111 protein-coding genes (1 of these 111 running past the window's edge) are annotated in these 110915 nt (G+C 61.9%); 63 read left to right on the top strand and 48 right to left on the bottom strand.

What is annotated here, in order from left to right:
- On the top strand, positions 1 to 538 hold a 538-nt coding region (locus AC1Q80_RS22715; protein ID WP_492361946.1), incomplete at its 5' end, for a porin.
- Positions 539 to 650: 112 nt separating this feature from the next.
- On the opposite strand, the gene AC1Q80_RS22720 is transcribed toward AC1Q80_RS22715, so the two are convergent.
- Together AC1Q80_RS22720 and AC1Q80_RS22725 are read right to left on the bottom strand one after the other, a co-directional pair.
- Positions 651 to 1547: an alpha/beta fold hydrolase gene (locus AC1Q80_RS22720; RefSeq protein WP_492361947.1), complete on the bottom strand. Its 897-nt coding sequence runs from the start codon at positions 1545 to 1547 to the stop codon at positions 651 to 653.
- 437 nt (positions 1548 to 1984) lie between these two features.
- On the bottom strand, positions 1985 to 4057 hold the full coding sequence (locus AC1Q80_RS22725; protein WP_492361948.1) for a lytic transglycosylase domain-containing protein: 2073 nt from the start codon (positions 4055 to 4057) through the stop codon (positions 1985 to 1987).
- A gap of 296 nt (positions 4058 to 4353) precedes the next feature.
- Here AC1Q80_RS22725 and dapA point away from each other — a divergent pair, with 296 nt between their 5' ends.
- The gene (dapA, locus tag AC1Q80_RS22730) at positions 4354 to 5238 is read left to right on the top strand and encodes a 4-hydroxy-tetrahydrodipicolinate synthase (protein WP_492361949.1); all 885 of its coding nucleotides are present in this window, start codon (positions 4354 to 4356) and stop codon (positions 5236 to 5238) included.
- The gene (smpB, locus tag AC1Q80_RS22735) at positions 5238 to 5717 is read left to right on the top strand and encodes an SsrA-binding protein SmpB (RefSeq protein WP_173419503.1); all 480 of its coding nucleotides are present in this window, start codon (positions 5238 to 5240) and stop codon (positions 5715 to 5717) included. The genes dapA and smpB overlap by 1 nt, the downstream gene beginning before the upstream one ends.
- Before the next feature lie 71 nt (positions 5718 to 5788).
- Here the strand turns inward: smpB and AC1Q80_RS22740 are convergent, their stop codons facing one another.
- Positions 5789 to 6370 carry a LabA-like NYN domain-containing protein gene (locus tag AC1Q80_RS22740; RefSeq protein WP_077503977.1) on the bottom strand — a complete coding sequence of 194 codons (582 nt, stop codon included), beginning with the start codon at positions 6368 to 6370 and terminating at the stop codon, positions 5789 to 5791.
- Positions 6371 to 6840: 470 nt separating this feature from the next.
- Here AC1Q80_RS22740 and rpoZ point away from each other — a divergent pair, with 470 nt between their 5' ends.
- The 12 genes from rpoZ to AC1Q80_RS22800 all read left to right on the top strand — a co-directional run bounded on the left by rpoZ (position 6841) and on the right by AC1Q80_RS22800 (position 19647).
- The gene (gene rpoZ, locus AC1Q80_RS22745; RefSeq protein ID WP_077503976.1) at positions 6841 to 7248 is read left to right on the top strand and encodes a DNA-directed RNA polymerase subunit omega; all 408 of its coding nucleotides are present in this window, start codon (positions 6841 to 6843) and stop codon (positions 7246 to 7248) included.
- A gap of 103 nt (positions 7249 to 7351) precedes the next feature.
- Positions 7352 to 9577, top strand: coding sequence for a RelA/SpoT family protein (locus tag AC1Q80_RS22750; RefSeq protein WP_173419504.1), 2226 nt, complete (start codon positions 7352 to 7354; stop codon positions 9575 to 9577).
- Between the two features lie 203 nt (positions 9578 to 9780).
- Complete coding sequence (locus tag AC1Q80_RS22755) at positions 9781 to 9933, top strand: DUF3563 family protein (RefSeq protein WP_065787305.1); 153 nt, start codon at positions 9781 to 9783, stop codon at positions 9931 to 9933.
- A gap of 284 nt (positions 9934 to 10217) precedes the next feature.
- Positions 10218 to 10682: a DUF2062 domain-containing protein gene (locus AC1Q80_RS22760; RefSeq protein ID WP_492361950.1), complete on the top strand. Its 465-nt coding sequence runs from the start codon at positions 10218 to 10220 to the stop codon at positions 10680 to 10682.
- Positions 10679 to 11098 carry a holo-ACP synthase gene (gene acpS, locus AC1Q80_RS22765; RefSeq protein ID WP_173419506.1) on the top strand — a complete coding sequence of 140 codons (420 nt, stop codon included), beginning with the start codon at positions 10679 to 10681 and terminating at the stop codon, positions 11096 to 11098. Before AC1Q80_RS22760 ends, acpS begins: the two co-directional genes overlap by 4 nt.
- A 160-nt stretch (positions 11099 to 11258) precedes the next feature.
- Positions 11259 to 12002: a signal peptidase I gene (gene lepB, locus AC1Q80_RS22770; protein WP_173419507.1), complete on the top strand. Its 744-nt coding sequence runs from the start codon at positions 11259 to 11261 to the stop codon at positions 12000 to 12002.
- Positions 12002 to 12718 carry a ribonuclease III gene (rnc, locus tag AC1Q80_RS22775; protein WP_173420992.1) on the top strand — a complete coding sequence of 239 codons (717 nt, stop codon included), beginning with the start codon at positions 12002 to 12004 and terminating at the stop codon, positions 12716 to 12718. The genes lepB and rnc overlap by 1 nt, the downstream gene beginning before the upstream one ends.
- Positions 12715 to 13656 (top strand): GTPase Era, encoded by a 942-nt coding sequence (gene era / locus AC1Q80_RS22780; RefSeq protein WP_171986893.1) that lies wholly within the window; start codon positions 12715 to 12717, stop codon positions 13654 to 13656. Before rnc ends, era begins: the two co-directional genes overlap by 4 nt.
- Positions 13657 to 14004: 348 nt before the next feature.
- Positions 14005 to 15051, top strand: coding sequence for a glutathione S-transferase family protein (locus AC1Q80_RS22785; protein ID WP_492361951.1), 1047 nt, complete (start codon positions 14005 to 14007; stop codon positions 15049 to 15051).
- Positions 15052 to 15346: 295 nt separating this feature from the next.
- Entirely contained in the window at positions 15347 to 16603 is a 1257-nt protein-coding gene (locus AC1Q80_RS22790) for a cyclopropane fatty acid synthase (protein WP_492361952.1), read from the top strand.
- 210 nt (positions 16604 to 16813) lie between these two features.
- The gene (locus AC1Q80_RS22795; RefSeq protein WP_173419511.1) at positions 16814 to 19120 is read left to right on the top strand and encodes a Tex family protein; all 2307 of its coding nucleotides are present in this window, start codon (positions 16814 to 16816) and stop codon (positions 19118 to 19120) included.
- Between the two features lie 209 nt (positions 19121 to 19329).
- Entirely contained in the window at positions 19330 to 19647 is a 318-nt protein-coding gene (locus AC1Q80_RS22800; protein ID WP_492361953.1) for a hypothetical protein, read from the top strand.
- Positions 19648 to 19716: 69 nt separating this feature from the next.
- Here the strand turns inward: AC1Q80_RS22800 and rkpK are convergent, their stop codons facing one another.
- The 3 genes from rkpK to AC1Q80_RS22815 form a co-directional block, all read right to left on the bottom strand.
- Positions 19717 to 21030 (bottom strand): UDP-glucose 6-dehydrogenase, encoded by a 1314-nt coding sequence (rkpK, locus tag AC1Q80_RS22805; protein WP_492361954.1) that lies wholly within the window; start codon positions 21028 to 21030, stop codon positions 19717 to 19719.
- Between the two features lie 70 nt (positions 21031 to 21100).
- Positions 21101 to 22144 (bottom strand): NAD-dependent epimerase, encoded by a 1044-nt coding sequence (locus AC1Q80_RS22810; RefSeq protein ID WP_173419514.1) that lies wholly within the window; start codon positions 22142 to 22144, stop codon positions 21101 to 21103.
- 69 nt (positions 22145 to 22213) lie between these two features.
- A complete protein-coding gene (locus tag AC1Q80_RS22815; protein WP_492361955.1) occupies positions 22214 to 22546 on the bottom strand; it encodes an ArsR/SmtB family transcription factor in 333 nt (110 codons plus the stop codon).
- A 49-nt stretch (positions 22547 to 22595) separates the two neighbouring features.
- On the opposite strand from AC1Q80_RS22815, the gene AC1Q80_RS22820 reads away from it, so the two are divergent.
- The gene (locus tag AC1Q80_RS22820; protein WP_492361956.1) at positions 22596 to 23078 is read left to right on the top strand and encodes an SRPBCC domain-containing protein; all 483 of its coding nucleotides are present in this window, start codon (positions 22596 to 22598) and stop codon (positions 23076 to 23078) included.
- Positions 23079 to 23119: 41 nt separating this feature from the next.
- Positions 23120 to 23446 carry a VOC family protein gene (locus AC1Q80_RS22825; protein ID WP_210264452.1) on the top strand — a complete coding sequence of 109 codons (327 nt, stop codon included), beginning with the start codon at positions 23120 to 23122 and terminating at the stop codon, positions 23444 to 23446.
- A gap of 16 nt (positions 23447 to 23462) precedes the next feature.
- Here AC1Q80_RS22825 and AC1Q80_RS22830 read toward each other — a convergent pair whose 3' ends face one another.
- Entirely contained in the window at positions 23463 to 24200 is a 738-nt protein-coding gene (locus AC1Q80_RS22830) for a L,D-transpeptidase (protein ID WP_176351934.1), read from the bottom strand.
- A gap of 235 nt (positions 24201 to 24435) precedes the next feature.
- Between AC1Q80_RS22830 and recO the strand changes: the two genes are divergently transcribed.
- The 5 genes from recO to AC1Q80_RS22855 all read left to right on the top strand — a co-directional run bounded on the left by recO (position 24436) and on the right by AC1Q80_RS22855 (position 30330).
- The gene (gene recO, locus AC1Q80_RS22835) at positions 24436 to 25182 is read left to right on the top strand and encodes a DNA repair protein RecO (RefSeq protein WP_173419518.1); all 747 of its coding nucleotides are present in this window, start codon (positions 24436 to 24438) and stop codon (positions 25180 to 25182) included.
- Positions 25183 to 25196: 14 nt separating this feature from the next.
- Positions 25197 to 25706 carry a PaaI family thioesterase gene (locus AC1Q80_RS22840; RefSeq protein WP_492361957.1) on the top strand — a complete coding sequence of 170 codons (510 nt, stop codon included), beginning with the start codon at positions 25197 to 25199 and terminating at the stop codon, positions 25704 to 25706.
- A gap of 192 nt (positions 25707 to 25898) precedes the next feature.
- Entirely contained in the window at positions 25899 to 28733 is a 2835-nt protein-coding gene (locus AC1Q80_RS22845; RefSeq protein ID WP_492361958.1) for a DUF2339 domain-containing protein, read from the top strand.
- A 9-nt stretch (positions 28734 to 28742) separates the two neighbouring features.
- On the top strand, positions 28743 to 29399 hold the full coding sequence (locus AC1Q80_RS22850; protein WP_492361959.1) for an HD domain-containing protein: 657 nt from the start codon (positions 28743 to 28745) through the stop codon (positions 29397 to 29399).
- A 79-nt stretch (positions 29400 to 29478) separates the two neighbouring features.
- Positions 29479 to 30330 (top strand): MOSC domain-containing protein, encoded by an 852-nt coding sequence (locus AC1Q80_RS22855; protein WP_492361960.1) that lies wholly within the window; start codon positions 29479 to 29481, stop codon positions 30328 to 30330.
- A 28-nt stretch (positions 30331 to 30358) separates the two neighbouring features.
- On the opposite strand, the gene AC1Q80_RS22860 is transcribed toward AC1Q80_RS22855, so the two are convergent.
- Positions 30359 to 31282, bottom strand: coding sequence for a phytanoyl-CoA dioxygenase family protein (locus tag AC1Q80_RS22860; RefSeq protein ID WP_173419523.1), 924 nt, complete (start codon positions 31280 to 31282; stop codon positions 30359 to 30361).
- A gap of 129 nt (positions 31283 to 31411) precedes the next feature.
- Here AC1Q80_RS22860 and AC1Q80_RS22865 point away from each other — a divergent pair, with 129 nt between their 5' ends.
- From AC1Q80_RS22865 to nadC, 5 genes are all read left to right on the top strand, one after another.
- Positions 31412 to 32278, top strand: a complete 867-nt coding sequence (locus AC1Q80_RS22865; RefSeq protein ID WP_492361961.1) for a helix-turn-helix domain-containing protein — start codon at positions 31412 to 31414, stop codon at positions 32276 to 32278.
- Positions 32279 to 32383: 105 nt separating this feature from the next.
- On the top strand, positions 32384 to 33622 hold the full coding sequence (locus AC1Q80_RS22870) for an MFS transporter (RefSeq protein ID WP_492361962.1): 1239 nt from the start codon (positions 32384 to 32386) through the stop codon (positions 33620 to 33622).
- A 169-nt stretch (positions 33623 to 33791) separates the two neighbouring features.
- A complete protein-coding gene (gene nadA, locus AC1Q80_RS22875) occupies positions 33792 to 34871 on the top strand; it encodes a quinolinate synthase NadA (RefSeq protein WP_173419526.1) in 1080 nt (359 codons plus the stop codon).
- 55 nt (positions 34872 to 34926) lie between these two features.
- Positions 34927 to 36525 carry an L-aspartate oxidase gene (locus AC1Q80_RS22880; protein WP_209791152.1) on the top strand — a complete coding sequence of 533 codons (1599 nt, stop codon included), beginning with the start codon at positions 34927 to 34929 and terminating at the stop codon, positions 36523 to 36525.
- A gap of 55 nt (positions 36526 to 36580) precedes the next feature.
- Positions 36581 to 37489 (top strand): carboxylating nicotinate-nucleotide diphosphorylase, encoded by a 909-nt coding sequence (gene nadC, locus AC1Q80_RS22885; RefSeq protein ID WP_492361963.1) that lies wholly within the window; start codon positions 36581 to 36583, stop codon positions 37487 to 37489.
- Positions 37490 to 37586: 97 nt separating this feature from the next.
- Here the strand turns inward: nadC and AC1Q80_RS22890 are convergent, their stop codons facing one another.
- The 9 genes from AC1Q80_RS22890 to AC1Q80_RS22930 all read right to left on the bottom strand — a co-directional run bounded on the left by AC1Q80_RS22890 (position 37587) and on the right by AC1Q80_RS22930 (position 43418).
- A complete protein-coding gene (locus AC1Q80_RS22890; RefSeq protein WP_173419529.1) occupies positions 37587 to 37901 on the bottom strand; it encodes a hypothetical protein in 315 nt (104 codons plus the stop codon).
- A gap of 145 nt (positions 37902 to 38046) precedes the next feature.
- Entirely contained in the window at positions 38047 to 39042 is a 996-nt protein-coding gene (locus AC1Q80_RS22895; protein WP_173419530.1) for an NUDIX hydrolase, read from the bottom strand.
- Positions 39029 to 39568 (bottom strand): tyrosine phosphatase family protein, encoded by a 540-nt coding sequence (locus tag AC1Q80_RS22900; protein WP_173419531.1) that lies wholly within the window; start codon positions 39566 to 39568, stop codon positions 39029 to 39031. Before AC1Q80_RS22900 ends, AC1Q80_RS22895 begins: the two co-directional genes overlap by 14 nt.
- A 1-nt stretch (position 39569) precedes the next feature.
- On the bottom strand, positions 39570 to 40178 hold the full coding sequence (locus AC1Q80_RS22905) for a YfbR-like 5'-deoxynucleotidase (RefSeq protein WP_492361964.1): 609 nt from the start codon (positions 40176 to 40178) through the stop codon (positions 39570 to 39572).
- Complete coding sequence (ygfZ, locus tag AC1Q80_RS22910; RefSeq protein ID WP_492361965.1) at positions 40175 to 41020, bottom strand: CAF17-like 4Fe-4S cluster assembly/insertion protein YgfZ; 846 nt, start codon at positions 41018 to 41020, stop codon at positions 40175 to 40177. The genes AC1Q80_RS22905 and ygfZ overlap by 4 nt, the downstream gene beginning before the upstream one ends.
- Positions 41021 to 41278: 258 nt before the next feature.
- Entirely contained in the window at positions 41279 to 42049 is a 771-nt protein-coding gene (locus tag AC1Q80_RS22915) for a hypothetical protein (RefSeq protein WP_492361966.1), read from the bottom strand.
- A gap of 17 nt (positions 42050 to 42066) precedes the next feature.
- Positions 42067 to 42336, bottom strand: a complete 270-nt coding sequence (locus tag AC1Q80_RS22920; RefSeq protein WP_115420638.1) for a hypothetical protein — start codon at positions 42334 to 42336, stop codon at positions 42067 to 42069.
- 159 nt (positions 42337 to 42495) lie between these two features.
- The gene (locus AC1Q80_RS22925) at positions 42496 to 42948 is read right to left on the bottom strand and encodes a TIGR02301 family protein (RefSeq protein WP_492362085.1); all 453 of its coding nucleotides are present in this window, start codon (positions 42946 to 42948) and stop codon (positions 42496 to 42498) included.
- Positions 42948 to 43418, bottom strand: coding sequence for an NUDIX hydrolase (locus AC1Q80_RS22930; protein WP_173420995.1), 471 nt, complete (start codon positions 43416 to 43418; stop codon positions 42948 to 42950). Before AC1Q80_RS22930 ends, AC1Q80_RS22925 begins: the two co-directional genes overlap by 1 nt.
- Before the next feature lie 58 nt (positions 43419 to 43476).
- On the opposite strand from AC1Q80_RS22930, the gene AC1Q80_RS22935 reads away from it, so the two are divergent.
- Positions 43477 to 44256 (top strand): SOS response-associated peptidase, encoded by a 780-nt coding sequence (locus AC1Q80_RS22935; RefSeq protein WP_492362086.1) that lies wholly within the window; start codon positions 43477 to 43479, stop codon positions 44254 to 44256.
- Positions 44257 to 44269: 13 nt separating this feature from the next.
- Here the strand turns inward: AC1Q80_RS22935 and AC1Q80_RS22940 are convergent, their stop codons facing one another.
- Positions 44270 to 44422: a hypothetical protein gene (locus AC1Q80_RS22940; RefSeq protein ID WP_176351951.1), complete on the bottom strand. Its 153-nt coding sequence runs from the start codon at positions 44420 to 44422 to the stop codon at positions 44270 to 44272.
- A 413-nt stretch (positions 44423 to 44835) separates the two neighbouring features.
- On the opposite strand from AC1Q80_RS22940, the gene cysS reads away from it, so the two are divergent.
- The 8 genes from cysS (at position 44836) to rarD (ending at position 51965) form a co-directional block, all read left to right on the top strand.
- Complete coding sequence (gene cysS, locus AC1Q80_RS22945; protein WP_173419535.1) at positions 44836 to 46227, top strand: cysteine--tRNA ligase; 1392 nt, start codon at positions 44836 to 44838, stop codon at positions 46225 to 46227.
- A 110-nt stretch (positions 46228 to 46337) separates the two neighbouring features.
- Positions 46338 to 46733 carry a VOC family protein gene (locus tag AC1Q80_RS22950; protein ID WP_173419536.1) on the top strand — a complete coding sequence of 132 codons (396 nt, stop codon included), beginning with the start codon at positions 46338 to 46340 and terminating at the stop codon, positions 46731 to 46733.
- Positions 46730 to 47221 (top strand): GFA family protein, encoded by a 492-nt coding sequence (locus AC1Q80_RS22955; RefSeq protein ID WP_173419537.1) that lies wholly within the window; start codon positions 46730 to 46732, stop codon positions 47219 to 47221. The genes AC1Q80_RS22950 and AC1Q80_RS22955 overlap by 4 nt, the downstream gene beginning before the upstream one ends.
- Positions 47218 to 47694, top strand: a complete 477-nt coding sequence (locus AC1Q80_RS22960; RefSeq protein ID WP_173419538.1) for a GFA family protein — start codon at positions 47218 to 47220, stop codon at positions 47692 to 47694. Before AC1Q80_RS22955 ends, AC1Q80_RS22960 begins: the two co-directional genes overlap by 4 nt.
- Positions 47691 to 48191, top strand: a complete 501-nt coding sequence (locus AC1Q80_RS22965; RefSeq protein WP_173419539.1) for a GFA family protein — start codon at positions 47691 to 47693, stop codon at positions 48189 to 48191. Before AC1Q80_RS22960 ends, AC1Q80_RS22965 begins: the two co-directional genes overlap by 4 nt.
- Complete coding sequence (pip, locus tag AC1Q80_RS22970; protein ID WP_492361967.1) at positions 48191 to 49153, top strand: prolyl aminopeptidase; 963 nt, start codon at positions 48191 to 48193, stop codon at positions 49151 to 49153. Before AC1Q80_RS22965 ends, pip begins: the two co-directional genes overlap by 1 nt.
- Before the next feature lie 26 nt (positions 49154 to 49179).
- Positions 49180 to 50796, top strand: a complete 1617-nt coding sequence (cimA, locus tag AC1Q80_RS22975) for a citramalate synthase (RefSeq protein WP_492361968.1) — start codon at positions 49180 to 49182, stop codon at positions 50794 to 50796.
- 230 nt (positions 50797 to 51026) lie between these two features.
- Positions 51027 to 51965: an EamA family transporter RarD gene (gene rarD / locus AC1Q80_RS22980; RefSeq protein ID WP_492361969.1), complete on the top strand. Its 939-nt coding sequence runs from the start codon at positions 51027 to 51029 to the stop codon at positions 51963 to 51965.
- 73 nt (positions 51966 to 52038) lie between these two features.
- Here the strand turns inward: rarD and AC1Q80_RS22985 are convergent, their stop codons facing one another.
- The gene (locus AC1Q80_RS22985; RefSeq protein ID WP_173419542.1) at positions 52039 to 52659 is read right to left on the bottom strand and encodes an LOG family protein; all 621 of its coding nucleotides are present in this window, start codon (positions 52657 to 52659) and stop codon (positions 52039 to 52041) included.
- A gap of 243 nt (positions 52660 to 52902) precedes the next feature.
- Between AC1Q80_RS22985 and AC1Q80_RS22990 the strand changes: the two genes are divergently transcribed.
- The 4 genes from AC1Q80_RS22990 (at position 52903) to pssA (ending at position 58500) form a co-directional block, all read left to right on the top strand.
- Complete coding sequence (locus AC1Q80_RS22990; protein ID WP_492361970.1) at positions 52903 to 54699, top strand: LysM peptidoglycan-binding domain-containing protein; 1797 nt, start codon at positions 52903 to 52905, stop codon at positions 54697 to 54699.
- A 195-nt stretch (positions 54700 to 54894) separates the two neighbouring features.
- A complete protein-coding gene (locus AC1Q80_RS22995; protein ID WP_492361971.1) occupies positions 54895 to 56805 on the top strand; it encodes an ABCB family ABC transporter ATP-binding protein/permease in 1911 nt (636 codons plus the stop codon).
- Positions 56806 to 56918: 113 nt separating this feature from the next.
- On the top strand, positions 56919 to 57617 hold the full coding sequence (locus AC1Q80_RS23000) for a phosphatidylserine decarboxylase (RefSeq protein WP_492361972.1): 699 nt from the start codon (positions 56919 to 56921) through the stop codon (positions 57615 to 57617).
- Positions 57618 to 57627: 10 nt separating this feature from the next.
- Complete coding sequence (pssA, locus tag AC1Q80_RS23005) at positions 57628 to 58500, top strand: CDP-diacylglycerol--serine O-phosphatidyltransferase (RefSeq protein WP_173419546.1); 873 nt, start codon at positions 57628 to 57630, stop codon at positions 58498 to 58500.
- A 75-nt stretch (positions 58501 to 58575) separates the two neighbouring features.
- Here the strand turns inward: pssA and AC1Q80_RS23010 are convergent, their stop codons facing one another.
- The 5 genes from AC1Q80_RS23010 to alr all read right to left on the bottom strand — a co-directional run bounded on the left by AC1Q80_RS23010 (position 58576) and on the right by alr (position 64419).
- Complete coding sequence (locus AC1Q80_RS23010; RefSeq protein ID WP_492361973.1) at positions 58576 to 59316, bottom strand: SDR family NAD(P)-dependent oxidoreductase; 741 nt, start codon at positions 59314 to 59316, stop codon at positions 58576 to 58578.
- Between the two features lie 12 nt (positions 59317 to 59328).
- Positions 59329 to 60819, bottom strand: coding sequence for an amidophosphoribosyltransferase (gene purF / locus AC1Q80_RS23015; RefSeq protein WP_173419548.1), 1491 nt, complete (start codon positions 60817 to 60819; stop codon positions 59329 to 59331).
- 144 nt (positions 60820 to 60963) lie between these two features.
- Positions 60964 to 61587, bottom strand: a complete 624-nt coding sequence (locus tag AC1Q80_RS23020) for a CvpA family protein (protein ID WP_173419549.1) — start codon at positions 61585 to 61587, stop codon at positions 60964 to 60966.
- A 134-nt stretch (positions 61588 to 61721) separates the two neighbouring features.
- Positions 61722 to 63125, bottom strand: a complete 1404-nt coding sequence (radA, locus tag AC1Q80_RS23025; RefSeq protein ID WP_209791167.1) for a DNA repair protein RadA — start codon at positions 63123 to 63125, stop codon at positions 61722 to 61724.
- 154 nt (positions 63126 to 63279) lie between these two features.
- The gene (alr, locus tag AC1Q80_RS23030; RefSeq protein WP_492361974.1) at positions 63280 to 64419 is read right to left on the bottom strand and encodes an alanine racemase; all 1140 of its coding nucleotides are present in this window, start codon (positions 64417 to 64419) and stop codon (positions 63280 to 63282) included.
- 154 nt (positions 64420 to 64573) lie between these two features.
- On the opposite strand from alr, the gene AC1Q80_RS23035 reads away from it, so the two are divergent.
- From AC1Q80_RS23035 to AC1Q80_RS23045, 3 genes are all read left to right on the top strand, one after another.
- Positions 64574 to 65431, top strand: coding sequence for an AraC family ligand binding domain-containing protein (locus AC1Q80_RS23035; protein ID WP_492361975.1), 858 nt, complete (start codon positions 64574 to 64576; stop codon positions 65429 to 65431).
- Between the two features lie 123 nt (positions 65432 to 65554).
- Entirely contained in the window at positions 65555 to 66208 is a 654-nt protein-coding gene (locus AC1Q80_RS23040) for an AzlC family ABC transporter permease (RefSeq protein WP_492362087.1), read from the top strand.
- Positions 66205 to 66510, top strand: coding sequence for an AzlD family protein (locus tag AC1Q80_RS23045; RefSeq protein WP_492361976.1), 306 nt, complete (start codon positions 66205 to 66207; stop codon positions 66508 to 66510). The genes AC1Q80_RS23040 and AC1Q80_RS23045 overlap by 4 nt, the downstream gene beginning before the upstream one ends.
- Positions 66511 to 66529: 19 nt before the next feature.
- Here the strand turns inward: AC1Q80_RS23045 and AC1Q80_RS23050 are convergent, their stop codons facing one another.
- Complete coding sequence (locus tag AC1Q80_RS23050) at positions 66530 to 68032, bottom strand: replicative DNA helicase (RefSeq protein ID WP_115420622.1); 1503 nt, start codon at positions 68030 to 68032, stop codon at positions 66530 to 66532.
- Positions 68033 to 68362: 330 nt separating this feature from the next.
- Here AC1Q80_RS23050 and AC1Q80_RS23055 point away from each other — a divergent pair, with 330 nt between their 5' ends.
- The 3 genes from AC1Q80_RS23055 to AC1Q80_RS23065 all read left to right on the top strand — a co-directional run bounded on the left by AC1Q80_RS23055 (position 68363) and on the right by AC1Q80_RS23065 (position 71600).
- Positions 68363 to 68806, top strand: coding sequence for a MarR family winged helix-turn-helix transcriptional regulator (locus tag AC1Q80_RS23055; RefSeq protein ID WP_173419555.1), 444 nt, complete (start codon positions 68363 to 68365; stop codon positions 68804 to 68806).
- A gap of 143 nt (positions 68807 to 68949) precedes the next feature.
- The gene (locus tag AC1Q80_RS23060; RefSeq protein ID WP_492362088.1) at positions 68950 to 70518 is read left to right on the top strand and encodes an MFS transporter; all 1569 of its coding nucleotides are present in this window, start codon (positions 68950 to 68952) and stop codon (positions 70516 to 70518) included.
- Between the two features lie 17 nt (positions 70519 to 70535).
- Positions 70536 to 71600: an HlyD family secretion protein gene (locus AC1Q80_RS23065; protein ID WP_209791171.1), complete on the top strand. Its 1065-nt coding sequence runs from the start codon at positions 70536 to 70538 to the stop codon at positions 71598 to 71600.
- Positions 71601 to 71673: 73 nt separating this feature from the next.
- Here the strand turns inward: AC1Q80_RS23065 and rplI are convergent, their stop codons facing one another.
- The 6 genes from rplI to AC1Q80_RS23095 all read right to left on the bottom strand — a co-directional run bounded on the left by rplI (position 71674) and on the right by AC1Q80_RS23095 (position 76010).
- Positions 71674 to 72249, bottom strand: a complete 576-nt coding sequence (gene rplI, locus AC1Q80_RS23070; protein WP_173419557.1) for a 50S ribosomal protein L9 — start codon at positions 72247 to 72249, stop codon at positions 71674 to 71676.
- Between the two features lie 34 nt (positions 72250 to 72283).
- Positions 72284 to 73237 carry a DUF2232 domain-containing protein gene (locus AC1Q80_RS23075; protein ID WP_492361977.1) on the bottom strand — a complete coding sequence of 318 codons (954 nt, stop codon included), beginning with the start codon at positions 73235 to 73237 and terminating at the stop codon, positions 72284 to 72286.
- A 195-nt stretch (positions 73238 to 73432) separates the two neighbouring features.
- Complete coding sequence (gene rpsR / locus AC1Q80_RS23080; RefSeq protein ID WP_025426448.1) at positions 73433 to 73681, bottom strand: 30S ribosomal protein S18; 249 nt, start codon at positions 73679 to 73681, stop codon at positions 73433 to 73435.
- A gap of 27 nt (positions 73682 to 73708) precedes the next feature.
- Entirely contained in the window at positions 73709 to 74155 is a 447-nt protein-coding gene (gene rpsF / locus AC1Q80_RS23085; protein WP_025426449.1) for a 30S ribosomal protein S6, read from the bottom strand.
- A 284-nt stretch (positions 74156 to 74439) separates the two neighbouring features.
- Positions 74440 to 74952 carry a ClbS/DfsB family four-helix bundle protein gene (locus AC1Q80_RS23090; RefSeq protein WP_492361978.1) on the bottom strand — a complete coding sequence of 171 codons (513 nt, stop codon included), beginning with the start codon at positions 74950 to 74952 and terminating at the stop codon, positions 74440 to 74442.
- A gap of 14 nt (positions 74953 to 74966) precedes the next feature.
- Entirely contained in the window at positions 74967 to 76010 is a 1044-nt protein-coding gene (locus AC1Q80_RS23095) for an aldo/keto reductase (protein WP_492361979.1), read from the bottom strand.
- A 246-nt stretch (positions 76011 to 76256) separates the two neighbouring features.
- Between AC1Q80_RS23095 and fabD the strand changes: the two genes are divergently transcribed.
- From fabD to gmk, 7 genes are all read left to right on the top strand, one after another.
- Entirely contained in the window at positions 76257 to 77201 is a 945-nt protein-coding gene (gene fabD, locus AC1Q80_RS23100; RefSeq protein ID WP_492361980.1) for an ACP S-malonyltransferase, read from the top strand.
- A 27-nt stretch (positions 77202 to 77228) separates the two neighbouring features.
- On the top strand, positions 77229 to 77966 hold the full coding sequence (gene fabG / locus AC1Q80_RS23105; RefSeq protein WP_492361981.1) for a 3-oxoacyl-[acyl-carrier-protein] reductase: 738 nt from the start codon (positions 77229 to 77231) through the stop codon (positions 77964 to 77966).
- 336 nt (positions 77967 to 78302) lie between these two features.
- Positions 78303 to 78539 (top strand): acyl carrier protein, encoded by a 237-nt coding sequence (locus AC1Q80_RS23110; RefSeq protein ID WP_003531676.1) that lies wholly within the window; start codon positions 78303 to 78305, stop codon positions 78537 to 78539.
- A 220-nt stretch (positions 78540 to 78759) separates the two neighbouring features.
- Positions 78760 to 80025 carry a beta-ketoacyl-ACP synthase II gene (fabF, locus tag AC1Q80_RS23115; protein WP_492361982.1) on the top strand — a complete coding sequence of 422 codons (1266 nt, stop codon included), beginning with the start codon at positions 78760 to 78762 and terminating at the stop codon, positions 80023 to 80025.
- Positions 80026 to 80392: 367 nt separating this feature from the next.
- Positions 80393 to 81580, top strand: coding sequence for an endolytic transglycosylase MltG (gene mltG / locus AC1Q80_RS23120; protein ID WP_492361983.1), 1188 nt, complete (start codon positions 80393 to 80395; stop codon positions 81578 to 81580).
- Positions 81581 to 81684: 104 nt separating this feature from the next.
- Positions 81685 to 82572: a YicC/YloC family endoribonuclease gene (locus tag AC1Q80_RS23125; RefSeq protein ID WP_173419565.1), complete on the top strand. Its 888-nt coding sequence runs from the start codon at positions 81685 to 81687 to the stop codon at positions 82570 to 82572.
- 3 nt (positions 82573 to 82575) lie between these two features.
- Positions 82576 to 83235, top strand: a complete 660-nt coding sequence (gene gmk, locus AC1Q80_RS23130; protein WP_112810031.1) for a guanylate kinase — start codon at positions 82576 to 82578, stop codon at positions 83233 to 83235.
- A gap of 223 nt (positions 83236 to 83458) precedes the next feature.
- Here the strand turns inward: gmk and rsmA are convergent, their stop codons facing one another.
- The 6 genes from rsmA to lptF form a co-directional block, all read right to left on the bottom strand.
- Positions 83459 to 84286 carry a 16S rRNA (adenine(1518)-N(6)/adenine(1519)-N(6))-dimethyltransferase RsmA gene (gene rsmA, locus AC1Q80_RS23135; protein WP_492361984.1) on the bottom strand — a complete coding sequence of 276 codons (828 nt, stop codon included), beginning with the start codon at positions 84284 to 84286 and terminating at the stop codon, positions 83459 to 83461.
- Positions 84286 to 85314 carry a 4-hydroxythreonine-4-phosphate dehydrogenase PdxA gene (pdxA, locus tag AC1Q80_RS23140; RefSeq protein WP_492361985.1) on the bottom strand — a complete coding sequence of 343 codons (1029 nt, stop codon included), beginning with the start codon at positions 85312 to 85314 and terminating at the stop codon, positions 84286 to 84288. Before pdxA ends, rsmA begins: the two co-directional genes overlap by 1 nt.
- A gap of 15 nt (positions 85315 to 85329) precedes the next feature.
- Positions 85330 to 86271 (bottom strand): SurA N-terminal domain-containing protein, encoded by a 942-nt coding sequence (locus tag AC1Q80_RS23145; protein WP_209791178.1) that lies wholly within the window; start codon positions 86269 to 86271, stop codon positions 85330 to 85332.
- Between the two features lie 184 nt (positions 86272 to 86455).
- Complete coding sequence (locus AC1Q80_RS23150; RefSeq protein ID WP_173419569.1) at positions 86456 to 88807, bottom strand: LPS assembly protein LptD; 2352 nt, start codon at positions 88805 to 88807, stop codon at positions 86456 to 86458.
- Positions 88807 to 89889 carry an LPS export ABC transporter permease LptG gene (gene lptG, locus AC1Q80_RS23155; protein ID WP_173419570.1) on the bottom strand — a complete coding sequence of 361 codons (1083 nt, stop codon included), beginning with the start codon at positions 89887 to 89889 and terminating at the stop codon, positions 88807 to 88809. The genes AC1Q80_RS23150 and lptG overlap by 1 nt, the downstream gene beginning before the upstream one ends.
- On the bottom strand, positions 89886 to 91055 hold the full coding sequence (lptF, locus tag AC1Q80_RS23160) for an LPS export ABC transporter permease LptF (RefSeq protein WP_173419571.1): 1170 nt from the start codon (positions 91053 to 91055) through the stop codon (positions 89886 to 89888). The genes lptG and lptF overlap by 4 nt, the downstream gene beginning before the upstream one ends.
- A gap of 325 nt (positions 91056 to 91380) precedes the next feature.
- On the opposite strand from lptF, the gene AC1Q80_RS23165 reads away from it, so the two are divergent.
- Together AC1Q80_RS23165 and AC1Q80_RS23170 are read left to right on the top strand one after the other, a co-directional pair.
- Positions 91381 to 92871 (top strand): leucyl aminopeptidase, encoded by a 1491-nt coding sequence (locus AC1Q80_RS23165; RefSeq protein WP_492361986.1) that lies wholly within the window; start codon positions 91381 to 91383, stop codon positions 92869 to 92871.
- Between the two features lie 41 nt (positions 92872 to 92912).
- Entirely contained in the window at positions 92913 to 93362 is a 450-nt protein-coding gene (locus tag AC1Q80_RS23170; RefSeq protein ID WP_173419573.1) for a DNA polymerase III subunit chi, read from the top strand.
- Positions 93363 to 93543: 181 nt separating this feature from the next.
- On the opposite strand, the gene AC1Q80_RS23175 is transcribed toward AC1Q80_RS23170, so the two are convergent.
- A complete protein-coding gene (locus AC1Q80_RS23175; RefSeq protein WP_492361987.1) occupies positions 93544 to 94470 on the bottom strand; it encodes a Gfo/Idh/MocA family protein in 927 nt (308 codons plus the stop codon).
- Between the two features lie 226 nt (positions 94471 to 94696).
- Between AC1Q80_RS23175 and AC1Q80_RS23180 the strand changes: the two genes are divergently transcribed.
- Complete coding sequence (locus AC1Q80_RS23180) at positions 94697 to 95539, top strand: GNAT family N-acetyltransferase (RefSeq protein WP_492361988.1); 843 nt, start codon at positions 94697 to 94699, stop codon at positions 95537 to 95539.
- 42 nt (positions 95540 to 95581) lie between these two features.
- Here AC1Q80_RS23180 and AC1Q80_RS23185 read toward each other — a convergent pair whose 3' ends face one another.
- Positions 95582 to 97471: an ABC-F family ATP-binding cassette domain-containing protein gene (locus AC1Q80_RS23185; RefSeq protein WP_173419576.1), complete on the bottom strand. Its 1890-nt coding sequence runs from the start codon at positions 97469 to 97471 to the stop codon at positions 95582 to 95584.
- Positions 97472 to 97796: 325 nt separating this feature from the next.
- On the opposite strand from AC1Q80_RS23185, the gene AC1Q80_RS23190 reads away from it, so the two are divergent.
- The 3 genes from AC1Q80_RS23190 to AC1Q80_RS23200 all read left to right on the top strand — a co-directional run bounded on the left by AC1Q80_RS23190 (position 97797) and on the right by AC1Q80_RS23200 (position 98991).
- Positions 97797 to 98084, top strand: coding sequence for a hypothetical protein (locus AC1Q80_RS23190; RefSeq protein WP_492361989.1), 288 nt, complete (start codon positions 97797 to 97799; stop codon positions 98082 to 98084).
- Positions 98085 to 98153: 69 nt separating this feature from the next.
- Positions 98154 to 98432 carry a hypothetical protein gene (locus AC1Q80_RS23195; protein WP_173419578.1) on the top strand — a complete coding sequence of 93 codons (279 nt, stop codon included), beginning with the start codon at positions 98154 to 98156 and terminating at the stop codon, positions 98430 to 98432.
- An 88-nt stretch (positions 98433 to 98520) separates the two neighbouring features.
- Positions 98521 to 98991 (top strand): MarR family winged helix-turn-helix transcriptional regulator, encoded by a 471-nt coding sequence (locus tag AC1Q80_RS23200; RefSeq protein ID WP_492361990.1) that lies wholly within the window; start codon positions 98521 to 98523, stop codon positions 98989 to 98991.
- 84 nt (positions 98992 to 99075) lie between these two features.
- Here the strand turns inward: AC1Q80_RS23200 and AC1Q80_RS23205 are convergent, their stop codons facing one another.
- The gene (locus AC1Q80_RS23205) at positions 99076 to 100161 is read right to left on the bottom strand and encodes a GGDEF domain-containing protein (RefSeq protein WP_492361991.1); all 1086 of its coding nucleotides are present in this window, start codon (positions 100159 to 100161) and stop codon (positions 99076 to 99078) included.
- A gap of 249 nt (positions 100162 to 100410) precedes the next feature.
- Between AC1Q80_RS23205 and AC1Q80_RS23210 the strand changes: the two genes are divergently transcribed.
- Positions 100411 to 103065 carry an AMP-binding protein gene (locus tag AC1Q80_RS23210; RefSeq protein ID WP_492361992.1) on the top strand — a complete coding sequence of 885 codons (2655 nt, stop codon included), beginning with the start codon at positions 100411 to 100413 and terminating at the stop codon, positions 103063 to 103065.
- Here AC1Q80_RS23210 and AC1Q80_RS23215 read toward each other — a convergent pair.
- The gene (locus AC1Q80_RS23215; RefSeq protein ID WP_209791185.1) at positions 103006 to 103518 is read right to left on the bottom strand and encodes a DinB family protein; all 513 of its coding nucleotides are present in this window, start codon (positions 103516 to 103518) and stop codon (positions 103006 to 103008) included. The genes AC1Q80_RS23210 and AC1Q80_RS23215 overlap by 60 nt on opposite strands.
- 140 nt (positions 103519 to 103658) lie before the next feature.
- Here AC1Q80_RS23215 and AC1Q80_RS23220 point away from each other — a divergent pair, with 140 nt between their 5' ends.
- Both AC1Q80_RS23220 and ndk read left to right on the top strand, forming a co-directional pair.
- Positions 103659 to 104348 carry a glutathione S-transferase family protein gene (locus AC1Q80_RS23220; RefSeq protein WP_492361993.1) on the top strand — a complete coding sequence of 230 codons (690 nt, stop codon included), beginning with the start codon at positions 103659 to 103661 and terminating at the stop codon, positions 104346 to 104348.
- Between the two features lie 102 nt (positions 104349 to 104450).
- Positions 104451 to 104873, top strand: coding sequence for a nucleoside-diphosphate kinase (gene ndk, locus AC1Q80_RS23225; protein WP_025426476.1), 423 nt, complete (start codon positions 104451 to 104453; stop codon positions 104871 to 104873).
- Positions 104874 to 104947: 74 nt separating this feature from the next.
- Here the strand turns inward: ndk and AC1Q80_RS23230 are convergent, their stop codons facing one another.
- Positions 104948 to 105457, bottom strand: a complete 510-nt coding sequence (locus tag AC1Q80_RS23230; RefSeq protein ID WP_209791187.1) for a hypothetical protein — start codon at positions 105455 to 105457, stop codon at positions 104948 to 104950.
- Positions 105454 to 106014 (bottom strand): CGNR zinc finger domain-containing protein, encoded by a 561-nt coding sequence (locus AC1Q80_RS23235; protein ID WP_209791188.1) that lies wholly within the window; start codon positions 106012 to 106014, stop codon positions 105454 to 105456. Before AC1Q80_RS23235 ends, AC1Q80_RS23230 begins: the two co-directional genes overlap by 4 nt.
- Positions 106015 to 106081: 67 nt before the next feature.
- On the opposite strand from AC1Q80_RS23235, the gene AC1Q80_RS23240 reads away from it, so the two are divergent.
- Positions 106082 to 106978, top strand: coding sequence for a branched-chain amino acid ABC transporter permease (locus AC1Q80_RS23240; RefSeq protein WP_173419586.1), 897 nt, complete (start codon positions 106082 to 106084; stop codon positions 106976 to 106978).
- Between the two features lie 17 nt (positions 106979 to 106995).
- Here AC1Q80_RS23240 and AC1Q80_RS23245 read toward each other — a convergent pair whose 3' ends face one another.
- The 5 genes from AC1Q80_RS23245 to AC1Q80_RS23265 all read right to left on the bottom strand — a co-directional run.
- The gene (locus tag AC1Q80_RS23245; protein ID WP_492362089.1) at positions 106996 to 107460 is read right to left on the bottom strand and encodes a molybdenum cofactor biosynthesis protein MoaE; all 465 of its coding nucleotides are present in this window, start codon (positions 107458 to 107460) and stop codon (positions 106996 to 106998) included.
- A 4-nt stretch (positions 107461 to 107464) separates the two neighbouring features.
- On the bottom strand, positions 107465 to 107725 hold the full coding sequence (gene moaD / locus AC1Q80_RS23250) for a molybdopterin converting factor subunit 1 (RefSeq protein ID WP_492361994.1): 261 nt from the start codon (positions 107723 to 107725) through the stop codon (positions 107465 to 107467).
- On the bottom strand, positions 107722 to 108309 hold the full coding sequence (gene pgsA, locus AC1Q80_RS23255) for a CDP-diacylglycerol--glycerol-3-phosphate 3-phosphatidyltransferase (protein WP_077498627.1): 588 nt from the start codon (positions 108307 to 108309) through the stop codon (positions 107722 to 107724). The genes moaD and pgsA overlap by 4 nt, the downstream gene beginning before the upstream one ends.
- Positions 108310 to 108539: 230 nt before the next feature.
- The gene (gene uvrC, locus AC1Q80_RS23260; protein WP_492361995.1) at positions 108540 to 110564 is read right to left on the bottom strand and encodes an excinuclease ABC subunit UvrC; all 2025 of its coding nucleotides are present in this window, start codon (positions 110562 to 110564) and stop codon (positions 108540 to 108542) included.
- Positions 110561 to 110915: the final stretch of an SDR family oxidoreductase gene (locus tag AC1Q80_RS23265; protein ID WP_492361996.1), read on the bottom strand. Its footprint extends 410 nt past the window's final position; 355 of the gene's 765 nt are visible here — the last part of the coding sequence; its start codon lies beyond the right edge, outside the window; it ends in the stop codon at positions 110561 to 110563. Before AC1Q80_RS23265 ends, uvrC begins: the two co-directional genes overlap by 4 nt.

A 110915-nucleotide genomic window follows, 5' to 3' on the forward strand; every position in this document is an offset into this window, starting at 1 on the left:
CTCGATCGCCTACCTCTATGACGGTGGCTCGTTCCAGGCTGGTATCTCTGTCGACGAACTCGAAGCTGCTACCACCAAGGCTAACGGCATTGGCGTTGCAGGTATCGTTTCGGCTTCGGTCGGCGGCGTATCGTTCGACCTGCTCGGCGGCTTCGACACCGAACTTGAAGAAGGCGCGATCCGCGCTCTGCTTTCGGCAGACCTCGGTCCGGGCACCTTCCAGCTCGCTGGTATCTGGGCTTCCGACCCGAACGCTTACTGGGCTGAGTCCGAGTGGACCGTTGCTGCGTCGTACGCCTTCAAGGCAACCGACAAGCTGAAGATCACCCCCGGTGCTCAGTACTTCGGCGATCTGAACGACGGCAACTTCGGCTTCGACAGCGGCCTCGACAAGTGGCGCGCTGGCGTGACCCTCGACTACGCGATCACCGAAGGTCTGGCGACCCGCGTGTCGGTTCAGTACGAAGACGAAGATCAAGTCGGCGGTGGCTCTGAGGACCAGGTTTTTGGTTTCGTCCGCCTGCAGCGCGACTTCTAATCTGATCTGACCTCGGTCAGATTAGAGAAGCCCGGCTTTCGAGCCGGGCTTTTTCGTTTTTGCGCAAAGGTCGGTGGAGCCGTTTCGTTGTGATGAATGTCACAGGCCCTGTTTAAGCACCGCGCACAATAGTCTCCAGAAATTCAGCGATGTCTTGCTTGAGGTCACCGACATGCAGCAGTGGCGCGTGTCCCTGGCCAAGTGCGGTAACGGAAGTCATTTTCTGATGCCGACGGTGCATTTCGGTGGCTGTTTCTTCGGCCAGCAACCGTGTGTTTTCTCCTCGGACGAGTAACAAAGGGTATTGGCCGAGCGCCTGAAAGGGCTCCCAGAGATCGGGCAGGGGAGTGCTGGCGTCGAGCGGTAGCAACTGCTTCGCAATTGCCTGGTCAAAGTCCGGGACTGGATATCCGTTTTCATCGCGGTAAATGGCGTTCGCCATGTCGCGCCAATCGATTTCGCCAAGTGCCGGAAACTCTGTGCCGTGCAAGGCTCGAAGATGAGCCGGCGCATCTTCCCAGGTCTGCGGTCTGCCACCGTTATTGAGGTAGTCGCGGATTGCCAGCAATCCACCACGTTCGATCACAGGGCCGATATCGTTTAGCACCACGGCGGCAATGAGCGACGGCGTCTGTTGCGCGAGCAGATGCAGGATCAATCCGCCGCGGGACGTGCCGATGAAAACTGCTCTCTCAATTCCAAGTGTATGGCAGGCCGTGATCACGTCGTTCGTTTCTACGGGGATGCTGTAGTGGCTCTTGTCCGGATCGCGCTCCGATTGTCCACGGCCGCGGTAGTCGAGGCAGAAGACAGTGCGCGAGCCACCGACCGGCGATGAAAGATGTTGTGCGAGGAAATGGAAGTCGCGGCTGTTGCGCGTGAGGCCCGCAAGGCACACGACGGGTAAAGAACCGCCAACTTCGAGCGATTTGTGACCATAGATACGTGCGTAGAGCCGCAAGCCGTCGTTCGATAAAAAATAGCGCTCGCTAAAACCGTCCTGCTGCATGGCTCTGGCCTTTCCTCTGATCGTCAAAGAGAGAATAGAGCGCATTCGGGGAAAGTGCGAAGAGCTTCTTCGTCAGAAAATTTGTAAAAACAAAGAGGTAGAGCTGTTTCGGTGACCCCGTTCGAGCTTGAACAACTTTAGTGACCGCGCTTGGGTCGCCATGTCGTGATGCCGCGACCTTTGTCAGTGCGACGGGCGTAAGCATGGGGGTGAAAAATCGCGCTCCCGCAGTTTGCCAAGCGTAAATTTTAGAGCATGTCGCGCAAAAGTGTGCCGCGGTTTTGCGATAACGAAATGCGCAAAAACAAGAACTTAAAGCGCACCAAGCGAATCTGGAAGATCGCGAAGCGCTTAAGTGCGCAGATGACTTGCTGCAGTGGCTTGAGTGCACGCTCGTCTCGGGCGTTTACCAGGGGCTTCGCTGCCGTCTCACGTCGCTAGGACGGTGAACGTCCCATCCTGAGATCTTCAACGATATCGGCATTTTGGCCGAGCCGCACCTTGTAGACCTGGTAGTTTTCCATGACGCGCTGGACGTAATTGCGCGTCTCCTGGAACGGGATGCGCTCGATCCAGTCGACGACCTCGTCGATTGGCTTGCCGCGGGGATCGCCATAGCGGCTGAGCCAGTCCGGGACGCGGCGCGGGCCGGCATTGTAGGCGATGAAGGTGAGAATGTAGGACCCGCCGAAGCTGTTGATCTGTTCGCCGAGATAGTGCGCGCCAAGGGTGGCGTTGTATCCGGCATCGCTCGTCAACCGGTCCTTGGAATAGGCAAGACCGTAGCGGCTCGCCACGCCTTTGGCTGTTCCCGGCAGCAGTTGCAGCAGGCCTCGCGCGTTGGCGGTTGAGACAGCCGCAGGATTGAAGGCGCTTTCCTGGCGCGCGATGGCATAGGCGAGCGCCTTGCCCGAGCCGTCGATGTTGGCGGTCGGCGGGATGACGCCGACGGGAAAGGCGAGCGCCGCGACGTCGATGCCGCGGCCGAAGGCCGTCTTGCCGATCTGAAGCGAAAGCTGGTGATTGCGGGTTTTTTCGGCGCGGGCCGAAAGGATGGCCAACTCGCCAGGGCTTGTCAGTTCATCGGCCAATGCCCGGTAGATGCTGTCGGCGCGCCAGCCGTGGCCTGCCGTTTCGAGCCGTGAGATGGCGCGAACCGCCTCGCGGCTTTCGAAACGGGCGCGGTCTTCGGCTGAGGGCGCGGGATAGGTCACGTTAAGCACCTTGCGGCCGAGCCGTGCGGCTGCGAGCTGGCCGTAGAACGTGCCTGGAAACCGGGCGGCATTGGCGAAATAGTCCTTGGCGTTTCCCGGTCCGCCGGCTTCCGCCGATCGTCCAAGCCAGTACCAGGCGCGCGATGCGGAAAGCGGTCTGGTGGAAACATCGAGAATGCGTCGGAAATGCCGCGCGGCGGCAGCCGGGTCCTCCTTGCCACGCAGTGCGTACCAGCCGGCATGAAACTCCGCATCGACGATATCGGTCGCTTCGGTTGCCCTGTGTTTGGCGGCGACCTGATAGGCGCCGCGGAAATCCCCCTTGTCCAGCAGCCCGCGGCTGATGATCCGCTGCTCGGTCCACCACTCTCCGGGATTGATCAGCGCGTCCTCGTCGCTCGGCATCGTCGCCAGCAGCTTGGCGGCCTCCGCATACTTGTCCTGTTTGCGGAGGTTCTCGATGCGGATAAACAGGTAGGCTGGGTCCTTATGCCAAGAGGGGTCTACCGCCGATATCAGCGCCGTGGCATCGGCGCTGCCACGGTTGACCGCCGCCCAGGCGCGATAGAGAGACTGCGCCTTGCCAAGATCGCTGAAGCGTTCCGCCTGCTCGACGCGATTGCGATAAAGCAGCATCGCCATTCGCCGTCTGTGGTCGGCGACTGTCAGCAGGCCCGAAAATTCGGAAAGGATCTGGGTCTCCACATCCTTGTCGAGCCCTTGCTTGAACCAGAGCGCACGCAAGCGCGTGGCGGCCGTCGCACTTTGCCCCTGGGCCACAAGCGCGCGGGCAAGAATGATCGTGCCTTCCGTGGTTTCAGGCTGTGTCTGGCCGAAGGCCGCAAGAACGTCGGCTGCCTGCGGGTTCTCGCGATAGAGAGCACGTTCGGAGTTGGCACGCAGCGATTTGAGGCCGGGCCACCCCTGCAGTTCGCGCTGGGCGCTGGCGATTTCGAAGGAGCGGATGCCGCGTTGGCCCGAGACGGCGATCGCCCATGTCAGAATGTGACGGTCGAGCGTGCCGTCAGCCATGCGGTTTCGAACAGCGATTGCCGTGGCCGGGTCTTTGTTGGAAAGCGCGTCCAGTCCGAGTTTCAGCTCACTTTGGATCGGCGATGGCGTTGCGTGGATCGCGCCGGTGATGTCCTTGCCGGAAACGCGACCAGCCTTGTCAGAGGTCACCGGCTTGGCGCCTGGTACCGGCACTTTGTTCGGGGGCTCGGAAGAAAAGGCCGACGAGGCCAGAAGCGCTGCGCCGACCATGGCGGCGACAGGCAGAAGAATTGATCCGCGCATCAAGAGCCCCGTGTTTCCCCGTGTCTCGCATTCATTTGCCGCCGGATTGCCTAACGAAAGGTTACCGGGATTTACCGTTCATCGCAATTGCATCGTCGGGCGCCTTAGTACCGGATGGCAAGCGACGAGGATTATACGGCTTCAACGTCAAGCTTTTACGTGAAAACCGGCAAGAAATGCCGTGTCACGGTGCTTGCCGCAGCCCCCCCACATGATTATGGTGCGGCAGTTTTTTAACCGTCGATTACGGCCAAAGCGTGAGTGTGCTTGCGTCTTTGAGCCGTCAGGAGTTGTGCATGTTCAAGGGTTCCATTCCCGCTCTCGTAACACCGTTCACCACCACCGGCGCGGTGGATGCGGAAGGTTTCGTCGCGCATGTGGAATGGCAGATAAAAGAGGGCAGCACTGGCCTCGTGCCCGTCGGCACGACTGGCGAATCCCCGACCCTTTCGCATTCCGAGCACAAGCAGGTCGTCGAACTCTGCATCAAGGCGGCCGCCGGGCGAGTGCCCGTGATTGCCGGCGCCGGCTCCAACAACACCATCGAAGCCGTCGAGCTTGCGCAACATGCCGAAAAGGCGGGTGCGGATGCGGTGCTTGTCGTCACGCCTTACTACAACAAGCCGACGCAGAAGGGCCTGTTCGCCCACTTTTCGGCGATCGCGGAAAGCGTGAAGCTGCCGATCGTCATCTATAATATCCCCGGCCGTTCCGTCGTCGACATGAGCGTCGAAACGATGGCTGCGCTCGCCAAGGCCTACCCGACGATCATCGGCGTCAAGGATGCGACCGGTAAGATCGAACGCGTATCCGAGCAGCGCATGGCCTGCGGCAAGGGTTTCGTCCAGCTTTCCGGCGAAGACGCAACGGCGCTCGGCTTCAACGCCCATGGCGGCGTCGGCTGCATCTCGGTGACGGCAAACGTCGCGCCGCGGCTTTGTGCTGAATTCCAGCAGGCCACGCTTGCCGGCGACTATGCGAAGGCGCTGGACTATCAAGACAAGTTGATGCCGCTGCACAAGGCCATTTTCATGGAGCCTGGCCTTTGCGGCGCCAAGTACGCGCTGAACCGTCTCGGCCGCATGAGCCGCGCGGTTCGTTCGCCGTTGCTTTCGACACTCGAGCCAGCAACGGAAGCCGCAATCGATTCGGCGCTCAGGCATGCAGGATTGATGAACTAATGGCACCCAAGGGAAGCCAGCGCACAGTCAAGAAAATTGTTGCGGAAAACCGCAAGGCCCGCTTCAACTACGAGATCGTCGATACCTACGAGGCCGGTATGGTTCTGACCGGAACCGAGGTCAAGTCGCTGCGCGAAGGCAAGGCAAATATTGCGGAATCCTACGCCACCGACGAGGGCGGGGAGATCTGGCTGATCAATTCCTATCTGCCGGAATACCTGCAGGCAAACCGCTTCAACCACGAGCCCCGCCGTCGGCGCAAGCTGTTGCTGTCCAAGCGCGAGGTCAACCGGCTGCAGGGCGCCGTCAACCGTGAAGGCATGTCGCTCATTCCGCTCAAGATCTATTTCAACGATCAGGGCAGGGCCAAGCTTGAATTGGCGCTGGGCAAGGGCAAGAAGTTGCACGACAAGCGCGAAAGCGCCAAGGAGCGCGATTGGAACCGGCAGAAGAGCCGGTTGCTCAAGGACCGGGGCTGAACGCAGCCCCGCGCTCGCCACGGCGCGGACGTGGCTCTATCTTTACTGATTGGCGAGTGGTGGGGTTGGGCTCAGATCTCGACGGGGTCTGCCACTGGCTCGATATGCTGGCGGGGGGTGCGCTCGGACGGGTCGCGGCCGATTTCCGCGCGCAGCGTGACGAGATCGATGAAGTGATCGGCCTGGCGACGCAGGTCGTCGGCGATCATTGGCGGCTGGGTCGACATCGTCGACACGACCGAGACCTTTCGACCCTTGCGCTGCAGCGCCTCGACGAGCGTGGTGAAATCGCCATCGCCCGAGAAGATCACCAGGTGATCAACGGTTTCCGATTGTTCCATGGCGTCGATCGCGAGTTCGATGTCCATGTTGCCCTTGATCTTGCGACGGCCGAGCGAGTCGGTGAATTCCTTGGCCGGCTTGGTCACGACCTTGTAGCCGTTGTAGTCCAGCCAGTCGATCAGCGGACGGATCGAAGAATATTCCTGGTCCTCGATGAGAGCCGTGTAGTAGTAGGCGCGCAGCAAGTAGCCGCGTTTCTGAAATGCCTTGAGCAGTTTGCGATAATCGATGTCGAAACCGAGGCTCTTCGATGCGGCGTAGAGATTGGCGCCGTCGATAAAAAGAGCGATCTTCTCGCGTGGATCAAACATCGTTATTCCTTTTTAGTGCGCATCTCGCTCGGCTAAGCGGCCCTTCGGCGAATGCGCGAAAATACGTCGATTACATTAATAATTGCTGATATTGCAAATAATGTAGTTAACCACTTGCATTATTCCAAGCGGCTTCCCGCGAATATAGCTAGTTTTAGCAGTTGCTGCAGTTCGTCCACATCGCAAGTCTGCAGTTTCTACCAGACGTTTCCGGTCTGCATTTGGAAGTGCAACCAGGGTGTGTATTCGCGAAGTCTAGCCCGCCCGCGTGGCATTTTACCATGCAACACGGGGTGATGTGAGCGCTCAGTGCAGGAAAAACTTGAACTCCTGTTGTTTTGATTGTATCCGAGCGGCTAATTCCAGAAATCGGAGCCGATGAGGCCGTCATCCGGCGGCCGTTCCGGTCTCGTGTCGTTAATCCGTGCTGCGGCGATGATCGCCGCGCTTTGAGCCCAAAAGGACAGGCAATGGCCCGCGTCACCGTCGAAGATTGCATTGACAAGGTCGACAACCGTTTCGAACTCGTGCTGCTCGCCAGCCACCGCGCCCGCCTGATCTCGCAGGGCGCAGCGATCACCATCGATCGCGACAATGACAAGAACCCCGTGGTCGCACTGCGCGAAATCGCCGACGAGACCCTCTCGCCGGGCGACCTCAAGGAAGACCTGATCCATTCGCTGCAGAAGCATGTCGAAGTGGACGAGCCCGAGCCCGATCCGGCTTCGCTAGTTCAGGCCGACGCCGACACGACTTTTGCCGCGACGGCGGAAGACGACGATCAGCCGGAAGCAATCACCTTCGACCGCATGTCGGAAGAAGAACTGCTGGCCGGCATCGAGGGCCTGGTGCCCCCGGAAAAGAGCGACGACTACTGAGATCCGTAACGGAACAAACGTTCCCGCGTGTTATCAAAGCAGTGCGCCACTCGTATGATTGGCGCACTTTTTTTATTGTCTTTTCCCACGGAGCCGCCCGCGAATGATGCGCCAATACGAGCTCGTTGAGCGCGTTCAGAAGTACAAGCCCGACGTCAATGAAGCCCTGTTGAACAAGGCTTACGTCTACGCCATGCAGAAGCACGGGCAGCAGAAGCGGGCAAGCGGCGACCCCTACATTTCCCACCCGTTGGAAGTCGCGGCGATCCTGACTGAAATGCATCTGGACGAATCGACCATCGCGGTCGCACTCCTGCACGACACGATCGAGGATACGACAGCGACCCGGCAGGAGATCGACGATCTCTTCGGCGAGGATATCGGCGCGCTCGTCGAGGGCCTGACCAAGATCAAGAAACTCGATCTCGTCACCAAGAAAGCCAAGCAGGCCGAAAACCTGCGCAAGCTGTTGCTGGCGATCTCCGACGACGTGCGCGTCCTCCTGGTCAAGCTTGCCGATCGTCTGCACAATATGCGCACGCTCGACCATATGACGGCCGAGAAGCGCGCGCGCATCTCCGAGGAGACGATGGACATCTATGCGCCGCTCGCCGGGCGCATGGGCATGCAGGATATGCGCGAGGAACTGGAAAACCTCTCGTTCCGCCATATCAATCCGGAGGCTTTCGAGACTGTCACCCGGCGCCTGGAAGAATTGTCCGAGCGCAACGAGGGCCTGATCAAGAAGATCGAAGACGAACTGACCGAGCTGCTCCAGGCCGAGGGCTTGAAGGGCGCGCAGGTCAAAGGGCGGCAGAAGAAGCCCTATTCGGTCTTCCGCAAGATGCAGTCGAAATCCCTGTCCTTCGAGCAGCTATCCGACGTCTGGGGCTTTCGTATCGTCGTCGACGATATCCCGTCGTGCTATCGCGCGCTCGGCATCGTGCACACGCGCTGGCGCGTCGTACCCGGTCGTTTCAAGGATTACATCTCGACCCCGAAGCAGAACGACTATCAGTCGATCCACACGACCATCGTCGGGCCTTCGCGTCAGCGCATCGAGCTGCAGATCCGCACACGACGGATGAACGACATCGCCGAGTACGGTATTGCGGCGCATTCGCTCTACAAGGACGGCGAGGGCGCATCGACAGAGACTGCCCTGTCACCGACATCGAATGCCTATTCCTGGCTGCGGCGCACGATTGAATCGCTGGCCGAAGGCGATAATCCGGAGGAGTTTCTCGAGCACACCAAGCTCGAGCTTTTCCAGGATCAGGTGTTCTGCTTCACGCCGAAGGGGCAGCTCATTGCGCTGCCGCGCGGTGCGACGCCGATCGATTTCGCATACGCCGTCCATACCAACATCGGTGACACCTGCGTCGGCGCCAAGATCAACGGCCGCATCATGCCGCTGGTGACGCGCCTCAACAACGGCGACGAAGTCGAGATCATCCGCTCGGGCATCCAGGTGCCGCCGCCCGCATGGGAAGAGATCGTCGTCACTGGCAAGGCGCGCTCCGCCATCCGGCGCGCGACGCGGGCGGCCATCCGCAAGCAATATGCCGGCCTCGGCTACCGAATTCTCGAGCGAACCTTCGAGCGCGCCGGCAAGACGTTTTCGCGCGAGGCCCTGAAGCCTGCGCTGCACCGGCTCGGACACAAAGAGGTCGAGGATGCGATCGCATCGGTCGGGCGCGGCGAACTGTCTTCGCTCGATGTCCTGCGCGCAGTATTCCCCGATCACCAGGATGAACGCGTCACCGTCAAGCCGAATGCCGACGACGGCTGGTTCAACATGCGCAGTGCGGCCGGCATGGTGTTCAAGTTACCCGGTCGATCCAAGGAAGCGGGCGAGCCGGCGCAGGCGGAAGGTCCGGAAGCGTTGCCGATCCGCGGGCTCTCGGGCAATGCCGGCGTGCATTTCAGCGCTGCCGGCGCTGTTCCCGGAGATCGTATCGTCGGCATCATGGAGAAGGACAAGGGGATCACCATCTATCCGATCCAGTCACCGATCCTGCAGAAGTTCGATGACGAGCCCGAGCGCTGGATCGACGTGCGCTGGGATCTGGACGAGGCCAACAGCAGCCGGTTCATGGCGCGGATCGCCATCAGTGCCTTGAACGAGCCAGGCACGCTGGCCGAAGTCGCGCAATCGATCGCAACGAGCGATGTCAATATCCGCTCGCTCTCCATGGGGCGTGTGGCTGCGGACTTCAGTGAGTTGCAGTTCGATCTTGAGGTCTGGGATCTCAGGCAGTTGAACCATCTGATTACCCAGCTGAAAGAACTGCCGAGCATTTCTACGGTCAAGCGCCTCTTCGAATGAAGGGGCGCTGGTTGTCATCATCGCACTCCCATCGGCTCGGCATGCGCGTCCGTTTTACGCAGCTGCCTTGAAATCAGGCAGACCAAGGCTTGAAAAGCGGCAAGGCATGCTTGCCGCGCATGGCTGCCGTCTTTTCATGGCTCTGGTGGAACAGTGACCTCTAAACTATCTTCTGGATCGGGAGGTAAACGAAGAGGTTTGCCATGTTTAATCAGTTGAAGAAGATCACCCGCGCTCTGCGCGTCGCCACTCAGGAAGAGCGTGAGCTTGCCTATCTCAACGGTTCGGTCGATCGCATCGATCTCGAATACCGTCAGCGTCAGATCGATCGCGGCCTGTTCCGCAACGGCTACTAAGCTGCTGCCTGTTCCCGCATGAGGGTGGGAATGGCGAGCCATGCGTCAGGCGAATGGCTCATTCGTGATCGCTGCACCATACGCCACCGGGTTGCAAGCAGCAGGCATGACGCCTATCTTGCGGCCTTCAAACAGGCGGACACGCTGTCTTGTGCCGACTGGCGGTGTCGAGATGCGGTCATGACGGCATAATGTTATTCAGACGTAGAAAACCGGTCACGATTTCCGAAAGGCTTCGCGCGCTTGTTTGGCCGCGCAAGGGCTTTCGGCGCGGTCCGCGATACATGGCGCTGCGTGTTCTGCGCCTGTCGTCGTCACCGCATTCTATCGCGGTAGGCGTTGCCGCAGGTGCGGCGTCGTCATTCACGCCCTTCTTCGGGCTGCATATCGTCATTGCGGTCGCGCTTGCTTCCGTGTTCTCCGGCAATCTGCTTGCTGCAGCGATCACGACGGCGCTCGCCAATCCGGTGACGATCCCGATGATCCTGACGGCGTCCTACGAGCTTGGCAGCGTCATCATCGGCCAGCAGGCGGCAGAGGTGGCGACTGGCGCGGATGTCGCGCATATGGTCGAACACCTGGAGTTTTCGGCCCTTTGGGGCCCTGTGTTCAAGCCGATGCTGATCGGATCGGTTCCGCTTGCCGCTGCCGGCGCCTTGATCTTCTATCCCCTGGCCTATCAGGCCGCCCGTCTTTTTCAGTCCCGCCGTCGACACGCACGCTCGACCGGGACAAGGTCCACACCATGATTATCGGTATCGGCAGCGACCTCATCGACATCAGGCGCATCGAAAACTCGCTCTCGCGTTTCGGCGAGCGTTTCGTCAATCGCTGCTTCACCGAAGTGGAGATCGCAAAGTCCGAGGGCCGGAAGAACCGCGCCGCCTCCTATGCCAAACGCTTCGCAGCCAAGGAGGCCTGCTCAAAGGCACTAGGCACGGGGATAGCGCACGGCGTCTTCTGGAAAGACATGGGCGTCATCAATTTGCCCGGTGGCAAGCCGACCATGCATTTGAGCGGTGGTGCTGCCGAACGGCTTCAGGCGATGGTACCGAAGGGGCATCGCGCGGCAATCCATCTGACGATTACCGACGATTTTCCGCTGGCGCAGGCCTTCGTGATTATCGAAGCACTGCCCGTTGCCCCGCCAGAGGGAACGGTTTAGAGCATTCCGTTGAGAAAACCGGGCTGCCCGTTTGCGTGGGCCGGCCATCGCGGCAGAGCTAACAAGTGCGCATCCGCCTTTGGGGCTGGAACGAGCGCAAACGACAGTTGATTGAGCGGCACGCTTCAAGCGCGCGCCGATGACAAAGGAAGACAGCAGCGTGGCAGAAAAGACAGAAGCGAAGCAGAGCGGTCTCTGGGAGAATGTGAAGGTCATCATCCAGGCACTGCTCCTGGCCGTGGTCATTCGCACCGTCTTCTTTCAGCCCTTCACCATTCCGTCCGGCTCGATGATGCCGACCCTGCTTGTCGGCGACTACATCTTCGTCAACAAGTTCGCCTACGGCTACTCCAAGTATTCGCTGCCGTTCTCGCCGGATCTGTTTTCCGGCCGCATCTTCGCAAGCGAGCCGGAACGCGGCGATATCGTGGTCTTCCGCTTCCCGCCGAACCCGGACATCGACTACATCAAGCGTCTGGTCGGCCTGCCGGGCGATCGCATCCAGGTGCGCAACAGCATTCTCTATGTCAACGACAAGCCCATCGACCGGGTGCCTGACGGCGTCTTCCGCGCCGACGACCAGTACGACACCGGCGGCGACGTGCCTGTCTACCGCGAAACCATGGACAACGGCGTTTCCTATGACACGCTCGACCAGTTCCCGGATTCGCGCGGCGACAACACCCGCGAGTTCATCGTGCCCGAAGGGCATTACTTCATGATGGGCGACAATCGCGACAACTCGGCCGACAGCCGCTTTGACGTGGGCTTCGTGCCCGCCGAAAATCTTGTCGGCCGCGCCAGCCTGATCTTCTTCTCGCTCGGCAACGACACCTCGTTCCGCGAGATCTGGAAGTGGCCGGCGAACCTGCGCTACGACCGCCTGTTCAAGGCGGTCGAATGATGAAGGCGCGGTCGCTAAGCGCGGAAGATCGGGCCAAGCTCGAGGCCGTGATTGGCTATCAGTTCAGCGAGAAGGAACGGCTCGACCGGGCGCTGACCCATTCCAGCGCCCGCAATGCCAGAGGCTCGAATTATCAGCGGCTCGAATTCCTCGGAGATCGGGTGCTGGGGCTTTGCATCTCCGAGCTTCTCTTCCAGACATTTCACGACGCCAACGAGGGCGAGCTTTCGGTGCGACTGAACCAGCTCGTCAGCGCCGAGAGCTGCGCTTTGGTCGCCGACGACCTGGAACTGCACCAGTTTATCCGCACCGGTTCCGACGTGAAGAAAATCACCGGCAAGGCGATGATGAATGTGCGCGCCGATGTGGTAGAGTCGCTCATCGCCGCGATCTATCTTGACGGCGGGCTGGAGGCGGCGCGCAAATTCGTGCTGCTTCACTGGAAAGAGCGTGCGACCCGCGCCGACGGCGCCCGTCGCGATGCCAAGACTGAATTGCAGGAATGGGCGCATGCCAAGTTTGGTATCGCGCCGGCATACCGGACGGATGACCGTTCCGGCCCCGACCACGATCCGCGTTTCACCGTGACTGTTGAGGTCGCCGGCGTTGCGCCTGAGACCGGGACGGATCGATCCAAGCGCGGCGCCGAGCAGGTGGCCGCGACGAAATTGTTGGAACGCGAAGGCGTGTGGCGGAAAATCTCCGCCGGAAAATGACGGAAAACATGACGGATATGGAAAAAGATACGGGCGCCGAAAGCGCGCCGACCCACTCGGGTTTCGTGGCGCTGATCGGCGCCACCAATGCCGGCAAGTCGACGCTGGTCAACCGCCTCGTGGGCGCCAAGGTTTCGATCGTCAGCCACAAGGTGCAGACGACCCGGGCGATCGTGCGCGGCATTGCCATCCACGACAACGCACAGATCGTCTTCATGGATACGCCCGGCATCTTCAAGCCCCGGCGCCGGCTCGACCGGGCCATGGTGACGACCGCCTGGGGCGGCGCCAAGGATGCCGACGTGATCATGCTGTTGATCGACAGCGAGCGTGGCCTGAAGGGCGATGCGGAAACGATCCTGCAGGGCCTGAAGGAAGTCCACCAGCCGAAGATCCTGGTTCTGAACAAGATCGACCAGGTCAGGCCGGAGGATCTGCTGAAGCTCGCGGCAGCGGCCAACGAGACGATCCAGTTCGAGCGCACCTTCATGATCTCGGCGCTGACCGGCTCCGGTTGCAAGGACCTTATGGATTATCTCGCCGAAAAGCTGCCGGAAGGTCCCTGGTATTATCCTGAGGATCAGATCTCCGACCTGCCGATGCGCCAGCTTGCGGCCGAAATCACCCGCGAAAAGCTGTTCCTGCGCCTGCACCAGGAGCTTCCCTATGCCTCGCATGTCGAAACCGAGAAGTGGGAAGAGCGCAAGGACGGGTCCGTTCGTATCGAACAGGTGATCTACGTCGAGCGCGAAAGCCAGAAGAAGATTGCACTCGGCAAGAACGGCGATGCGATCAAGGCGATCTCCACCGCGTCGCGCAAGGAAATCTCCGAGATCCTCGAACAACCGGTTCACCTCTTCCTATTCGTCAAGGTGCGCGAAAACTGGGGCGACGACCCCGAGCGCTTCCGCGAAATGGGTCTTGAGTTCCCGCGCTGATCGGCGCGTTTCACAAACTGCATTGACGCCGCTCGCCAGCCTTGCTGGCGGGCGGTTTCATTTGAAATGTGACCCTCGGCTTCACAGGCATACGCCGGACCATCAAGGCGCAAGCTGGCTTTCTGCCAGCATCGGTCCGATCGTCTCCGCACGGTTGGTCCAGACGTAGTCCGAGCGGCTCTCCGGCACCAATTCAAGATCTTCGGCACTGTCGACCCCTGTGGTGACGCCGCCGCTCTTTGCATGAGGTCGCCATATTGCGAACGATCTGTCACCCCGCGGTCGAATTGACCGGCTTGCGTACGCGTGAGAGGGAAGGAGCGTTCCCGCAGGTTCAGGAGAGAAGTCATGCCGCAGCTCGTCGATGGAAAATGGGTCAAGGGCGACGTTGCAGCGAGCGAGATGAAGGGTGGGGCCTTTCATCGCGAGCCGACCCGTTTTCGCAGCTGGATCACGGCCGATGGCGGCCCCGGGCCGAACGGGCAGCCAGGCCTTCCGGCGGAAGCCGGTCGCTACCGCCTGCTCGTTTCCTATCTCTGCCCCTGGGCGTCGCGCACGATCGCCTTTCGCAATCTGAAGGGGTTGGAGGACGTTATCGGTCTGACGGTTTCCAGCCCAATGCTTGGCGACGACGGCTGGGTCTATGATGAGCCTGTCGATGCCGGCGCGCGCGTCGGTCTGATCCGCTACCATCACGAACTCTATACAGCGAGCGACGCCGGCTACACCGGCAAGGTATCGGTTCCCGTCCTCTGGGATATGAAGGAAGGGCGCATCGTCAACAACGAGTCCGCCGACATCATCCGTATTCTGAATTCGGCCTTCGACGAGCTCACCGGCAACCGCCTCGATTTCTATCCGGATGCGTTGCAAGCGGAGATCGATCGCTGGAACAGCCCGATTTACGAGCGCGTCAACAACGGCGTCTATCGCGCCGGTTTTGCGAAGACTCAGAATGCCTATGACGAGGCGGTCGCGAGCCTGTTCGAGATGCTCGACACACTCGAGCACCACCTGACGACCAACCGGTACATCGCCGGTGAATACCTGACCGAGGCCGATATCCGTCTGTTCGTGACACTCGTCCGTTTCGACGCGGCCTATCACGGCGTCTTCAAGTGCAACATCCGCCGGATCGAAGACTATCCGGTGCTGTCCAACTATCTCAGAGAAATCTACCAATGGCCGGGGATCGCCGAGACGGTGCGCATCGACCATATCAAGCAAGGCTATTACGGCATCACACATGTCAATCCGACCCACATCGTGCCGGCCGGCCCCTTGCTCGATTTCACCCGCCCCCATGATCGCCATTCGCTACCGGGTCGCGGGGTCGCCGGCGCTGATGCGAGGTCGGCCGATTTGCTAAGCAAACAAATCTTTGAGGGCGCATAAAGAGCCCATTGCCAATCGATCGAAGCTTACTACGTTAGTGGAAGTTTTGATGGATAGGAGCCCGATGGCGGCTGGCCTCAAGCGGCTCCGGCAATGCGCGCACGAGGAGCGTGGGATGTTTGCCGGATACGGTGCGGCCACGACCGAGCCGGTTTTCGCCGCTTCCGGACGTACGCCGCGTCATGTCTCGCGCTCCGCGTCATGCCGCATCGCCTCTCGGAAGCCCCGATAGAACCCGGCCCCGCCGCCGTGCCCTTGCCACGGGACAGATGCGTTGATCTGGCAGGGGATGGATATGAATGCGGCATTGTTGAATATGCTTCGCCGTCTGGTGCGCAAGGGCAATCTGACGGTGTTCTTTTCGTCCGGTGAACAAGTGATTCTGGGCGACGGCTCGGGCAAGCCGGCAACGGTCCGTATTATCGATGCAGAAGCTGAAAAGGCGATTGCCGTCGATCCCAGCCTTCGTTTTGGCGAACTCTACATGGACGGACGGGCCGTCATCGAGCACGGCGATATCTTCGACGTGCTCTCGATCGCCAAGGTAAACGGCCTCGAGCATGCGGCGACCGTTTCCAACATGCTGGTTGCTCTTCAGCATGTGTTGCGCCAGCAGGTGAAGAGCCGGATGCCGGTCAATCGCAACCGGCACAATGTTGCCCATCACTATGATCTCGACCGCAAGCTCTTCAATCTTTTTCTGGATCAGGACTGGCAATATTCCTGTGCCTATTTCGAGCCGCCGGGCATCTCGCTCGACGAAGCCCAGCTCGCCAAGAAGCGCCATATCACCGCCAAGCTGTTGCTGAAGCCTGGTCAGAAGGTGCTTGAGATCGGCTCCGGCTGGGGCGGGATGGCCATGTATCTGGCGGAATCCTCCGACGTCGAGGTGACGGGCATCACGCTGAGCGAAGAGCAGCTGAAGATCTCGCGTGAGCGGGCAGCCAAGCGTGGCCTGTCCGATCGCGTCCGCTTCGAACTCCAGGATTACAGGACGATGCAGGGGCGGCAGTTCGATCGCATTGTCTCGGTCGGCATGTTCGAACATGTCGGCATTGGCAACTATGGCCGGTTCTTTCGCAAGGTCAGGGAGCTGCTGAAGCCGGATGGCGTCATGCTGCTGCACTCCATCGGGCAAGTCTACAAGCCCTGGGCAACCAATCCCTGGATCGAGAAATACATCTTTCCCGGCGGATACATTCCCGCACTCTCCGAAGTCTTTCCGTCCGTGGAAAGCACACGTCTTCTGGTCAAGGATGTCGAGATCTTGCCGATGCACTATGCCTGGACATTGAGAGCGTGGCGGCAGCGCTTCCTGGCGCGACGCGAAGAGGTGGTAAAACTGTTCGACGAACGCTTTTTCCGGATGTGGGAGTTCTATCTTGCCGCGTCCGAAGCGGCCTTCCTGCATGACAAACACTTCATCTTCCAGCTGCAGCTGTCGCCGTCGCTTGAAACCGTGCCTTTCGCGCGCGGTTACATAGAGGCGAAGGAACGGGAACTGATGGAATTCGAGAAGACCCGTCCACCGCTCGAGCCGGTGGATATCTAGGGCATGCCGCCCGAGCGCGCGGCGCCTTCGGCAAAACGACACGCCTAAAAGCCAAACTCCATGACACGTCCCATGGACCCGTTCACAGGCAGCGTGTTCTGATCGCCCATCTCCTGTGGAGTTCCGGTTTTGCCGCGCAGGCCTTCACTTGGCCTTGAAGGCCTGCGCCTTTATGGTCGCCGACTGAAAACAGGAAAGACGGACCCCACCATGGCCAGCCCAGCAAAACCAATCGCCGCCATCATTGCCAGCGAGATCAAGGCGACGATCCCCCAGGTCATCGCCGCCGTGGAGCTGCTCGACGAGGGCGCGACGGTGCCGTTTATCGCCCGTTACCGCAAGGAGGTGACCGGCGGGCTCGATGACACGCAGCTGCGGACGCTGGCCGAACGGCTGACCTATTTGCGCGAACTGGAGGCAAGGCGGGGTTCGATCATCGAATCCATCCGCGGACAGGGCAAGCTTACCGACGAACTCGAAGCCAAGATCGCCGCAGTCGAAACCAAGGCCGAGCTCGAGGACATCTATCTGCCGTACAAGCCGAAGCGGCGCACCAAGGCCGAGATTGCCAGGGAGCGTGGCCTCGGTCCGCTTGCCGAAGCCATTCTTGCCGACCGGACGATTGCACCGGCTGATCGTGCCGGCGCGTTTCTGACGGCCGATGTGCCCGATGTGAAGACGGCCCTCGACGGCGCGCGCGACATTATCGCCGAAGGCATGACGGAGAATGCCGACCTGCTCGGGCGCCTGCGCAATCATATGAAGGGCGCGGCGTTCCTGCGAGCCAAGGTCGTCGACGGCAAACAGGATGCGGGTGCAAAGTTCTCGGACTATTTCGACCATTCCGAACGCTGGGCGACGACGCCGGGTCACCGGGCGCTCGCCATGCTGCGCGGCTGGAACGAAGAGGTGCTGTCAGTCGATATCGTCGTCGATCAGGACGATACGTCCCCGGTCAAACCGGTGGAGCGCATGATCGCCGCCGCCTACACTGTCGGCGGGCAGCTGCCGGGCGACAAGTGGCTGGCGGAAGTCATCGGCTGGACCTGGCGCGTGAAGCTGTCCATGTCCCTCTCGCTCGACCTGATGCGCGAACTGCGCGAGCGGGCAGAAGAGGAAGCGATCCACGTCTTTGCGCGCAATCTGAAGGATTTGCTGTTGGCAGCTCCTGCCGGTTCGCGCGCTACCATGGGGCTGGACCCAGGCATCCGCACCGGCGTCAAGGTTGCCGTCGTCGACGGCACGGGCAAGCTGTTGGAGACGACGACCGTTTACCCGTTCCCGCCGAAGAACGATGTGCGCGGCACGCAGGCGGAACTTGCATCTCTGATCCGCAAGCACAAGATCGAGCTGATCGCGATCGGCAACGGCACCGGCAGCCGCGAAACGGAAAAGCTGGTTGCCGACATGCTCGCGCAATTGCCGGCACCGAAGCCGACCAAGGTCATCGTTTCCGAGGCCGGCGCGTCGGTCTATTCCGCTTCCGAGACGGCAGCCCTTGAGTTCCCCGGCCTCGACGTTTCGCTGCGTGGCGCTGTCTCCATCGCCCGGCGCCTGCAGGATCCGTTGGCCGAACTCGTCAAGATCGAGCCGAAATCGATCGGCGTCGGCCAGTATCAGCACGACGTCGACCAGTCGAAGCTCAGCCGCTCGCTGGACGCGGTGGTGGAAGACGCGGTGAACGCGGTTGGAGTCGATGTGAACACGGCCTCGGCGCCGTTGCTCGCGCGTGTCTCGGGTCTCGGCAAGTCATCGGCGGAAGCGATCGTCGCGCACCGTGATGCCACTGGGCCGTTTGCCAGCCGTAAGGAATTGCTGAACGTGGCGCGTCTCGGCGCCCGCACCTTCGAACAGTGCGCCGGCTTCCTGCGCATTCCTGATGGCAAGGAGCCGCTCGATGCGTCCTCAGTCCATCCGGAAGCCTATGGCATCGCCAAGAAGATCGTCGCTGCCTGCGGGCGGGACGTGCGTTCGCTGATGGGCGACAGCGCGGCGTTGCAGAAGCTCGACCCACGCGTCTTCGTCGACGACCGTTTCGGTCTGCCGACGGTCAAGGACATTCTGGCCGAACTCGAAAAGCCGGGCCGCGACCCGCGCCCGAGCTTCAAGACCGCAACATTTGCCGACGGCATTGATGACATCAAGGACCTGAAGGTCGGCATGCAGCTCGAAGGCACCGTGACCAATGTTGCCGCCTTCGGCGCCTTCGTCGATATCGGCGTCCACCAGGATGGCCTCGTCCACGTCTCGCAACTGGCCGACCGGTTCGTGAAGGACCCGCATGAGGTCGTCAAGGCCGGCGACGTGGTTCGGGTGCGGGTGACCGAGGTGGATGTGCCGCGCAAGCGCATCGGACTGACGATGCGTAAGGACGGCGGTGCCGATACGGGCCGCGAGGCGAAGGCGCCGGCATCGAACAATGCCAATCGCGGCGCGCCTGTGCGTCCGCAGAAGCAAGCTCAGCCGTCGCAAGGCGCCTTCGGTGCCGCGCTTATGGAAGCGATGAAGCGCAAATAATGCGTGTAGCCCGGAAGTCGTACGGACTTCCGGGCTATCCTCTATGAATTAGGTAATTGTAATATACCGGACGCACCGCCATACTGACCTCGTGGCGGCACCTGTATCGTGTCGCGAGCAAGTGCCGATCATAACCATGCCGGTCTACGGCGGACGAGGTCAGCGGAAACTCCTTTTCCGCCGGGTTTCCCGGCGAAAGGAGGTGCGTCATGGGACGCAATGTGATCCGTGGCCTCGCTCGAGCCGTCATATTGGCGGCCGCAGTGACGGCACATCCAAACCCGGCAAGTTCGCAAGCTGTTGCGAACTGCGCCCAGCGATCGGAAGTGATCGAATTTCTCCTGCGCCAGTACCAGGAAAAGCCCGCTGGGATCGGCTTGATCAACCAGCACGCGGTGATGGAAATTTATGCCGCCGACAGCGGCACCTGGACCCTGATCGTCACTGACGTGACCGGCCGAAGCTGCGTCATCCTCGCCGGGAAAAGCTGGGAGGCGCTACCACCCCAGCCGGTACCGAAGGCGTGAACCTGTTGCTGCCTGCCAGAGGTGGTCGCCGGGTGCAGTACCCGGCGAGAGATGTCCTGTCTGACGGCCTCAGTTCGGTCGCCCGACGCTGGCATAGGCAAAACCGTGCTTTGCCACTTCGTCCGGCCGATAGATGTTCCTGAGATCGACTAGAACCGGTTCCTTCATCACGGCCTTCAGCCGGCGGAAATCGAGCGCGCGGAACTCGTTCCATTCGGTCACGATCACCAGCACGTCGGCGTCAGTGGCGGCCTCGTAAGGGTCTTTGGCAAAATCGAGCCCCTCCATCAGCTTCTTGGCATTTTCCATGCCTTCCGGATCGTAGCCGACGACATGGGCACCGGCATCCTGCAGGGTCTGGACCACCGTGATGGCCGGACTGTCGCGCATGTCGTCGGTGTTCGGCTTGAAGGTCAGGCCGAGAACGGCGATCTTGCGGCCGCGCACGTCGCCGCCGGCAGCCGCGATCACCTTGCGGCCCATGGCGCGCTTGCGGTTGTCGTTGATCGCGACCGTTGTCTCGACCAGGCGCACGGGGCTGTCGAAGTCCTGGGCAGTCTTGACCAGCGCCAGCGTGTCCTTGGGGAAGCAGGAGCCACCATAACCTGGGCCGGCATGCAGGAATTTGCCGCCGATGCGGCCGTCGAGGCCGATACCGCGGGCCACATCCTGGACATTGGCATCGACCTTCTCGCAAAGGTCGGCCATCTCGTTGATGAAAGTGATCTTCATCGCCAGGAAGGCATTGCCAGCATACTTGATCAGTTCGGAGGTGCGGCGTGAGGTGAAGACCAGCGGCGCCTGGTTGAGGTAGAGCGGGCGGTAGACTTCGGTCATGACCTCGCGCGCACGCGCATCATCGTCGGCAAGGCCGATGACGATGCGGTCGGGACGCTTAAAGTCCTCGATCGCGGCACCTTCGCGCAGGAATTCCGGATTGGAGACGACCGCGAAATCCGCGTCCGGGTTGGTTTCGCGGATAATGCGCTCGACTTCGTCGCCGGTGCCGACCGGAACCGTCGATTTGGTCACGATCACGGTGAAGCCTTTGAGGTTGACGGCAATCTCGCGCGCTGCGGCATAGACGTAGGAGAGGTCCGCATGGCCGTCGCCGCGGCGCGATGGCGTACCGACGGCGATGAAGATCACGTCGCTGTCGGCAACCGCCGAAACGAGATCGGTGGTGAACGACAGGCGGCCGGACTGGACGTTGCTGGCGACGAGATGATCGAGGCCCGGTTCGAAGATCGGGATGCGTCCCTGCATCAGGGCGTCGATCTTGCTTTCGTCCTTGTCGAGACAGACCACGTCATGGCCGAAATCGGCAAAACACACACCCGATACAAGTCCGACATAGCCGGCGCCGATCATCGTGACTTTCATCTGCTCTTCCTTTTGTTGCGAGAGCTTCGCTTATGCAGAGTATTGGCGACGGCGGTCGTCGCCGATCGGCTCAGGCTTGGCGGGCTGGCGAGCCGGCCTTTTCAGGGCGACCGTAATATTCGTCATACCATGCCGCAAAGCGGGCGACGCCATCTTCCACCGAAATCGACGGTTTGAAATCGGTGAGCGCCTCCAGGAGATCCGGAGACGCATAAGTGCGCGGCACGTCGCCCTGCTGCATTGGCAGCAGGTTGCGCAGCGCCGGGCGGCCGACCGCCTTTTCGATGGTTTCGATGAAGGTCATCAGCTCGACCGGCTGGCCGCCACCGATGTTGACGACCCGGAACGGTGCCTGCAGCGACAGCGTGTCCGCAGCCTTTTCGGATGGCACCCGGTTTTCCTCGGCAGGAACGACATGGGAGAGCCGGAGAATGCCTTCGACCAGATCGTCGATATAGGTGAAGTCGCGGCTCATGCGGCCTTCGCCGTAGATGTCGATCGGCCTGTCGTTGTGGATGGCATCGATGAACTTGAACAGCGCCATGTCGGGTCGGCCCCAGGGGCCATAGACCGTGAAGAAGCGGAAGGCCGTCGTTGGCACCTTGTAGAGATGGGCGTAGCTGTGCGCCATCAGCTCCATCGATTTCTTCGTCGCCGCATAAATCGTCATAGGCTCGTCGGCACGGTCGGTCTCGGCGAACGGGATCTTTTCGTTGGCGCCGTAGATCGACGAGGTCGAAGCCAGCATCAGGTGCTTGGGGCCGATTTCACGCGCCAGTTCCAGCATGTTCCAGGAGCCGATGAGGTTGGAATCCACGTAGGCCTTGGGATTTTCCAGGCTGTAGCGGACACCCGCCTGGGCCGCCAGGTGGATGATGACCTCCGGCTCGGCAAGCTCTGCGGCGTGATCAAGCGCATCCCGGTCTTCCAGCATGCCGACGACCGCCTTGAAGCCGTTGGAGCGGGCGAGGATCGCATGCCGCTGCTCCTTGAGCGTCACGTCGTAATAGGGCGTCATTCCGTCGAAGCCGACGACGAAATGTCCCTCGTCGATCAGTCGCTTGGCAAGGTGGAAGCCGATGAAGCCGGCCGTGCCGGTGATGAGGTAGCGCAAGACGATATCCCCAGATTGCGTTGTCGCGCGTTCATACGAAGAAAGCTGGGCAATGGAAAGCCGAAACCGTCATTCCGTGGGGTGGTCGAGGCCTCGCTGCAGGGCGGAAAGGACGGACATCGCGTGGCCGGCATACTGGCTGATCCAGCGATGATGGATGGCCTGGATCGGCATGGCGTTGAGATGGTTCCAGCGCTCCCGGCCCTCACGCTGGACGATCACCAGCTCGGCCTCTTCGAGAACTTTCAGATGCTGCATGACGGTGCAGCGGTCCAGGTTTGAAAACCGCAGGCAGAGCATGCCGGTCGTCTGCGGCTCATCCTTGAGGGCATCGAGGATTTGCCGGCGAAAGCCGTTAGCGAGGGCCTTGAAAACAAGGTCGTCTTTCGATTCGGTTGACATGTTATGTTTTTATAACATATGCTGCACCAGCACAATGGGAGAAGAGGTCATGTCTTTCGAATTTCGGGTGAATGGACGTATCGATCGGCCCGTCGCCGAGGTTTTCGGCGCTGTGGTCAATCCGGATCAGATCAGCAGATATTTCGTCACCCTTGGTGGGGTCAGCGGGCCCATGGTGCCCGGCACGACGGTCACCTGGTGGGGCAATGTGCCGATTGAGGTCGAGGCCGTCGAACCGCATGAGCGCATCGTTTTTCGTTGGGATGCGATGGTCGAGAAAGGGGAGGAGCCTTATCGCACCACGGTCGAGATGCGCTTCAAGCCGCTCGATGATGGTGCCACCATGGTGACGATCGCCGAGACCGGCTGGCGCGAAAATGCCCGTGGACAGAAGAGTTCCTACATGAACTGCGAAGGCTGGTCGCAGATGCTGGCCTGCATGAAGGCCTGGCTCGAATACGGCATCAACCTGCGTGAGGGCTACTACGTCAGCGAATTGTCCGGGCAGCCGGCGACCGAACCGCAGCTCTGAGGGAGATCGCCGTGACGATTACCGGTGGAATCAACATCGCTATGAAGGTGCCGTCGCATCAGTACGAGGCGGTCGTCGCCTTCTACCGCGACACGCTCGGCCTGGAGCCCTTCGATGAGAAGGCGCCGGCCAAGGGCTTTATCCTCGGCCCCAACAGGCTCTGGATCGACGAAGCGCCGAACTACAGCCAGGCGGAAGTATGGCTCGAACTCTTCACCGATGACCATGAGGCAGCACTCGGCAGGCTTGCCGAAAAAGGTGTGGTGCGCTGTGACGTAGTCGAGGATCTTGGCGAGGGTTTTCGCGGCGGCTGGATCATGAACCCCGCCAACATCGTGCACATGGTGCGGACGCCGGACGCCTGGTAGGCGCCCGGCGACGGGTTTAGTACATCAGCGGTTCGCCGGCATTTGCCGGCGTCGACATCGGGGCGAGCATCTCGTTCACCGGCGCTTGTGCCTGCAGGACGACGACGCGCGAATCCCTCGGGACGCGGTTGTAGAGGTCGATGATATCTGGGTTGAAGAGCCGGATGCAGCCGCTCGACACGGCCTTTCCGATCGACCAGGCCTCGGTGGTGCCGTGGATACGGAACAGGGTGTCGCGGTCGCCCTGGAACAGATAGAGCGCGCGCGGTCCAAGCGGGTTGCGCACGCCGGGCTCCATGCCGCCGGCAAGCGGACCGTAACGTTCCGGTTCGCGTGCCACCATGCTGGAGGTCGGCGTCCAGCGCGGCCATTCGGCCTTGCGCCCAATGCGGGCTTCGCCTTCAAACTCGAGGCCGGCCTTGCCGACGCCGATGCCATAGCGCATCGCCATGCCGCCATCCTGGACCAGGTAGAGGAAGCGGTTTTGCGTGTCGATCACGATCGTGCCAGGCGGCTCATGGGTGGCGTAGGCGACCTGCTGGCGCAGGTAGCGCGTGTCGACCTTGCTGATGTCGATGGCGTCGAGCGGAAACTTTTCGTCGGGCTTCGGTCCGTACATCGCGACATAGTAGGGATCGGGTCCCTTCGGCTTCGCCGGTCCGCCGCTGGTCACGCAGCCCGCGAGCGTGGATGTGGCAAGAAGAAGGGCGAAGAGCTGCGCCAAGCGGCCGGCGCTGTTCCGGGACACACACATAATCGGGTCAATATTCCTGCTGATTGCATTTCGGGAAGGAGCGGACGTTGCCGCCGTGCATAACCGTTCTAACGTCGAACATGGCCTCGGGGAGGCGCGAGTATGGCGAAATCGAGGCAATCAACGAGTGTAGCCGAAAGGCGACAGTGCGGGTGCAGCTTGAAAGCGTTTCGTCGCGCCCCTGCACCGGCATCATCGCTTGATCCGCTTTCCATCGCGGGTGTATGCCTTTTTCATGCAATGGAGCGATCAGGCCATCATTCTCGGGATCCGGCGGCACGGCGAAAGCTCTGCCATCGCCGAAGTCATGACGGCGTCCCGAGGTCGGCATCTGGGCATGGTGCGCTCCGGTCGTTCGCGGGCCATGCAGCCTGTGCTTCAGCCGGGAAATACCGTCGAATTGACCTGGCGAGCGCGGCTCGACGAGCACATGGGCGAGTTTCGCATCGAGCCGCTCGAGCTTCGGGCCGCAAGGCTGATGGAGACGGCGACCTCCGTCTACGGCATCCAGGCGCTTGGCGCGCTTCTGCGCCTGCTGCCGGAGCGCGATCCCCATCCTCATCTCTACGAGGCGCTCGCCGTCATCGTCGATCACCTCGAAGATCCGGCTGACGCCGGCGAACTCTTCGTGCGCTTCGAGCTCGCCGTCCTGAACGACCTCGGCTTCGGGCTCGATCTGACAGAGTGCGTGGCGACCGGAGCGCGCGACGATCTCGCCTATGTGTCACCGAAGTCGGGGCGGGCGGTCTGCCGCGCGGCGGGCATGCCCTATGCCGACCGAATGTTGGTGCTGCCGGAGTTTCTCGCCGTCGAGGCACGAAGTGCGGCCGACTATGACAGTCTTGCTGCAGCCTTCCGCCTGACGGCCTTCTTTCTCAATCGCCATGTCTACGAACCGCGCGGCCTCAAGGTTTCGTCCGCGCGCGATGGTTTCGTCAACGCCGCGCTGAAGGCCTTGAAGCCTTCGTCGTCCGCCGCGTGAGCAAGGAGTACTTAATGTTCCAAGAGCTCTTCCCCGGCATGCCCGTTTCCGGCATCGGCGTTCTGCCGTTGGATCGCGTTGCCCGCGATGGCGGCCTCAAGGTCATGCAGGATCTCTTGAAGGGCGACCTGCCGGCGCCGCCGATGTCGGCCACGCTCAAGTTCGGCCTGACTGAGGTCGAAGACGGTCGGGTGGTCTTCAAGGGGCTGCCGACCGAGGAACACCTGAACCCGCTCGGCACCGTGCATGGCGGCTGGACGGCGACGGTGATGGATTCGGCGCTCGGATGCGCGGTGTTCACGACCTTGAAGCCCGGCGAGGGCTACACCACCGTCGAATTCAAGGTGAACCTGGTTCGCCCCCTGCTGCCGGGCATGGGCGAGGTTTTCTGCGAGGGCAAAATCGTCCACCGTGGCCGGACTATCGCCACCTCGGAGGCCTGGCTGCGCGACGCCGGCGGCAAGCTCCTGGCCCACGGTACGGAAACCTGCGCGATCTTCCCGATCGACAATCTGCGCAGATAACGGCGGACCGTCGCCAGCCCGATTTTGATATTGCACTAACCGTCGTTTGACCGCGCTCGCCTTCGAAGGCGCGTGCAGAATTTAAACATTTGCGCGAAGAGATCGAAGCTCTCAACCGTCTATGCCTTTGGCGGCCGCGCAAAAATCTGTATGGTCACGGTCGGCCTGCGAATGTAGCCGCCAGGGGAAAACATGATTGAACTGATTGCCTTAGTCGCATTTGCTCTGGCGCTCTCCGCCTTCTTGAACGGTCGCAAGACAAGGGAACGGTTGGACAGCGAAGTCGCAGCGCTCAAGAAAGAGATCGCACGGCTGGGCGCGACGCCGGGCCTTATGCCAGCGGCAGACGACATCGCTTCGGAGCAGGCGGCCGCGGGTGCCGAACGCTCCGCCGAGGCAGCGATCGACGATGACGAAGGTGTCGAAACGCTCTCGGCGAGCGCCCGCGAAGGGGCGAGGATCTTCGGTAACGCCGAATCGGCTGCGGTCGAAACCGCGCCCGACGAAGCCCTGTCGGCGAGCGTCGAGGCAACCACCGTCGACGGGACAACAACTCGGCAGGTCGAAAGCCTCGAAAGCCGTCTCGGCGCACGCTGGGCCGTCTGGGTCGGCGGCATAGCGCTGGCGCTTGGCGGCGTCTTCATGGTCAAATATTCGATCGATGCAGGTCTCTTAAGCCCGGCCGTCCGGCTGACGCTCGCAGCCCTTTTCGGCCTGCTTCTGGCCGGTGCCGGCGAGGTTATTCGCCGTCGCGCCGTACCCGTCATCGCCAACGAATTCCAGAATGCGATGATCCCGGGCATTCTGACGGCCGCCGGTGCCGTCACACTCTTCGGTGTCGCCTACGCGGCCTATGAGATCTATGGCTACATCGGCACGACGACTGCCTTCGTTCTGCTGGCGATGATTTCGCTTGGCACCGTGGGCCTGTCGCTGCTGCACGGGCAGGCGTTGGCCGGCCTTGGCTTGCTGGCGTCACTGATCACACCGTTGCTGGTGTCGAGTGACGAGCCACGCCCGTGGGTGCTTTTCGGCTTCCTGTCGGTCGTCTGGCTGGCGACGCTGCTGGCGTCGCGGCTGCGGCGCTGGATGGTGGTGCCGACGCTTGCCAATGTCGGCATTGGGCTCTGGGGGCTCGCCTATGTCACCGCCGTCTCGCCCTTCGAGGCGATTCCGGTCGCCTTCGCGCTGCTGGTGATGCTCCTGGGTGTTGGCTTCGTCTGGCCGGGTGCCGCGGAAACAGACATGGACGCGCTCGCCGCGCCGTTGCCGGAGGTGACGAACCGCCCAGTTGCGGTTGCAGGCCCCTGGGAGAAGCTGTTCACGCCGGCCTATGCGGCGATCAGTGTGTCCGCCGCCATCGTCGCCACCGTGCTGGCGCTGATCTTCATCAGCCCGGCGGTCAGCGCTATCAGCTACCCCGTCAAGGAGTTCTTCGTCGTCATTGCAGCCCTGGCAGCGCTCGGGGCATCGCGGGCAAATGCCGTCTATCTGGCCCTGCTGTCTGCTCTCGGCGCCATCGCCGGCATCAGCACTCTGACGGCGCTGAGCGGCGTGCTTGCCTATCTCGATCCTTCGCTCGCAGGCATTGCGCCCGAGATCGTCCTGCCGAGCCGGACCGCGACGCTGACCGCGCTGCTGCTGGCAACGCTGTTCGTCTTGTGCGGCGCGTTCGTGCTTTCCCGCCGCCTGCGGGGACACCCGCAGTTTGCCAGCCTCTGGGCCGGCATTGCCGCCGCCGTGCCCGTCGCGCTCACGATGATGTCGTTCCTGATGACGGGCAACTACGCCTTCGACCTGCCGCACGGCCTTTACGCGCTCGTCGTCGGTGGCGGCTTGCTGGCCTTTGCCGACTGGCTCTATCGCCGCAACAGTGAGACGGAAGGTCTGGATATCGCTGCAAGCCTTCTCGTCGGCGGTTCCTTCGCGCTGTTAGTCATTGCGCTGCATGCCTGGACGGACGGCCTGGCCACGACCCTGGCGATCGCTTTGCTTGGGACCGCCTATGCCGGCGCGACCCGCGTCCGAACCTGGCCGATCTTGCCCTGGATGACAGGAGCAGCCGCAATCGTCGTCCTCGGCCGCATCGCCTGGGAGCCGACGATCGTCGGAGCGGAAAACCTCGGCACCACGCCGGTGTTCAACGCACTGTTGCCGGGCTATGCCATTCCGGCACTGTTGCTCGTCGCCTCCGCCTATCTCGTTCGCTCCTGGCCGGATGTGCGTGTGCGCAACCTGCTGCAGGCGCTGGCGAGCCTCTTCGTGCTATTGACGCTGGCGATCCTCGTTCGCCATGCCATGAACGGCGGCGTGCTCGACAGCGCCGTGCCGACGCTCGGCGAGCAGTCGATCTACACATTGCTGGCGATCGGTGCCTCCGGCGTGTTCATGACACTCGACATGAAATCGCCAAGTCCTGTCTTCCGCTATGGCGGCATGGGGCTCGGGGTGCTCTCGATGCTCTCGGTTCTCTCCGCCCATCTCTTCGGGCTCAACCCCTATTTCAGCGGCGAGCTGCTCGGACGCATCCCGTTCTTCGATCTGCTGCTGATCGGCTATCTCCTGCCCGGCATCGGCTATGCCGCTCTCGCCTGGTACGCCCGCGACAAGCGCCCGCTGCCTTATGTGATGGCGCTCGCCGTCAGCGGCGCGGTCCTTGCCTTCGCCTGGGCGACGCTCTCGGTGCGCCGTCTCTGGCAGGGCGAAAACGTTGTCGACTGGAAAGGCTTCCTGCAGGGCGAGACCTACACCTATTCGGTCGTCTGGCTGCTGCTCGGCGTCGCTCTGCTGGTGCTCGGTTCGCGCTTCAATGCCAAGAGCATTCGCATCGCCTCGGCCGTGCTCGTCTTCATCGCCGTGCTGAAGGTCTTCCTGATCGATATGTCCAATCTCGAAGGTTTCCTGCGCGCACTGTCCTTCATCGGGCTCGGTGGCGTCCTGATCGGCATCGGCCTGTTCTACCAGAAGATCCTGTCGGGCGTCGGCGTGACGCAGCAGCCTTCCGCCGCGCCGACACAGCCGCAATAGGAAATGGACGTGACCCGAAGTTCAGCCCTGGCTGCGGCGTTCGCGCCGCATGCCGACCTCGCCGCCGTTTTGCTGCCGCATGCCTTTGCTGCAGACGACGGTTCGCACGATGCATCCCACCTGATCCGCGTCTGGAAGAATGCCGCGCGGATCCATGCGGAGGAGGGCGGCGCTGAACGCGTGCTTGCCGCAGCCGTTTTGCTGCACGACTGCGTTTCGGTGGAGAAGAATTCACCGCATCGCATGCAGGCCTCGAGGCTGGCGGCGGAAAAGGCAACTGACATCCTGCGCAATCTCGATTGGTCGGCGGAAGACATCGTGTCGGTCGCCCATGCGATCCTCACCCACAGCTTTTCCGCCAACATCGCGCCCGAGACGATCGAGGCGAAGATCCTGCAGGACGCCGACCGGCTTGATGCGATCGGCATGGTCGGTGCCGCCCGCTGCTTCTACATCGCCGGACGCATGGGCAGCGGCCTCTACGACCCGCTCGACCCCTTGGCCGAGGATCGCGAGCTCGACGACAAGGCCTTTGCCATCGACCATTTCGAGACCAAGCTGTTCAAGCTCGCCGACGGTTTCCAGACGGCTGCCGGCCGCAGGCTGGCGCTTGAGCGCCAGCAGCGGCTGCGCGATGTGCTTGCCATGATGCTGGATGAAATCTAAGTCTTTCAACCCATTGCTGCCGTCCGGTGAATCAGATCGCGAACGGCCTGAATCAATTTCTGAACGGGGAGCGTTTTCGATGAAGGTGACCGCACTGAACATTCATCCGCTGAAGAGCGGCCGGGCGATCCCGCTTGAGACGGTCACCGTCAACCTCGACGGTTTCGAGGGTGACCGTCGTTTCATGCTCGTGGAGCCGGACGGGCGCTTCATCACCCAGCGCGAACTGCAGACGCTCGCGCAGGTCGAGGCACACCACATCGATGGCGGCGTGCATTTGAAGATGGGTGATAGGGCGCTCTCTGTCCGGTTCGATCCGGACCAGCGGCTCGGCGTTCGCGTGTGGGCCAGCGACGTCGACGCGGCGGTGGCCGACGATGCCGCAAACGAGACCCTGTCGACCTGGTTCGGTCGGCCCGTCAAGCTTGCCCAGATGGATGCCTCGGCGGAACGCTTCGTCGGTGAGGAGTGGGCCGGCACCGCAGCCCCCGTCGGGTTTGCCGACGGCTTTCCTATCCTGATCACCACGACTGGCTCGCTTGCGGATCTCAACAGGACGCTCGCGCAAAAGGGGCAGGAGCCCGTCGGCATGGACCGTTTCCGCACTAACATCCTGCTCGATTGCGACGAGGCCTGGGACGAGGATTTCTGGGAGAGCCTGGAGATCGGCGGCATCCGCTTCGATTTCGTCAAGCCCTGCGCCCGCTGCATCATGACCACCCAGGATCAGATCACCGGCGAGCGCATCGGCGGTAATCCGATCCAGGGGCTGGCTGAAAAGCGCATGTCTGCCGACCGCCGCGTCGCCGGCGTGCTGTTCGGCTGGAACGTCGTGCCGCGCGGCGAGGGCGTCTTGAAGCTCGGCGACGAGGCCCGCATAGTCGGCCGGCGCGCCGAACGCTGGCCGATGAAGGTACGCGCCTCCGCTTGAGATGCGGAAGCGCCCCGTTGCGTCTGCCTCAGAACCAGGGCGTGACACCGAGCAGTTTTGCTCCGAGGTCCGAGAGGTTGGCGGGCGTCGCATTGTGTTTTTCCCATTCGCGCGGGTCGCCCGGAAAGGCGTCGCGCTTCGGATGGTCGAGCTCGCGCCAGAGCCGCATGCGTTCTTCGCGTTCGGCCCTGTTGTCCCACTCGGCCGGGTGCATGGAAATGTACTGCGCCATGCGCACTCTTCCATCGGAATGGTTGGGCCGCACGCCATGGGCAAGCAGACTGTTGAAGATCATCAGGTCGCCGGCCTCCATCTCGATGTTGACGGTCGACAGGCCTGACATGTCGGGGTGCATCGGGTCCCTGTCGGCGGGTTGTGTCTTTTCCCAGGCCTCGAAATTCTCGAACAGCGCGGGCACGCACTGAAAACCACCGACGTCGCCATCCTGCTTTTTCAGGCTGAGCACGCCCTGGACACCGATCGGCAAGGGCCGGATCGAGGTGTCGACGTCCCAGTGGATGAATCCGTTGGGATTGCCTTTGACCTTCTTCGGCGGGTTGAGATTGGCCCGGTCGATCGTCACCCAAAGGTCTTCGCGATCCCAGATGTCGACGAAGGCGCCGTAGACGCGCGGCTCCTGGCGATTGTCCCAGAGATACTGGTGATTGTAGATCTCCAGCATGCCGGTGCCGTTGAGTTCCTTCATCTTATGCTCGCGGCGCTGCGGCGCGTACCAGGTTGAAGGGTCGGTGGGATCCTTGTCGTCGAAGCGCCAGAGCAGGTCGACGAGCCGCTCGACATTGGCGGCCGGGACGGCCTGCCGGACGATGACGTATCCCCTGGTGATCCAGTGCTGCCAGTCTTCCTCCGAAAGCACGCGCAAGGGCAGGCGCTTCTTGATCTCCTTCAGCTGAGTGTCGGCGACGGTGGTGGGATGGCTATCTCTGAGCATGCGCATGGGCTCCTCTCATCTGCGTCTGTCTGTCGATGCAGAAAGATTAGGCGTTCCGTACCGGGGTATGTTGCCCTTCAAAGGCAAAGTTTGATACTAATCTGGCGTCATCGAGAGGTTTGGCGCAATATGAAGGCCGTTCTACAGAAGATTGCCCGACCGACGGACGCATCATCGATCCTGCTCGACCGTCGGCTCGACGATTGCATTCCGTTTCAATGGCATCACCATCCGGAGTTCGAGCTGACCCTGACGCTGAATTCGCGCGGCCAGCGTTTCGTCGGCGATCACATCGGGACCTATGATGACGGTGATCTCGTGCTGGTCGGGTCGAACCTGCCGCACACCTGGCTTTCTTCATCCAAGGTCGATGAAGCGGCGCCGCATGTGGCGCTGGTGCTCTGGTTTCATCCCGAGTGGGTGGAGCGGATGCAGGACGGTTTCGTCGAGCTCGGCCCCGTGAGGGCGATGTTCGATCGCTCGGCGCCCGGGCTGCAGTTCTCGCAAGATGCCGCGCGTCGCATCCGGCCTTTGTTCGAGCGGCTGCGCACGCTGGCGCCGGAAGAGCGGTTGCCCGACGTCCTTGCCTTGCTGACCATCCTTGCGCGAGACGAACACGCAGCCCCCTTGTCGAACCGGGTCGTCGCACCTTCGGGGCGAGCCGTCGATCGTGGTCGGCTCGATCGCGTGCTCGACCATATCCATCTGAACTATGCCGAAAACCCTTCGATGGACGAGCTTGCGGACATTGCGGCCCTCAGCCTCTCGGGCCTGCATCGCCTGTTCCTGCGCCATCTCGACATGCCGATCTCGGAGTATCTGATGCGGCTCAGGATCGGCGAGGCCTGTGCATTGCTGTCTGGAACCGGAAAGTCCGTTGCCCATGTAGCGGAGATGGTCGGCTATCGCTCGATCGCCAATTTCAACCGCCAGTTCAAGGCGCAGAAGGCTATGACCCCACGGCAGTTTCGCGAGAAGTTCCAGGCAAACAGATGAAGGTTTCCGGGGCCATCAATTCCGGTGATCGCGCCGTCAATTTAATTGGCTTTTATCTATTTTTGCGCCCGCGTAGGATCTTGGCTCGTCATCAGGAGAAGACCTATGTCCGCTATTTCGGGAGCATCCGTGCCGTCGAGCGTCCGCCAGGAAATGCCCTGGCTGATCATCGCCGCCGGCTCGATCGTCGCGATGCTCACCTTCGGTCCGCGCTCGGCAATGGGTTTCTTTCAACTGCCGATGCTGGCCGATACCGGGTGGGACCGTACGACCTTCGGTCTCGCCATGGCATTGCAGAACCTGTGCTGGGGCGTCAGCCAGCCGTTCTTCGGCGCAATCGCCGACAAGTTCGGCACCTGGCGTGTGTTGACCATGTCCGGGCTTCTCTATGCTTCGGGTCTCATCATCATGGCCCACGCCGATGCGCCGATCTGGTTGCACATCGGTGGCGGCGTGCTGATCGGCATGGCCGTCGGCTCCGGCTCGTTCGGCATTCTGCTTTCCGCCTTCGCCCGCAACGTCACGCCGCATCAGCGCTCCATGGCGTTCGGCATCTGCACGGCGGCGGGCTCGGCCGGCATGTTCCTGTTCGCGCCTCTCAGTCAGGGGCTGATCTCCGCCTACGGCTGGTCTGACAGCCTTGTCTATCTCGGCGTATTGATGCTGCTCGTGCCGCTCTTTGCCATTCCGTTGCGTGGAAATTCGTCCTCCGGCATCCAATCCGAAGCACAGTACAAGCAGTCGATCGGCGAGGCGTTGAAGGAGGCGCTGGGACACAAGAGCTACATCCTGCTGGTCTCGGGCTTCTTCGTCTGCGGCTATCAGGTGGCGTTCATTACCGCGCATTTTCCCGCCTATATCGGCGACATCGGCATCGATGCCCGTTATGCGGTGATCGCGCTGGCACTGATCGGCTTCTTCAACATCATCGGCTCGCTGTCTGCCGGCTTCATCGGTCAGCGCTACTCCAAGCCCTATTTCCTCGCGTGGATCTACATCGCCCGCTCGGTCGCCGTCACAGCATTTCTGCTGCTGCCGCAATCGCCGACCTCGGTCATCGTCTTTGCGATCGTCATGGGCCTGCTCTGGCTTTCGACCGTGCCGCCGACGAACGCGCTTGTCGCCATCATGTTCGGTACGCGCCATCTCGGGCTGCTTGGCGGCATCGTATTTCTCTCGCACCAGGTCGGCTCGTTCTTGGGCGTGTGGATGGGCGGATACCTCTATGACCACTTCGGTTCCTATGATCCGGTGTGGTGGCTGGGTGTGGCGCTCGGCCTGTTTGCCGCCGTCGTTCATTGGCCGATCGAGGAAAAGGCCGTTGCCCGGCCGGCCGTGGCCTGAAGAAAACCGTGAACGCAACGTCGCGAAATGCGACGTTGCGTTCTTGAAATCTGTCACAAAACTTTCTAAATCAACCCATGCGGCTTTGCCGCTTTTGTTTTGGTTCAATTATGCTCAGTTTGAGCATAATTGAAGAGCCGCCCGAGAGAGGGGCGGAGAGGAGACTTCGATGACGCAGCTCGATTCCCGTACGCAAGGCGTGGCGAACCCGGTTTTTGTAAGCGCCGCCCAGCGCTTCGGCATCATCGAACGACCTGAGCTTGCTTTCACGCCGGCGGTCGCACGCGAGACGGAGCACCTCTACGACAAGGTGAAAGACTTCATTCCGGCCATCGAGTGGCCCGTTTATGCGCCCTACGTTCACGCCATCAACCGGCTGAAGAAGGAGCGCAACGCCGTCATCCTCGCCCACAATTACCAGACGCCGGATATCTTCCATTGCGTCGCCGATATCGTCGGCGATTCGCTGCAGCTTGCCCGCGACGCCGCCAAGGTCGATGCCGAGATCATCATCCAGTGCGGCGTGCACTTCATGGCCGAGACCTCGAAGCTGTTGAGCCCGGAAAAGACGGTGCTGATCCCGGACGGCAAGGCCGGCTGCTCGCTGTCGGAATCGATCACCGGTGCCGACGTGCGCTTGTTGAAGCAGCGCTACCCCGGCGTTCCCGTCGTCACCTATGTCAACACCTCTGCCGACGTGAAGGCCGAGACCGATATCTGCTGCACCTCATCGAACGTGCTTGCGGTCGTCGAGAGCTTCGCCTCGGACACGGTGCTGTGCATCCCGGACGAATATCTGGCGATGAACGTCGCGCGCCAGACCAACAAGAAGATCTTGACCTGGAAAGGCCACTGCGAAGTGCACGAGCGCTTCACCGCTGCCGAATTGCTGGCCTACAAGGAGGCCAATCCGGGTATCGAGATCATCGGCCATCCCGAGTGCCATCCGGATGTGATCGCCGTCTGCGATTTCGCCGGCTCGACATCTGGCATGATCAACTACGTCAAGGACAACCGCCCGTCGAAGGTCCTGCTCGTCACCGAATGTTCGATGGCGTCGAACATCCAGGCAGAGATCGAGGGGGTCGAGTTCATCAAGCCGTGCAACCTCTGTCCGCACATGAAGCGCATCACGCTGCCGAAGATCCTCGACAGCCTGCTGACCATGACGGAAGAGGTTCTGGTCGATCCCTCGATCGCCGACCGGGCGCGCCTTGCGGTCGAGCGCATGGTCAACCTCAAGCAATAACACCTGGCGGGCGAAAGGCCCGGCATACAAGCATGCGCTGGAGGAGAGCCGCACCATGCTGAGAGATCATTTCCGCCCGCAGTCCTTCAACGGGATTGACGACATCGTCATCGTCGGCGGTGGCCTTGCAGGCCTGTTCTGTGCGCTGAAGCTCAGCCCGCGGCCGGTGACCATTCTTGCTGCCGCACCCATCGGCCATGGCGCCTCGTCGGCCTGGGCGCAAGGGGGCATCGCCGCGGCGATGAGCCCCGGCGACACCTTCGAAAAACACGTCGCCGACACGCTGACCGCGGGTGCCGGCATCGTCGACGAGAAGATGACGCGCATGATGGTGGCCGAAGGCCCGGCGCGTATACACGACCTGCTCGAATATGGCGTTCCCTTCGACCGCGATCTCGAGGGCAAGCTGATCCTGTCGCGGGAGGCGGCCCATTCGGAGCGCCGCATCGTTCGCGTCAAGGGCGACATGGCCGGCAAGGCGATCATGGAAGCGCTGATCACGGCGGTGCGCAACACGCCCTCGATCCGGGTCATCGAAGGCTACGTGGTCGAAGAGCTGGTGCGCGAGGGCCGCTTCATCTCCGGCGTCATCGCGAGGCCCGATGCCGGTCAGTCGAAGAAGCGCGTTTCGTTCCCGGCGCGCGCCGTGGTTCTCTGCTCCGGCGGCATCGGCCACCTCTATGCGGTGACGACCAACCCGTGGGAAGCCTGCGGTCAGGGTCTCGGCATGGCGGCGAGGGCAGGAGCAATCATTGCCGATCCCGAATTCGTCCAGTTTCACCCGACGGCCATCAACATCGGCAAGGACCCGGCGCCGCTTGCGACCGAAGCCTTGCGTGGCGACGGCGCCCATCTCATCAATTCGGCCGGGCACCGCTTCATGCTCGACATTCACCCGGATGGCGAGCTCGCCCCGCGCGACATCGTCTCGCGCGGCGTCTTCGCCGAGGTTCAGGCCGGACGCGGTGCGTTTCTCGATTGCACCAAGGCGGTCGGAAAACATTTCCCGGATATGTTCCCGACGGTCTATGCCTCCTGCATCGGTGCCGGCATCGACCCGGTGACACAACCGATTCCGGTCGTTCCGGCGGTGCATTATCATATGGGCGGAGTTCTGACGGATGCCGAAGGCCGCACCTCGATCGACGGTCTTTGGGCGGCCGGCGAAGTGACGTCCACGGGCGTGCACGGCGCCAACAGGCTCGCCTCAAATTCTCTGCTGGAGGCCGTGGTCTTCGCGGCGCGCATCGCCGAAAACATCAAGGGTACCCTGCCGACGCCGCAGCTGACCCAATGGGGCGACAACGCCGGCGAGAACGACGATCCCGTCACGGTGGAAGACAGCCCGCAGCTCACCGTCCTGCGCAGCCTGATGAGTGACTGCGTCGGAGTCGTCAGGACGCGCGAGAGCCTGCTGCGGGCGATCCGCCAGATCTCGGCGCTCGAGCGCGACAATGCCCGCATGCGCTTCACCAACATCCTGACCACGGCCAAGCTGATTGCCGTCGGCGCGCTTCGGCGCACCGAGAGCCGTGGCGGCCATTACCGCGCCGATTGCCCTTCGGAGCAGCCGGAGTGGCGCCGCCGCACCTACCTGACGCTGGCCGAGGCGAACCGCCTGGCGGCCGAGGTCGCGGAAACCGAAACGGCCTGACCATGACGACGTCATGGCCGCGGCCTTGAGAAGACAGACAGGGAATAACGACCAGATGACCGCAGCCCTTCGCCCCGAACTGCCCGCCCTGATGGTCGAGGAGCAGGTCCGTGCCGCCTTACTCGAAGATCTCGGCCGCGCCGGCGACATCACGACGCTGTCGACCATCGGGCCGGAACTGATGGCAACGGCCGGAATGAATTCGCGGGATCCAGGCGTGATCGCCGGGCTCGAACTGGCACGCACGGCGTTCCGTCTCATTGACCCCGCCATCGTCTTCGACGCTCTGGTTGCCGACGGTGACCGCGTGACACCGGGAACGGCGATTGCCCGGATCTCCGGCCGCGCCCGCGGGCTTCTTTCAGCCGAACGCGTCGGCTTGAACTTCCTCATGCATCTCTCGGGCATTGCCACCTACACGGCGAAATTTGCCGACGAGATTGCCCATACGCGCGCAAAGGTCTGCTGCACGCGCAAGACCATTCCCGGCTTGCGTGCTTTGGAGAAATACGCCGTTCGCCTCGGCGGCGGCTCCAACCATCGCTACGGCCTCGACGATGCGGTGCTGATCAAGGACAACCACATCGCCGTCTCCGGCGGCGTTGCCGGTGCCGTTCACGCGGCTCGCGCCTACTGTGGTCATCTGGTCAAGATCGAGATCGAGGTTGATGGCCTCGACCAGATGCGTGAGGCTTTGACGGCGGCACCTGACGTCATCCTGCTCGACAATATGGGGCCGGATCGCCTGCGCGAAGCCGTGGCCATCAATGCCGCCCATTGGCAGCTTGGCGGCGACGCCTATGCCGCCGATCCCAGGCGCACGCGTCTCGAAGCTTCGGGCAACGTCAAGATCGACACTGTCCGTGCCATCGCCGAGACAGGCGTCGACTATATCTCGACCTCCAAGATCACCATGGCGGCACCGACGCTCGACATCGGTCTCGACGTTGCGATCAAGCGCTGAAGTTCCGCAGCAAAGGTTGAAGCGCCACGCGCAAATCGATGAATCGACTCCGGTTTAAGGCGTTCTCCAGCGATTGCCCGAACCGCCGGAACAGGTGCTAGCGTTGCTGGATGAAGGGGCAAACGACGCGCTGGTCGATGGTGATCTCCGTGCCGCAGTCATAGCGGCAGATCTTGAACTGCCCTCGCATGTCCTGGCCGTTGAGATTGCAAATCGTCACCCCGGGTAGGCCGCCGCCCATCGGGTTGTTCCTGAAATAGTCGGGGATCGCCTTGTTACCCTGCGGGTTCGGCACGACAGGCTGGTCCGAACGGTTGTTGAAATAGTCGGGCACCGCATTGCCCCCCTGCGGGTTCGGCAGGATAGGCTGATCGGTCAGGAGACTGGTGAGCAGCGCAAGCGCAAGCAACATTTACTCTTCCTTGGCCGGCAGGGCCGACGCTTCATCTAAGTGAAGGAATATAGCACTCACCGGCCGAAGTGTTAGATGCGGCCCGCATTTAACGCTGCAACTGCCATTTCATCGCCAGCAAGACTGCACGACCGCTTCCCGAATGCTATGCGGACGACGAGCGGCCACCCACCTTGAGGCCGGGGGCTGGTCTCTCGTCGAGAATCTGGCGCCGGAAGCGGAAGAGGGCCGCCGGCCTTCCGCCGGTCGATGCCAGCGTCATGCCGGTCGGCTCGACCAGTTCTGCGCCTTCGACCAAGCGCCGGAAATTCTGCTTGTGGAGGTGCCGGCCGGAAATAGCCTCCACGGTCGCCTGCAGATCGGTAAGCGTGAATTCGGGCGGCATCAATTCGAAGATGACAGGCCGGTATTTGATCTTGCCGCGCAGGCGGGCAATCGCGGTTGCGACGATACGGCGGTGGTCGTGGCGCATCGCCTGCCCGGCGACAGCGCCGTCCTGCTCCCGGCTCCGGCCGTCGATCGCTGCCTCGCGCACGAGACCCGCCTCGTAGAGCAGTTCGTAGCGCTCGAGCACGCGCTCCTCGTCCCAGGGGAAATCGCCGAGGCCAAAGGCAAGACGGATGCGCGCGCGTCGCTGGGTGCTCGGGGCCATGCGATCGTCATCGGATGGGCCAAGTTCCCACCGCGACAGCGCCGGCAAGATCATCTGGTCGAGGATCGGGGGGCGGCCCTGTCGCCAGTCTTCCCACGGGAGATAGCCGTACCAGTCGCGCCAATGCGCTCCCGCCTCGGCCAGCCGCTCGGTGTTCTCGGTATCGGTCTGCGTCAGGGCGAGATAGCCGACCGAGACCATGTGCTTGCCTTCTTCGCCGGGCAGCCGTTGCCGTCCGCGATCGCCGAAGGTGTAGAGCTGTTCGATGTAACCGAGTTTGAGCGCCGTGCGCTTTTCCACCCGGTCGCGCAGACTGGTCTCGAAGGTGCGGTGACGGGCGGGATCGAAGGGGCCGAAAGGCAGGCTGTCGTGCGCGTCACCGTCCGCCTCGTTGATGGCCAGGATGCGCGGGCTGCGATTGACGACGGCGACGATGGCCGCGTTGAGACCGATTTCGACCGTGACTGCCTGCATCTCAGTCGCCAACATTGGCTCCCTCGGCAACAAGTGGCAGCACGAAGGGGACATTGCCGTCCGTATCCGCGCCGCGACCGATCGAACGTACGGCAGCGACCAACCGCCCGCCGCGCGACAGAACGGCGTCACCGATTTCGACCAATCGCGTGTTCGGCGTCGCATAGGGCGAGACAAGCCGCAGCTTCTCGACCAGGTCCTGGTCGTCCAGCTCGGGCTCGACGGCAAGCGCGGCGATAAGGGCGGCGGCCGGCGATCTCGAAACCCCCATCCAGCAATGAACGAGCATCGGGCGCGTGCGGTCCCAGCCTTTGGCGAAGGCGATGATCTGCTGGACGTGCTCCTCCTGCGGCGCGATGAGCCCGCCTGTGCCGGCAAAGCTGATATCGTTCATCCCGAGCGTCAGGTGCCGCGCCTTGGAGATCACGGCCGGACGGTGGAAATCTTGCCCTTTGGCAACGAGGCTCAGCATTTCGGTGCAACCGTGACGGACAGCCATCTCGGCGATGCGTGCAAGCGGCGATACGACGATCCGGGGCATCTCAGGCACTCACCTTGGCTGTAGCACGTTCCGCTTCGAGGGTGGCGAAACGCTCGGTAAACAGCCGTTGGGCCTCGATGGCCGGCAAAGGGTCGATTAGCAGGCCGTCGCGGGTGATGCCGCGCGGCTGCCCGAAGAACTTTCGTGCTTCTTCCGTCGAAAAGCCGGCAAGCAGGGTGGCTTCGAAATAGGCGGCGACATGGTCTGCCTTCTTGATCCGGTCCTTGAGCTCCTTCGAGCAATGGGCCGGAAGCCCGAAGCGCAAATGGATGGCGCTTTCCAGCCGGTTCTCGACCAGCTTGTAGCCGCCGCCGACCACGGCCTTGAACGGAGAGATCATGTCGCCGATGACATATTCCGGCGCGTCGTGCAGCAGTGCGAACAGGCGATCATCGGCATTGCACTTGAAGCTGCGGCGAAAGATATCCTCGACCATCAGGCTGTGCTGGGCGACCGAGAAGGCATGGTCGCCCGCCGTCTGGCCGTTCCACCTTGCAACGCGGGCAAGACCGTGGGCGATATCACTGATCTCGACATCAAGCGGTGACGGGTCGAGCAGATCGAGCCGCCGGCCGGAAAGCATGCGTTGCCAGGCGCGCGCCGAGGTCATGCGCTTGCCTCGTCGGCGGTGGTGGGAAAGGAAAGTCCGGTCCATTCCGGCAGCGTCAAGGTGACCGGCACGTCGCCCGCAAGCAGCTCGACCCCGTTAGCCATCGCTTCGCCCGCCTTGTCGATCCGCACGATCGCGAGCGCTGATGCACCGCGCACCGTGCCGAGCGTGCCGATCGACTTGCCTTCGGCCGTGATCGCCGTGCCGCTTGGCGGAAGCGTTGACGCGCCGGCGACGATCACCACGCGGCGGCGCGGCGTGCCGCGATGCTGCATGCGCGAAACCACTTCCTGGCCGACATAGCAGCCCTTGCGAAAGGAGAGAGCGCCGTTCTTGTCCATCAGCACATCGTGTGGGAAGGCGTCCTGCAGCGCGTAATCGGGCCCGGAAACGGCAATGCCCGAGATGATCCGGAGTTGATCGAGGTCGTCAGCGGATGCTGCGTCCGTCTCGGCCTCGCCATAGGAGCGAAACACCGCGGCACCCGCCTTCTCGAAGCGGTGGTCGCGATAACCGCCGGCCTGTGGCTCGTCGAAGGCAATGATGGTGGGCGTCGCGGCGTCGAGCGACAGGGTCACCGCCGAACGCAGCTTGTACATGGTCAGCCTCTTCAAGAGCGCCTCGGCCTGGTCGGCCGCGGTTTCCAGTCTGAAGCCGTCGCCATCGCGGGAAATCATGAAGTCGAACAGGATCTTGCCCTGCGGCGTCAAAAGCGCGCCGGGTCTGGCCTCATCGCGGGTGAGGGCATCGAGATCGGTGGTGATCAACCCCTGGAGAAGATCTTCCGCATCCTTGCCGGCAACGGAGACAATCGCGCGGTCGTCGAGGCGAACTCTGGGCATGGCTCGAATCCTGTTCACATTGCCGAACAGGTAGGATGTTCAGGGATGAACGGCAAGCGTGTCACCGGCGCTTAAAGCGCTTCATCTTTAAACGGACGCGATTCTGCTGGCTCAAAACGGTCGTTCCGCACGAAGGATGGCGCAGAGCGATGCGGATCCATCGGGCAAGTCATCCGGCCCTTTGGGTCGGCCGCTTTCAGCCGACCCAAAGGGCCGGATGAATTTCGGCAGAACGCTTCTGTTTGGACATGAAGCGCCCTAGTCGCCGGCGATGAAAAATTTCCACTTCCCGTCGGGCATGATGCCGACCCGGTAGAAGTTGTAGCTGCCGAATTCTTCCATGTCGGCAAAATCGCCCGCCGTCACCAGGCGGAAGAGATCGACTTTTTCCGGAGCTGTCAGCGACGCGAGCGGCTTTTCGGCGAAGTAGGGCCAGACATAGGCTTCCTGCGGCGTGCCTTTGTCGACCTGGACGAAGCCCGTCGAAAGCACGTCGAGCAGGATTGCCAGGATCTCGACGCCGTCCTGGTCGCCGGACAGGCTTTTGAGGATGGCGATCGGGTCTTCATCAGCGCTGACGCCGGTAACCTGAGTCTGAGTCGGGCCCTTGCCGAGAAGCGGACGCAACCGCTCGATATCGCCGGAAGCCGCCGCCTCGACGATCAGCTCGCGCATACGCGCCACGGGCGCCGGGATCTTGGAAACGTCGCTCAGGACTTCGATCGGCTCGACCGTCTTTGGCTCTTCAACGGCCTGATCTTCCTTGGTGATCGTCACCGTTTTTTTGATCAGCGGGTCCGGCATCGGAATTTCGAGCGGGAGCTTTTCTTCCTGATCCGGTTCTTCCTCAACAGGCTCGGCCGGCGGAGGGGGGGTGTTCTGGTCGCTCGCGACGGCCTTGGGTTCGTCCTGCAGTTCGCTGAGCGCAAACGCAGGCGCCGTCATCACCGGAGCGCAAAATGCGACACCGGCCAGAAGCAGCGTAACAAGGCGAACCGGAAAGGTCCGGTTGGCATGGTTCCGGCTCATAGGGGCAGTCCTGATAATTACTGAAGCGAGCGTTGGGGCGAAAATTCACCGGCGAGCATGCGCTCGCGAAGCGAATTGAGCATCGCTTCCGCACCGTCTTCACCATGAAGCCGAACGGTTTCCCGCATGGCTAGAGCGATGGCCGCATCGGCGATGATCTCTGGCTCGATGCCATCAGCCATGCCGTCCGCCCAGGCTTCGTTCTGGTGTTCCAGCGCTGCCTGCATTTTCTCGTGGACGATCATGTCATCGATGTCGGTCAGGCTTGGTTCCATCATTCGTTCCATGCGACTTCCATTGCTGCAAGTGGCTCACTTTAACGTCGTTCCGCTGAACCTCAACTGAACGACCGTGACCCGGTTGTCACTTCTTACCACTCTCTTAACGAAATTAGCAGCCTTTTCCCGAAACGACACGGGGTCGTGAGAAAAGAGGTTAATTTATTGCTAATTTCCAAAGCGGGCGACGATTTCTGACGCAAGTGTTGCTCCTTCGGCACGATATCGCTGTTCGGCGACGATCGCCGGCTGTGTGCAAGTCGTGTAAACAGAGGCAAAGGTACGATACCCGCGGTTGAAGGCGGCGGTCATCCTCTCGCGCCTTTTGGCCTCATTGGCCGTTTCCTTGTCGATCAAAGCCTGCATCGAGCGCCGCCAGACATCTTCGGGCTCCTTGACGCAGAGATTGCGCAAATAGTGGACCGATCCAAGGACTTCGGCGAGGCGAATCAGCCGTTGGTCGTAGGGAGTCGGTTTTTCTTCGACGACAACGGGCGCGGGTGCTTGCACCTGCGCCTTGTCCTGCGGCGGTGCCGCCGCTTTCTGCGCGGCAGTGGCCGTGGCCGTGGCGAGCACGAGGGTCGTCACGGTCAGGCGAATGATCGTTGGGCCGAATGTCATCATCCCATCAAGTCCGAATCGACGGCTGTTTCAAGGCGCACGCCAGTCTTTGCGTTTGTCACGGCGTCGGCCACCAGTTTTTCCACGCATTCGCGAACGCTGTCAGGGATGGGAAGCGCGAAGATCTCGTCCGGCGTGAACCAGCCAAGCCCGGCCGCGTCGTCGCTTGCGATCGCGACCGCGGTTGCGTCCGCCTGCGCTCTGAAGACGGAGAGGAAGAAATGGCGTCCCTCCGATTCCTTGCCCGGCAGGTCGTAAGTTTCGAAAAGGGCGGGATTGCAGGCACGAATGCCGGTCTCTTCCAGCAATTCGCGCAAGGCCGTTTCTTCCGGCGTTTCACCCGGCTCGGCGCGGCCGCCCGGAAACGCGTACATGTCAGCCGAAGGTGGATTGGCACGTCGCACCAAGAGGTAACGGCCATCGCGTTCGAGAATGACGGAGGAGGCGAGTTCGGGTGACTTCGGCATGATGGAATCAATTTCGATCGGTATCGTTGACCCATCCTACGTGAAGTGCCACATCCATGTCATGTGCGGACGTTTTGCGCTGACGGCGACGCCGGAAGAATTGATCGAGCTGTTCGGCCTGTTGGAAAGCGATGACTTTCCGGCGCGCTTCAATATTGCGCCCACGCAGCCGATCATCGTCGTCGTGGCAGCTGATGGCGGCGGGCCCGGTAGCAACCTGCCTGAGCGCAGAGCGCTTCTGGTTCGCTGGGGCTTTACGCCCGGCTGGGTCAAGGACCCCCGGGATTTTCCGCTTCTGATCAATGCCCGCGCCGAGACGGCGATCGAGAAGGCGTCTTTTCGCGCGGCGATGCGCCACCGTCGCGTGCTCGTCCCGGCGTCCGGCTTCTACGAATGGCATCGTCCCGCCAAGGGCAGCGGCGAGGCATCACAGGCCTACTGGATCCGCCCGCGCAAGGGCGGTATCGTTGCCTTTGCCGGCCTGATGGAGACGTGGTCTTCCCCAGACGGTTCAGAGGTCGACACGGCTGCTGTGCTGACGACCAACGCCAATCCGGCAATTGCGCCAATCCACGACCGCATGCCGGTGGTCATCCAGCCGGAAGATTTCGCCCGCTGGTTGGACTGCAAGACCCAGGAGCCGCGCGACGTGCTCGATCTGATGGTGCCGGCGACGGAAGATTATTTCGAGGCGATCCCCGTATCCGACAAGGTCAACAAGGTCGCAAACGCCGGGCCGGATATTCAGGAGGCGGTTGTTCCGCTACTTGTGCCTAAGGCGACGGCAAAGAACGACAAGAACGGGGACAAGCCCGACGACGGGCAAATGTCCCTGTTCTGATGCCCGTCAGTTCTCAAGCCGGCTGCTTCTTCAGCTTGACCGCGGGTTTTGCCTTTATCTGCAGGGCAGCGGCAAGCACGGCTTTCAGGCCGAGCGGGCGATACTGTTGAACGAGATCTGCGGATGTCTTGGCGATATCGGTGGTCTTGGCGGCCTTCACGTGCATGCACTCCTTGATGCTTTCCCTGGACCGGAAACTCATCGTTGTCGCTTGTGTAAACTACAACGATGCTCCTCCTCGGCTTCTCCGGAGACAGGAATCATGGCGCAGGGCCAAACTGCGCCGCGAATCTCCTTCCCGCGTGGCGATCCCAGATAAGCCAAATCATGACAAATCCATGACCATGCCAGCGTCTTGATAGTCGGCTGTGCTTCGCAGGCCGCTGACCACTTGACCGACGCCATGCGAAGCGCGATAAGTGAGCCCATGAAAACGGTTACCTGCATTATCTGCCGGAAGATTATTCGCTAGCGCTCCGCTGGCCTGGCCGTTTTCGTCTCCCGAAATCCAAGATGACAAACGCGCGGGCCTCCCGGGCGCCGTATTTCTGACGGTTGCATGCGTATTGGAGATTTGGAATGGGCGGAGTGCCGACACTTAAGCTGTACAACACGCTGACACGGGAGAAGGTCGATTTCAAACCGATCGATCCCGACAATGTCCGCATGTATGTCTGCGGCCCGACCGTCTACGACTATGCCCATATCGGCAATGCGCGTCCGGTCATCGTCTTCGATATCCTGTTCCGGCTGCTTCGCCATGTCTACAGCGAGCAGAAGGTCACCTATGTTCGCAACATCACCGACGTCGATGACAAGATCAACGCGCGGGCGTTGCGCGACTATCCCGGCCTGCCGCTGAACGAGGCGATCCGGCATGTGACCGAGAAGACCGAGACGCAATTCCTCGAAGATGCCAAGTCACTCGGTTGCCTTGACCCTGACGTGCAGCCGCGCGCGACGGACAACATTCCGCAGATGATCGACATCATCGACAAGCTGATTGCCAAAGGTCATGCCTATAAGGCCGGCGGCGAGGTGCTGTTCGATACCAAGTCGATGCCGGACTACGGGCAACTTTCCAAGCGCAATCTCGACGAGCAGCAGGCCGGTGCCCGCGTCGCCGTCGAGGCGCACAAGAAGCATCCCGGCGATTTCGTGCTCTGGAAACTTTCGGCCGATCACGAACCCGGCTGGGACAGCCCTTGGGGCAGGGGCCGTCCGGGCTGGCACATCGAGTGCTCGGCCATGAGCGGGCGTTACCTCGGCGAGGTTTTCGATATCCACGGCGGCGGGCTCGACCTCATCTTCCCGCACCACGAAAACGAGATTGCCCAGTCGCGCTGCGCTCACGGCACGGATGTGATGGCGAATGTCTGGATGCACAACGGCTTCCTGCAGGTCGAAGGCCGCAAGATGTCGAAGTCCGAAGGCAACTTCGTCACCATCTATGAGTTGCTGCACACCGAAAAGTTCGGCGGCCGGAAATGGCCGGGCGACGTGTTGCGCCTTGCCATGCTGATGACCCATTACCGCGAGCCGATCGACTTTTCGATCAAGCGGCTGGAAGAGGCCGAGCATCTGCTGTCGAAATGGCCGGTGCCGGGCGACGCCAAGGGCGAGGTCGACCCAGCGATCGTCACAGCGCTGTCGGATGACTTGAACACGGTGGCGGCTGTCCAGGCGCTGCATGCACTGGCGCAGAAGGCGGCTGGTGATCCGGCGTTCAAGGGCAGCTTTGCTGCAAGCGCGTCACTGCTCGGCATCGTGCCGCAGGCGGTCGAACTCGACGAAGCCGTCGTTCACGAGGTCGATGGCCGCGTGCGGGCGCGTCTGGAATTGCTCAAAGCCAAGGATTTCGCCGCTGCCGACAGGATCCGCGACGATCTGCTGGCTCAGGGCATCCAGCTCAAGGACGGCAAGGACCCGGCGACCGGCGAACGCGTGACAACCTGGGACGTCAAGCGATGAAATACGTCCGCCATTCCTTGCCCTCGTCAGTGACCACTGGTGTTAGGGCAGGGAACGGCGATCGCGGCATGGCGGTGTGAAGCAAAGGCGATGAGGGAGGAGTTCGTGCAATGATCGATCATACTGGCATTTCAGTCGCGGATTTCGACCGGGCGAAATCGTTCTACGACAGCGCATTCGCACCTCTGGGAGCATCGCTCCTGATGATGGTACCGCCGGAGCATACCGGCGGCGTCAAGGTCGGCGGCTATGGCCGCGAACGCCCGGTCTTCTGGCTGCATGAGGCCGCTGCCGGCCCTGGCCGGCACTATGCCTTCACGGCGCGCAGCCGTAGCGAAGTCGATGCCTTTTATGAGGCGGCTCTTGCCGCCGGCGGCCGCGACAACGGCAAGCCGGGCCTGCGCCCGCATTACCACCCGGATTATTATGGCGCCTTCGTCTTCGATCCCGACGGCAACAATATCGAGGCGGTCTGCCATGCCCCGCCTGAGGAGACGTCGCGATGAGCCTCGACAACAGGCCGCACTACACCGGCGGCTGCCAGTGCGGTGCCGTGCGCTTTCGGGTCGAGGGCGTTCTTGGCGACGCGTCCGTCTGCCATTGCCGCATGTGCCAGAAGGCGAGCGGAAACTTCTACCTGCCGCTGGTGTCGGTGCGCGGCGCAACCGTCACCTGGACACGCGGCGAACGCAAACGCTTCCAGTCGTCCAATTTTGGTTGGCGCGGGTTCTGTGGCGATTGTGGCACGCCGCTGACCTACGAGGCGCCCGACGGCATGGCGCTGGCGATCGCCGCCTTCGACGAGCCGCAGGGCATCGTGCCGACGATCCAGTGGGGCATCGAGGCCAAGCTGCCCTATGTCGACAAGGTTCCCGAGCTTCCGGGAGAAGAGACGATGGCCGATGCCGAGGCGGTGTCATTCCTTGCCGATCTCGTTTCCTACCAGCATCCCGATCATGACACTGAAACCTGGCCCCCGGAGGACAAGAAATGACGGAGACTGTTCGAACAGGTGGGTGCCAATGCGGTGCTGTGCGCTTCCGCATCCGCGGTCAGCTCGGCCGTCCGTCGATCTGCCATTGCCGCATGTGCCAGAAGCAGTTCGGCTCTTTCTTTTCCGCGCTGGTGACGGCGCCGAAGGACGGCGTCGAATGGACGCGCGACGCGCCGAGCTATTTCCAGTCCTCGGTCAATATCGATCGCGGCTTCTGCGCGAAGTGCGGCACGCCGATGATCTATCGCCATCCCGGCGGCCTGGAGATTGCCATCGGCACCTTCGACGATCGCAGTGATCTGGCGCCGCAAATCCAGGTCAACTACGCTTCGCGGCTTCCCTGGGTCGAGACTATATTCGACCAGCCGGCGCTGACGGATCCGGATTTCTATAGCCGGCAGGAGAGCATCATCTCCTTCCAGCATCCCGATCACGAGACTGAGCAGTGGCACGAGCCTGGAGTGTTCAAATGACGATTGCGCGCATCTTTACCGGCGGCTGCCAGTGCGGAGCGGTTCGCTACCGCGCCGAAGGCGTGCTGGCGGATGCGCATATCTGTCACTGTCGCATGTGCCAGAAGGCGTCCGGCAACTACTTCATGCCGCTCGCCAACATCGCCCGCGACAATTTCGACATCACCCGCGGGCAACCCTCGTGGTTCCGCTCCTCGCATCTGGTGCGCCGCGGCTTCTGCCACGATTGCGGAACGCCGCTGTTCTATGACATGCCGGACGAGGATTTCCTCAACATCGTGCTCGGTTCACTCGACGATCCGGACGACTTGCCGCCGGTTTATCAGTCGGGCGTGGAATCGCGCATGGTCTGGTTTTCGCGGCTGGCGAAGCTTCCCGAACGGCAGAGCGACGACGGCAGCGAACTGTCGGCCACCCGACATCTGCTCGTGCTCGAAACCAACCGCCAGCATCCCGATTACGACACGGTGCACTGGCCACCGATGAAAGACAGATAATGACTGCTGAATTGCGTACGCTTTACCCTGAGATCGAACCCTATGCGTCGGGCCAACTCGACGTCGGCGACGGTCATTCGGTCTATTGGGAACGGGTGGGCACCCCAGGTGCCAAGCCGGCCGTGTTCCTGCATGGCGGTCCCGGTGGCACGATCTCGCCGAACCATCGCCGGCTGTTCGACCCGGTGCTCTACGACGTGACGCTGTTCGACCAGCGCGGTTGTGGCAAGTCGACGCCGCATGCGGAGATCGAAGCCAATACCACGTGGCACCTCGTCGCCGATATCGAACGTCTGCGTCAGATCGCCGGCGTTGAGAGGTGGCTGGTGTTCGGCGGCTCCTGGGGATCGACGCTGGCGCTCGCCTATGCGGAGAAGCACCCCGAGCGCGTCACCGAACTGGTGCTGCGCGGGATCTATACACTCACCAAGGCAGAGCTCGACTGGTACTATCAGTTCGGTGTCTCGGAAATGTTTCCGGATAAATGGGAGCGCTTCATTGCGCCCATTCCCGAAAACGAGCGCCACGAGATGATGCATGCCTACCACCGGCGTCTGACCAGCGATAACAGGGCGACGCGGCTTGCGGCGGCCAAAAGCTGGAGCATCTGGGAAGGCGAGACGATTACGCTGCTTCCGGAACTGTCGACCAGCGGCCGCTTCGAGGAGGACGAGTTCGCCGATGCCTTCGCCCGCATCGAGAACCATTTCTTCGTCAATGCCGGCTGGATGGAGGACGGGCAATTGCTGCGCGACGCCCATCGTCTGCACGGCATTCCCGGCGTCATCATCCAGGGACGCTACGACATGCCATGCCCGGCGAAATATGCCTGGCAATTGCACAAGGCCTGGCCGGAGGCGGAGTTCCACCTGATCGAGGGGGCAGGGCACGCCTATTCCGAGCCCGGTATCCTCGACCGGCTGATCCGCGCGACGGACATATATGCAGGCAAGACCGAGTAACGACTGAGCATTATTGGAAACGAGCCATGACCAGGGAACGCATCTATCTCTTCGACACGACGCTACGGGACGGGCAACAGACGCCCGGCATCGACTTTTCCGTCGAGGACAAGATCGCGATTAGCGCATTGCTCGACGATTTCGGCATGGACTATGTCGAAGGCGGTTATCCCGGAGCGAACCCAACCGACACTGAGTTCTTCAAGCGCCGTCGCACGAAGAAGGCGTCCTTCGTCGCCTTCGGCATGACCAAGCGCGCCGGCGTTTCCGCCTCGAACGATCCGGGCCTTGCCGCCCTGCTCGAAGCAAAGAGCGATGCGATCTGTCTCGTGGCCAAGAGCTGGGATTATCATGTGGCCGTGGCGCTCGGCTGTTCCAACGAGGAAAATCTCGACAACATCAGCCTGTCGGTCGCAGCCGTCGTCAGTGCCGGCCGCGAGGCGATGGTCGACTGCGAGCATTTCTTCGACGGCTACAAGGCGAACCCCGCCTATGCACTCGCCTGCGCCAAGGCAGCGTTCGAAGCCGGTGCGCGCTGGATCGTGCTGTGCGATACCAATGGCGGCACGCAGCCGCATGAAGTGCGCGAGATCGTCTCGGCTGTCATCGCGGCTGGCGTGCCTGGCGCCAATCTCGGCATCCACGCCCATAACGACACAGGCCAGGCGATTGCCAATTCGCTTGCAGCCGTCGAGGCCGGCGTCCGCCAGATCCAGGGGACGCTGAACGGCATTGGCGAGCGCTGCGGCAACGCCAATCTGGTGACGCTGATCCCAACCTTGGCGCTGAAGGAAATCTATTCGAGCCGGTTCGAAACGGCGATCGATGCCGACCGTCTGTTGGAGCTGACCAAGCTCTCGCATGCCTTCGATGAGCTGTTGAACCGTTCGCCCGACATGCAGGCGCCTTATGTTGGTGCCTCGGCGTTCGCCACCAAGGCCGGCATTCATGCCTCGGCGCTCCTGAAGGATCCGCGCACCTATGAGCATATTGCTCCCGAAAGCGTCGGCAATCTGCGCAAGGTCATGGTGTCGGACCAGGGCGGCAAGGCGAACTTCATCAACGCCTTGAAGCGCCGCGGCATCGTTGTGAGCAAGGACGATCCCAAGCTCGACAAGCTGATCGCGATCGTCAAGGAACGCGAGGCGACCGGCTATGCCTATGAAGGTGCCGACGCGAGCTTCGCACTGCTGGCAAGCCGCATCCTTGGAACAGTGCCGGATTTCTTCCACGTCGAAAGTTTCCGGGTGATGGTCGAGCGCCGCTTCGACGCGAACGGTCACCTGAAGACCGTATCGGAAGCGGTGGTCCGGGTCATTGTCGATGGCGAGACCATGATGTCGGTTGCCGAGGGCCACGGCCCGGTCAACGCGCTCGATCTGGCGCTGCGCAAGGATCTCGGCAAGTACCAGTCCGAAATCGAGGACCTGGAGCTTGCGGACTACAAGGTTCGTATCCTCAACGGCGGGACCGAGGCGATCACCCGCGTTCTGATCGAATCGACCGATGGCACGGGCGCGCGCTGGTGGACGGTGGGGGTCTCCGACAACATCATCGACGCCTCGTTCCAGGCGCTAATGGACAGTATCATCTTCAAGCTCCTGAAGAACCGTGATCATGTCGGGCTGATCGCCGCCGAATAACGCGTCGTTCCGAGCGAAAAGGGCAAGGGGCGTTCATGGCGGCCCGCTCCTGCCCAAAGTATGAGCAAAATTCACCATCCGTTCACGGAAATGAATTGGTGCATTGAGGGGCATTGGAGTACGACGCCCTACGGAAGGGTTCGTTAGTCGCTGAGGCTACGCCTTCGATTGCGACCGGAGCGGGCGTCAACGCCACGATAGCCTCCGGCGAATACACCAGGAAAAACACCATGGCCGAGCCGAACGCGAAAATACCCGCAGAAAACACCGATTCCGCTCAAGGCTTCGCCTTTGCGCTGACGGCCTATCTGCTCTGGGGATTCCTGCCTTTCTTCATGAAGGCGATCGCCCATATCCCGGCGCCGGAAGTGGTGGCGCACCGTATCGTCTGGTCGGTTCCGCTCGCAGGTCTCGTGCTCGTCTGGCTCGGGCGCACGGAAGACGTCAAGGTCGCGCTTCGCTCACCGAGGATGCTGCGCATGGCGGCTCTGACGGCCGTACTCATCACCATCAACTGGGGCATTTATGTCTGGGCGATCGGTGCGGGTCGGGCGATCGAGACCGCGCTCGGCTACTACATCAATCCGCTGTTTTCGATTTTCCTCGGTGCACTGCTTCTGAAGGAAAAGCCGAGCCCGGCACAGATGGTCGCGATCGCACTGGCGGCAGCCGCCGTTGCCGTGCTTGCCTTCGATGCCGGCGGTCTACCCTGGGTGTCGATCGGGCTCTGCCTCTCCTGGGGCTTCTACGCCTTCTTCCGCAAGACGTTGCCGATCGGGCCGAACCAGGGCTTCTTCCTCGAAGTTCTGCTGCTCAGCATTCCGGCGATCGGCTACATCATCTGGCTCGAAACGACCGGCCAGGGGCATTTCGGCGATACCGGCATGACGGACGTGCTGTGGCTGTTGTCCTGCGGCATCGTCACCGCCATTCCGCTGATGATCTATGCCAACGGCGCCAAGCTGCTGCGGCTGTCGACCATCGGCATCATGCAATACATTGCGCCGACGATGATCTTCCTGATCGCCGTCTTCGTCTTCCACGAGCCCTTTGGAACAGCAAAGCTGATCGCCTTCGCGCTGATCTGGGCGGCCCTCGTCATCTATTCCGGCGCCATGCTGGCACAAAGCCGCGCCCGTCGGGCCGAACAGGTCAGCCCGGCTGAATAGGCGATTGCGGCAAGCATAAAAAAGGCGCGCCCAGCAGGCGCGCCTTTTTGGTTTTAGGGGAGATAGTCGGGGCCTAGAGGCGAGAGATTATCTCGGCTTCGCCTTCGCGACCGTTTGCACCGCCAGCCGCCGCGAGAATTGCCGGCACGATGTCCTCGGCCCGCTCGACGACGAGCGGCTGGACGAGGTGGGCGGTGTGCACGAAGCCTTCGTCGCGCATATGCTGCAAGAGGTCCAGCATCGGCTTCCAGAAGTCGTTCATATTGCCGAAGACCATCGGCTTGCGGTGACGCCCGAGCTGCGCCCAGGTCATGATCTCGACAATCTCTTCAAGCGTGCCGATACCGCCCGGCAGTGCCACGAACGCGTCGGCCCGCTCGAACATGGTGTGCTTGCGCTCGTGCATGTCGGCCGTGACGATCAGCTCGTTGAGCTGGCCGAGCGAATGGCGTGTCGCTTCCTTGTCCATCAGGAACTCGGGGATGATGCCGGTGACCTCGCCGCCATTGGAAAGCACGCCGCTTGCGACCGCTCCCATGATGCCCCGGGTGCCGCCGCCATAGACCAGCCTGAGGCCATGGTCGGCGATCGAGCGGCCGAGCGCGCGGCCGGCTTCCATGTAAATCGGGTCGCGTCCGGGCTGTGAGCCGCAGTAGACGCAGATGGATCGAATCGTGCCTGTTTCAGTGTTCATCCGGTCAAAAAACATTGCAGCGCAGCAAGGGTCAAGAAAAATGAGGGGAAAGCTTAGTTCACGGCACTTGCGGAAGGGGCGGCTTCTTGTCTGCTACACTAGGAATCGCTAGCAATTTCAGGGATCGATTGAAGAAATTGGGCGGGTAGCTCGCAGTTGCGCTATAATGATTGCGCAAGCCCCGCGCCTTAGGCCGATGAGAGGGCATGCGCGGAGCTTAGCTCCGCTCCTGTGGAGAGTGGCATGATCAAGAACAAGGCCGGCTGGGTGGCCCTTACTGTCCTTGCGGCAGCAACAGCGTTGATGGTTTTTGTAGTTCAACCGAATTTGCGTGGCGGCAAGGAAGCGTCAGCCGATGGCACGGCAAGTGCTCCGGCCCAAACCGGTGACGCGGCATTGTCGACCGGAGGACCTCAACCCACTCCGGCCGCAAGCACCGAGACTGCCGCGAAGTCCGATGACGCCGCAAAGGTGGCGGAGCCGCAACCGGTCGCAAGCACTGCTGAAGCAAAGCCTCCCGCCGCGGACGCGTCCATTCCCGGTTTTGACGTTCTGCGCGTCGAGCCTGATGGATCGACCGTTGTTGCCGGCCATGCCGCACCAGGCTCCAAGCTCGAGATTCTCAACGGCACCACCGTCGTCGGAACGGCCGACGTCGGCGTGACCGGCGACTTTGCCGCCGTCTTTGACACACCGCTTCCGGCCGGCGACTACCAGCTGACCTTGCGCGCCGTCGGAGAAGACGGCGTTGCCAAGACTTCGCAAGAGGTCGCGACGGTTTCCGTACCGAAGGATGCGACCGGCCAACTGCTTGCCATGGTCTCCAAGCCAGGCGAAGCCAGCCGCCTGCTCACCACGCCCGACGCTCTTGGGAGTGCCACGCAGACGACCGACACGCCCGCCTCGCAGCCGGCTGCCGCGACACCTGCCGACGTGGCGTCGGCAACGCCGCAAACGACGAACGATGCTAGCGCCAACACGGCAAAGCCGAGTGGGGCCGCGGGGCTGCAGGTGACCGCCGTCGAGATCGAAGGCGCGAAGATGTTCGTCGCCGGTAGTGCGAAGCCCGGCGCTCTGGTTCGCATCTATGCAGACGACAAACTGCTCGGTGAAATGAAGGCCGACGATAAGGGCCACTTTGTCGTCGACGGCGAGATCGAGCTTTCGGTTGGCAGCCACATCATACGCGCCGACATGCTGAGCGAAGACGCAAGCAAGGTTGTAATGCGCGCATCCGTACCGTTTGACCGGCCGGCAGGTGCCCAAGTCGCAGCCGTTGCCGGTCCGGTTTCGGCCGCCGCAACGGCCGGGCTCGATGGCTTGCGAGCGGAGGCCGGCAAGGCTCTCGCGCTCTTGAAGGGGCTGTTCGCCAACGGCAAGGTGCCGACGGGCGAGCAGCTGGCCGCAGCCCGTTCTGCAAGCGAATTTGCCCTGAAGTCGCTGGCCGATTTCAGGCTCACTGACAATTCCGATCAGGCGTTGGCTGATGAAGTCGCCCGGACGGCGAAGGCTGCAGCCGACGCGCTGGCCGTGCTGAAGGATGCTCCGCAGGATGCCCCGAGCGTCGCAGCGGCACTTGGCAAGGTCGAGGCATCGGTAGGCGCCATCCTCGCCGAGCGCGGCAGCGCAACGCCGGCGGTGACCGCCGCGGCCGAGCCAGCCGTATCCGGTGAGGTCGCCGAGGCTTCCGGTGCGTCTAAGGTCAAGGGTGCCGGTAGCTCGATCGCCAATGACGTCGCGGCTGCGCAGCCTTCGATGGCTACCACGGAAAGCCCGGCCCAGCCGGAAACGGTGGAGCAGGCGCCGCTGAAGGAAAGCAAGAACTCGGTCATCATCCGCCGCGGCGATACGCTCTGGCAGATCTCGCGGCGCGTCTATGGTGCGGGCGTTCGCTACACCACGATCTACCTCGCCAACCAGGAACAGATCGAAAATCCCGATCGGATCCGTCCAGGTCAGGTCTTCGGCGTTCCTGACCAGGCACTTTCCGATGAAGAGTCACGGGAAATTCACAAGAAGCACATGAAACACGAACAATAGGCTGATCATCGATACCCGTTGCATTGCCGTGGTGTCGACGCAGACCTATCTGTCAACCAAGGCGGCGCCTTCAACGAGGCGCCGCTTTTCATTGAATGGCGACGATGGGGCCCGATGACCTTTTCCAAGGTTAGGGCGCCAAGCCATAATTGCGCGGCGATGATGGCCCGACAGTCCGTCAGCGTGAGCGAATGAATGAAAGCGGATCAAGACGTGGCACCTGCGAACCAGACGAAGACGATTTCCGCCGATACGAGCAACCCGTTTCGGACCATCGTTAACCTGTGGCCCTATATGTGGCCTTCGGATAGAGCCGATCTGAAGCTGCGGGTCGTCTGGGCGACGATCATTCTGGTGATTGCCAAGGTCGTGCTGATCCTCGTTCCCTATTTCTTCAAATGGGCGACGGATGCGCTGAACAACAAGCCGGATGCGCTGGGCTTTCTGCCGCAGTTCCTCGGCGGCGCGGTCATGCTCGTGCTTGCCTATAACCTCGCGCGCCTGCTGCAGGCGGGGCTCAACCAGCTGCGTGACGCGCTGTTTGCCAGCGTCGGCCAGCATGCGGTTCGACAACTCGCCTACAAGACCTTCGTGCACATGCACCAGCTGTCGTTGCGCTTCCATCTGGAGCGGCGCACCGGCGGCCTGTCCCGGGTGATCGAGCGCGGCACCAAGGGCATCGAAACGATCGTCCGCTTCACCATCCTGAACAGCGTTCCGACCCTGATCGAATTCCTGCTGACCGCGGTGATCTTCTGGTGGGGCTACGGTTTCAGCTACCTGCTGGTCACTGGCATCACCGTTTGTCTCTATATCTGGTTCACCGTCAAGGCGAGCGACTGGCGCATCGCCATCCGCCGCTCGATGAACGACAGCGACACCGACGCCAATACCAAGGCGATCGACTCGCTCCTGAACTTCGAGACCGTCAAATATTTCGGCAACGAAGAGATGGAAGCCAAGCGCTTCGACAGATCGATGGAGCGCTATGAGAAGGCCGCGACCCAGGTCTGGACCTCGCTCGGCTGGCTCAACTTCGGTCAGGCGATGATCTTTGGTGCGGGCACCGCCGTCATGATGATCATGTCCGCGCTTGCGGTGCAGCGCGGTGAACAGACCCTCGGCGACTTCGTCTTCATCAACGCCATGCTGATCCAGCTGGCCATTCCGCTCAATTTCATCGGTTTCGTCTATCGCGAGATCCGTCAGGGCCTGACCGACATCGAGCACATGTTCGATCTGCTCGACGTGGAAGCCGAAGTGGTCGACCGCCCGGATGCGCGTCAGCTTGCCATTGCCAACGGCGCAATCGCCTTCAACGACGTTCACTTCGCCTATGATCCGAAGCGGCCGATCCTCAAGGGCATTTCGTTCGAGGTTCCGGCCGGCAAGACCGTTGCCGTCGTCGGCCCTTCTGGCGCTGGCAAATCAACGCTGTCGCGACTTCTCTATCGCTTCTACGACGTGCAGCAGGGCACGATCACCATCGACGGGCAGGATGTGCGCGATGTGACGCAGAAGAGCCTGCGTGCGGTCATCGGCATGGTGCCGCAGGATACGGTACTGTTCAACGACACCATCGCCTACAATATTCGCTACGGGCGCGTTTCGGCGACCGAGGAGGAGGTCGTGGCTGCGGCCGAGGCGGCACAGATCGCCACCTTCATCCAATCGCTTCCCGAAGGCTTCCAGGCAATGGTCGGCGAACGGGGCTTGAAGCTCTCCGGCGGCGAAAAGCAGCGTGTCGCCATCGCCCGTACGATCCTGAAGGCGCCGCCGATCCTCATTCTCGATGAGGCAACCTCGGCGCTCGACACCCGCACCGAACAGGAAATCCAGTCGGCGCTCGATGTCGTATCGCGCAACCGCACGACGCTGGTCATCGCCCATCGGCTTTCGACGGTGATCAATGCCGACGAGATCATCGTGCTGAAGGATGGCGTCATCGCCGAGCGAGGCACGCACGGGGAACTGATCGATCGCAGCGGACTTTATGCTTCCATGTGGAGCCGCCAGCGTGAGGCGACCCAGGCGGAAGAACAATTGAAGCGTGTACGCGAGAGCGATGATCTGGGCATCGTCACGCGTGGCGAGCCGGCCTTATGACGGCATGCCCATTGGCTGATCACGACGCGTATTGTCGCTGTCGGGCGGGCGGCGTTGCCGTAGGCGGCATTTCGCGCTAGGTCACGTTCCACAGCAAATCTGGAGTAGAGTTCATGAGCTTGGTCAATACGGTGCGCAACACGCTGGTCCCGGTGCACAAGGAAGGCTATCGCTTCATCGCGATCTTCTTCGTCGTGTCGCTGGCGCTGGGCTTCCTGTGGGAGCCGTTGATGTGGATCGGCTTCCTGCTCACCGCCTGGTGCGCCTATTTCTTCCGTGATCCCGAGCGCATGACGCCGATTGACGACGATCTGGTGATCAGCCCGGCAGATGGCCGCGTGTCGTCGATCGCCATGGTGACGCCGCCGGAAGAACTGGGTCTCGGTTCAGAGCCGATGCTGCGCATCTCTGTCTTCATGAATGTCTTCAACTGCCATGTGAACCGTGCGCCGCTGGCCGGCACCATCAGCCGCATCGCCTATCGCGCCGGCAAGTTCGTCAACGCCGAGCTCGACAAGGCCAGCCACGAGAATGAACGCAACGGTCTCGTCATCCAGACGAAGCACGGCGCCATCGGCGTGGTGCAGATCGCCGGCCTCGTTGCCCGCCGCATCATGTGCTGGAAGTATGAAAACGCCTCGCTCGACGCCGGGGAGCGTTTTGGTCTCATCCGGTTCGGCTCGCGCCTTGACGTCTTCCTGCCGGAAGGTGTCGAACCGCGCGTCAGCCTCGGCCAGACCGCGATTGCCGGTGAAACCGTGCTGGCCGAATTCGGCTCGTCCAAGGGCCCGGTCATCAGCCGTCGCGCATAAAGGAGACCCTATGGAAGGTCCTCAACAGGAAAACCCAGCCGAACCGCCGAAAGTGGCGGACGAGGCGAATGGTTCCAACGACACCGGCCGCGGCCCGCGGCTGCGCGAGATACCGCTGCGCCTGATGATCCCGAACATGATCACCGTGCTCGCAATCTGCGCGGGTCTCTCCGGCATCAGGCTTGCGTTTGAAAACCGCATCGAACTCGCCGTCGCCATGGTGCTGCTTGCCGCCTTTCTCGACGGTATCGACGGCCGCGTCGCCCGTCTTTTGAAGGCGACGTCGAACTTCGGCGGCCAGATGGATTCGCTTGCCGATATCATCAACTTCGGCGTTGCACCGGCGCTGGTTCTCTACGTCTTCATCCTCGATCAGGCCCGCTCGATCGGCTGGATCGCGGCATTGGTCTACGCGATCGCCTGCGGCCTGCGGCTGGCGCGCTTCAACGTCATGGCCGAGCGCCAGTCCAAAGCGGCGTGGCAGTCGGAGTACTTTGTCGGCGTACCGGCACCGGCAGGCGCCATGCTGGTGCTGCTGCCGGTCTATCTCGGCCTGCTGGGCCTGGCGCCTGAGCGCACCATGGCGCTGATCGCATCGGGTTACACCGTGCTGATTGCCTTTCTGCTCGTCAGCCGTCTGCCGGTCTGGTCGGGCAAGTCGGAAAGCCGCGTGCGCCGCGATCTCGTGCTGCCGGTCATTCTCATCGTCGTGTTCTATGTCGCTACGCTGATGACCTACACATGGGAGACGATGGCGGTGACCGCTCTTGGGTATCTGATCACGCTGCCGTTCGGCGCGCGCTCGTGGCAGCGCAAGTATGGCGGCGACTGGCCCGCCCATCCCGCCCACGGCGGTGACGGACTGCCGGGCGACAAGGACTAAGCCAGAGCGGCCGCACAAACAAAAAGGCCACCGTGGAAACACGGTGGCTTTTTGATTCCGGGTTTGTGGCAGCCGCTACTCCGGCAGGCGGTAGTCGACGATCTTGCTTTCGCGAACGATATAGAGCTTGCCGGTTTCGGTCTGGTCTGGGCCGACCAGCGGCAGAAGCTGAGCCGCCACTTCGGACGGATGCGGCACGGTTTCCGGGTCCTCTCCAGGCATCGCCTGTGCGCGCATGGCGGTGCGGGTGGCACCCGGATCGACGCTGAGGATGCGCAGCGGCAGCCGCTGCGTCTCTGCGGCCCAGGTGCGCGCGAGCGCCTCGACGGCGGCCTTGGAGGCGGAGTAGGGTCCCCAGAACGGCTTGCACTTGTGGGCAGCGCTTGAGGAAAGAATGAGCGCACGTCCGGCATCGGACTTGATCAGCAACGGCTCGAGCGTGCGGATCAGCCGCCAGGTCGCGTTGACGTTGATGGTCATGACCTTGTCGAACACCTTGGCCTCGACATGGCCAATCGGCGAGATGGTGCCGAGCACGCCGGCATTGGCGACCATGATGTCGAGCTTGCCCCAGCGCTCGTTGATGGCGCCGCCGAGTTTGTCGATTGCGGCCATGTCGGCAAGGTCGAAGGGAACGAGAGTGGCCGAGCCGCCAACCGCCTTGATCGCGTCATCAAGCTCTTCGAGGCCGCCGACGGTGCGGGCGCAGGCAACGACATGGGCGCCAGCCTTGGCGAGTTCGAGGGCCGTGAAATAGCCGATACCGCGCGATGCGCCGGTGACGACGGCGACCCGGTCTTTCAAATTGATCGTCATTTTATTGTCTGATTATCCGTTGCTGGCGAGAACCGAGAGTTTGCGGACATTGCTGGCGCCTTCCTGGTCGAGAAGGCGGGTCGGATAGTCCCCGGTGAAGTAGTGATCGGTGAACTGCGGTGCCTTCGGATCGCGCTTGACGCCGCCGACAGCTTCGTAAAGGCCGTCGATCGACAGGAATTCGAGCGAATCCGCACCGATGAAGCGACACATGGAAGCGAGGTCGGCATGCTGGTTGGCGAGCAGCTTGTCGCGATCCGGAGTGTCGATGCCGTAGAAATCGGGGTGGAAGATCATCGGGCTGGCAACGCGCACATGCACTTCGCGTGCGCCGGCATCGCGGATCATCTGCACGATCTTGACCGAGGTGGTGCCGCGAACGATCGAATCGTCGACGAGCACGACGCGCTTGCCCTCGATCATCGCACGGTTGGCCGAGTGCTTCAGCTTGACGCCGAAGGCGCGGATCTGCTGCGTCGGCTCGATGAAGGTACGGCCGACATAATGGTTGCGGATGATACCGAGTTCGAAGGGGATGCCGCTCTGCTGCGCGTAGCCGATCGCAGCGGGCGTGCCGCCATCGGGAACCGGCACGACGACATCGGCTTCGACAGGCGCTTCCTTGGCGAGATTCTGGCCCATGTTCTTGCGCGCGACATAGACGTTGCGGCCGCCGACGACGGAATCTGGGCGGGCGAAGTAGACGTATTCGAACAGGCAGAGCCGCTCCGGTTGCGGGGCGACAGGCTTACGGGCATCGATCGAGATCGAGCCGTCGGCCTGGATCTCGCAGATGATGATTTCGCCATTCTCGACGTCGCGCACGAACTTGGCGCCGATGATATCGAGTGCGCAGGTTTCCGAGCAGAAGATCGGCTTGCCATCGAGTTCGCCCATGACGAGCGGACGGATGCCGTGCGGGTCACGGGCGGCAATCAGCTTGGTGCGGGTCAGCGCCAGCATCGAGTAGCCACCTTCGACCTGCGCAATCGCATCCGCGAAGCGGTCGGTGGTCGAAGCGTGCTTCGAGCGGGCGATGAGGTGAAGGACGACTTCAGTATCGGAGGTCGACTGACAGATGGCGCCATCCGAGATGATCTGGCGGCGCAGCGTCAGGCCGTTGGTAAAGTTGCCGTTATGGGCGATCGCGATGCCGCCTTCATGCAGCTCGGCAAACAGCGGCTGGACGTTGCGCAGCGCCACTTCGCCTGTTGTCGAGTAGCGCGTGTGGCCGATGGACATGAAGCCCGGGAGCTTTGCGAGGGTCGCGGGGTCGGTGTAGTGGTCGCCGACAAGGCCCATGCGCTTTTCCGTGCAGAACTGCTTGCCGTCGAAGGTGACGATACCGGCGGCCTCCTGGCCGCGATGCTGGAGCGCGTGCAGGCCGAGCGCCGTCAGCGCGGCGGCATCCGGATGCCCCAGGATGCCGAACACGCCGCACTCTTCGTGCAGGGTATCGCCATCGATTTCGTCATGGATTTCCTTGGATCTCAGATCGGTCATCACAGTCGCCTTTGCTCCGTGCCGGTGCGCATATCGTGATCAGGCCCGCCGTCTTCAAGCGATATTAGCTGAAAACGGACACAAGCGTTATTCCCAAAAGGACAAAGCCCGCGCAGCGGGCTTTGTCGGCAGTTTTTCCATGTCTCAGCCGTTGGTGGCCGGGGCGTCGTCAACCGGCGCCTGGTCGGGCGAACCCGACGGTGCCTGTCCGGGCGTTCCAGCCGGGGCCTCGCCTTCGCCTTCGCCGGTCGTGTCCTTGCCGCGCAGGCGATCGAGGATGGTGGCGTCGGCTTCTTCGGGCAGGAGCGCGATCAGCTTGTTGCCGAGATTGTCGAGCAGCGGCTTGGACTTCGCCTGCGTAACCCAGCCCGGCTGCTGCTGCGGCGCGACCAGCCAGTTGAAGAACAGCATGGCGACGACCACGAGCAGGATGCCGCGTGCGGCACCGAAGAGAAAGCCGAGCGTGCGGTCAAGCGCGCCGATGCGGCTGTCGATGATGAAATCGGCAATCCGCATGGTGATGAAGGAAATGATGATGAGCGCGACCAGGAAGATCACTGCCGCCGAGCCGATCAGCGCGACCGTGTCGCTGCTGGTGTACTGCTTGGCATAGGGCAGGAGGTGCGGGTAGAGGAAGTAGGCCGCTGCCGCAGCGCCCACCCAGCTCGCAACCGACAGGACCTCGCGCGAGAAGCCTCGGACCATGGCCAGGATTGCTGAAAACAGCGCGACGCCGAGAACGATACCGTCGAGAATTGTAATGGGCATTTTGTCCTTACTCCGAACCCGGTTCGTCCGGGTCTCCTCAAGCCTATCCGCCGTCGGCCCTGCCTGATATCCAGGGCATTGTTGTGAGCCTGCTCAGAAACCGCCTCGTGGAGCCGCTTGCAGCACCCGCACCTTCAATCTGCGTCCTCTACCGGTCTCAGCGCGTTTCGCGATCCCGCGATGCGCGCCACCAGATCCGGCAGGCTTTCCAGCTCGCTCCACCGGCCATTGCCATTCTTCGGCAATTCGGTCGAGGCAGCCGGCAGAACAGCCTGCGAGAAACCGAGTTTCTCGGCTTCCTTGAGGCGTTGAGCGGTATGCGCAACCGGCCGGATGGCGCCCGACAAGCTGACTTCGCCGAAATAGACGCAATCAGCCGGAAGGGCAAGCCCGGCAAGCGACGAAACCAGTGCGGAAGCCACAGCCAGGTCGGCGGCAGGTTCGGAAATCCGGTAGCCACCGGCGATGTTCAGGTAGACATCGTGCTGGCCGAGCCTGACGCCGCAATGGGCTTCAAGCACGGCAAGGATCATGGAAAGGCGAGCCGAGTCCCAGCCGACGATGGCGCGGCGTGGCGTGCCAAGCGAGGTCGGCGCGACAAGCGCCTGCACTTCGACCAGGATCGGCCGCGTGCCCTCCATTCCGGCAAAGACGGCAGCCCCCGGCGATTTCTCGTTGCGCTCGCCGAGGAACAGTTCCGACGGGTTTGCGACCTCGCGCAGGCCTTTGTCCGACATCTCGAAGACGCCGATCTCATCCGTTGGTCCGAAGCGGTTCTTCACTGTTCGCAGGATCCGGTAGTGATGGCCGCGATCGCCTTCGAAATAGAGCACGGCGTCGACCATGTGCTCGACAACGCGGGGACCGGCGATCTGGCCTTCCTTGGTGACGTGGCCGACGAGCACGACGGCGGTACCCGTCTGCTTGGCAAAGCGGATCATTGCCTGCACGCCGGTGCGCACCTGGGTGACCGTGCCGGGGGCCGAATCGACGATGTCGCTCCAAAGCGTCTGGATCGAGTCGATGATGACGAGGTCGGGACGCTTGCCCTCGGCAAGCGTCGCGAGGATATCCTCGACATTGGTTTCGGCCGCGAGCAAAACGTCGCTGTCGGCGGCACCGAGCCGCTGGGCGCGCAGGCGCACCTGGGCCACGGCCTCTTCACCGGAGACGTAGATGACGCGGTGCTTCTGTCGGGCAAGGGCGGCAGCCGCCTGCATCAGCACTGTCGACTTGCCGATGCCTGGATCACCGCCGATGAGCAGGGCGGAGCCGCGAACGAAGCCGCCGCCGGTAGCGCGATCAAGCTCGGATATGCCTGTCTGGATGCGCGGAGCATCCTCGATCTCGCCTGATAGCGTGGTGAGCGCGACGGGACGCCCCTTTTTCGGTGCACGCGAAGGGCCGCCGCCGATGCCGGCAGTCGGGTCGTCTTCGATGATCGTGTTCCATTCGCCGCAGCCCTCGCATTTGCCGGCCCAGCGGGTATGGATGGTGCCGCAGTTCTGGCAGACGAATTGGGTGCGGGCTTTCGCCATCGGATATGACTTTCACGGTGCGGAGACTTCAGCGCATCGCCAATGGCGATGCGGCCGGTGATCGGAGAATCACTTTCGCCTCCACATAATGCCGCGAAACGCGGAACAAAAGGTGATTTTCGGCGACAGACTGTAAAGGAGCGGGAAAGCCGCCTCAGACCGCACCGACATAGTGACGTTCGTAGCGGCGGCCGAGGCTCGTCAGCATCTCATAGCCGATTGTGCCGCCGGCGCGCGCCACATCGTCCACGGCGATATGCCGACCGAACAACTCGATGTAGTCGCCGGGGCGAACCGCGTTTTCCGGAAGGTCGGTGACGTCGAAGAGGCTGAGGTCCATTGTCACCCGGCCGACATGCGGCACCTTCTGTCCGTGCAGGAAGCCGAAGGCGCCCGAAGGCGTCGCTTGCCTGAGGGTCACGCCACCACCCGAGACGGACCGGTGGTAGCCGTCTGCATAACCGACAGCAACGGTCGCGATGCGACTGTCGCGGTTGAAACGGGCGGACGCTCCGTAACTCGCGTGGCCGCCGGAGACGACGGTGCGCACCTGAATGATCCGGGCTTCAGCCGTCACCACCGGTTTCATCGGATTGACAACGTCATTGACCGCTTCGCCGCCGTAGACGGCGATCCCAGGGCGCGTCAGTTCGAAATGATAATCATTGCCAAGGAAGACGCCGCCGGAGTTGGCAAGGCTTGCGTCGACCCCTTCGAATGCGCCCGTCGCTTCGCGGAAGCGCCGAAGCTGGTAGTCGTTGAGCGGGTTGCCCGGGTCGTCGGCACAGGCGAGGTGGCTCATGATCAGGACGGGGGAAAAGCTGGCAGGGCGCGCCGGATCGTTGGCAAGAGCAACGGCTTCCTCGACCGTCAGCCCCAGCCGATTCATGCCGGTATCGACATGCAGCACGCAAGGATGGTCGCCACGCTCGGACAGTGCGGCCATGAAAACGGCCAGCTGTTCCTCGGAGTTGATCACCGGCACCAGATCGTTGTCGAAGAACAGCGGCTCGTTGCCGGGCCACATGCCGGCCAGGATGTAGATCCGGGCTTCGGGCACCAGCGGCCGCAGGTCGGCGCCTTCCTCGGCATTGGCGACGAAGAAATCGCGGGCGCCGGCGGCATAAAGCGCAGGTGCTGCCTCATCGATCCCAAGGCCGTAGGCATCGGCCTTCAGCACCGCGGCGGCACGTGCCTTGCCCGAGCGGGCATTCATCGAGCGCCAGTTGTCTGCCAATGCATTGAGATCGATCGTGAGCCGGTTGGAGGCGAAGAGAAATTCTGGACTGAGCATGCCTGGCACTCTGCGTGGACGATCAAAAAGCAATACAGTCAACCACGCTTGCCCGCAAATGCCGTCCTGCCGCATGGCGGCATTCGGGTCGCAGGCAGGAGCGAAGAGCACTTTTATGCAAGACGCTTGTCGTTGCGGACGCTAGGATCGTTGCATGCATACGATCTCGCAGGAACAAGCCCTTGATGTCATGCCGCTGGAAGGCGCGGAGCGGACCCGATTCTGGCGGGACACCCGATTCGACGGCATGGAGTGTCTGACCGCGACTTTCATCACGCATGAGTTTGCACCGCACGCGCATGACACGTTCAGTATCGGCGCGATCGAGGCGGGCTCGCAGATCAGCAAGATCAGGGGCGAACGGTCGCAGGCGGGACCCGGCGACTTCTACCTCATCAACCCGGATGAGATCCACGACGGCCACCCGGGCGGCGGCGGTTATCGCTACCGCATGGTCTATCCGAGCACCGAGCTTCTGGTGAATATCCTGGAAGACGTCACCGGGCGCCCGTTCAAGGGAACGCCCTCATTCTCGAAACGGATGCTGCGCGACCCGGATCTGGCTCAATCGTTCTATCACGCACACAAGGCGCTGGAGCAGGCGACGGGTGCGCTGGAGGCCGAAGAACGCATGTTTGGCGTCCTGGCCACCATGTTCGAACGGCACGGCAGTTCGATCATCGTGCCTGTCGAAACAAGGGAACAGTCCGCGGTGCAGCGGGCCCGTGACTATCTGACCGAGAATTATGCCGAAGACATTGGCCTGGACGAACTGGCGAAGGTCGCGGGCCTCAGCCGTGCCCATCTGATCCGGGCCTTCCGGCGAAAGTACCACATTACGCCGCATGCCTTCCTCACCGACAAGCGGGTCCGGGCGGCAAAGACGCTGCTGCGGCATGGCTGGTCGGCGGTCGACACCGCCTATCAATGCGGCTTTGCCGATCAGGCGCATTTTACCCGGCACTTCAAGGCCCGAACCGGAGTGACACCCGGCGCCTTCCGCGCCGGATGATCACTTTCGTTCAATACGCCCCGCTAAACTGCGCCTAGGTGTGCACCGGTCATGATTGATCGGGAGACAAGGGCATTGAGCGATACGGGATTCCTTCCAGATTTTAGAGCCGGGGCCATGGCGATGGCGCCGCTGATCGTGGCGGTCATGCCGATCGGGCTTGTCTTCGGCGCGGTTGCTGCCGGCAAGGGTCTTTCGGGGGTTGAGGTGACGTTGATGAGTGCGCTGGTTTTTGCCGGTGGCTCGCAATTCGTGGCCATGGATATCTGGACGCATCCGGCCTCCTGGGCAGCACTCGCGTTTTCGGCCCTGCTCGTCAATGTCAGGCATGTGCTGATGAGCGCGTCGCTCGGCGCCAAGCTGCAAGGGTTCTCAGGCCCGGCGAAATACGCCTCGATGCTTTTGCTCGCCGACGAGATATGGGCGATGGCGGAGATGAGCGCGAAGGAAGGCAAGCTCACGCCTGCGTGGTTCGCAGGGCTGGCCGTTCCCTTCTATCTCGTCTGGGTGACGACGAGCCTTACCGGCGCCTTGCTGGGCGCCTTCCTCGGCGATCCCAAGGTGACGGGGCTCGATTTTGCCTTTCCCGCGGTCTTCATCGTCCTGGTGATGAGCTTCTGGAAGGGGCGCGAGACCGGAGCGGTGCTGGCCGCCAGTGCCGCCGCTGCGGTGCTGACGCACCATTTCCTTCCTGGCGTCTGGTATATCGCTGCCGGTGCCGCCGCCGGGGTTGCGGTCGCGCTTCTCGGCCGCCGGCGCGAGGAGGCGCACGCATGACAGTCGATCCGCACACGTTTCTCGCCATCCTCGCGTTGGCAATTGCCACCATCGCCACCCGTATCGGCGGGCTGGTGCTCATTCGGTTCGTGACGATCGGGGAGACGCAGAGGCGCGCCCTTGAGGCAATCCCGCCAGCCGTGTTGATGGCGGTGATTGCGCCGACGGCGCTGGTCACCGGGCCGGCGGAAACGATTGCGACCGTGGTCACGGCGCTGGTCGCCATGCGCCTGCCGCTGCTCGCAGCCGTCGCGGCCGGCGTTGTCACCGTGGCCATCCTCAGAATGGTTTTGGGGGCGTAAAGACGCCCCCAAAGCTTGCTCAGTGTTCTTCGTACTGGGTGAAGGACGGATCGGCCAGATCGGTAAAGCGGGTGAATTCCGACTGGAAGGCAAGCTTGACGGTGCCGGTCGGTCCGTGACGCTGCTTGGCGATGATCACGTCGGCCGTGCCCTTCACCTGCTCCATCTTCATCTTCCACTCGTCGTACTTTGGGTCGAACTCGTCGCGCGGCTCGAGGTTCTTCACGTAATATTCTTCACGGAACACGAAGAGCACGACGTCGGCGTCCTGCTCGATCGAGCCCGATTCACGAAGGTCGGAGAGCTGGGGCCGCTTGTCTTCGCGGCTTTCTACCTGACGGGAGAGCTGTGACAGCGCGATGATCGGCACGTTCAGCTCCTTGCCGAGCGCCTTCAGGCCGGTGGTGATCTGGGTGATTTCCTGCACGCGGTTGTCGCTCGACTTGCCCGAGCCGGTCATGAGCTGGATGTAGTCGACGACCAGGCAATCAAGGCCGCGCTGGCGCTTCAGGCGGCGGGCACGGGCCGAGAGCTGGGCAATCGAGATGCCACCGGTCTGGTCGATGAACAGCGGCACTTTCTGCATCATCTGCGAGCAGGCGACGAGTTTCTCGAAATCGGCTTCGGAGATGTCGCCGCGGCGGATCTTCGAGGAGGAAACCTCGGTCTGCTCGGAAATGATACGGGTGGCCAGCTGTTCGGATGACATTTCGAGCGAGTAGAAGCCGACGACGCCGCCGTTCTTCGCCTTGAACGAACCGTCGGCCTGGACCTCCGGATCATAGGCGGCAGCGATGTTGTAGGCGATGTTGGTGGCGAGCGAGGTCTTGCCCATGCCGGGGCGTCCTGCAAGCACGATCAAGTCCGAGCGCTGCAGACCGCCCATGCGGGCATCGAGCGAAAGGATGCCGGTCGAAATGCCCGACAGGCTGCCGTCGCGTTCGAAAGCCTGGCCGGCCATGTCGATGGCAAGCGCCACCGCGTCGTTGAAGGACTGGAAGCCGCCGTCGTAACGGCCGGTTTCGGCAAGCTCGAATAGCCGCCGCTCCGCGTCTTCGATCTGGCCCTGCGGCGGCATGTCGAGCGGAGCGTCGAAAGCGATGTTGACCATGTCCTCGCCGATGGTGATCAGCGAACGCCGCAGCGCCAGGTCATAGATGGCGCGGCCATAGTCTTCCGCATTGATGATCGAGACGGCGCCGGCGGCAAGGCGCGCGAGATACTGCGCGACCGTCAGGTCGCCGACCTTGTCGTCTGCCTTGAGAAAGGTCTTGATCGTCACCGGGTTGGCGGTCTTGCCCATGCGGATGATATCGCCGGCAACCTCGTAGATGCGGCGGTGCAACGGTTCGAACAGGTGGACCGGCTTCAGAAAGTCGGAGACGCGGTAGAACGCATCGTTGTTGACGAGGATCGCGCCGAGCAGCGCCTGTTCGGCTTCAAGGTTGTTCGGCGCCTCGCGGTAGTGCTGGTCCGACTGGTCCTTGCCGATAGGGGCTAGCTTTCGCGCTGCGTCGTTCATGGTCGTTCGTCTCTGCCTTTTCTGGTGTGCACCCGGTTTGATCTCTGCGTCCATGCCGGTCAAGTGCAGCAGTGCCACAGTCGCTGGCCATGTGCTGCGACCCGTTGCCTTTGCCCGTTGTTCGACTGATCCACAGGCTGGCGTCACAAAAGTGCGAAAAATAATGCCCGCTTGAAAAACGACGTTGACGCTGCGAATCGCTACGACCCGCGACGGCCTCAATTCTAGCGCCGTTTGCCGCTGCGCTCAAAACGGCATCTTGAAAAGAGCCGCCGGATGGATTAGATAGTGGCAATATAATTAGCATGCTACTAATATGGAAAAGGTACTATGTATCAACCGACCGTGAATCGTGAATTGTTCGACGCCCTGGCGATGGTCAATCGCAAGCTGCGGGCGGTGTTCGATGCCCGCGTCAAGGAACGCGGACTGACGCTGTCACGGGCAAGGGCGCTGTTTGCGCTGACGAAGAAGGATGGCTTGAACCAGCGGGAACTGGCCGACGAACTCGATATCGAGACGCCGACGATCGTGCGCCTGCTGGATGGCATGGAAAAGCAGGGCTTTATCGAGCGTCGGGTTGAGGCCTCGGACCGCCGGGCCAAGCAGGTCCACATGACCGAGCTTGGCCGCACGATCGCCGACGAGATCCTCAGGCTTGCCGATGAGATCCGGGCAGAGGTGCTGCTGGGTGTCGACGCTGACGAGGTCGCGGCCGCGCTGAAGGTGGTCCGCACCATCGCCGACAACGTTCAATCGCTCGCCAAGGAATGATGGTGATGAGTGCCGCCGCGAGCGCTGCAGCCAACGACAACAGGGCCGCCGTCGTCGAAGGCGAGGCGGAGGCGCCCGTAGGCGCAGACGAAGTCTCCCACTTCCCGGCGCCGAGCGTTGCAACGCCGCCCACGCCGCAGCCGATGAGTGTTGCCAGGTCATCGACCTACGTGGTCTGTTCGGCGCTCTTGTTCCTGACCCAGGGCCTGGGCATGAACCTGGCGCTGGCCAATCTTACCCAGCTTCAGGGGTCTCTTTCGGCCACCTCGATCGAGGCCGCCTGGCTCTCGGCGGCCTATATGGCGCCGAATGTTTCGCTGTCCATCGCGCTGGTCAAGATCCGAGCGCAATACGGGCTGCGCCGTTTCGCCGAAATCGGCATCCTCGGCTTCGTGATCGTTTCGTTGATGAACGTCTTTGTTTCCGATCTGCATTCGGCGATCGTCGTTCGCTTCATCAGCGGCATTGCGGCTGCCCCCATGTCGACGCTCGGCTTCCTCTATATGCTGGAGGCCTTCCCGCCGGCGCGCAAATTGACGGTCGGACTTGCCCTGGCGCTGACATGCACAACGATCTCGGCGCCGATCACCCGGCTGATCTCGCCGACGCTGATCGAGTATGGGCAGTGGCATGGGCTCTATACGCTCGAGATGGCGCTGGCGCTGATGGCCTTGCCAATCATTTATCTCATGCCACTGACGCCGGTGCCGCATGCGAAGGTGATCCAGCGAACGGATATCCTCAGCTACCTGCTGGTCGCCGTCGGCTTCGGTTGCATTGCCATCGTGCTGACGATGGGGCGGCTCTACTGGTGGTTCGAGGCGCCATGGCTCGGCGTGCTCCTGGCCATCGCGATCGTGACCCTGACCAGCTTGGTGCTGATCGAACTCAATCGCGAACTGCCGCTGATCGACGTTCGCTGGCTCGCCTCCAGGGAAATCCTGCACTTTACCGCGGTGCTGCTGGTCTTCCGTCTGGTCGCCTCCGAGCAGTCGGCGATTGCGGCAAATTTTTATCAGCTGCTCGGATTGCAGTTCGAACAGGTCGCAACGCTTTACTGGGTCATTCTTGGCGCATCGATCGCCGGCGGCATGCTCTGCGCCGCACTCATGAAGCCGGATCACGCACCGTTCGTGCATGTCCTGGCATTGAGCCTCCTGGCAGCCGGCGCCTATATCGACAGCCAGGCGACCAATCTGACGCGACCGGCGCAGATGTATATGAGCCAGGCGATGATCGCCGCCGGAACCGCGCTTTTCCTGCCGCCTGCCATGGCCAGCGGCTTCAAGGCGGCGCTGATGAAGGGGCCGAACTACATTCTCAGCTTCATCGTCATCTTCCTCTTTACCCAAAGCATCGGCGGCCTGATCGGTACGGCTGCCTTCGGCAGCTTCGTTACCTTGCGTGAGAAGTTTCACTCCAATGTACTGGCCGAGCAGGTCGTGATGTCGAACCCGCTCATTGCCCAGCGCATCAGTCAACTGGCTGCCGCCTATCGCCGCGTGATCGGCGACAGGGCCCTGCTGGACGGCGAGGGCGTCGCGCTGCTCGGACAGCAGGTCACCCGAGAGGCGAACATTCTTGCCTACAACGACGCCTTTCTGCTGGCGTCGGTCATCGCGCTTTGCGCCTTGGCCGGCCTGCTGGCGCATATCCTTTACAAGCGGATTGCGGGGCGCCTTGTGCCTCCCGCAGCTGCGCTCACGTCTTGACGAACAGAGTTACCACCATGCTGAAATTCTTGCGCTCACCCACGACAATCATCGTTTTGCTCGCCGGCCTCTCCGGGCTGACCCTGGTTCTCTATGCCTGGCGGCTGCCGCCGTTCCACAGTTCCGTGGAGATGACCGAAAACGCTTATGTCAGGGGCTACCTGACGATCATGAGTCCGCAACTGTCAGGTTATGTCGCCGAGGTTCCGGTGCACGACTACGAGGAGGTCAAGGCCGGCCAGTTGCTGGTCAAGATCGATGACCGAATCTACGCCCAGAAGCTGGCGCAGGCTGAGGCTGCACTTGCCGCCCAGAAGGCATCGCTTGCCAATTCACGGCAGCAGGAGTTGTCGGCCAAGGCGGGTATCGCCGCAAGTGAAGCGCAATTGGACAGTGCGAAAGCGGCGCTTAACAGAGCGGAGGCATCCTGGGGCAGAATCCGGCCGCTGGCGGAAAAGGGCATCTCGACCCGCAGCGATGCGGACCAGTCGAAAGCCGCGTTCGAGCAAGCGATAGCAGCCGTCAATCAGGCGGAGGCCGGCCTGGAGGTCTCGCGGCAGGCGCTGGCGACGACGCTCGGCGCCCGCGCCGGCCTTCAGGCAGCCGTTGCCGGCGCCGAGGCTGCCGTCGAACTGGCGCGGATCGATCTGGACAACACCCGCATCGTCGCCCCCCGCGATGGCAAGCTCGGCGAGATCGGCGCACGCCTCGGCCAATACGTCACGCCCGGCTCGCAACTTCTGTTCGTCGTGCCGCACGACGTGTGGGTGCTGGCGAATTTCAAGGAAACGCAGCTCGATGGCATGAAGGCAGGCCAGCCGGTGACCATTTCCGTCGATGCACTGCAAAAGAGCATGCTGACCGGGCATATCGAGCGTTTCTCGCCGGCCGCCGGCTCCGAGTTCAGCATCATCCGCCCTGATAATGCCACCGGCAATTTCACCAAGGTCGCCCAGCGCGTTGGTGTGCGGATCGCGGTCGATCCCGGCCAACCGCTTGCCGATCTGCTGTCGCCCGGTCTTTCCGTCGTCGTGCGCGTCGACAAGAACGCCGCGCCCGTGGCCGAGCCTGCCCATAGCTGAAGCCAAGTCGGCGCAAAAGAAAAAGCCCGGATCCTGGGATCCGGGCTCTCTCAATCAGAACGGCCAGTAAGGCTTATTCTTCTTCGCCGTCGAAGTCGGCTTCCGGGTTGAAGAAGTCTTCCGGCTTCAGCGCGTCTTCGTCAACGCCGTAGATGGCGTCGGCCGAGGTCAGGCTTTCGCCCTTGGACTGGCGCTCAGCTTCTTCAGCCGAACGGGCAACGTTGACTTCAACTGCGATTTCGACTTCCGAATGCAGGTGCAGCGTAACGTTGTGCAGGCCGATCGACTTGATCGGGTGGTTCAGGTCGACCTGGTTGCGGCCGATGTTGAAGCCGGCGGCAGCCAGAACTTCGATAACGTCGCGAGCAGCAACCGAACCGTAGAGCTGGCCGGTTTCGCCAGCCGAGCGCACGATGATGAAGGACTTGCCTTCGAGCTTCTCGGCAACCTTCTGGGCTTCCGACTTGCGCTCGAGGTTACGGGCTTCGAGCGTCGAGCGCTCGGCTTCAAAGCGGGTCTTGTTGGCAGCGTTGGCGCGCAGTGCCTTGCCGAGCGGCAGCAGGTAGTTGCGTGCGAAGCCGTCGCGAACCTTTACGGTTTCGCCCATCTGGCCGAGCTTTGCGATACGTTCGAGAAGAATGACTTCCATGATCTTGTCCTTTCAGAGTTCAGGTTTGGTGAGGTCAGTTTTTTCCCACCGGGGTGACCGCGATGGTGCGTCGCGTATCGGTCAGTCCCGTCAGGAGGAAGAAGATTGCCGGGATCGTGAACACGAGCACCGACAGGTATGCGATCCACAACACGGGAAGCCGCCAGGACTTGCCGCGCGTGCGGAAGTGGAAGGATGCGAAACCGGCAAGCAGGAAGCCCGCGCCGAAGGTTCCGCAGATGAGCGCGCCGATCGTCGCCGGAGCGCCGCCCAGAAAGGTCAGGACCAGCCCGCCGAGAAAAATGAATATTGCATTGCGGTGCATGCGCAGCGTCGACGGAATGTCTTCGCGCGGGCGCAACGACTTGCCCGACATCTGCACGATGCGGGTGGCGATGTAGTAGGCGGTAAACAGCATCACCACCCAGACGGCGCCCTGGATGAGCGGGAGGGCCAGCGTGAAGATCGACTTGATCTGCGCAATCGCCGCAGCGTCGGGGTTGTAGAGGGGTTCCTGAGCCTTCACCGCCTCGATGACAATGTCGACCATGCGGTCGGACACGCCAGAATCATATCCGACGATGAAGCCGACGATGATCATGCCGGCAGTTACCAGGCCGGCGAGGTGGCTGAGAATGTCGGAAAGCGGGTACCAGGCAAGCGCACCATCAGGGCCGCCGAGTTCGGTTGCTGGGCGCGCCAGATTGGCGAGATGGCTGAGCCACCCGGCCGGGATGAGCGTCACGACGAGGATCAGCAGCGCGAACTGGGGTGAAATCAGAGCGGCAGCGGTCGCGCCGGCGCTGATGATGGCGGTGATCGCGGCTGCATTGCCCCAGCCGAGGCCGGCAATAAGAATGGGAAGCGCCGAAGCGGCATAGAGAACGATCGCAAGCGACGACTGCGTGTTCGCGCCCATCGACAGGAGGGCAGCGGTAACGCCGGCGAGAGCGCCGGTCAGCAGCGATGTCTTGTTCACGGTGTTCACGGTCGCTGTCCTGCTTCGTGCAGTTAGGGGATGGCCAAGGGTCAGCCCCAACATGGGATTTCCGTGTGTTTCCACACGAGGGTTCCGATCCGCGCCCAACGCGGAAGGGAGAGGGCAAGGCGTCACGTAAAGGGAGCGCCTTGCCTCAGAGTCGGTTTCCGTTGAGTCAGGCGACCAACGGAAGGTCAGCCGTTGTTACGAAACGACGTAAGGCAGCAGGCCGAGGAAGCGGGCGCGCTTGATCGCCTGGGCGAGTTCGCGCTGCTTCTTCTGGGAAACGGCCGTGATGCGGGAAGGAACGATCTTGCCGCGCTCGGAAATGTAGCGCTGCAGCAGACGGATGTCCTTGTAGTCGATCCGCGGAGCGTTTGCGCCCGAGAAGGGGCAGGTCTTGCGGCGACGGTGGAACGGGCGACGAACCGGAGCGGAAGAAACTTCAGCCATTGTCTTTAATCTCCTAAAGTTTCTTGATTAAGCGCGGTCTTCGCGCGGACGACGCGGGCGGTCTTCGCGGTCGCCACGGTCCGGACGCGGACCACGGTCGCCGAAGCCACGCTCCGGACGGTCGCCATCGCGGCGCGGACGGTCGTCGCGGTCGCGCTTCTGCATCATGGCAGACGGGCCTTCTTCGTGCTTCTCGACGGCGATCGTCATGTAGCGCAGGACGTCTTCGTTGATGCGCATCTGACGCTCGATTTCGTGAACAGCGGCTGCCGGAGCATCGATGTCCATGAGAACGTAGTGAGCCTTGCGGTTCTTCTTGATGCGGTAGGTGAGGGACTTGAGGCCCCAGTTCTCGACGCGACCGACCTTGCCGCCGTTTGCTTCGAGGACGCCCTTGTACTGCTCGACGAGACCGTCGACCTGCTGCGGCGTGATGTCCTGGCGGGCCAGGAATACGTGTTCATAAAGAGCCATTGTGGCTTACCTTTCTTGCGTTAATCAGCCCGGACATCGGCGGCTAAGCCTCAACGACTGTTCTTATTGGCTGACACGCAGCCGGCAAGAAAGTGTTGTATCGAGACGGTCGAGAGCGGAGACACGGGAGGCCGGAAAGACTTGCAATCCTAACGGCTCCCCTCGAGGAAGCCGGCCCTCCGTTCAGCCACCAGCCAGAAGACCGGGCATTTCGAACAGCGCGCTTATACGCATATTTCAGCGAAAGGCAAGGCTTGGCCGGTCTTTTCGCCCGGTTTTGCCTTTCAAGCAGTTCCCGCGGTCTTCTTCCACTTGCGCAAACGCCCGCGGGCATTGGCATAGGGTGAGGACGTGTTGAACTGGATCATGCGGCCAAGCGGCCATTTGCCGTACCAGGGCTGACCGTAGAGTGCTCGGTCATCGCGCGCCTCGATCAGGGCGACCAATCGATCCTTGCTGGCTGCGAGGCGCGGCAGGCGTTCGGCGGGTGGAAGCGCCTGGTAGTCGTTATAGAATTTCTGCGCGAGCCGGCCGAGTTCGTTCCACTTGTATCCCGTCTCCGGAAAATCGACCGGCAGGCCTTGCTCGTCCCGTTCGACCCACTTGATCACCAGTTCGCCCCAGCCGATGAGGTAGGCGACGAGGTCGCCCACACTCATCATCGTGCCCTTGGCATGCCCATCGAGCGAAGGCTCGGCGAATCGCTCCGGTGCTATGCCGTCGAGTTCGCGGCGGAGTTTGGCGAACTCCGTCTGGATGGCGAAGAGCAGTTCCGCTTTCGTCTGGGGCACGGACATGGGCTGTTTCGCGCTCAGATCGGCATGGGATAGAGTCGGTGCAGGCGGCGAATGCCGTTCATGACGTCCTGCGACAGCGTCATTCCGGCCGCACCGAGATCCGTCTTCAACTGTTCCATCGAGGTTGCGCCGATGATGGCGGAAGCCATGAACGGGCGGGAGAGGCAGAAGGCGATCGCCAGCTGCGAGGGGTCGATCCCATGCTCGCGGGCCAGCGCCACATAACCGGCGACGGCCGGCTCCTGGTGCGGCGTGAAGCGGCCGCCGAGATCGCCGTTGATCGCAAGCCGCGAGCCGGTCGGCCTGATGCCGTCGAGGTACTTGCCGGTCAACAGGCCGGCTGCGAGCGGCGAATAGGCGAGAAGCCCTACGTCCTCGTGATGCGAAAGCTCGGCGAGATCGAGGTCGTAGGCTCTGTAGAGAAGATTGTATTCGTTCTGGATCGAGGCGACGCGTGGCAGGCCGTGGCGTTCGGCCATGTCGATGAGCTTCATCGTGCCCCAGGCGGTGTCGTTCGAGAGACCGATTGCCCGCACCTTGCCGGCTTTCACCACGTCACCGAGCTTTTCGAGGATCGCCTGGAGGTCGGCCGCCACATGGGCCTTGTTCTGTTTGGCGGGCTCGTAGGACCAGGCATTGCGGAAATGGTAGTGACCGCGGTTCGGCCAATGGATCTGGTAGAGGTCGATGTAATCCGTCTTCAGCCGCTTGAGGCTGGCGTCGACCGCTTCATCGATGCCCTCGGGGGTGATCGGGCCGCCATTGCGAATATAAGGTCGCCCGGAGCCGGCAACCTTGGTGGCGACCACGACGTCGTCGCGACGGCCGCGTTTGACCAGCCACTCGCCGATAAAGCGCTCGGTATCGCCATAGGTTTCGGCCGAAAGCGGCGTCGTTGGGTAGAGTTCAGCGGTGTCGATGAAGTTCACACCTTTGTCGAAGGCGTAGTCGAGTTGTTCGTGCGCCTCGGCTTCGGAGTTCTGCGAGCCCCAGGTCATTGTGCCCAGGCAGATTTCGGAAACCTTGATGTCGGTCCGGCCAAGCGTGTTGTAACGCATTGCGTGATGGTCCTTATGGATGGCGGGTCTCGACCCAGGACGAAGGGTGCCCGCGATAGAAAAGGGTGAAGGCCGCAAGCCCAGGGGAGGTTGAACGGGCAGGGCGGCGATGCGCGGCAAACTTACGCCTTGATTGGCGAAGATCAAGGGCAAAAGGCCGCCCGAAGCCCGCAAAGCCGGGCCTGCGCGCTTGACTCACCGTTCAGGAATGTGAATGGAGAGGAAAACTAGGGAAGGGACAATCCCATGAGTATTGCATTCACGTTCCCGGGCCAGGGCAGCCAGGCTGTCGGTATGGGCAAGGATCTGGCGGACGCGTTTCCGGAAGCAGCTGCGGTGTTTGCCGAGGTTGACGACGCGCTCGGCGAGAAGCTCTCCGAGGTCATGTGGAGCGGCCCCGAGGAAACGCTGACACTGACGGCCAACGCCCAACCGGCGCTGATGGCCGTGTCGATGGCGGTGATCCGTGTGCTGGAAGCCAAGGGCCTCGATCTGAAGAGCAAGGTCTCGTTCGTGGCCGGCCATTCGCTCGGCGAGTACTCGGCGCTCTGTGCCGCCGGAACCTTCTCGATTGCCGACACGGCGCGCCTCCTGCGCATCCGCGGCAATGCCATGCAGGCGGCCGTTCCCGTCGGCAAGGGCGCGATGGCGGCGATCATCGGTCTTGAGCATGCGGATGTCGATGCCATCTGCCGTGAAGCCTCGGCGCTCGGCTCCTGCCAGATCGCCAACGACAATGGTGGCGGTCAGCTGGTAATCTCCGGCGAGAAGGCGGCCGTCGAAAAGGCTGCGGCACTTGCGTCGGAAAAAGGCGCCAAGCGCGCCCTGATGCTGCCGGTTTCGGCTCCTTTCCATTCGAGCCTGATGGCGCCCGCGGCCGATGCGATGCGCGAAGCGCTTGCCAAGGTTGAGAAGCACAATCCGTCCATCCCGGTCATCGCCAACGTCCTGGCCGCTCCGGTCAGTGACGCCGAAGAGATTGCACGCCTTCTGGTCGAGCAGGTGACAGGTCAGGTTCGCTGGCGCGAGACGGTGGAGTGGTTCGCCGCCAACAACGTCACGACGCTTTATGAAGTGGGTTCCGGCAAGGTTCTCACCGGGCTTGCCCGCCGGATCGACAAGTCCGTCACCGGCATTACCGTCAACACGCCTGCCGATATCGACACCGCGCTCTCGGCGCTTCTGGCCTGAGTGCTCCAGTTATAAGGAATCAATCCGATGTTCGATCTTTCCGGCCGTAAGGCTCTTGTAACCGGTGCATCCGGTGGTATCGGCGAAGAAATCGCCCGCATGCTGCACGCCCAGGGCGCAATCGTCGGCCTTCACGGCACGCGCGTCGAGAAGCTCGAGGCGCTTGCGAACGAACTCGGCGATCGCGTCCAGCTGTTCCCGGCCAACCTTTCCGATCGCGCCGAAGTCAAGGCGCTGGGCGAGAAGGCCGAGGCTGAACTGGGCGGCGTCGACATCCTCGTGAACAATGCCGGCATCACCAAGGATGGTCTTTTCGTTCGCATGAGCGACGAGGACTGGGACAATGTGCTGGAGGTCAATCTGACCGCCGTGTTCCGCCTGACCCGCGAGCTGACCCATCCGATGATGCGCCGCCGCTTCGGCCGCATCGTCAACATCACCTCGATCGTCGGCGTGACCGGCAACCCCGGCCAGGCAAACTACTGTGCCTCGAAGGCCGGCATGATCGGCCTTTCGAAGTCGCTCGCTCAGGAAATCGCGACCCGCAACGTCACCGTCAACTGCGTTGCGCCCGGCTTCATCGAGAGCGCCATGACCGGCAAGCTGAACGACAAGCAGAAGGACGCCATCATGGGAGCGATCCCGATGCGACGCATGGGAACCGGCGCCGAGATTGCGTCCGCCGTCGCCTATCTCGCTTCGAACGAAGCAGGCTACGTTACCGGCCAGACGATTCACGTCAACGGTGGCATGGCAATGATCTGACGTGGTGTCCGGGGCCCTGCATTGCGCGCGCACCAACAGGCGCGTTTTCTGCCTGCAATGCTCCGGCATATCACCTGCCAAATGCCTGAAATTCAATGTTGAGCAAGCGATTGTCAGGCATTTTCGCACTTTGCGGCAGACCTAAACCGTGTTAATCGGGCCATGACTGTTAGCAGTCGACCGGCCCCGCCAGGTGTCCGGCAGCCTTGGCTGCCTTGGGTTTGCCGCGGTTCTGGTTGGATGGATTGCCCGTTGGACCGTCTTGGTCTATCAGGCGTATTGAGAGTACCGGTGCCAGAAAGGCGCCCAGAGAAACGAAGGTCGAGGAACTCCGACATGAGCGATATCGCAGAACGCGTAAAGAAAATTGTTATTGATCATCTTGGCGTCGACGCCGAAAAGGTCAGCGAAGGCGCAAGCTTTATCGATGACCTCGGCGCGGACTCGCTCGACACCGTCGAACTGGTCATGGCATTCGAAGAAGAATTCGGCGTCGAAATCCCGGATGATGCTGCGGATTCGATCCTGACTGTCGGCGACGCCGTCAAGTTCATCGAAAAGGCCCAGGCCTAATATTTCACGGCCAAGCCGTAGACGGGCCGCGTTCAGCGGCCCGTACCAGCCCAGGGGATGTGGGCTGTCCCGTGCTGAGCGCGGGTTCTCGATCAGCAATGCGGTCCGGCATTTCCCTCTGATCGTTGCTACAAGAACTTAAAATGGATGCACGGATCGGGTTCGTCACACGTGGTCCGATCCGGCTCTGAAATTGAACAGTCAGGGTGGGTTGCGGACTATGAGACGTGTCGTTATCACCGGTACCGGCATGGTATCTCCTTTGGGTTGCGGAACCGAGGCAACTTGGGCGCGCCTGATCGCGGGCGACAATGCTGCGCGCAGGGTCACGGAATTCGAAGTCGAAGATCTGCCCGCGAAAATTGCGTGCCGCCTTCCATTCGGCGATGGCTCGAACAACACCTTCAATGCCGATGACTGGATGGAGCCGAAGGAACAGCGCAAGGTTGACCCCTTCATTGTCTACGCGATGGCCGCTGCCGACATGGCGCTGGCCGACGCCGGCTGGAAACCCGAAAACGACGAAGACCAGATTGCAACCGGCGTCCTGATCGGTTCGGGCATCGGTGGTCTCGAAGGCATTGTCGAAGGTGGCTATACGCTGCGCGACAAGGGCCCTCGACGCATTTCGCCCTTCTTCATTCCCGGCCGCCTGATCAACCTTGCCTCGGGCCAGGTTTCGATCCGCCACAAGCTGCGCGGTCCCAATCACTCTGTCGTCACCGCCTGCTCGACCGGCGCGCATGCTATCGGTGACGCGATGCGCCTTATTGCGCTCGGCGACGCCGACGTCATGGTGGCCGGTGGTGCCGAATCGCCGATCTGCCGTATCTCGCTCGCGGGCTTTGCCGCCTGCAAGGCGCTGTCGACACAGCACAATGATGATCCGCAAAGGGCATCGCGTCCCTATGATGTCGATCGCGACGGTTTCGTCATGGGCGAAGGTGCCGGCATCGTGATCCTGGAAGAACTGGAACATGCCAAGGCGCGCGGCGCGAAGATCTATGCCGAAGTCGTCGGCTACGGCCTTTCCGGCGACGCCTATCACATCACGGCGCCGTCCGAAGATGGCGATGGTGCCTATCGCTGCATGCAGATGGCGCTGAAGCGCGCCGGATTGACGGCGGCTGACGTCGACTACATCAACGCCCACGGCACCTCGACCATGGCCGACACGATCGAGCTTGGTGCAGTCGAGCGGCTTGTCGGCGAACATGCCTCGACGATTTCCATGTCGTCGACCAAGTCGGCAATCGGCCACCTGCTGGGGGCTGCCGGTGCGGTCGAAGCGATCTTTTCGGTGCTGGCGATCCGCGACAACATTGCGCCGCCGACGCTGAACCTCGACAATCCCTCCGTCGAGACCAAGATCGACCTGGTGCCGCATGTTGCCCGCAAGCGCGAGATCAATGTCGCTCTGTCGAACTCCTTCGGCTTCGGCGGCACAAACGCTTCTCTGGTTCTGCGCCGCTATACCGGCGCTTGATATTGCCGAGCTTATCAACGGGGCGATGTTCATCACAGCCCCGTTGATCCTGCTTTTGCCGCATTGCTCGCTACAAGCATGTAGCAGGAGGACGTGCCGCCTTTCTCTAGGGATCGGCACTGCCTGACGGCTATGTTCGCGCAAGGCACATCTGACAGTCTGTTGTATCGCTATTGCCGCGCGCATGCTGGCTGTCGTCGAGCGAAAATGCCGTTGACTGGCGGGTGCGCCGAAACCATTTATTCCACTGCCGGCCCCAAGGGCTGGCTGCGGCTCAAACGTTTTGATTTATACCTGCCACGGTCCAGGCCGAAATTCGCACCGCGGCAGCTAGAATGAGGATGCGAATTTCGGGTTCGGGACAATCGTGAGCGACTCAAACGAGAACGGCGCGGCGCAATTCGGCCGCAGTGACACCGGGAACAGCGGGCCGATCATTCCGAAATCGGCCAGCGAAGCCTTGCGGCCCGAGAAGGCACCGCAGCCGCCGAAGCGTTCGCGCAAGGCGCGCAGCCAGGTTGTGATCTTTCTGAATTTCGTCATGACCGTTATCGTTTTCGCCGCACTCGCCGCGGCCGGCGCGGTCTACTACGCCATGCACCAATACGAGAAGGCAGGCCCGCTCGAAGCCAACAAGAACTTCATCGTCAGAAGCGGCGCCGGTATCAGCGAGATCGCCAGCGGTCTCGAACGTGGCAACATCATCACCGATGGCCGCGTCTTCAGGTTCGTCTCTGAGGCTTACCTCGACAACGACACGCTCAAAGCAGGCGAATACGAGATCAAGGCCGGGTCTTCGATGCAGGAGATCATGCAACTGCTGAAATCCGGCAAGTCCATTCTCTACTCCGTGTCGCTGCCCGAAGGACTGACCGTCAAGCAGATGTTCAGCCGGTTGTCTGGTGACGAGGTTCTTGTCGGCGATCTGCCGAAGGAACTGCCTGTTGAGGGTTCGTTGAAGCCGGACACCTATAAATTTACCCGCGGCACCAAGCGTGTGGAAATCGTGCAGCAGATGGCGGCCGCCCAGAAGGCATTGGTCGACCAGATCTGGGAGAAGCGCGATCCGAACCTTCCGGTCTCGACCGTCGAGGAGTTCGTCACGCTTGCTTCGATCGTGGAAAAGGAAACCGGGCGTGCCGACGAACGTCCACGCGTTGCCTCCGTCTTCATCAACCGGCTGGACAAGGGCATGCGCCTGCAGTCCGACCCCACCATCATCTACGGCATTTTCGGCGGCGATGGGAAACCGGCGGACCGGCCGATCCTGAAGTCGGATCTCGACAAGAATACGCCCTATAACACCTACATCATCAAGGGCCTGCCGCCGACGCCGATCGCCAATCCAGGTCGCGCAGCACTTGAAGCCGTTGCCAATCCGTCCCGCACACCGGAGCTCTACTTCGTTGCCGACGGCACGGGCGGCCACGTTTTTGCCGTCACATTGGATGAACACAACGCCAATGTTCGCCGCTGGCGCAAGGTAGAAGCCGAAAAGGCAGCTGAAGCGGCAAAGGCCGCCCAGGACGCAGCAACGGCGGCGCAGCCTCAGTAACAACAGCCTTGCATTGTGGACGGACTTACCACGGCGCGGATATCCCTTGCGGGATACCGCGCCGTCGCCTTATTGCTTCTCCAGAAAATGCAACGGAGGTGAGGATGCCGCTCCAATCGATGACCGGCTTTGCCCGGAGAGAAGGCAGCAGCGGCCGCCATCGCTGGGCTTGGGAATTGCGCTCCGTCAACGGCAAGGGCCTTGATGTCAGGCTACGCTTGCCGCAAGGGCTTGAGCGGTTCGAGCCGGGCGTACGCCGGCTTGCTGCGGAGTTCTTTTCCCGAGGCAATCTGCAGGTCAGTCTGTCCGTCAGCGGAGCGGAGAACGTTGTTGAAGCTGTGGTGAACCAGGCGGCGCTGACAGCGGTCCTGGGCCTGCGTGAGCAACTCGGCGACCTCGTCGATCCCGCGCCGCTGAAGTTCGACACGCTGCTGGCAATTCGGGGCATCGTCGACTTCCGCGAACCCGAGGAGAGCGAAGCGCAACGTGCCGCCCTCGACGACGATATCATGACCGGACTCAAGCTCGCTCTGAACGATCTGCGCGAAATGCGCGAGGAAGAGGGCGGTGCGCTCTGTCAGATCCTGCTGGGGCAGGTCGAGACCATCGAGACGCTGACGGCAACGGTCGAAACCGATCCCTCGCGCAGTCCGGCGGCAATTGCCGAAAAGCTGGCGCAGCAGGTGGCGCTGGTGGTGGGCAACGGCTCTTCGCTCGATCGCGACAGGCTGTATGCCGAAGTGGCACTGCTCGCCACCAAGGCCGATCTGAGAGAGGAGCTGGACAGGCTCGGCTCTCATGTTGTCGCCGCCCGCGACCTCTTGTCGAAAGGCGGGCCGGTCGGCCGCAAGCTTGATTTCCTGGCACAGGAATTTAACCGGGAATCGAATACGATCTGTTCCAAGTCGAATGCGGCTGCGGTCTCCGCCGCCGGCATCGAGTTGAAAGTTGTGATCGATCAGTTCCGCGAACAGGTTCAGAATTTGGAGTAACGCATGAAACCGGCGACACCTTCGCCCATCAAGATCGCCCGCCGCGGGCTGATGCTGGTCATTTCCTCACCCTCGGGTGCGGGAAAGTCGACGATCGCGCGCAACCTGCTGGAAGCCGATCCCGAAATGAGCATCTCGGTCAGCGTGACCACGCGCCAGCGTCGTCCAAGCGAAATTGATGGCCGGCACTATCACTTCAAGTCGATCCGCGAGTTCGAAGCGCTTCGGGCGACCGACTCGCTGTTGGAATGGGCTGAGGTTCACGGCAATTTCTACGGCACGCCGCGCGACGCCGTCGAAGCCGCGATGGCCGCCGGCCGCGACATGCTTTTCGATATCGACTGGCAAGGCGCCCAGCAGCTTCAGGAGAAGATGGCCGGCGACGTCGTCTCGATCTTCATCCTGCCGCCTTCGATGGCGGAGCTGCAATCGCGGCTGCATCGCCGGGCCGAAGACAGCGAGGAAGTGATCGCCACGCGCCTGGCCAATTCGCGTGCTGAAATCGAACATTGGCGCGAATACGACTACATCGTTCTCAACGACGATCTCGACCGTGCCTTTTCGTCCGTCCGTGCGATCGTCGAGGCGGAACGCCTGCGCCGGGACCGTCGTCCGGGCCTGTTCGAATTCGTCAATGGGCTTTTGACGGAAAACCCGTTCTGACCACGACAGCGGCCGGGCAATACCGGCCGCTCATCCGGCAACGGTCGTCCGACAAGCATGTGCGCGACGGCGCACGCGAAGCTTTTTCTGCGAAAACTATCATGACGGCTTTCCGTCAGGAAACGCATGGAAACAAAGCGATAGAGCGTCTTGGTGAATCTGTTTCACCGGTAGTGCTCGCGGCGCTGAACCAGAACCTAAAGAGCCGTTTGCCCGCAAGATGCTAAAGGCAGTTCGCCAGTCGGCAGAATTCTTCCACGGAAAGCGTTTCCGCGCGCCGCTGCGGATCAATCTCGGCTTTTGCCAGCAGCGCTTCGCCACCAAGCGGCTTCAGGCTCTGCCGGAGCATCTTGCGACGTTGGCCGAAGGCGGCATGAGTGACCCTTTCGAGCGAGGTCACTGCGCACGGAATAGGATTGGCAATCGGCTCCAGATGCACCACCGAAGACGTCACCTTTGGCGGTGGCGTGAAAGCCTGGGGCGGCACGTCGAAGGCCATGCGGGCATTCGTCCGCCAGCCACACAGGACACCCAGCCGACCGTAGTGATCGTCGTCCGCATCAGCGACGATCCGCAAGCCCACCTCGCGCTGGAACATCAGTGTCAGCGATAGCCAGAAGGGGGGCCATGTCTTTGGCAGCAGCCAGTTGACGAGAAGCTGCGTGCCGACATTGTAAGGCAGGTTGGCAATGATCTTGACGGGGCCGCCACCGCTGATTGCCTCGAAATCGACCTTCAGCGCATCACCTTCGATGACCTCAAGCCGGTTCGGATAGTGATCGGAGATTTCGGCAAGTGCTGGCAGGCAGCGGGAATCCCGCTCGATCGCCACCACCTTCTTTGCGCCGAGCGCCAGGATCGCACGCGTCAGGCCTCCCGGCCCAGGTCCGACCTCGATGACCGTGACATCCTCGAGCGCCCCGGCCGTCCGGGCGATCTTCTGGGTGAGATTGAGGTCGAGCAGGAAGTTCTGCCCAAGCGCCTTCTTGGCGTCGAGGCCATGACGCTGAATTACGTCCCGTAGCGGCGGGAGTCCGTCGAGAGCGGCCATCAGACGATAACTCCTGCGGTATTATTGGAAAGCTCTGCCGCGAGTGTCAGGGCCGCGAACAGGCTGTCGTCACGGGCGATACCCTTGCCGGCGAGGCTGAAAGCAGTACCGTGGTCGGGCGACGTACGGATGAAGGGAAGGCCAAGCGTGACGTTGACGCTGTCGTCGAAACCAAGTGCCTTGGCCGGGATCAGCGCCTGATCGTGGTACATGCAGATCGCGACGTCGTAGGTCGCCCGCGCGCGGTCGTGAAACATCGTATCGGCGGGCAGTGGCCCGGTGGCGTTGATGCCTTCCGCGCGCAACCGCTCGACGACCGGACGGATGATCGCATCGTCCTCGGCGCCTAGGGCGCCGCCTTCACCTGCATGCGGATTGAGCCCGGCGATCGCCAGCTTCGGCTTGTGGATGCCGAAGCGCGCGCGAAGGTCGATGGCGGTGATTGTGCAGGTCCGGTAGATCAAATCAGCTGTGAGCTGGGCCGGAACGTCTTTTAGTGGGATGTGGATCGTGACAGGCACGGCCCGAAGCTTGGGGCCGGCCAGCATCATCACCGGCAACAGGGTTTCGCCGGTGGCCTTCTCTGCGAGATCCGCCAGGTACTCGGTATGGCCCGGAAAGCGAAAGCCGGCGAGATAGAGCACGGCCTTGGCAATGGGGTTCGTGACCACGGCCGAAGCTTCGCCATTCATGACCAGCCGCACCGCCGTGTCGATGGCACCCGTTATTGCCGGCGCGTTGGCAGAATCTGCCTCGCCAGCGATGACGGGAGCCATGCAGCGCACGGGCAGAACGGGCAGGGCATCATCAAAATGGGAGACTGCGTTCGCACAATCGGTCTCGCGGATCGAGACCGCATGGCCGAGCAAGTCGGCTCTGGCGGCCAGAGCGGCAGGATCGCCGATGAAAAGGAACGGCGGGGTTGAGCGTTCGCGGCGACCAAGCCACGCGGTCAGGCTAAGGTCCAACCCGATCCCGGCAGGATCGCCCATGGTCAGGGCGAGGGGCCCGCCGGTCGTATCGCGCATTTTTGCCCGCTGATCTTACTTGTTGACGATCTGCGCCTTCTTGCGCAGTTCCTCGATATATTTTTCGCTGTTCGGATCTTCGCCGCCGGCCTTCTTCTTGCCGAGGTCCTCGGCGCGGAAGACGATTTCGGCTGCGGTGTCGTCATTGACCTGGCGCTTCTTGCAGATGGCGAGAAACTCGACACCCTTTTCGGTCACGCGCGTTCCCGTCGTGTTGCCGTCGCCGGCCTTCTCGACAAGTGGCTTCCATTCGTCCGGCAATTGCTGGGCCAGCATGCGGCCGAGATCGCGAATGGAAACGTCGCGATAGTTCGCCGCAAAAACCTTTGCCGTATCGCATCCCGGGAACTGGGCACGCGCAGCGTTGGCTTCCGCTTGACGCTTACCGGTGATGGCGCCGCGCTTCTTCTCCGGAATGACGAAGATGACCTGCTTGAAATAGTATTCCGTCGTGACGGGCTTGTTGCCGCCGCCTTCCATCATCCGCTTGACGAGATCGGCGCCCTGCAGGCGGTTTCCACTACCGAAGCGGAAATTGACGGCGCGCGGCCAGCTCATCTGCACGGCGATGAACTGCTTGAAGTGGTCGGAGCCAACACCGGCCTGGTCGAGGATCTTACCAAGCTGCTCGGGAGAGAGCTTGTTGCCGGCCGCAAAGCGCGCAAAGGCCGCGTCCACGTCCTGCGTGCTGACCGACTGGCCGATCCGCGCGATTTCTGCGCGCTTCAATACTTCGTCGACGAGTTGCTTCTTGGCTTCCTCGGCACTGCCGCCCTGGCGTTGCAGGCGAAGGAAGGCGACGCGCTTGGCAATGTCGCCGGAGGTGATCACGGTGTTGTTGACCGTTACCTTCACCTGGCTTGCAGCCTGCGCGCTGGCGCAAACGGCAATGCTCAGGCTGCCGGCCAAAGCCATTACCGAAAGCGTCCTCAAGATCGACATTTTCCCGCCCATCATCTTTTCCTGTCCTTGGCGCGGTCGAAACGTGGTGCTTCGATCCGCATCCCGGCTCACGCCATTGTTCTATCTTGTCGGAGGGAATGCATAATACATGCGGCCAAACGATGACAAGACCGTTTGGCCGGCCCGATAGCGGGCGGAGGGGCAATCCTTTGGCGAATGCCCCTCCGGCTAAAGCGTATCAATAGTAGTCCAGCTCTTCGAACTTGGTGTCGCCGACATTGACGTCGCCGAGTGTACGGAAGCTGATGCGGGCACCGATCGACCAGTCGTTTGCGATCGTGCTGTCGGTATCGCGTTCCTGCTTGTAGACGAGCGAGAACAGCGTGTCCTGATCGTCATAGGTGATGCCGAAGCCGTTGCGCGAAATGACATCGTTGTTGATGTCGTAGGTTATCGCGCCGAAGACCGACCAGTAGTCATGGAACCGGTAGGCTGCCGCGGTCTGGATTTCGTCCTGATTGCTTTGCGAGCCATAAAGCGGCTGCGCCTCAATGCGCGTATAGGTCATGGCTGCCTGCCAGGTCAGGCCGAGATAGCCGACTGTGGCATCGGCGCGGCGCAGAGCCAAATCCTCTTCGTCGAGACGGCCGGAAAGGTTTGCCATCAGGCCAGACGGCGCATCGATACCGAGCATGGCGACGTAGTCGGACCGGTTGCTTTCGAGGCCTGAATTCGCCCCCGCCTTGACCAGGTCGTCCGTTGCGAACGAGTTCAGGCCGCCGAGATGGTAGGATTGACCGACGATGCCGCGCAAGCCGTAGCCGCTGTCGAATGTCCCGGTATAGCGAAGACCGACATTGGCGCGGGTGCCGCCTTCAATGCGATCGAAGCCCGAAAACTTGTCGCGATCGAACAGGTTCGTCGCGTCGAAGACGAAGCTCTGCGCATCCTCGTTGGGCAGGCCGCCGGCATATTGCTCGTTGGGACGGGCATAGACCTGGGCGATCGGCTCGAGGACGTGGCTGCTATTGTCGCCCACGAACAGGATCGGGTAGCGCGCCTCGAGGCCTGCCGTCAGCATGCGCCGCGTGGCGGCATCGCTGTTGTTGAAGTCCCCCGTATAGCCGGCACCCGGGTCCGTCATGTTCAGGCCGAGCGCGTCACCGCGGGCGGCCAGCAACGGCGTCAGGACGATGCCGCCCGGAGCGATGTAGGTCCGCTTCCATTCGAGTTCCGCAGTCAGGCGATGCGTCGTTCCTTCGAGGCCACGGTACCGATTGACCACGCCTGGAATGGAATCGAGGTCGAGCCGGTTGCGCTTTATGTTGGTGAGGTTCACCGTTGCCGAAAGTTCGCCGCCCAGAACCGGCTGAGGCGCCTTGTAGGAATAGTCCAGAACCTGTGCTGCCGGCTGCTGGTTTTCAGCAACGCTGCTTGCGTCCGCGTCCTGAATGTCGAAATAGAAGGCGCGCAGGTCGAAATAGTTCCGCTTACCAAGGCCGGTCAGGTAGGCCTGGTTGACATAGGTCGTTCCGTCGAACGTCGACAGTTCATAGGTCTTGGCGAAGTTGTTGTCGGACTGGACGAGGACATTCCAGCCGAAAGTCCAGCGCGGATTGATCTCGAATTCGCCCTTGGAGGCGATCATGCCGCGATTGGTTTCGAGCGCATCGACCGTGCCGGGCGTAAACCGGCTCCTGTCGAGCTGGCTGATGCCGGCAACGCTCAAGGTGTGAAGGCCGTTGTGGAATCTCTGGCGGAACTCACCTTCCAGCAGGAAGCCCTGCCGGCTGAGACCCGTCAATGTTGCCGTCGCGTCCATGTGGGGCGAGATCGCCCAGTAGTAGGGAATGCCGACGCCGGCGCCGAGCTTCTGCGTGTAGCGGAACTTCGGAAACAGGAAGCCGCTCTTGCGCTTTACCGTGTGGTCGGGAATCTCCATCACCGGAATGTAGGCGATCGGCTTACCAAAGAGCTCGAAGCGGGCGTTTTCCAGCTTGATCGTGCGCGTGCGTCCATTCTGGACAATGCGTTGCGCCTTGATATGCCACAGCGAACGGTGATCGGGCTTCGTCGTGCACGGCGTGCAGGCCGTGTAGACGGCCTCGTTGAGGATGAATTCTTCGCCGTTCCGGCGCTCGCCGCTGGTCGCGGCAAGCCGCGTCAGATCCGTCGTCTCGATGCGCATGGCATCGACGAAACCGTCGCCGAAGTCGTCGGTCACGTCCATCTTTTCGGCGTAGACGACATTGCCGCCCGGCTCGATCAGCTGGATTTCACCGGTGGCATGAATGCGGCCCGCCTTCTGGTCGTACTCGACCTGCCGGGCCACCATCTTGTAACCGCCGTAGTCGATCTGCACGTTGCCGCGCACGATGACCTTCTCGGCGTCCTTGTTGTAGACAAGCTCATTGGCGGAGAGAAGCAGCTTGGCATCTTCCGGCATGTTCGGGCGCAGCGAATCAAGGCGCTCCGAAGTCTGCTGCGCGAGCGCGGGCGCACTCATTCCCATGGCAAGTGTCTGCAGCGCCACGCCTGCGAACAGGGCAGCGTTGATCAGCTTTGTACGTTTGCGGTTGCCTGCCGCCACTAGCCGTCCTCCTGGTTTAAAAGAATCGTCGAGCCCAGCGCCATCGCTACAACAACTGGCAACCAGGCTGCAACGAAAGGAGGCACTATACCGCTGCTCCCGAATGCTTTGACAAGCACGGTGACGACATAAAGCACGAAGCCCGATAGGATTCCACCGAGAATTACCGAGCGGGATTGGTTGAACCGGCTAAATTTCAGCGACACGCACGCGGCAATCAGCGTCATGGCGACAAGTAGCAGCGGCAAGGACAAAAGGGAGTGGAATTGGGTTTCCATGCCGTTGGTCGAAAAGCCGAATGAGCGAGCCACTTCGATCTTTCGAGGGAGGTCGAAAAACTGAATGGAATCAGCCTTTGCAAGCCTTTCCTGAACAAACTCCGGCTTCAAATTGGTGCGCAGTTGTGCCGTTTGCAGACGACGAGGCAGCTGTCCGCTGCGTGTTTCCGCGACGTCGTTAAGAAGCCAGTAACCATCTTCGAGTTTCGCCGAGGCGGCATCCTGTCTCAGAATGATCGAACCCTGTGGATCGAAGTGGATGACGGTGACGTTGACAAGCGTCGTGCCGCCGTCCTGAACCGAGCGGGCGCCAATGATCGTATCGGTGCCCTGGTAGATCTGTCTGAGCCACGGGATCGAGCCGGCATCCGAGGTCCGCGACGAACCAAGGGCGGCAAGCATGGCCTCTTCCTTCTTGGCACCCCAGGCTGCCAGCGGGTTGAGTGCGAGCACGGCGAGCACGCCGAACAGGAAGGCGCCAAGGACAAACGGACGCAGGAACTGCCACACCGAAATGCCCGCAGCCCGGGTGACCACGAGTTCGTAACGCCTATTGAGCGAGATCAGGGCGGCCATCGCAGAGAAAAGCGCGACGAAGGGAACGGTCTGCTGCAGAATGGTTGGGATCCGGAAGGCACTGATCAGCAACGCGGCCGTTATCGAATAATGCGGAAGGTTGGACAGGCGGCTCGCCTGTTCGCTGAAGTCGATGATGAAGACCAGCGAAAAGATACCGACCAGAAACCAGAAGGTTGTGACGACGTAACGGGTGAGGAAGTAGCGACCGAGGGTGGTGAAGATCACGATGCGTTGCTCCCGTCAGGGGCCGGGCGCACGAGGCGAAGGCGCACCATCAACTCGGACAGCTTTTCCTGCCAGGTCATGGGAATGTCGAGCCGACGGTTGCTGGCGAGCTGGTGAATGGCAAGCGCGCCGGTGGCAAGTGGAACGACATACATCAGCGGAACGAACCAGACCGAATCTTCGGCGCTGTTGCCCGCATAGAAGGTCATCCAGCGAATGACCAAGGCGGAGCCGAGGGCGCTGACCATCGGGTGGACTCGCGCCTCGCGGTGCGAGCGGGCATCGCTGCAGAAGACAAGCGCGATCAGGCCGAACAGCAGCGGGAACGTCCATTCCGTCAAGCGGCGGTGCAGCTCGGCGGTGAAGGCAAGCGGGTTACCCTGATAGACGGGATCGTTGGGGTCCGGGTTGAAAAGATTGGGAAGGTCGCGATCCTTGGCACGGATCGTCGCTTCGCGCGTCGTCTTCGTCATGTCGGCGAGATCGAAGGCGTAGGAATCGAACTTGATGATCGACACGCCGCCGTCGGGCAGCTTTCGCTGAACTTCGCCGTCCTTCATGACCAGCGCCGAGCTCTTCTCGTCCACGGCACCTTCGCGCGCATAATAGACGAGCTCGAAAGCCGGGTTGCGGGAATCGGCGACGAAGATCCCTTCGAGCACGCCACCGCCGCGTCGGCCGCCAACCTGCACATAAAGCCCGTCGGTAATCTTGCGGAAGGCATTCTCCTGGACGACCGAGGAAAGCAGGTCCGCATTGGCCGTTGCCAGCATTTTGCGCACGGCGACGCGCGAATAAGGCTCGACAAAATTGTCGACCACGAAGGAGAGGACGCTCAGGCCGGCAGCGAGAAGGATGATCGGACGGATGATCGTCATGCGCGAGCTTCCGGCAGCATTCAGCACCGTCAGTTCAGAATCGGTGTTCATCGTCGTCAGCGTCTGGGTCACGCCGATGACCAGCGCGAACGGCAGAATGATCGGTACGACCGAGGGCAGGATGAGCGTCGCGAGTTTGAGGAACGCAAAGACCGACTGGCCGCTATCGGTGACCAGATTGACGTTGGTCAGGGCCTGCGTCGTCCACACGATGCCGAGCAACGGCAAAAGTGTCGCGAGGAACATGGTCAGGGCACGCCGGAAAATGTAGCGTTCGATCAGCTTCATGTCCGTTTCCGGTCCAAATTCCTGCTCATGTTTCCGTCCCGCATCGCTGCATCGAAACGCCTGTTTCTGCTGCCGCCATCAGCGGGAACCGAGCTTTCGTCTCATCTCCCGCATTGCTCAAAGGGTAAAGCAACTGGGATAATTTAAGGCGAAGAACCTCGGTTAACCGCATGTAAACATCTGAGGGCATCTTGCCAAGCCGTTGAAAAGCGAGAAGGGTGCCGACCACAGCTTTGACGGCGGCAGACGCAGCGAATGTTTGCCACTGTAACCGCCCGGTAACAGGGGCGAGCGCGTAAGACCAAGAAATGCCCGGAGTTTTGTAATGTCTATGAAATTTGAGTTCACCTTCGCCAAGTCTCATCGCCCGGCGGGTGGTGTTGCAATCCTGTTGAAAGCGACCGTTGGACAGGCAGCGGGCGCCGATGTCGCCGATCCGGAAGGCGTTCTGGCCAAGGCGGCGAAGATCAAGAAGTTCAGCGGCAAGGCATTCTCCACCCTCGATATCCTCGCGCCGCATGGCTCGCCCGCAGATCGGATCATCGTGCTCGGCCTCGGTAACCCCGATGCATTGACCGATCACGATTGGCTGAAGGCAGGTGGTGCCGCAGCGGCGAAGTTGCGTGGGGCCGAAAAGGCTACGATCTTCATCGACGTTCCCGATCTCGAAGTCAGCGGCAAGGCGGCGGCCGACTTCGCGCTCGGTATGGAAATGAACGCCTACAACTTCGACGGCTACAAGACGAAAAAGGCCGATGATGAGGCCAAGTCCGCGGGCAAGCCGGTGAAGGTCACCATCGTGACCGGCGCGGTGATTGCGGCGAAGAAAGCTTTTGCGACGGCGCAGGCGGTCGGCGAGGGCGTGTTCCTTGCCCGCGACCTGGTCAACGAGCCGGCAAACGTCCTCGGTCCGCTGGAGTTCGCCGCCAAGGCGAAGGAGCTGGAGAAGCTCGGCGTCGAGGTGGAGATCCTCACCGAAAAGGAAATGAAGAAGCTGGGAATGGGCGCGCTTCTCGGCGTTGCCCAGGGCTCGACGCGCCCGCCGCGACTGGTCGTGATGCAGTGGAAGGGCGGCAAGTCCAAGGAGCGCCCGGTTGCCTTCATCGGCAAGGGCGTCGTGTTCGACAGCGGCGGCATCTCGATCAAGCCGGCTGCCGGCATGGAAGAGATGAAGGGCGACATGGGCGGCGCCGCCGCCGTTACCGGCCTGATGCACGTGCTTGCGGCGCGTCACGCCAAGGTCAATGTCGTTGGCATCATCGGCCTTGTGGAAAACATGCCCGACGGCAGCGCGCAGCGTCCGGGTGATATCGTGACGTCGATGTCCGGACAGACGATCGAGGTCATCAATACCGATGCCGAGGGACGTCTCGTGTTGTGCGATGCGCTCTGGTATTGCAACGACCGCTTCAAGCCGCAGGCGATGATCGACCTCGCAACGCTGACCGGCGCGATCATGGTAGCGCTTGCCACCCATCACGCCGGCCTGTTCTCCAATGACGACCGCCTGGCCGGCCAATTGCTGGCCGCCGGCATTGCCACGCAGGAGCGCCTCTGGCGCATGCCGCTTGGCAAGGAATACGACAAGATGATCGACAGCAAGTTTGCCGACATGAAAAACACCGGCGGACGTTATGGCGGTGCGATTACCGCGGCGCAGTTCCTGAAGCGCTTCGTCGGGGACACGCCCTGGGCCCACCTGGATGTCGCCGGCACCGCGATGGGGTCGCCGACTGACGAAGTCAATCAGTCGTGGGCCTCCGGTTTCGGCGTTCGTCTGCTCGATGAGTTGGTCCGCGCGAGCTACGAGTCCTGACCGGCATCGCAGGCGGTGACGAAGGCCGTGGAGAGATCGGCATGACCGAGATCCTTTTCTATCATCTGACGGAATCGAAGCTCGAGGATGCACTTCCGCCGTTGCTCGACAAGAGCGTCGAGCGCGGCTGGAGAGTGGTGGTGCAGACGGTCGATGCCGAGAGGCGCGATGCGCTCGACACACATCTCTGGGTCTACCGGGACGAAAGCTTCCTGCCGCACGGGACAGACGCCGGGGACCTTGCTGCCGAGCAGCCGGTTCTCCTCGTCGCCGACGAAGGCAACCAGAACGCCGCAACAGTTCGTTTCCTTGTCGATGGCGCCAATCCGCCACCGGTCGAGAGCTATGAGCGAATCGTCTTCATGTTCGACGGCTACGACCAGCAACAGCTCGAAGCCGCCCGCGGGCACTGGAAACGGCTGAAAGGTGAGGGCCACAGCCTCACCTATTGGCAGCAGAACCGTGATGGCCGATGGGAAAAGAAGGCCTGATCGACACATCCGCAATGCTTGACCATGAAAAAGCCCGCAGGAAACCGCGGGCTTTCTTTTTCGCCGTCGTCTCGGCGTCTAGAGCATTTCCAGGAAAAGTGCGAAGCGGTTTTCCGTCAGGAAATGCGTAAAAACAAGGTGCTAGAGCGTTTCTGCGACTCTGTCTAAACCAGGAAACGCTCTAGTCGTGGAAGGCTTCGACGAACTTGCGTCGGCCGAGCATGAACGCATCGGCGACGTGGCGCAGTGGCGCGAGATCGACGTCCGATGTCTTGGCCCTGATGATTTCGGCGAAACGCTTGTAGAGCATCGGATATTCCTGTTCCGGCTCCTCGTGCGCGATCTTGCCGTCGATTGAGAGTTTCGCGCCGCCTTCCGACAGCACCATTTCGCCAGCGTCGGTCTGCGCTACGATATCCCAGCTCTGCTTGCCGGTCTGGCGCCAGTCGAACTCTGCCGAAACCGCCAGCTTGACCGCATCGGTGAAGGCGATCGTGGCGGCGATCGGGGCATCGCGGTTTTCCGGGAACTCCAGCGTGGCCGCGGTGATGAACAGTGGTCGCGGCAGGATATGCGTGACGATCGAGAGCGCATTGATACCAGGATCGAAAATGCCGAGGCCGCCCGCTGCCCAGATCCATTCCTGGTTCGGGTGCCACTGCCGCACATCCTCTTTCCAGACGATCTTCACATCGCGGATTGTCGTTGCCGCGAGAAACGACTTCGCCGCCTCGACGGCAGGCGCATAGCGCGAATGCCAGCTCGCAAACAGTGAAAGCCCCTTGGAAGCAGCGAGCGATTCGAGGTCTGCCACCTCACTCAAGGTGGCGCCCGGCGGCTTTTCGAGGAAGACGTGCTTGCCCGCTTCAAGGGCCGTGCGTGCCGCCTCGTATCGGTATTGCGGCGGCATGCAGAGCGACACCGCATCGATTGCGGGAACGGCCTCCAGCATCGCCTCGATTGACTTGAAATTATCGATGCCATCGACGGTGCCGTGGCGGCTCGCCGCGGCAATCAGCCGGTAGTCGCCGTTCTTGGCGATGGCAGGCAAATGCTGGTCACGAACGATCTTGCCGACGCCGACAAGCGCGATTTGAATTGGAGGCATGGTGTTTCGCTCATATTAGTATGATTTATTGCCGGTTCTTGTAGCAGATTGCGCGGCGCGGGCAAGCGCTGCCGAGAAAAGCTGGTCCCGTTCGCCGAGCCGAAAACAAACGGCAGTGGCCCCATTCTCTCTGGCCTCCCGTGCCCTAGCTTCTACAATCCATGATGCCAATCAATATGGTCAGCAAACGTGACACGAGTGGTAACAGGCAGAACGAGGAGAGACCATGCACCAGCACATCCGCCACGCCAGCCGCGACGAGCTCGATGCCATCATCGATTGGGCGGCTCGCGAGGGCTGGAACCCGGGGCTCGACGATGCGGCGGCGTTCTGGGCGGCGGATCCGGAAGGGTTCTGGGTGGCGGAGCGCGAGGACAGGCTGGCAGCCTCCATCTCATTGGTGCGCTATGACGAAACCTATGCCTTTCTCGGTTTCTACATAACGGCCCCGGAGTTTCGCCGGCAGGGCATCGGCGGTCAGATGTGGCAGCAGGCGCTGACGGCGGCCGGGCAGCGCATCGTCGGTCTCGACGGCGTTGTTGCCGAGCAGGAAAATTATCGCCGGTCCGGCTTCGTTCTCGCCCACGCAAACATCCGATACGGCGGCATCGTCGACGTGGTCGAACCTCCAGGTACCGAGCTGATCGAGGTCGCGCCGGTCCACACGCCGATGCTGATCGACTACGACCGCCGCTTCATGCCCGCCCGGCGCGACGCCTTTCTCACCGAATGGCTGAGACCTGGCCGGACGCGTCGAAGCGTCGTGCTGTTTCGGGATGGTGCGGTTTCTGGCTATGGCACGCTGCGATCCTGCCGCCAAGGCTACAAGATAGGCCCGCTCTTTTCCGAAAGCGAGACGGTGGCCGACCTGGTGTTTCGAAAGCTCGCCGCGACGGTGAAAGGCGAGGAGGTCTATCTCGACATTCCCGAGCCGAACGCCTCGGCGCGGGCGCTCTGCGAGCGCTACAACATGAAACCGGTTTTCGAAACGGCGCGGATGTATCGAGGCATTGCGCCCGATCTGCCACTTGCCAGGATCTACGGCATCACCACGTTCGAGCTCGGCTGACCGGCGATCACACGCCGCAAGAGCCAGCTCGAAAGCGTTGGATCAATTGGCCATTGCCTCCTCGTACTCGGACGAGAGCTCGAGCCATTGTTCCTCTGCATGCGCAAGTTTTTCGACCGCGTCGGAGCGTTCCTTGGCCTTCTGTGCGGCTTTGGCCGGCGTCTTTTCATAGAGCGCAGGATTGGCGAGTTCAGCGTCGAGCGCTTGAATCACTTTCTCCAGCTTTCCCGTCAGCGATTCGATTTCGTTGATCTTTTTCCTCAACGGGGCGAGCGAGGCGCGCTTGTCCGCATTGGCCTTGCGCTGGTCCGCCTTCGACAGCGAATCGTCCGCGCCGACTGACTTGGACTTGTCTTCCTTCGCCTTCGGGCCGCCGACGATCAGGCTTCGATAATCCTCGAGGTCGCCGTCGTAGCTCGTCACCGTCCCGTCCCTCACGAGCCACAGCCGGTCGGCGGTCGCCTCGATCAGGTGGCGGTCGTGCGAGATCAGGATCACCGCACCGGAATAGTCGTTGAGGGCCGTGATCAGCGCATTGCGGCTGTCGATATCCAGATGGTTGGTCGGTTCGTCGAGGATCAGGAGGTTGGGCGCGTCGAAGGCGGCAAGGCCCATCAGCAGGCGCGCCTTCTCGCCGCCCGACAGGTCCTTGGCGGGCGTTTCCATTTTCTCGGTCGCCAGGCCCATCTGCGCGACGCGGGCACGCACTTTCGCTTCTGGCGCTTCCGGCATGCGACGGCGCACGTGTTCGACGGCGCTTTGTGTCGGGATCAGATCGTCCAGCTGGTGCTGTGCAAAGAAACCGACCTTGAGGTTCGGGGCGATCTTCAATTCGCCGGATTCGGGCGCAAGCCGTCCGGAAATGAACTTGGCGAAGGTCGACTTGCCGTTGCCGTTCGACCCGAGCAGGGCGATGCGGTCGTCGGTGTCGATCCTGAGGTTCAGGCGCTTGAGGATCGGCTTGCCCGGCTCGTATCCGACGGTGCCGCCGGTGACGGCGATGATCGGGGAAGCCGCTTCCTTTTCCGGGTCGGGGAAGGAGAAGCCCTGGACGTGATCCTCGATCACGGCGGCGATCGTGCCCATGCGCTCCAGCGCCTTGACACGGCTCTGTGCCTGACGGGCCTTGGTGGCCTTGGCCTTGAAGCGGTCGATGAAGCTTTGAAGGTGCTTTCGCGCCGCGTCGTTCTTGGCCTTCGCCTTCATCTGCAGCTCGTCAGCTTCCGCCTTCTGCCGCTCGAACTGGTCGTAGGGGCCGCGATAGTAGGTGAGCTTCTTCTGGTCGAGATGCACGATGGCGTTGACGGCCGTATTCAACAGGTCGCGGTCATGGCTGATGATGATGACCGTGTGCGGATAGCGACGAATGTAATCCTCGAGCCAGAGCGTGCCTTCAAGGTCGAGATAGTTGGTCGGCTCGTCGAGCAGCAAGAGGTCCGGCTCGGAAAAGAGCACGCCTGCAAGGGCCACCCGCATTCGCCAGCCGCCGGAGAAGGAGGAGGCGGGACGCAGCTGTGCTTCGTGGTCGAAGCCGAGGCCGGCGAGAATGCTGGCGGCCCGCGCTTCGGCGGAGTGAGCGCCGATGTCGGCAAGCCGTGTCTGGATTTCGGCGATGCGGTGTGGATCGGTCGCGGTCTCCGCTTCGGTGACCAGCGCCGTGCGTTCCTTGTCCGCCTTGAGCACGATCTCGATCAGCGGCTCCTCGGTGCCCGGCGCTTCCTGAGCCACCTGGCCGATCCGCGCGTTCTTCGGCAGGGCAATCGTGCCGGCCTCCGACGCGAACTCGCCGGTAATGATGCGGAAGAGCGTCGATTTGCCGGCGCCGTTTCGCCCCACAAGCCCGGCCTTCGTGCCTGCAGGCAGCGTCACGGATGCATTTTCGATGAGGAGACGGCCCGCGATGCGGGCGGAAAGGCCGGAAATCTGGATCATTGCGGCCTTTTGCCCGGAGTCAGGGCGGAAGGCAAGAGCTGTGCGGCGGCTGCCGTTTCGAGCCTGCGTCTTGAGGTGGGGTTCGCAGTTTTCAAGGGGCCATTGTTATCAATTCATGAACAACGCGTTCCGACAATCGATACTACACATCCTCATCGTGAGGGACCATCTGTTTAATCGAAGGGCAGCGAAAGGCTCTTCCGACCGCCTCGATCGACTGAACGCCATCGGCAAGGCCACCGCGTTCCAGCAAAGACCGATCCGGCCAAACGTAGTTTTGACAAACCCCTCGTTCAATCGAACGAGCCTCCCAGGAGCAAAGACGATGAAAACCACTGTTCACACCGCACTCGCCGCAGCCCTCGTTGCAACTGCCGTCATCGGTGGCGCCTCCGCTGCCTTTGCCGGCGGCAGCTACTACGAAGGCATCAGCCCGACCCCGCTGTTTACCGAACGCGCGCCCAAGGCCGTCGGTAGCTCCACCTTGAGCATCCGCGGTTCGGAAGCCGGCTATATCGACCGCACGGCCACCGGCTCGGTCTACAACTACGACGCCAAGCCGCGGGTCGCGCAGGGCGGCGAAGGCGAATACTACCAGGGTATCTCCCGTTAAGGCGCATTCCGTCGCCGGTCATGGGGCTTTCAGCCCCATGAGACTTCATCCCCATCAAGGAACAGACCCATGACCAAGTCCATCGCAACGCTTCTCGTTGCAGCGGCGACGCTAGCCGGCGCTTCCGCGGCCTTTGCAGGCGGCAGCTACTATGAAGGCGTCAGCCCGGCGCCGCTGTTTACCGGTCGCGCTGCGGCTTCTGCCGGTGCAGGCGTGTCAGCAAGCACGGCCGAAAGCGGTGATTATTATGCCGGCATCGAGAACAAGTCGGTTGATGCCGCCGCGACCGGTGCGATTGCCAACGGCCACGCAAAGGCATTCGGCAAAGTCAGCCAAGACAGCCAATAACAAACGCCCAACGGACGACCAGATAACCCGGTCCCGCCAAGCGGGGCCGGGTTATCTCGTTTTGGCGTTGCCAACGAGGTGATTTGCCATGACAGAAAAAATTCAAGTCGCAGAAAGGCTCTTTGAACTCTATCACCGCGTCCATCGCCTGGTGAATGCGTCGATGAGTGAAGAAGGCGTCTCGCTCGCGCGCAGCAAGTTCCTGTTTTACCTCAGTGAACTCGGCCCTTGCCGCTGTGCCGACATCGCTTCGGCGCTCAGCTTTGCCCCGCGAACGGTGACCGAGGCGATCGATGGACTGGAGCGGGACGGCATGGTTGTCCGCGAACCGGACCCCGAGGATCGGCGGGCGAAGATCATTTCGATTACCGATCTCGGTCGGGCCGGCCTGGAAGCGGCGCTTCAGCCCCGTCGGCAGGTGATCGAGGAGCTTTTCTCGACGCTCGATGATGCGGAGCGCACGGATCTCTATCGTCTGCTCGGTCTGCTTGGTGACAAGGCTTGCGAAATCGGCGCGAGCCGGATGCTCGGCCACGAGCGGCAAGCAGAGGCCGCATAGGCAAAGGAGCATGCGGCCAAGGCACGTCACGCAAAACCGACCGCGTGAAGCGCGGCAGGCGCATTCTCGAGATTGTGATGCGCCTCAGGCGGCGTGCGGCGAATAGATCTTGTCCCGCCTGCCGCCCAGCTCCGTCGAATAGACGAGAACGCCCGAGCGAGAACCCGCGCGCGCAGCCGAAAGTGCCAATTCTGCCTGCTGCATGAAATCGGACGGCGTCGCCATCGGCTGGGCCACAGCGATCCCGGCCGCGAGCGAAAGCGTTTCGGCCGTGAAGGCGCGGCCGGGCAGGGCGACGCGCAACGCCTCCACCGATTGTCGGATGCGTTGCGCAATCGCTTGAGCATTCTCCTCTGTGACATCGCTGCAGAGGAACGCAAACTCCTGGCCGCCGACGCGCGCAACGAAGTCGCTCTTCTTGATCGACTTGCGAAACAGTGTCGAAAGCTTGCCGAGCGCCTTTTCCGCGGTGGCGGCGCCGTGCTGCTCGGCAAGACCGCGCAACCCCTCGACGGACGCCACGATCAGGGCAACCGGCTCTGTTTCACCTTCCGATTCAAGCAGTGTTTTCAAGCGTGCCGACAGGGCCAGGCGATTGGGCAGGCCGGTGACGGGGTCTCGGTTCAACGGCTTGCGGCTTTCGGCGAACGCGCCTTCCAACGCCGCAAAGCGCTCGGCACTTGATTGCAAAGCCGTCAGAAACGCCTGTTCCTCATTCATCAGCAATCCGGCCGCATCCCGCAGCCTTGCGGCGTCATCGGCAAATTCCGTAAGGCCTGCTACCGGATCGGAAGCCAAGCGGTCCTTGAAACGGTCAAGCTGACTTCTGAAGGCATGTCTTTGCGCAAGGCTGTGCCTCAGCTGCAGCGCAAGGTCGTTGAGTTCTTCTTGAGCCGTTGCCCTCGCTCGATCGGCAGCAAGCGCTCCATGGGCTATGAGGTGATGCTTGAGCCCGAGTTCATCAAGGGCGTCCTGCTTCGGTGTGGCGCCGAGCGCTGCAAGGTCGCGCGAAAGCTGCGGCAACCGGCCGGACAAGGCTTCATAGACTAGCTCATAATTGCGGGGCATCGCCGCGATGCCAAGCTGAGACATGGACTGCGCCACCTTTAGAATGATGGCGGTGCTCTTCGTCTGAGATCGGCTGGTGTTCGCGGCGGCTTGCCTGGTCATTCCGTGGTCGTCCTCGATGCCTTTGTCGGATCTGCAGACACTATGGGCTGGCCGCATTTAAGGGAGTCTGAAGGCAGCGCGGCGGTGGTCGAATCCGCGCGGTATGGTTGCTGGAATCTCACCGAGGGCAAGGTTGACGCAACCGAACGGAGCAGGGCCGTCGAAACTTGCTATTTTAGTTCATGTTTATAGTTGACGGAGCCAGTCAGCAATTATATGCCGCCTTGCTAAATCGGGCAGGAGGCTCGAATGCAGAGTGGCGGTTCGACAATGCCCCCTTCGTTCATTGCGGATCTGGCGACATGGGGCGAACGCGCCGCTCTGGTTCTTCCCGGCCAACGGCTCGTGAGCTACCGCGAACTGCATGAGAGGGTCGACCGTCAGGCCGCGTTGTTTCCGCGCAGCCGCGCGCTCGTAACGCTTGAGCCCGAGCTTTCCGAACACGCGATCATTGCCTATCTGGCGGCGCTGAGGGCCGGACATGTGGTTGCCATGCAGGCACCGCGCTGTGCTGGCGACCCATCCTGGACAGACATGCTCGAGCCGGACTGCGCGTATCGCCGCATCGACGGCCGCTGGCGAACGGAACATCTTTGCGGCAGCGACGAGCCCCTTCATCCGAACCTTAGCGTCCTGCTGTCGACCTCGGGCAGTACAGGTGGCTGCAAGGCGGTGCGGCTTTCCACCGCCAATATTGCAGCCAATGCCCGCTCGATCGCCGAATATCTCGATCTTGGCGCCGACGACCGCGCCTGTCTGATCTTGCCGCTGCATTACTCCTACGGCCTTTCCGTGCTGAATGCCCATCTGAGCGTCGGCGCCAGTCTCTACGTTCCCAACGGCTCCATCCTTGACCGGGGTTTCCTCGACGGTCTTGCGGCGAGCGGCTGCACCAATCTTTCCGGCGTGCCCTATTCCTATGAACTCCTGGAAAAGGTCGGGTTTCGCGATCGTGCGTTCCCGCAGTTGCGTTTCATGACGGTTGCCGGCGGACGGCTGGCGCCCGAGCGCGTCCGTGCCTACGACGAGCATCTTCGCGCCCAGGGCGCCAACCTGTTCGTCATGTACGGTCAGACTGAAGCGACGGCCCGCATCGCCTACGTGCCGCCGTCTCGTCTTGTGGGCAACGAAGACCGGATCGGCATTGCCATTCCAGGAGGCAACCTGTCGATCGAGGATGAGCAGGGGCGACCGATTGCTGGTGCAGGTGTCTCCGGCGAACTCGTCTATCGCGGCCCGAATGTGATGATGGGCTATGCCTCGTCGCGCCAGGACCTGGCCCGCGGTGCCGACCTCACGGAACTGCGTACGGGCGACCTGGCTGTCCGCGAGACAGATGGTCTTTTCCGTATCGTCGGGCGCATGAAACGAATGTCCAAGATTGCCGGCCTGCGCATCGGCCACGATGCCCTCGAGCAGGCGCTGGAGCGGCGGGGCATCGTCGCGGCGATCGTCGGCGATGACGACGGATTGCATGCCTTTTTCGAGGGAGATGCCAAACCGGAGGACATGCGACGCTTGCTCGTGGCTGCGAGCGGCCTGACACTTGCCCATATCAGGGCCACGCATGTGCCGGACATCCCGAGATTGCCGTCGGGCAAAGTCGACTACACCGCATTGAACCTTGCAGCAAAGCAGGCGGTCGCGGCAGGCGACGGCGATCGCCAAGGCATTGAGAGCCTTTTCCGACAGGTGTTCTATCCTGCAAGGGTGAAGCCGGAGGACAGTTTCCTCTCGCTTGGCGGAGATTCGCTGCGTTTCGTGCAGCTCTCGATCGGTCTCGAGAAAGCGCTCGGTCAAGCGCCGGAAATGTGGGAGGCCATGCCGATTGCGACGCTCGCCGCGCTGGAAAGGCGAGAGACGACCACCACGCGGATTGGAATGGATCTTATCATCCGTGCCTTGGCGATCTTGCTCGTCGTTTTTCATCACGAGACCCTGTGGCCGTTGCCGGGCGGGTCGGCTGCCATGGTCATCCTTGCCGGCTTCAGCCTTGCTCGATTCCAGATGGGGCCACTTCTGGCGGGCGACGGCCTTGCCATTCTGCGGCCGCTCGCGCAGATCCTTGTGCCGTATTATCTCATCGTTGCCGCCTACGCTGCCGTTTGGGGCAAGGTCCCCTGGGCCTCCGTTTTTCTCGTCGGCAATTTCGGATTTGCCGATCCGGAGACACGTGGGATGGTGCCTTACCTCTACTGGTTCATCGAAGCCTATTGCCAGATGATGCTGGTCTTCGTTGCGCTGTTTGCGATGCCGCGCTTCCGGCGGATTGCGGTTCGGCGAGCCTTTGCGACGGGCATGCTTTTGCTCGGGGTGGCGCTGGCCGCCCGGCTGGCGTTGCCGCTGTTGTGGCCAATCGGCAACCGGCAGATTTTCACCCTGCCATGGATCTTCTATCTCGCGGTGATCGGCTGGTGCGCGGCGATCGCCGAAACGCATCTGCAGCGGCTGCTGCTGGTATCGGCGGGAACGGGTGCCTTCCTGTTCTTTGGTCTTTACGAGGGTGTCTGGATCGGCACGAAGATCAAATACCTGCTGTTGATCGCCGTGCTCGTCGTGCTGGTCTATGCGCCCCGCGTGAGCGTGCCGCGCTGGACCGCGCAGCTCGTGCTGCCGCTATCGGCTGCCGGTTTCCATATCTACATCCTACATCGTTTCGTGCCGGAACTGTTGCTGGCGCCGTTGCAGGGACAGCTTCCGACGGTGCTGTTCTCCACGGTGTCGATCGCCGGCGGCATCGCGCTTGGCCTTGCCGCATGGCTGCTGCAAGGCCGGCTGCTCAAGATGGCTGCGAGCGGGAACCTGTCGCTTGGCCGACTGTGGCCGGTCGCCCTACGCGCCGCTTTATCCCGCCCACTTCTCGCCTTCGGCCCGCAGAAAGAACGCGAGATCCAGCACAACTGACGGGCGGCCGAGCGCTGTTAGTGTCGCATGCACCTGGCCGCGATGATGGGTCTGGTGGTTGAAGACATGGGCCAGCGTGGGTCCGAGCGTCTGCGTGATGCTGACCGGGTTGCTGAGCGGCGTGTAGGTGAACTTGGCCGCGAGCCGCGCCTCATCCAGCCCGTCGAGCCAGGTGATCATCCGTGCATCTTCCCGTTCGCGTGCACCGGTAAGACCGGCGAGATCGTCATGGAGCATCGCATCCAGCACTGTCGGCGCGTCACCTTCGCCGGTGAAGCGCTTCATCCAGATCCGATCGGCGGCGAGGATATGATTGAGCGTCGCAAGGACCGAACCGAAGAAGGCTCCCGTGCTCTGTCGCAGTTCGCTGTCGGGCAGTTCTGCCGCTGCCGCGTAGAGCCGGCGGTTGGCCCAGTTGTTGTAGTCGGCGAACATGCGAAAATGATCGAGCATCCGTTTCTCCTTTTCAGTGGCAAGGCTAGCGCAGATCCGCATTCCTGTGGCGAATGCCACCCATGAAATTTAATGATTTGATCGTTCGGCCCGTCTGGCGTCCAATGGAACAAGCCAATTCAATCTCGCCGGGAGATCACGTGAGCAGGAAGCTTTATTCGCTTTGCGGTACCGACAGGGCACGCCCCTTTTCGCCACATGTCTGGAAGACCAAGCTTTCGCTTGCGCACAAGGGGCTCGATTTCGATGTCGTGCCGGTCGGATTTACCGAGATCCCAAAGGTGGAGGAGGGCGCGACCAGGCTCGTGCCGCTGCTGCGCGACGGCGACCGGCTGGTGCAGGACAGTTTCGCGATTGCCGTCTATCTCGAGGAGAACTACCCGGAGCGACCATCGCTGTTCGGCGGCCCGGGTGGCGTGGCCATGGCCCGCTTCGTCGAGGGCTGGTCGCAGACGACACTGCATCCGGCGATCGCCCGCATCGTCATCACGGATATCCACGACAGCCTCGACCCGGTCGACCGGGCCTATTTCCGGGAAAGCCGCGAGGCTCGTTTCGGCGCATCGCTTGAGGCCGTGGCTGAAACTGGGGGTGCTGCCCTTGCGACCTTCGCCGAAAAGCTTGAGCCGTTGCGCCATATGCTGAAGTTTCAGCCCTATCTCGGTGGCGAGCGTCCGCTCTTTGCCGACTACATCGTCTTCGGTGCCCTGCAGTGGGCGCGCATCGTCTCACCGCAACAGCTGCTTTCGCCGGGCGATCCGGTAACCTCCTGGTTCGAGCGTTGCCTCGACCTGCACGATGGCATCGGACGCTCTGTGACAGCGGCGTGAAACCCGCAGCGCTGCCTGCGAATCGTGAGCGAACCCCCTTGTTTTGCGCGGGATTGGCGGCTAATGAACCGCCACTTCTCAAGAAAACAAGGGATTGAGCCAATGGCGATTGAACGTACCTTTTCGATGATCAAGCCGGACGCAACGAAGCGTAACCTGACCGGCGCCATCACCAAGATGCTCGAAGACGCCGGCCTGCGCGTCGTTGCTTCCAAGCGCGTCTGGATGAGCCGCCGCGAAGCCGAAGGTTTCTACGCCGTTCACAAGGAGCGTCCGTTCTTCGGCGAACTCGTCGAGTCCATGTCCTCCGGCCCGACCATCGTTCAGGTTCTCGAAGGCGAAAACGCCATCGCCAAGAACCGCGAAATCATGGGCGCCACCAACCCGGCAAACGCTGACGAAGGCACGATCCGCAAGGTTCACGCTCTTTCGATCGGCGAAAACTCGGTTCACGGTTCGGACGCTCCGGCAACGGCTGCTGAAGAAATCGCATACTGGTTCTCCGGCACCGAAATCGTCGGCTGAATCAAGATCTGCATTTCCGGCCATAACGGCTTGAATTGATTAGATTGAACCGGAGCGGAAACGCTCCGGTTTTTTCATGTCGGGCACTTGGCCGTCTCAAAATGCTCCGGCGCCTTGCCATCCCTGAAGACCGCCGGGTTCTTGTCATAGGCGGGGCCCTCGACCAGCGCCTTCGCCGGCATCATGTCTTGATCGATATCGGAAGTGACAGTCGTCTCGATCGTCTGCAGCGCCTGTCCAGCCGGGCCCTTGACTTCGATCGTCACGGCATAGGGCCTTTCCTTCTTCACGCAGGTGATATCGGGGCTTTCCAGCACCACCTTTTCCAGCTTCGCAAACAGCTTGCGCGTCAGGGTCAAAGGTTCGCCGCCAGCCGGGTTCTCGAAGGTCGCAACGACGATGCTTCCCTCCGGCACCGGTTCGAGCTTGCTCAGCGTGATCATGTAGGTGGCGTAGGCAAGCCGGTAGTTGAAGACGAACATCTTGCCCGTCAGCTTCAACGGATCGGGTCCGGTCTCACGCTGACAGCCTGCCATCAGCAGTGTCGCCGTCATCGCGGCAAGTAATGCGATCGTCCTCGTCATTTCCCAGCCTCCTCCTTGCTGCGGTGATAGTGGCGCCTGGCCTTGCTGCGATTGCCGCAGACCGCCATGTCGCACCAGGTGCGGCTGCGGTTGCGGCTCCGGTCTAGAAACAGCCAGCCGCAATTGGGGCAGATCTTCATTCGCTCGGGCTCGGGACTGGCGGCAAGGCTGAGGGCGGAATGGGCCGTTGCCGTATCGAGCGCAAGGGCCTGTTCTCTGTTGCCGGCACCGCGCAGAACCGAGGCGATTGCTTCCAGCAGGTCGGCCATCAGCTCTGGCCGGTGTCCCGCCGTCACAGTTGCGCGAAAATGCCGATCCGTGGCCTCGCGCAACGTCAGGAGCCTGCCGCGGTTCCGTTCGGAAACAGGCAGCAGTGTGCCGAAGCGCGGACTTTCGGCGCAGAATTGGTTGGCGGCAACGGCGAAGGCGTCCAGCGCCGCGACGTCGGCAAAGCGATCGATGCGCCTTTCGGGATCGAAGCGTAAAATCACGGAGTTGGCGACATCCAGCGCCAATGTGCCGCCGGCAAATCGGTGCGCGGTCCAAGTGAAGGTCATCAGTGATTCCTAACTAGCAAAACCGATTTTACCAGTTATATTGATGTTGTCACGCTCCGGATGCGCCATGCTCTATTTCCTGCAGCAGATCGCCAATGCCGTCCCGATCGCCGCGCTTTATGCCGCGTTGGCCTTTGGCTATGCGATTGCCTTTGCCGTGACCCGCAGGGCCGATCTCACCTATGGCGCGCTCTTTGCCTTCTCCGGGCAGATGTTTGTGTTGTTTGCCAATTTCGGCTGGAACCAACTGTGGCTGGTGCTGCCGGCAGCGCTTGGCGTCGGGGCGGCCGCCGGCCTGACGCTCGGCGTCGGGGCAGGGCTTGTCGCCGGGCGCTACGTGATGCGACCGCTCGCCTTCTCGTCCGCCAATACCGTCGTCGTCGCCTCGCTCGGCTGTCTACTGGTGCTGATGGAGACCGCGCGGCTGGCCTCGGACACCAGGAGCCTGTGGCTTCCGCCGTTTCTGAACGGCAACATCGTCTTCTGGTCCGACCCGAAATTCCCGGTGACGCTGACGGTAATCCAGTTGCTCAACACGCTATTGATGATGGCGCTGATAACGGGCGGCCACTGGTTTCTGGCGCATAGTCGCGCCGGCCGGTCGTGGCGAGCCGTGTCGGAGGATCGTGGCGCCGCCGCCCTTTGCGGCATCGACGCCGGCCGTGTCTACATCGTCGCCTATGGGGCGGCAGCATCGACTGCCGCCTTCTGCGGTATCCTGGCCGCGTCCTATTATGGCAACATGGATTTCGGCACCGGGCTCACCTTCGGGGTCAAGGTGTTGTTCATCGCGGCAATCGGCGGGCAGACGTCGCCGCTTTGCGCCGCCTTGGGCGCCGCAGCCATCGGTCTTCTGGAAACGCTATGGGGTGCCTACGGCCCGATGCTCTGGCGGGATTTTGCGATCTTCGGCTTCCTGATCATCGTGCTTGCGGTGACGCGGCAGGAGAAAGCTATCCCGTAATGTCGGGGTTGGGCGCGTCAGCGCTTCCAGCGATCGCGTGCCGTGTCATCGGCATCCTTGGCGCTGACCCAGCCGCCGGTCGTACCGTCGGCAAGATGTTCCTTTTTCCAGAAAGGAGCAGAGGTCTTGAGGAAGTCCATGATGAAGTTGGCGCCGTCGAAGGCCGCCTGGCGATGCGGCGACGCGGTGACCACGAGCACGATGTTCTCGCCAGGATTGATCTTGCCGTAGCGATGGATCGCCGCTGCCGCCTGCAGCCCGAAGCGTTCGATCGCCAGTTCACAGATGCGGGTGATTTCCGCCTCCGCCATCCCTGGATAGTGTTCGAGCTCAAGAGCGGCAAGCGTGCCGGCTTCGTCGCGGCAGAGGCCCGAAAACGTCACGACCGCCCCGATCTCAGGGCGGTCGAAAGAAAGACGGGAAACCTCGGCCGACAGGTCGAAGTCCTCGCGCTGAACGCGCACGGTGACGAGCGCGACCATGGTGTCAGCCACCGGTCATCGGCGGGAACAAGGCGATCTCGCGCGCGCCGGCGATCGGTTCGTCATGCTCGACATGTTCCTGGTTGATCGCCGCGCGGATGACATTCTGGTGCTCGAGCGCCGTCTCGTATTCTTCTCCCAGCGTCTTCAGGTGGGCGAGCAGGTCGGCAATGGTGACGACACCAGCCGGAACCTCCAGCGTTTCCTCACCCTTGCCGACGCGTTCGCGCACCCAGGAGAAATAGACGAGATTGACGGTGCTCATTCGTTGACCACGTGCTTCAGGCCGGCGCGGAAATAGTCGTAGCCGCTATAGAGCGTGATCGCCGCGGCGATCCACAGCAGGCCAATGCCAATCTCCGTCGTATAGGGCAGGATCTTGTCGCCAGCGGGGCCTGCCAGCAGGAAGACGATCGCCACCATCTGGATCGTCGTCTTCCACTTGGCGATGCGCGTCACCGGCACGCTGACCTTGAGCGCTGCCAGATATTCACGCAGGCCCGAAACGAGGATTTCGCGGCACAGGATGATGATGGCGGCCCAGATCGACCAGCCGGCAATCGTACCGTCGGCGGCAACGAGCAGCAGGATCGATGCCACCAGCAGCTTGTCGGCGATCGGGTCGAGCATCTTGCCGATGTTCGACGTCTGCTTCCAGATGCGGGCGAGATAGCCGTCGAAGAAGTCGGTGATCGAGGCGATGGCAAAGAGAGTGACCGCCGTCCAGCGCGCGAAATCCGAACTGTGCAGCCGGCCCTCGATGAAAAAGCAGAGCACGATCAGCGGCACGATCAGGATTCGGAAATAGGTGAGCAGATTGGGGATGCTGTAGGCGACGGGCGTGGGCATGGATTCGGGTTCTCTGTCTTCCTCGGAGGTACAGAATGACTTTGCGGCCCTCAGGTCAACAAATCATTGTGCGAAGGGTGTCATAATTGGCGCATCCCACCTGAACGTCGGGTGAACTGCCACTGCATAATTCCCTTAATCGGCATCGATTTAGCGGCAAGATTATGCAGCAAGCTTAAACCTTTGCAGCGCCATCACCGCATCTTTGCCGATGTGTAGCGCTGCCAAGGTCATTTTGCCGCGTCCTCGTGAAAATGCTCGTAGACCAGCCGCGCGACCGCCTCGGAAATCCCGTTGACCGCCATCAGGTCGTTCATGCCGGCGCGTGAAACGGCCTTGGCGGTGCCGAAATGGGTGAGCAATGCGCGCTTGCGCGTCGGCCCGATGCCGGCGATCTCGTCGAGCGGATTTTTCACCATCTCCTTCTTGCGTCGGGCGCGGTGCGACCCGATCGCGAACCGGTGCGCCTCGTCCCGCAGCCGCTGGATGAAATAGAGCACCGGATCGCGTGGCGGCAGGGTGAAACTGTCGCGCCCAAGCGCGAAGAAGCGCTCGCGCCCGGCATCGCGGTCGACGCCCTTGGCGACACCGATCGCCGTCACGCAATCCTCGACATCGAGCTCCTTCAGGATCGCGCGCACGGCCGTCATCTGTCCCTGGCCGCCGTCGATCAGGATGACATCAGGCCAGGCGGGGAAGGCCGCATCCTCGGTAATCTCCGCCGTCCGGTCCGGCTTGCCCTCTTCCTTCAGCAGGCGTGAGAAGCGACGGGTCATCACCTCCCGCATCATGCCGAAGTCGTCCCCGGGCGTGATGTCGGTCGATTTGATGTTGAACTTGCGATACTGGCCTTTGACGAAGCCTTCCGGGCCGGCGACCACCATGCCGCCGACGGCATTGGTGCCCATGATATGCGAGTTGTCGTAGATCTCGATTCGGCCCGGCGCCCGTTCGAGCTTGAACGTCTCGGCAAAACCGTCGAGCAACCGCGATTGCGAGGCCGTTTCCGCCAGCTTGCGGCCATGGGCCTCGCGAGCGTTGGCAAGCGCATGATCGACAAGATCCTTTTTCTCGCCACGCTGCGGCACCTGGATCGCCACCTTGTAGCCGGACTTCTCGCTGAGCGCTTGCCCGAGCAGTTCCTGTTCCTCGACCGCCTCGCACAAGAGGATCTGCCGTGGACAGGGCTTGTCGTCGTAGAACTGGGCGAGAAAGGCCGAAAGCACTTCTGCCGTCGGCAACGACGGATCGGCCTTCGGGAAATAGGCGCGGTTGCCCCAGTTCTGCCCGGTGCGGAAGAAGAACACCTGGATGCAGGAGGTACCGCCTTCGTGGTGGATTGCGAAGACATCAGCCTCTTCGACGCCGGAAGGGTTGATGCCCTGGTGGCTCTGCACGTGGCTGAGGGCGGCGAGCCGGTCGCGATAAAGGGCCGCACGCTCGAAGTCGAGGTTTTCCGAGGCCTCGCCCATCGCCGCCGCAATCGTCGCCTTTACCGCCTGGCTCTTGCCGGACAGGAAGTCCTTCGCCTCGGACACCAGTTCGGCATAGCCCTCGTTGCTGATTTCGCCCGTACAGGGCGCCGCGCAGCGCTTGATCTGGTGCAGAAGACAGGGACGCGTGCGCGTTTCGAAGACGCTGTCGGTGCAGGTCCGCAACAGGAAGGCGCGCTGCAGCGAGTTGATCGTGCGACCGACGGCGCCCGCCGAGGCGAAGGGTCCGAAATAGTCGCCCTTTCGGCTGCGCGCGCCGCGGTGTTTGTAAAGGGCCGGTGCACGGCTGTCGCCTGTGACAAGGATGTAAGGAAAGGATTTGTCGTCGCGCAGAAGCACGTTGAAGCGCGGCCGAAGTCGCTTGATCAGGTTGGCTTCGAGCAGAAGCGCCTCGATCTCCGTGCGGGTGGTGACGAATTCCATGTTCGCGGTCTCGCGAATCATCCGCGAAATGCGGTTGGAGTGGCCACGCCCTTGCGCGTAGTTGCCGACGCGCTTTTTCAGGCTGCGTGCCTTGCCCACATAAAGGACGTCGCCGTCCTCGTTGAACATGCGATAGACACCGGGGCCGTTCGGGAGCCGCTTGACGAAAGCCTGGATGAGTTCGGCGCCCTTGAGGCCTTCGACCTCATTGCGGTTTTCCGCCCATTCGATGGCCGGAGCCGCGGGCGCGCCTTCGGCGACCTCGATCAGGTCGTCGTCGTCTTCGGCTTCATTGCCGTCATAGAGGATGCCGCCGTCGGCCGGCACGCGTCCGTTCATTCCACTATCTCCCTGATGTCAGGCGTTTCCCAGGCGAGGTGCTGGCCGCCGTCCAGCGCGATCATTTGCCCGGTAATCGACGGCGTGTCGAACAGGAAGCGGATCGTCCGCCCGAATTCGCCAAGCGCCGGACCGCGCCTGAGAATCAGCGCATCGACCTGTGCCTGGAAATCGCGCGGATCCTGTCGCTCGTTCGGCAAGGTCGGCCCTGGGCCGATGCCGTTGACGCGGATATCCGGCGCGAGTGCCTGAGCCATCGTTTGTGTTGCCGTCCACAAAGCGGACTTCGACAACATATAGGAATAAAAGCGCGGGTTTGGAGACCAGACGCGCTGGTCAATCACATTAACA

It is taken from the genome of Ensifer sp. GW823-FHT05D09, assembly GCF_058795755.1.

Coding starts and splice junctions, on each gene's coding strand:
- AC1Q80_RS23000 (WP_492361972.1), top strand. CDS start 56,919: ATGAGCTTGGTCAATACGGTGCGCAACACGCTGGTCCCGGTGCACAAG.
- smpB (WP_173419503.1), top strand. CDS start 5,238: ATGGCACCCAAGGGAAGCCAGCGCACAGTCAAGAAAATTGTTGCGGAA.
- AC1Q80_RS22900 (WP_173419531.1), bottom strand. CDS start 39,568: ATGCCCCGGATCGTCGTATCGCCGCTTGCACGCATCGCCGAGATGGCT.
- AC1Q80_RS22840 (WP_492361957.1), top strand. CDS start 25,197: ATGTTCCAAGAGCTCTTCCCCGGCATGCCCGTTTCCGGCATCGGCGTT.
- AC1Q80_RS23125 (WP_173419565.1), top strand. CDS start 81,685: ATGCCGCTCCAATCGATGACCGGCTTTGCCCGGAGAGAAGGCAGCAGC.
- rsmA (WP_492361984.1), bottom strand. CDS start 84,286: ATGGCCGCTCTCGACGGACTCCCGCCGCTACGGGACGTAATTCAGCGT.
- AC1Q80_RS22870 (WP_492361962.1), top strand. CDS start 32,384: ATGTCCGCTATTTCGGGAGCATCCGTGCCGTCGAGCGTCCGCCAGGAA.
- AC1Q80_RS23110 (WP_003531676.1), top strand. CDS start 78,303: ATGAGCGATATCGCAGAACGCGTAAAGAAAATTGTTATTGATCATCTT.
- gmk (WP_112810031.1), top strand. CDS start 82,576: ATGAAACCGGCGACACCTTCGCCCATCAAGATCGCCCGCCGCGGGCTG.
- AC1Q80_RS23055 (WP_173419555.1), top strand. CDS start 68,363: ATGTATCAACCGACCGTGAATCGTGAATTGTTCGACGCCCTGGCGATG.
- pssA (WP_173419546.1), top strand. CDS start 57,628: ATGGAAGGTCCTCAACAGGAAAACCCAGCCGAACCGCCGAAAGTGGCG.
- AC1Q80_RS22995 (WP_492361971.1), top strand. CDS start 54,895: ATGAAAGCGGATCAAGACGTGGCACCTGCGAACCAGACGAAGACGATT.
- AC1Q80_RS23245 (WP_492362089.1), bottom strand. CDS start 107,460: ATGGTCGCGCTCGTCACCGTGCGCGTTCAGCGCGAGGACTTCGACCTG.
- cimA (WP_492361968.1), top strand. CDS start 49,180: ATGACCAGGGAACGCATCTATCTCTTCGACACGACGCTACGGGACGGG.
- AC1Q80_RS22755 (WP_065787305.1), top strand. CDS start 9,781: ATGTTTAATCAGTTGAAGAAGATCACCCGCGCTCTGCGCGTCGCCACT.
- AC1Q80_RS23020 (WP_173419549.1), bottom strand. CDS start 61,587: ATGCCCATTACAATTCTCGACGGTATCGTTCTCGGCGTCGCGCTGTTT.
- AC1Q80_RS23090 (WP_492361978.1), bottom strand. CDS start 74,952: ATGTCCGTGCCCCAGACGAAAGCGGAACTGCTCTTCGCCATCCAGACG.
- AC1Q80_RS22815 (WP_492361955.1), bottom strand. CDS start 22,546: ATGTCAACCGAATCGAAAGACGACCTTGTTTTCAAGGCCCTCGCTAAC.
- AC1Q80_RS23230 (WP_209791187.1), bottom strand. CDS start 105,457: ATGACGAGGACGATCGCATTACTTGCCGCGATGACGGCGACACTGCTG.
- AC1Q80_RS22825 (WP_210264452.1), top strand. CDS start 23,120: ATGAAGGTGCCGTCGCATCAGTACGAGGCGGTCGTCGCCTTCTACCGC.
- AC1Q80_RS22905 (WP_492361964.1), bottom strand. CDS start 40,178: ATGACCTCGGCGCGCGCCTGGCAACGCATGCTTTCCGGCCGGCGGCTC.
- AC1Q80_RS22895 (WP_173419530.1), bottom strand. CDS start 39,042: ATGTTGGCGACTGAGATGCAGGCAGTCACGGTCGAAATCGGTCTCAAC.
- AC1Q80_RS22920 (WP_115420638.1), bottom strand. CDS start 42,336: ATGGAACGAATGATGGAACCAAGCCTGACCGACATCGATGACATGATC.
- acpS (WP_173419506.1), top strand. CDS start 10,679: ATGATTATCGGTATCGGCAGCGACCTCATCGACATCAGGCGCATCGAA.
- ndk (WP_025426476.1), top strand. CDS start 104,451: ATGGCGATTGAACGTACCTTTTCGATGATCAAGCCGGACGCAACGAAG.
- ygfZ (WP_492361965.1), bottom strand. CDS start 41,020: ATGCCCAGAGTTCGCCTCGACGACCGCGCGATTGTCTCCGTTGCCGGC.
- radA (WP_209791167.1), bottom strand. CDS start 63,125: ATGGCGAAAGCCCGCACCCAATTCGTCTGCCAGAACTGCGGCACCATC.
- AC1Q80_RS22845 (WP_492361958.1), top strand. CDS start 25,899: ATGATTGAACTGATTGCCTTAGTCGCATTTGCTCTGGCGCTCTCCGCC.
- AC1Q80_RS22795 (WP_173419511.1), top strand. CDS start 16,814: ATGGCCAGCCCAGCAAAACCAATCGCCGCCATCATTGCCAGCGAGATC.
- AC1Q80_RS22985 (WP_173419542.1), bottom strand. CDS start 52,659: ATGAACACTGAAACAGGCACGATTCGATCCATCTGCGTCTACTGCGGC.
- AC1Q80_RS23145 (WP_209791178.1), bottom strand. CDS start 86,271: ATGATGGGCGGGAAAATGTCGATCTTGAGGACGCTTTCGGTAATGGCT.
- AC1Q80_RS22880 (WP_209791152.1), top strand. CDS start 34,927: ATGCTGAGAGATCATTTCCGCCCGCAGTCCTTCAACGGGATTGACGAC.
- alr (WP_492361974.1), bottom strand. CDS start 64,419: ATGCTCAGTCCAGAATTTCTCTTCGCCTCCAACCGGCTCACGATCGAT.
- AC1Q80_RS23095 (WP_492361979.1), bottom strand. CDS start 76,010: ATGCGTTACAACACGCTTGGCCGGACCGACATCAAGGTTTCCGAAATC.
- AC1Q80_RS22750 (WP_173419504.1), top strand. CDS start 7,352: ATGATGCGCCAATACGAGCTCGTTGAGCGCGTTCAGAAGTACAAGCCC.
- AC1Q80_RS23240 (WP_173419586.1), top strand. CDS start 106,082: ATGCTCTATTTCCTGCAGCAGATCGCCAATGCCGTCCCGATCGCCGCG.
- AC1Q80_RS23165 (WP_492361986.1), top strand. CDS start 91,381: ATGTCTATGAAATTTGAGTTCACCTTCGCCAAGTCTCATCGCCCGGCG.
- AC1Q80_RS22990 (WP_492361970.1), top strand. CDS start 52,903: ATGATCAAGAACAAGGCCGGCTGGGTGGCCCTTACTGTCCTTGCGGCA.
- AC1Q80_RS22855 (WP_492361960.1), top strand. CDS start 29,479: ATGAAGGTGACCGCACTGAACATTCATCCGCTGAAGAGCGGCCGGGCG.
- rpoZ (WP_077503976.1), top strand. CDS start 6,841: ATGGCCCGCGTCACCGTCGAAGATTGCATTGACAAGGTCGACAACCGT.
- AC1Q80_RS22915 (WP_492361966.1), bottom strand. CDS start 42,049: ATGAGCCGGAACCATGCCAACCGGACCTTTCCGGTTCGCCTTGTTACG.
- AC1Q80_RS23175 (WP_492361987.1), bottom strand. CDS start 94,470: ATGCCTCCAATTCAAATCGCGCTTGTCGGCGTCGGCAAGATCGTTCGT.
- fabG (WP_492361981.1), top strand. CDS start 77,229: ATGTTCGATCTTTCCGGCCGTAAGGCTCTTGTAACCGGTGCATCCGGT.
- AC1Q80_RS22935 (WP_492362086.1), top strand. CDS start 43,477: ATGTGCGGACGTTTTGCGCTGACGGCGACGCCGGAAGAATTGATCGAG.
- AC1Q80_RS23050 (WP_115420622.1), bottom strand. CDS start 68,032: ATGAACGACGCAGCGCGAAAGCTAGCCCCTATCGGCAAGGACCAGTCG.
- uvrC (WP_492361995.1), bottom strand. CDS start 110,564: ATGAACGGACGCGTGCCGGCCGACGGCGGCATCCTCTATGACGGCAAT.
- AC1Q80_RS22860 (WP_173419523.1), bottom strand. CDS start 31,282: ATGCTCAGAGATAGCCATCCCACCACCGTCGCCGACACTCAGCTGAAG.
- AC1Q80_RS22725 (WP_492361948.1), bottom strand. CDS start 4,057: ATGCGCGGATCAATTCTTCTGCCTGTCGCCGCCATGGTCGGCGCAGCG.
- AC1Q80_RS22740 (WP_077503977.1), bottom strand. CDS start 6,370: ATGTTTGATCCACGCGAGAAGATCGCTCTTTTTATCGACGGCGCCAAT.
- AC1Q80_RS23185 (WP_173419576.1), bottom strand. CDS start 97,471: ATGATCCAGATTTCCGGCCTTTCCGCCCGCATCGCGGGCCGTCTCCTC.
- AC1Q80_RS23040 (WP_492362087.1), top strand. CDS start 65,555: ATGGCGCCGCTGATCGTGGCGGTCATGCCGATCGGGCTTGTCTTCGGC.
- AC1Q80_RS23195 (WP_173419578.1), top strand. CDS start 98,154: ATGACCAAGTCCATCGCAACGCTTCTCGTTGCAGCGGCGACGCTAGCC.
- AC1Q80_RS22790 (WP_492361952.1), top strand. CDS start 15,347: ATGAATGCGGCATTGTTGAATATGCTTCGCCGTCTGGTGCGCAAGGGC.
- AC1Q80_RS23200 (WP_492361990.1), top strand. CDS start 98,521: ATGACAGAAAAAATTCAAGTCGCAGAAAGGCTCTTTGAACTCTATCAC.
- nadC (WP_492361963.1), top strand. CDS start 36,581: ATGACCGCAGCCCTTCGCCCCGAACTGCCCGCCCTGATGGTCGAGGAG.
- pgsA (WP_077498627.1), bottom strand. CDS start 108,309: ATGCCCACGCCCGTCGCCTACAGCATCCCCAATCTGCTCACCTATTTC.
- AC1Q80_RS22820 (WP_492361956.1), top strand. CDS start 22,596: ATGTCTTTCGAATTTCGGGTGAATGGACGTATCGATCGGCCCGTCGCC.
- AC1Q80_RS22940 (WP_176351951.1), bottom strand. CDS start 44,422: ATGCACGTGAAGGCCGCCAAGACCACCGATATCGCCAAGACATCCGCA.
- AC1Q80_RS22925 (WP_492362085.1), bottom strand. CDS start 42,948: ATGACATTCGGCCCAACGATCATTCGCCTGACCGTGACGACCCTCGTG.
- recO (WP_173419518.1), top strand. CDS start 24,436: ATGCAATGGAGCGATCAGGCCATCATTCTCGGGATCCGGCGGCACGGC.
- AC1Q80_RS23170 (WP_173419573.1), top strand. CDS start 92,913: ATGACCGAGATCCTTTTCTATCATCTGACGGAATCGAAGCTCGAGGAT.
- rkpK (WP_492361954.1), bottom strand. CDS start 21,030: ATGAAAGTCACGATGATCGGCGCCGGCTATGTCGGACTTGTATCGGGT.
- rarD (WP_492361969.1), top strand. CDS start 51,027: ATGGCCGAGCCGAACGCGAAAATACCCGCAGAAAACACCGATTCCGCT.
- AC1Q80_RS23060 (WP_492362088.1), top strand. CDS start 68,950: ATGAGTGTTGCCAGGTCATCGACCTACGTGGTCTGTTCGGCGCTCTTG.
- cysS (WP_173419535.1), top strand. CDS start 44,836: ATGGGCGGAGTGCCGACACTTAAGCTGTACAACACGCTGACACGGGAG.
- AC1Q80_RS22720 (WP_492361947.1), bottom strand. CDS start 1,547: ATGCAGCAGGACGGTTTTAGCGAGCGCTATTTTTTATCGAACGACGGC.
- AC1Q80_RS22830 (WP_176351934.1), bottom strand. CDS start 24,200: ATGTGTGTGTCCCGGAACAGCGCCGGCCGCTTGGCGCAGCTCTTCGCC.
- nadA (WP_173419526.1), top strand. CDS start 33,792: ATGACGCAGCTCGATTCCCGTACGCAAGGCGTGGCGAACCCGGTTTTT.
- pdxA (WP_492361985.1), bottom strand. CDS start 85,314: ATGCGCGATACGACCGGCGGGCCCCTCGCCCTGACCATGGGCGATCCT.
- rnc (WP_173420992.1), top strand. CDS start 12,002: ATGAAGGCGCGGTCGCTAAGCGCGGAAGATCGGGCCAAGCTCGAGGCC.
- fabF (WP_492361982.1), top strand. CDS start 78,760: ATGAGACGTGTCGTTATCACCGGTACCGGCATGGTATCTCCTTTGGGT.
- fabD (WP_492361980.1), top strand. CDS start 76,257: ATGAGTATTGCATTCACGTTCCCGGGCCAGGGCAGCCAGGCTGTCGGT.
- AC1Q80_RS22950 (WP_173419536.1), top strand. CDS start 46,338: ATGATCGATCATACTGGCATTTCAGTCGCGGATTTCGACCGGGCGAAA.
- purF (WP_173419548.1), bottom strand. CDS start 60,819: ATGACCGATCTGAGATCCAAGGAAATCCATGACGAAATCGATGGCGAT.
- AC1Q80_RS23045 (WP_492361976.1), top strand. CDS start 66,205: ATGACAGTCGATCCGCACACGTTTCTCGCCATCCTCGCGTTGGCAATT.
- AC1Q80_RS23065 (WP_209791171.1), top strand. CDS start 70,536: ATGCTGAAATTCTTGCGCTCACCCACGACAATCATCGTTTTGCTCGCC.
- AC1Q80_RS23190 (WP_492361989.1), top strand. CDS start 97,797: ATGAAAACCACTGTTCACACCGCACTCGCCGCAGCCCTCGTTGCAACT.
- AC1Q80_RS22965 (WP_173419539.1), top strand. CDS start 47,691: ATGACGATTGCGCGCATCTTTACCGGCGGCTGCCAGTGCGGAGCGGTT.
- AC1Q80_RS23235 (WP_209791188.1), bottom strand. CDS start 106,014: ATGACCTTCACTTGGACCGCGCACCGATTTGCCGGCGGCACATTGGCG.
- AC1Q80_RS22960 (WP_173419538.1), top strand. CDS start 47,218: ATGACGGAGACTGTTCGAACAGGTGGGTGCCAATGCGGTGCTGTGCGC.
- rpsF (WP_025426449.1), bottom strand. CDS start 74,155: ATGGCTCTTTATGAACACGTATTCCTGGCCCGCCAGGACATCACGCCG.
- AC1Q80_RS23215 (WP_209791185.1), bottom strand. CDS start 103,518: ATGCTCGATCATTTTCGCATGTTCGCCGACTACAACAACTGGGCCAAC.
- AC1Q80_RS22760 (WP_492361950.1), top strand. CDS start 10,218: ATGGCGCTGCGTGTTCTGCGCCTGTCGTCGTCACCGCATTCTATCGCG.
- AC1Q80_RS22785 (WP_492361951.1), top strand. CDS start 14,005: ATGCCGCAGCTCGTCGATGGAAAATGGGTCAAGGGCGACGTTGCAGCG.
- AC1Q80_RS22800 (WP_492361953.1), top strand. CDS start 19,330: ATGGGACGCAATGTGATCCGTGGCCTCGCTCGAGCCGTCATATTGGCG.
- lptF (WP_173419571.1), bottom strand. CDS start 91,055: ATGAAGCTGATCGAACGCTACATTTTCCGGCGTGCCCTGACCATGTTC.
- rpsR (WP_025426448.1), bottom strand. CDS start 73,681: ATGGCTGAAGTTTCTTCCGCTCCGGTTCGTCGCCCGTTCCACCGTCGC.
- AC1Q80_RS22865 (WP_492361961.1), top strand. CDS start 31,412: ATGAAGGCCGTTCTACAGAAGATTGCCCGACCGACGGACGCATCATCG.
- dapA (WP_492361949.1), top strand. CDS start 4,354: ATGTTCAAGGGTTCCATTCCCGCTCTCGTAACACCGTTCACCACCACC.
- AC1Q80_RS22890 (WP_173419529.1), bottom strand. CDS start 37,901: ATGTTGCTTGCGCTTGCGCTGCTCACCAGTCTCCTGACCGATCAGCCT.
- AC1Q80_RS22955 (WP_173419537.1), top strand. CDS start 46,730: ATGAGCCTCGACAACAGGCCGCACTACACCGGCGGCTGCCAGTGCGGT.
- AC1Q80_RS23010 (WP_492361973.1), bottom strand. CDS start 59,316: ATGACGATCAATTTGAAAGACCGGGTCGCCGTCGTCACCGGCGCATCG.
- AC1Q80_RS23205 (WP_492361991.1), bottom strand. CDS start 100,161: ATGACCAGGCAAGCCGCCGCGAACACCAGCCGATCTCAGACGAAGAGC.
- era (WP_171986893.1), top strand. CDS start 12,715: ATGACGGAAAACATGACGGATATGGAAAAAGATACGGGCGCCGAAAGC.
- moaD (WP_492361994.1), bottom strand. CDS start 107,725: ATGAGCACCGTCAATCTCGTCTATTTCTCCTGGGTGCGCGAACGCGTC.
- rplI (WP_173419557.1), bottom strand. CDS start 72,249: ATGGAAGTCATTCTTCTCGAACGTATCGCAAAGCTCGGCCAGATGGGC.
- AC1Q80_RS23035 (WP_492361975.1), top strand. CDS start 64,574: ATGCATACGATCTCGCAGGAACAAGCCCTTGATGTCATGCCGCTGGAA.
- AC1Q80_RS23180 (WP_492361988.1), top strand. CDS start 94,697: ATGCACCAGCACATCCGCCACGCCAGCCGCGACGAGCTCGATGCCATC.
- pip (WP_492361967.1), top strand. CDS start 48,191: ATGACTGCTGAATTGCGTACGCTTTACCCTGAGATCGAACCCTATGCG.
- AC1Q80_RS23210 (WP_492361992.1), top strand. CDS start 100,411: ATGCAGAGTGGCGGTTCGACAATGCCCCCTTCGTTCATTGCGGATCTG.